This window comes from Klebsiella sp. JN_Kp126, from assembly GCF_033843325.1.
Classification (GTDB): domain Bacteria; phylum Pseudomonadota; class Gammaproteobacteria; order Enterobacterales; family Enterobacteriaceae; genus Klebsiella; species Klebsiella michiganensis.
In genome coordinates this window covers 1-97,344 of sequence record NZ_JAWXQV010000096.1, presented here as the reverse complement: position 1 = coordinate 97,344, position 97,344 = coordinate 1, and the positions used below count along the sequence as shown (strand labels likewise).

Annotated in this window: 83 protein-coding genes, 1 tRNA gene and 1 pseudogene; 44 read left to right on the top strand and 41 right to left on the bottom strand. The window is 55.0% G+C overall.

Translation table 11 applies throughout. From position 1 onward, the window contains the following. The 6 genes from SIK97_RS27520 to SIK97_RS27495 form a co-directional block, all read left to right on the top strand. Positions 1 to 4,670: type I secretion C-terminal target domain-containing protein (locus SIK97_RS27520; RefSeq protein ID WP_319610976.1), on the top strand; the 4,670-nt coding region annotated here is incomplete at its 5' end. A gap of 167 nt (positions 4,671 to 4,837) precedes the next feature. Further along, complete coding sequence (locus tag SIK97_RS27515) at positions 4,838 to 6,274, top strand: TolC family outer membrane protein (protein ID WP_025106164.1); 1,437 nt, start codon at positions 4,838 to 4,840, stop codon at positions 6,272 to 6,274. Continuing rightward, entirely contained in the window at positions 6,271 to 8,418 is a 2,148-nt protein-coding gene (locus SIK97_RS27510) for a type I secretion system permease/ATPase (protein WP_046877472.1), read from the top strand. Before SIK97_RS27515 ends, SIK97_RS27510 begins: the two co-directional genes overlap by 4 nt. Further along, entirely contained in the window at positions 8,415 to 9,620 is a 1,206-nt protein-coding gene (locus SIK97_RS27505) for an HlyD family efflux transporter periplasmic adaptor subunit (protein WP_004849542.1), read from the top strand. Before SIK97_RS27510 ends, SIK97_RS27505 begins: the two co-directional genes overlap by 4 nt. A gap of 197 nt (positions 9,621 to 9,817) precedes the next feature. Further along, entirely contained in the window at positions 9,818 to 12,961 is a 3,144-nt protein-coding gene (locus SIK97_RS27500) for a glycosyltransferase (RefSeq protein ID WP_057173572.1), read from the top strand. Positions 12,962 to 13,003: 42 nt separating this feature from the next. Beyond that, positions 13,004 to 13,942, top strand: a complete 939-nt coding sequence (locus tag SIK97_RS27495; protein WP_057173570.1) for a peptidase — start codon at positions 13,004 to 13,006, stop codon at positions 13,940 to 13,942. A 13-nt stretch (positions 13,943 to 13,955) separates the two neighbouring features. Here the strand turns inward: SIK97_RS27495 and SIK97_RS27490 are convergent, their stop codons facing one another. The 3 genes from SIK97_RS27490 to rlmI form a co-directional block, all read right to left on the bottom strand. Further along, positions 13,956 to 14,657 (bottom strand): helix-turn-helix domain-containing protein, encoded by a 702-nt coding sequence (locus SIK97_RS27490; RefSeq protein WP_032749730.1) that lies wholly within the window; start codon positions 14,655 to 14,657, stop codon positions 13,956 to 13,958. A 458-nt stretch (positions 14,658 to 15,115) separates the two neighbouring features. Then, the gene (gene hspQ, locus SIK97_RS27485; protein ID WP_009651933.1) at positions 15,116 to 15,433 is read right to left on the bottom strand and encodes a heat shock protein HspQ; all 318 of its coding nucleotides are present in this window, start codon (positions 15,431 to 15,433) and stop codon (positions 15,116 to 15,118) included. Between the two features lie 60 nt (positions 15,434 to 15,493). Further along, positions 15,494 to 16,696, bottom strand: a complete 1,203-nt coding sequence (gene rlmI, locus SIK97_RS27480; protein WP_009651924.1) for a 23S rRNA (cytosine(1962)-C(5))-methyltransferase RlmI — start codon at positions 16,694 to 16,696, stop codon at positions 15,494 to 15,496. Between the two features lie 191 nt (positions 16,697 to 16,887). On the opposite strand from rlmI, the gene SIK97_RS27475 reads away from it, so the two are divergent. The 3 genes from SIK97_RS27475 to yccX are packed head-to-tail and all read left to right on the top strand — an operon-like array spanning position 16,888 to position 18,581. Beyond that, positions 16,888 to 17,442, top strand: a complete 555-nt coding sequence (locus SIK97_RS27475) for a YbhB/YbcL family Raf kinase inhibitor-like protein (RefSeq protein WP_014228676.1) — start codon at positions 16,888 to 16,890, stop codon at positions 17,440 to 17,442. Between the two features lie 16 nt (positions 17,443 to 17,458). Next, complete coding sequence (locus tag SIK97_RS27470) at positions 17,459 to 18,247, top strand: helix-turn-helix transcriptional regulator (RefSeq protein ID WP_014837988.1); 789 nt, start codon at positions 17,459 to 17,461, stop codon at positions 18,245 to 18,247. Between the two features lie 52 nt (positions 18,248 to 18,299). Then, complete coding sequence (gene yccX, locus SIK97_RS27465) at positions 18,300 to 18,581, top strand: acylphosphatase (RefSeq protein WP_004849561.1); 282 nt, start codon at positions 18,300 to 18,302, stop codon at positions 18,579 to 18,581. On the opposite strand, the gene tusE is transcribed toward yccX, so the two are convergent. Then, the gene (gene tusE, locus SIK97_RS27460; RefSeq protein ID WP_004849563.1) at positions 18,578 to 18,907 is read right to left on the bottom strand and encodes a sulfurtransferase TusE; all 330 of its coding nucleotides are present in this window, start codon (positions 18,905 to 18,907) and stop codon (positions 18,578 to 18,580) included. The two genes, yccX and tusE, sit on opposite strands and share 4 nt — an antisense overlap. Before the next feature lie 88 nt (positions 18,908 to 18,995). After that, positions 18,996 to 19,655 (bottom strand): FtsH protease modulator YccA, encoded by a 660-nt coding sequence (gene yccA, locus SIK97_RS27455; RefSeq protein ID WP_004100829.1) that lies wholly within the window; start codon positions 19,653 to 19,655, stop codon positions 18,996 to 18,998. 267 nt (positions 19,656 to 19,922) lie between these two features. Between yccA and SIK97_RS27450 the strand changes: the two genes are divergently transcribed. Beyond that, on the top strand, positions 19,923 to 21,551 hold the full coding sequence (locus tag SIK97_RS27450) for an ABC transporter substrate-binding protein (RefSeq protein WP_049102854.1): 1,629 nt from the start codon (positions 19,923 to 19,925) through the stop codon (positions 21,549 to 21,551). Positions 21,552 to 21,692: 141 nt separating this feature from the next. Continuing rightward, positions 21,693 to 21,780, top strand: a tRNA-Ser gene (locus SIK97_RS27445). 178 nt (positions 21,781 to 21,958) lie between these two features. Here the strand turns inward: SIK97_RS27445 and SIK97_RS27440 are convergent. From SIK97_RS27440 to SIK97_RS27390, 11 genes are all read right to left on the bottom strand, one after another. Then, a complete protein-coding gene (locus SIK97_RS27440; protein ID WP_057173568.1) occupies positions 21,959 to 23,251 on the bottom strand; it encodes a haloacid dehalogenase-like hydrolase in 1,293 nt (430 codons plus the stop codon). 441 nt (positions 23,252 to 23,692) lie between these two features. After that, positions 23,693 to 25,105, bottom strand: a complete 1,413-nt coding sequence (locus SIK97_RS27435) for an OprD family outer membrane porin (protein ID WP_057173566.1) — start codon at positions 25,103 to 25,105, stop codon at positions 23,693 to 23,695. 50 nt (positions 25,106 to 25,155) lie between these two features. Next, entirely contained in the window at positions 25,156 to 25,914 is a 759-nt protein-coding gene (locus SIK97_RS27430) for an SIS domain-containing protein (protein ID WP_049083501.1), read from the bottom strand. After that, positions 25,911 to 27,077, bottom strand: a complete 1,167-nt coding sequence (locus SIK97_RS27425) for a glycoside hydrolase family 88 protein (protein WP_057173565.1) — start codon at positions 27,075 to 27,077, stop codon at positions 25,911 to 25,913. Before SIK97_RS27425 ends, SIK97_RS27430 begins: the two co-directional genes overlap by 4 nt. 9 nt (positions 27,078 to 27,086) lie before the next feature. Next, a complete protein-coding gene (locus tag SIK97_RS27420; protein WP_057173563.1) occupies positions 27,087 to 27,791 on the bottom strand; it encodes a sugar isomerase domain-containing protein in 705 nt (234 codons plus the stop codon). Between the two features lie 10 nt (positions 27,792 to 27,801). Then, positions 27,802 to 28,293, bottom strand: coding sequence for a PTS sugar transporter subunit IIB (locus tag SIK97_RS27415; protein WP_014837995.1), 492 nt, complete (start codon positions 28,291 to 28,293; stop codon positions 27,802 to 27,804). 27 nt (positions 28,294 to 28,320) lie between these two features. Continuing rightward, positions 28,321 to 29,100, bottom strand: a complete 780-nt coding sequence (locus tag SIK97_RS27410) for a PTS system mannose/fructose/sorbose family transporter subunit IID (RefSeq protein WP_014228686.1) — start codon at positions 29,098 to 29,100, stop codon at positions 28,321 to 28,323. Beyond that, positions 29,093 to 29,875, bottom strand: coding sequence for a PTS mannose/fructose/sorbose/N-acetylgalactosamine transporter subunit IIC (locus SIK97_RS27405; RefSeq protein WP_032749726.1), 783 nt, complete (start codon positions 29,873 to 29,875; stop codon positions 29,093 to 29,095). Before SIK97_RS27405 ends, SIK97_RS27410 begins: the two co-directional genes overlap by 8 nt. A gap of 3 nt (positions 29,876 to 29,878) precedes the next feature. Continuing rightward, positions 29,879 to 30,316, bottom strand: a complete 438-nt coding sequence (locus SIK97_RS27400) for a PTS sugar transporter subunit IIA (protein ID WP_032749724.1) — start codon at positions 30,314 to 30,316, stop codon at positions 29,879 to 29,881. Then, a complete protein-coding gene (locus tag SIK97_RS27395) occupies positions 30,313 to 31,044 on the bottom strand; it encodes a GntR family transcriptional regulator (RefSeq protein WP_032749723.1) in 732 nt (243 codons plus the stop codon). Before SIK97_RS27395 ends, SIK97_RS27400 begins: the two co-directional genes overlap by 4 nt. 324 nt (positions 31,045 to 31,368) lie before the next feature. Next, complete coding sequence (locus SIK97_RS27390) at positions 31,369 to 32,577, bottom strand: pyridoxal phosphate-dependent aminotransferase (RefSeq protein ID WP_014837999.1); 1,209 nt, start codon at positions 32,575 to 32,577, stop codon at positions 31,369 to 31,371. Between the two features lie 68 nt (positions 32,578 to 32,645). Between SIK97_RS27390 and SIK97_RS27385 the strand changes: the two genes are divergently transcribed. Continuing rightward, positions 32,646 to 33,743 (top strand): glutamine amidotransferase-related protein, encoded by a 1,098-nt coding sequence (locus SIK97_RS27385; RefSeq protein WP_057173561.1) that lies wholly within the window; start codon positions 32,646 to 32,648, stop codon positions 33,741 to 33,743. Here SIK97_RS27385 and SIK97_RS27380 read toward each other — a convergent pair. Genes SIK97_RS27380 through SIK97_RS27350 form a run of 7 tightly spaced genes read right to left on the bottom strand, consistent with a single transcriptional unit; the run spans position 33,727 to position 40,406 of the window. Further along, a complete protein-coding gene (locus SIK97_RS27380; RefSeq protein WP_004849574.1) occupies positions 33,727 to 34,650 on the bottom strand; it encodes a dihydrodipicolinate synthase family protein in 924 nt (307 codons plus the stop codon). The two genes, SIK97_RS27385 and SIK97_RS27380, sit on opposite strands and share 17 nt — an antisense overlap. 10 nt (positions 34,651 to 34,660) lie before the next feature. Then, positions 34,661 to 35,830 (bottom strand): M24 family metallopeptidase, encoded by a 1,170-nt coding sequence (locus SIK97_RS27375; RefSeq protein WP_014228693.1) that lies wholly within the window; start codon positions 35,828 to 35,830, stop codon positions 34,661 to 34,663. Further along, positions 35,817 to 36,917: a mandelate racemase/muconate lactonizing enzyme family protein gene (locus tag SIK97_RS27370; protein WP_057173559.1), complete on the bottom strand. Its 1,101-nt coding sequence runs from the start codon at positions 36,915 to 36,917 to the stop codon at positions 35,817 to 35,819. Before SIK97_RS27370 ends, SIK97_RS27375 begins: the two co-directional genes overlap by 14 nt. Then, positions 36,914 to 38,089 (bottom strand): M20 family metallopeptidase, encoded by a 1,176-nt coding sequence (locus SIK97_RS27365; protein WP_057173557.1) that lies wholly within the window; start codon positions 38,087 to 38,089, stop codon positions 36,914 to 36,916. Before SIK97_RS27365 ends, SIK97_RS27370 begins: the two co-directional genes overlap by 4 nt. Before the next feature lie 13 nt (positions 38,090 to 38,102). Beyond that, positions 38,103 to 38,843 (bottom strand): amino acid ABC transporter ATP-binding protein, encoded by a 741-nt coding sequence (locus SIK97_RS27360; RefSeq protein WP_004849580.1) that lies wholly within the window; start codon positions 38,841 to 38,843, stop codon positions 38,103 to 38,105. Beyond that, a complete protein-coding gene (locus tag SIK97_RS27355) occupies positions 38,840 to 39,565 on the bottom strand; it encodes an amino acid ABC transporter permease (RefSeq protein ID WP_025106181.1) in 726 nt (241 codons plus the stop codon). The genes SIK97_RS27360 and SIK97_RS27355 overlap by 4 nt, the downstream gene beginning before the upstream one ends. A 28-nt stretch (positions 39,566 to 39,593) precedes the next feature. Beyond that, entirely contained in the window at positions 39,594 to 40,406 is an 813-nt protein-coding gene (locus tag SIK97_RS27350) for an ABC transporter substrate-binding protein (RefSeq protein ID WP_014228697.1), read from the bottom strand. 190 nt (positions 40,407 to 40,596) lie between these two features. Here SIK97_RS27350 and SIK97_RS27345 point away from each other — a divergent pair, with 190 nt between their 5' ends. Both SIK97_RS27345 and SIK97_RS27340 read left to right on the top strand, forming a co-directional pair. Further along, a complete protein-coding gene (locus tag SIK97_RS27345) occupies positions 40,597 to 41,493 on the top strand; it encodes a GntR family transcriptional regulator (protein ID WP_014838004.1) in 897 nt (298 codons plus the stop codon). 51 nt (positions 41,494 to 41,544) lie between these two features. Beyond that, positions 41,545 to 42,330: an SDR family oxidoreductase gene (locus tag SIK97_RS27340; RefSeq protein ID WP_032749718.1), complete on the top strand. Its 786-nt coding sequence runs from the start codon at positions 41,545 to 41,547 to the stop codon at positions 42,328 to 42,330. Between the two features lie 164 nt (positions 42,331 to 42,494). Here the strand turns inward: SIK97_RS27340 and SIK97_RS27335 are convergent, their stop codons facing one another. Further along, positions 42,495 to 43,931: a DHA2 family efflux MFS transporter permease subunit gene (locus tag SIK97_RS27335; RefSeq protein ID WP_047724139.1), complete on the bottom strand. Its 1,437-nt coding sequence runs from the start codon at positions 43,929 to 43,931 to the stop codon at positions 42,495 to 42,497. A gap of 164 nt (positions 43,932 to 44,095) precedes the next feature. Between SIK97_RS27335 and SIK97_RS27330 the strand changes: the two genes are divergently transcribed. Next, positions 44,096 to 44,686 carry a TetR/AcrR family transcriptional regulator C-terminal domain-containing protein gene (locus tag SIK97_RS27330; protein ID WP_047724138.1) on the top strand — a complete coding sequence of 197 codons (591 nt, stop codon included), beginning with the start codon at positions 44,096 to 44,098 and terminating at the stop codon, positions 44,684 to 44,686. Between the two features lie 90 nt (positions 44,687 to 44,776). Then, positions 44,777 to 45,139 carry a RamA family antibiotic efflux transcriptional regulator gene (locus SIK97_RS27325; protein WP_004849595.1) on the top strand — a complete coding sequence of 121 codons (363 nt, stop codon included), beginning with the start codon at positions 44,777 to 44,779 and terminating at the stop codon, positions 45,137 to 45,139. A gap of 184 nt (positions 45,140 to 45,323) precedes the next feature. Here SIK97_RS27325 and SIK97_RS27320 read toward each other — a convergent pair whose 3' ends face one another. Further along, positions 45,324 to 46,631 carry an alpha-glucosidase/alpha-galactosidase gene (locus tag SIK97_RS27320; protein WP_047724137.1) on the bottom strand — a complete coding sequence of 436 codons (1,308 nt, stop codon included), beginning with the start codon at positions 46,629 to 46,631 and terminating at the stop codon, positions 45,324 to 45,326. Positions 46,632 to 46,831: 200 nt separating this feature from the next. Between SIK97_RS27320 and SIK97_RS27315 the strand changes: the two genes are divergently transcribed. The 4 genes from SIK97_RS27315 to SIK97_RS27300 all read left to right on the top strand — a co-directional run bounded on the left by SIK97_RS27315 (position 46,832) and on the right by SIK97_RS27300 (position 52,823). Further along, positions 46,832 to 47,671, top strand: coding sequence for an AraC family transcriptional regulator (locus SIK97_RS27315; RefSeq protein WP_025106187.1), 840 nt, complete (start codon positions 46,832 to 46,834; stop codon positions 47,669 to 47,671). 275 nt (positions 47,672 to 47,946) lie between these two features. Further along, positions 47,947 to 48,561 (top strand): TetR/AcrR family transcriptional regulator, encoded by a 615-nt coding sequence (locus tag SIK97_RS27310; RefSeq protein ID WP_014838012.1) that lies wholly within the window; start codon positions 47,947 to 47,949, stop codon positions 48,559 to 48,561. Between the two features lie 75 nt (positions 48,562 to 48,636). Then, positions 48,637 to 49,746: an efflux RND transporter periplasmic adaptor subunit gene (locus tag SIK97_RS27305; protein WP_047724136.1), complete on the top strand. Its 1,110-nt coding sequence runs from the start codon at positions 48,637 to 48,639 to the stop codon at positions 49,744 to 49,746. Then, positions 49,743 to 52,823, top strand: a complete 3,081-nt coding sequence (locus tag SIK97_RS27300) for an efflux RND transporter permease subunit (RefSeq protein ID WP_047724135.1) — start codon at positions 49,743 to 49,745, stop codon at positions 52,821 to 52,823. Before SIK97_RS27305 ends, SIK97_RS27300 begins: the two co-directional genes overlap by 4 nt. A 247-nt stretch (positions 52,824 to 53,070) precedes the next feature. Here the strand turns inward: SIK97_RS27300 and SIK97_RS27295 are convergent, their stop codons facing one another. Further along, entirely contained in the window at positions 53,071 to 54,210 is a 1,140-nt protein-coding gene (locus tag SIK97_RS27295; RefSeq protein WP_032749705.1) for an MFS transporter, read from the bottom strand. 44 nt (positions 54,211 to 54,254) lie between these two features. Next, positions 54,255 to 55,157, bottom strand: a complete 903-nt coding sequence (locus SIK97_RS27290; protein ID WP_014228716.1) for a DMT family transporter — start codon at positions 55,155 to 55,157, stop codon at positions 54,255 to 54,257. A gap of 213 nt (positions 55,158 to 55,370) precedes the next feature. Here SIK97_RS27290 and SIK97_RS27285 point away from each other — a divergent pair, with 213 nt between their 5' ends. Next, positions 55,371 to 56,462, top strand: coding sequence for an iron-containing redox enzyme family protein (locus SIK97_RS27285; RefSeq protein ID WP_014228717.1), 1,092 nt, complete (start codon positions 55,371 to 55,373; stop codon positions 56,460 to 56,462). On the opposite strand, the gene SIK97_RS27280 is transcribed toward SIK97_RS27285, so the two are convergent. The 3 genes from SIK97_RS27280 to SIK97_RS27270 form a co-directional block, all read right to left on the bottom strand. Next, positions 56,442 to 57,020: a TetR/AcrR family transcriptional regulator gene (locus tag SIK97_RS27280; protein WP_004849617.1), complete on the bottom strand. Its 579-nt coding sequence runs from the start codon at positions 57,018 to 57,020 to the stop codon at positions 56,442 to 56,444. The two genes, SIK97_RS27285 and SIK97_RS27280, sit on opposite strands and share 21 nt — an antisense overlap. Positions 57,021 to 57,453: 433 nt before the next feature. Next, on the bottom strand, positions 57,454 to 57,597 hold the full coding sequence (locus SIK97_RS27275; protein WP_224322284.1) for a hypothetical protein: 144 nt from the start codon (positions 57,595 to 57,597) through the stop codon (positions 57,454 to 57,456). Positions 57,598 to 57,658: 61 nt separating this feature from the next. Beyond that, entirely contained in the window at positions 57,659 to 58,585 is a 927-nt protein-coding gene (locus SIK97_RS27270; RefSeq protein WP_004131117.1) for a LysR family transcriptional regulator, read from the bottom strand. Between the two features lie 158 nt (positions 58,586 to 58,743). On the opposite strand from SIK97_RS27270, the gene SIK97_RS27265 reads away from it, so the two are divergent. The 12 genes and pseudogenes from SIK97_RS27265 (at position 58,744) to SIK97_RS27210 (ending at position 72,187) form a co-directional block, all read left to right on the top strand. Then, entirely contained in the window at positions 58,744 to 59,832 is a 1,089-nt protein-coding gene (locus SIK97_RS27265) for a 4-oxalomesaconate tautomerase (protein ID WP_032749701.1), read from the top strand. 94 nt (positions 59,833 to 59,926) lie between these two features. Further along, on the top strand, positions 59,927 to 61,165 hold the full coding sequence (locus SIK97_RS27260) for an MFS transporter (RefSeq protein ID WP_014228726.1): 1,239 nt from the start codon (positions 59,927 to 59,929) through the stop codon (positions 61,163 to 61,165). A gap of 79 nt (positions 61,166 to 61,244) precedes the next feature. Next, complete coding sequence (locus SIK97_RS27255; RefSeq protein ID WP_057173555.1) at positions 61,245 to 62,147, top strand: fumarylacetoacetate hydrolase family protein; 903 nt, start codon at positions 61,245 to 61,247, stop codon at positions 62,145 to 62,147. Positions 62,148 to 62,168: 21 nt separating this feature from the next. After that, the gene (gene citC, locus SIK97_RS27250; protein ID WP_047724133.1) at positions 62,169 to 63,242 is read left to right on the top strand and encodes a [citrate (pro-3S)-lyase] ligase; all 1,074 of its coding nucleotides are present in this window, start codon (positions 62,169 to 62,171) and stop codon (positions 63,240 to 63,242) included. Between the two features lie 24 nt (positions 63,243 to 63,266). After that, positions 63,267 to 63,557 (top strand): citrate lyase acyl carrier protein, encoded by a 291-nt coding sequence (citD, locus tag SIK97_RS27245; protein WP_032749693.1) that lies wholly within the window; start codon positions 63,267 to 63,269, stop codon positions 63,555 to 63,557. Beyond that, positions 63,557 to 64,432: a citrate (pro-3S)-lyase subunit beta gene (gene citE / locus SIK97_RS27240; RefSeq protein ID WP_014228729.1), complete on the top strand. Its 876-nt coding sequence runs from the start codon at positions 63,557 to 63,559 to the stop codon at positions 64,430 to 64,432. Before citD ends, citE begins: the two co-directional genes overlap by 1 nt. Positions 64,433 to 64,465: 33 nt before the next feature. Next, the gene (gene citF / locus SIK97_RS27235; protein ID WP_014228730.1) at positions 64,466 to 65,986 is read left to right on the top strand and encodes a citrate lyase subunit alpha; all 1,521 of its coding nucleotides are present in this window, start codon (positions 64,466 to 64,468) and stop codon (positions 65,984 to 65,986) included. After that, the gene (gene citX / locus SIK97_RS27230) at positions 65,983 to 66,531 is read left to right on the top strand and encodes a citrate lyase holo-[acyl-carrier protein] synthase (protein WP_014228731.1); all 549 of its coding nucleotides are present in this window, start codon (positions 65,983 to 65,985) and stop codon (positions 66,529 to 66,531) included. The genes citF and citX overlap by 4 nt, the downstream gene beginning before the upstream one ends. Further along, positions 66,506 to 67,378 (top strand): triphosphoribosyl-dephospho-CoA synthase CitG, encoded by an 873-nt coding sequence (gene citG / locus SIK97_RS27225; protein WP_047724132.1) that lies wholly within the window; start codon positions 66,506 to 66,508, stop codon positions 67,376 to 67,378. The genes citX and citG overlap by 26 nt, the downstream gene beginning before the upstream one ends. 32 nt (positions 67,379 to 67,410) lie before the next feature. After that, positions 67,411 to 67,977: an RBBP9/YdeN family alpha/beta hydrolase gene (locus tag SIK97_RS27220; RefSeq protein ID WP_047724131.1), complete on the top strand. Its 567-nt coding sequence runs from the start codon at positions 67,411 to 67,413 to the stop codon at positions 67,975 to 67,977. 67 nt (positions 67,978 to 68,044) lie between these two features. Next, a pseudogene (gene acnB, locus SIK97_RS27215) lies at positions 68,045 to 70,645 on the top strand (bifunctional aconitate hydratase 2/2-methylisocitrate dehydratase). Between the two features lie 108 nt (positions 70,646 to 70,753). Continuing rightward, positions 70,754 to 72,187 (top strand): anion permease, encoded by a 1,434-nt coding sequence (locus SIK97_RS27210; protein WP_057173553.1) that lies wholly within the window; start codon positions 70,754 to 70,756, stop codon positions 72,185 to 72,187. A gap of 137 nt (positions 72,188 to 72,324) precedes the next feature. On the opposite strand, the gene cspA is transcribed toward SIK97_RS27210, so the two are convergent. Further along, a complete protein-coding gene (gene cspA, locus SIK97_RS27205) occupies positions 72,325 to 72,537 on the bottom strand; it encodes an RNA chaperone/antiterminator CspA (protein ID WP_004849644.1) in 213 nt (70 codons plus the stop codon). 664 nt (positions 72,538 to 73,201) lie between these two features. On the opposite strand from cspA, the gene SIK97_RS27200 reads away from it, so the two are divergent. Beyond that, positions 73,202 to 73,423 (top strand): cold shock domain-containing protein, encoded by a 222-nt coding sequence (locus tag SIK97_RS27200; protein ID WP_004849645.1) that lies wholly within the window; start codon positions 73,202 to 73,204, stop codon positions 73,421 to 73,423. A 636-nt stretch (positions 73,424 to 74,059) separates the two neighbouring features. On the opposite strand, the gene SIK97_RS27195 is transcribed toward SIK97_RS27200, so the two are convergent. Together SIK97_RS27195 and SIK97_RS27190 are read right to left on the bottom strand one after the other, a co-directional pair. Continuing rightward, positions 74,060 to 77,179, bottom strand: coding sequence for a multidrug efflux RND transporter permease subunit (locus SIK97_RS27195; RefSeq protein ID WP_057173551.1), 3,120 nt, complete (start codon positions 77,177 to 77,179; stop codon positions 74,060 to 74,062). 318 nt (positions 77,180 to 77,497) lie between these two features. Next, positions 77,498 to 77,884, bottom strand: a complete 387-nt coding sequence (locus SIK97_RS27190; RefSeq protein ID WP_057173574.1) for a hypothetical protein — start codon at positions 77,882 to 77,884, stop codon at positions 77,498 to 77,500. A gap of 358 nt (positions 77,885 to 78,242) precedes the next feature. Between SIK97_RS27190 and SIK97_RS27185 the strand changes: the two genes are divergently transcribed. Together SIK97_RS27185 and SIK97_RS27180 are read left to right on the top strand one after the other, a co-directional pair. After that, positions 78,243 to 78,947 (top strand): response regulator, encoded by a 705-nt coding sequence (locus SIK97_RS27185; RefSeq protein WP_004131145.1) that lies wholly within the window; start codon positions 78,243 to 78,245, stop codon positions 78,945 to 78,947. Next, positions 78,944 to 80,014, top strand: a complete 1,071-nt coding sequence (locus SIK97_RS27180; protein ID WP_014228739.1) for an ATP-binding protein — start codon at positions 78,944 to 78,946, stop codon at positions 80,012 to 80,014. The genes SIK97_RS27185 and SIK97_RS27180 overlap by 4 nt, the downstream gene beginning before the upstream one ends. 35 nt (positions 80,015 to 80,049) lie before the next feature. Here the strand turns inward: SIK97_RS27180 and SIK97_RS27175 are convergent, their stop codons facing one another. Continuing rightward, positions 80,050 to 80,937 (bottom strand): ATP-grasp fold amidoligase family protein, encoded by an 888-nt coding sequence (locus tag SIK97_RS27175; protein ID WP_014228740.1) that lies wholly within the window; start codon positions 80,935 to 80,937, stop codon positions 80,050 to 80,052. Positions 80,938 to 81,175: 238 nt separating this feature from the next. On the opposite strand from SIK97_RS27175, the gene SIK97_RS27170 reads away from it, so the two are divergent. Both SIK97_RS27170 and SIK97_RS27165 read left to right on the top strand, forming a co-directional pair. Further along, complete coding sequence (locus tag SIK97_RS27170) at positions 81,176 to 81,553, top strand: RidA family protein (protein WP_048263131.1); 378 nt, start codon at positions 81,176 to 81,178, stop codon at positions 81,551 to 81,553. Positions 81,554 to 81,744: 191 nt separating this feature from the next. Next, positions 81,745 to 82,773, top strand: coding sequence for an LLM class flavin-dependent oxidoreductase (locus SIK97_RS27165; RefSeq protein ID WP_014228742.1), 1,029 nt, complete (start codon positions 81,745 to 81,747; stop codon positions 82,771 to 82,773). 43 nt (positions 82,774 to 82,816) lie between these two features. Here the strand turns inward: SIK97_RS27165 and SIK97_RS27160 are convergent, their stop codons facing one another. The 5 genes from SIK97_RS27160 to SIK97_RS27140 all read right to left on the bottom strand — a co-directional run bounded on the left by SIK97_RS27160 (position 82,817) and on the right by SIK97_RS27140 (position 87,243). Then, positions 82,817 to 83,152, bottom strand: a complete 336-nt coding sequence (locus tag SIK97_RS27160) for a gamma-glutamylcyclotransferase family protein (protein ID WP_014228743.1) — start codon at positions 83,150 to 83,152, stop codon at positions 82,817 to 82,819. A 107-nt stretch (positions 83,153 to 83,259) separates the two neighbouring features. Continuing rightward, positions 83,260 to 84,018, bottom strand: a complete 759-nt coding sequence (gene dsbG, locus SIK97_RS27155) for a thiol:disulfide interchange protein DsbG (protein WP_025106210.1) — start codon at positions 84,016 to 84,018, stop codon at positions 83,260 to 83,262. Positions 84,019 to 84,062: 44 nt separating this feature from the next. Continuing rightward, positions 84,063 to 84,785, bottom strand: coding sequence for a DsbA family protein (locus SIK97_RS27150; protein ID WP_049080265.1), 723 nt, complete (start codon positions 84,783 to 84,785; stop codon positions 84,063 to 84,065). Positions 84,786 to 84,791: 6 nt separating this feature from the next. Continuing rightward, complete coding sequence (locus tag SIK97_RS27145) at positions 84,792 to 86,816, bottom strand: protein-disulfide reductase DsbD family protein (RefSeq protein ID WP_057173546.1); 2,025 nt, start codon at positions 86,814 to 86,816, stop codon at positions 84,792 to 84,794. 46 nt (positions 86,817 to 86,862) lie between these two features. Further along, positions 86,863 to 87,243, bottom strand: a complete 381-nt coding sequence (locus SIK97_RS27140) for a hypothetical protein (protein WP_032719734.1) — start codon at positions 87,241 to 87,243, stop codon at positions 86,863 to 86,865. A 908-nt stretch (positions 87,244 to 88,151) separates the two neighbouring features. Here SIK97_RS27140 and leuO point away from each other — a divergent pair. The 5 genes from leuO to SIK97_RS27115 all read left to right on the top strand — a co-directional run bounded on the left by leuO (position 88,152) and on the right by SIK97_RS27115 (position 93,994). Continuing rightward, positions 88,152 to 89,099, top strand: a complete 948-nt coding sequence (gene leuO / locus SIK97_RS27135) for a transcriptional regulator LeuO (RefSeq protein ID WP_014228748.1) — start codon at positions 88,152 to 88,154, stop codon at positions 89,097 to 89,099. Positions 89,100 to 89,579: 480 nt separating this feature from the next. Then, the gene (locus SIK97_RS27130) at positions 89,580 to 90,089 is read left to right on the top strand and encodes a hypothetical protein (protein WP_370512057.1); all 510 of its coding nucleotides are present in this window, start codon (positions 89,580 to 89,582) and stop codon (positions 90,087 to 90,089) included. A gap of 261 nt (positions 90,090 to 90,350) precedes the next feature. Then, positions 90,351 to 91,367: an iron ABC transporter substrate-binding protein gene (locus SIK97_RS27125; protein WP_025106214.1), complete on the top strand. Its 1,017-nt coding sequence runs from the start codon at positions 90,351 to 90,353 to the stop codon at positions 91,365 to 91,367. 23 nt (positions 91,368 to 91,390) lie between these two features. Continuing rightward, a complete protein-coding gene (locus SIK97_RS27120) occupies positions 91,391 to 92,965 on the top strand; it encodes an ABC transporter permease (protein ID WP_057173542.1) in 1,575 nt (524 codons plus the stop codon). Then, entirely contained in the window at positions 92,966 to 93,994 is a 1,029-nt protein-coding gene (locus SIK97_RS27115; protein ID WP_032693394.1) for an ABC transporter ATP-binding protein, read from the top strand. Positions 93,995 to 94,004: 10 nt separating this feature from the next. Here the strand turns inward: SIK97_RS27115 and SIK97_RS27110 are convergent, their stop codons facing one another. Continuing rightward, complete coding sequence (locus SIK97_RS27110) at positions 94,005 to 94,973, bottom strand: PDR/VanB family oxidoreductase (RefSeq protein ID WP_057173540.1); 969 nt, start codon at positions 94,971 to 94,973, stop codon at positions 94,005 to 94,007. A gap of 13 nt (positions 94,974 to 94,986) precedes the next feature. Then, on the bottom strand, positions 94,987 to 96,024 hold the full coding sequence (gene hpxD / locus SIK97_RS27105) for a molybdenum cofactor-independent xanthine hydroxylase subunit HpxD (protein WP_014228754.1): 1,038 nt from the start codon (positions 96,022 to 96,024) through the stop codon (positions 94,987 to 94,989). A 125-nt stretch (positions 96,025 to 96,149) separates the two neighbouring features. On the opposite strand from hpxD, the gene hpxR reads away from it, so the two are divergent. Further along, entirely contained in the window at positions 96,150 to 97,082 is a 933-nt protein-coding gene (gene hpxR / locus SIK97_RS27100) for a LysR family hpxDE operon transcriptional regulator HpxR (protein ID WP_025106218.1), read from the top strand. Positions 97,083 to 97,344 lie beyond the last annotated feature (262 nt).

The window sequence follows — 97,344 nt, the reverse complement described above, 5'->3', positions numbered from 1 at the left end:
ACTCTGACAGTGATTCGGATTCTGACAGTGACTCCGACTCTGACAGCGACTCGGATTCTGACAGCGACTCGGATTCTGACAGTGACTCGGATTCCGACAGCGACAGTGATTCCGACTCTGACAGTGATTCGGATTCCGACAGTGACTCCGACTCTGACAGTGATTCGGATTCTGACAGTGACTCCGACTCTGACAGCGACTCGGATTCTGACAGCGACTCGGATTCTGACAGTGACTCGGATTCCGACAGCGACAGTGATTCCGACTCTGACAGTGATTCGGATTCCGACAGTGACTCCGACTCTGACAGTGATTCGGATTCTGACAGTGACTCCGACTCTGACAGCGACTCGGACTCCGACTCTGACAGCGATTCGGACTCCGACTCTGACAGCGATTCGGACTCCGACTCTGACAGCGACTCGGATATCCCGCAGGCCAATGCGGATACCAATACCGCGCTGATCTCTGAGAACCATGACAATCTCGACGGGGTAAACGGTACGATTACCCAGCTGACAGGCGTGAACCTGCTTGGCGTGGTCGATGTTTCGCTGCTTAGCGGTAATAACTTTGACTTTACTGTCGCGAGTGGAACGACTCAGGATGTGGCACTGGATATTTCCGGCGGCACCACGCTGAGCTCGGCGGCGCTGATTAATACGCTACTGCTGCTGCTGGGTGGAACGAATACCTTCCAGGCCGATCTCGCGGTGGTGAATACGGTGACCGGAGAAGTGGTTGCGCTGGCGTCGAATGCGGTGACTATTACGGCGGGAGGCGTCAGCCTGGATTACAGCGGTAGCGCGAGCTTCAGCGACCTGCCGGAGGGGAACTATACGGTAGTGATTTCGTCGCCAACGAATACCGGGCTGCTGCCGACGCTGGTGAATTTCCTGGCGAATCTCAGCGTAGCGACCGCGGTGGATGTGGCGGTAACCGACTCCGTAGGATACGAGTCCGCGATTATCAGCGGTAACGTACTGCAGACGGACGCGGGTGGGGACGTTGGCGATACCGGTACGGATATTACTGTGACCAGCATCATTGCGACCTCGGTTCCGGGGGCAACGGCGGAACCGGTTAGCTCGGGGGGGACGATCGTTGAGGGCGCCTACGGTACGCTGGTGATCTATGCCGATGGTTCTTACACCTATCACGCGACCGGAGACGCTGACTCTGTCGGTCAAACGGAGGTCTTTACCTACACCATTACGGATGCGGATGGCGATACGGCAACGACGACGCTGACCATTAATATTGGCCTGGCCGATGATACGGATAGCGATGCTGATTCCGACTCCGACAGTGATTCAGACTCTGACAGCGACTCCGACTCCGACAGCGATTCGGATTCCGACAGTGATTCCGACTCTGACAGCGATTCGGACTCCGACAGCGACTCGGATTCGGACAGCGATTCTGACGCTGACAGTGATTCGGATTCTGACAGCGATTCGGATTCAGACAGCGACTCCGACTCGGATTCCGACAGCGATTCGGACTCTGACAGTGACTCGGATTCTGATAGTGATTCCGATTCCGACAGCGATTCGGACTCTGACAGCGACTCTGACTCCGACAGAGACTCGGATTCAGACAGCGACTCGGACTCTGACAGCGACTCGGACTCCGACAGCGATTCGGACTCCGACTCTGACAGCGACTCGGATTCGGACAGCGACTCGGATTCCGACAGCGACTCGGATTCCGACAGCGATATCGAGGCCATCCCCGATAGCAACAGCCCGGACGTTGTCGCGCTGGAAGGTAACCTGAACAACGTCAGCGGTACCAGCGGTCAACTGGTTGGCCTGACGTTACTCAGCACCGTCGATGTCTCGCTGCTGTCGGGCAATAATCTGCGCTTTAGCGTGGGTTCCGGAACCGTTGAGGATATGACGGTATCGGTGAACGGCAACTCGCTGCTGACGGCGAGCGGATTGCTGACCACTATCGTCAACCTGCTGGGAGCAGGAAATACCCTGACGGCCGATCTGTCGGTGGTGAATACGGCCACCGGCGAAGTCGTGGCGATTGCGGAAAACAGCGTCTCTATCTCGGCGAGCCTGCTTGGCGGGCTCTCCTATAACGGCACGGTCTCCTTCGCCAATCTGCCGGCGGGCGACTACACCATGGTTATCTCTGCGCCGGAAAGTAACGGCCCCCTGGTATCGTTGATCAACGCGCTGGCGGCGGCCCAGGTGGCAAGCTTCGTCAACGTGGACGTGACGGATTCCGTTGGCTACAGCGTCGGCGCCATTGAAGGTAACGTGCTGGATACCACAGCCAGCGGCGATATGCAGGATAGCGGTCAGGGCATCTCGGTCACCAGCGCGGTATCTGACTCCGTCGACGGATCGACCCCGGTTAACGTGACCAGCGCTGGCGTCAATATCACCGGGGCTTATGGGGTACTGACGATTCACTCTGATGGCAGCTATAGCTACCAGTTGACCAAAGGCGGGGCCGCTATCGGTCAATCGGATGTCTTTAGCTATACCATTACCGATGAAGCGGGCAATACCTCGACGACTAACCTGACGATTAATATCGGCGGCAACATCGAACCGGCGCAGGCCAATCCGGATGCTCAGGAAACGGATCTGACCGCGACGTTCGATACCCTCAACGGAGAAAACGGTATCGTTGGCCAACTTGTCGGCGTCTCGTTACTTGGTTCCGTCAACGTTGGCTTACTCAACGGCAATAGTTTTGACTTTGACGTCGCCGCGGGGGCAAACGAAAAAGTGCTGCTCGCTGTCTCTGGGACCACCGGCCTGAGCCTGGGCGCGGCCCTGAGCACGTTGCTGAGCCTGCTGGGTGGCGCATCGTCCTTTACGGCGGATCTCTCTATCGTCGATAAGGCGACCGGCGAAGTGGTGCAGGTTCTGACCAACGCCGTCAACATTAATGTTAATGGACTGGGTCTCAGCCTGGGCTATAGCGGCGGCGGCTGGTCCTCAATGTTACCTTCAGGGTCGTACACGGCGGTGGTCTCTTCACCGAATACCGGCGGTCTGTTGGGCGCGCTGCTGGACCTGAACCTGGGCACCTTTGTCAACGTGTCGGTCACCGACTCTGAGGGCTATCACACCGACAGCCTGACGGGGAACGTCCTGCAAAGCGATGGCGACGGCGATGTGGCGGACACCGGGGTAAATATTAAGGTGACGAGCGTCACCGCCACCTCGGTGACCGACGCCGATCCGGTATCGGTCACCAGCAGCGGAACGACGATAGCCGGTGCCTGGGGATCGCTGACCATCCATAGCGACGGTAGCTATACCTATCAGCCGTACGGCGGAGTGAATAGCGTCGGCCAATCGGAGGTCTTTACCTACACCATAACCGACAGTCTGGGCCACACGGCGAGCACGACGCTGACGATCGATATCGACAGCCCGGCTTCGCTGGCGGTGAATGATGTCGTTGCGCTGAACGTGGCAACGGCGCTGGCAACGGTGAATGTTCCGGCGATTGACACCGCGGGGCTGAACACAAGCGGTAAGTCGACAACGGGCGGAGTATCAGCGAGTAAGTCGATTAACTTTAGCGTGGGGGCCGATCGCGAAATGGATACCCTCTCGGTGAATGTGAACTACACCGCAAGTGGCTCGGTGGTCAATACCGTCAGGATTGACAGCACGGTCAGTATTTATCATGTGCTCGGCGACGGCAGTAAGGTTCTGGTGTGGCAGGGGGTACCGACAGAAAATCTGACCACGATTATCGGCGCAACAGCTAGCGCTACGGATACGCTAACGCTAACGGGTGTGGCATTGAGCGAAGGAAATTACGAGATGGTCCTGGCTTCGAAAGCCACCGCCACTCTGGATTCTTTCTTAACGCCAGCGCCGAATTATACGGTTGGAGCTTCTATCACCGGTACAACGTTCGATACCGCAACGCATTATACGGTGGCAGGAACCAACGTCAGCGGGAATATCCAGAACGGAAACAACTCGGGCGGTACGGAAGATTTCCATGGCGTGCTGTATGCCTCATACACCGTCACCAGACATACTTCCTCTGGCAGTGCCGAATCCTGGACCTTCAACAGTAATGGCAGTATCACCACCAGCAACGGTAGCGCAGTAACCGGAAGCAGCGTCACAATTTACGGTGACTATGGCACCCTGACGATGGCGAATAATGGTTCTTATACCTACAGTCTGAAGGCAGGGATGGATGTGTCGACAATCACGCACAAGGAGGTCTTCGCCTACACGGTAAACGACAGCAATGGCGTTTCTTCCGCGGCGACGCTGACCATCGATCTGCATCCGCAGATTACCGGCAGCGTGAACGGCGACGATATCCACAGCACCGCTTATGACGATACCTTCACCCTGGGTATCGGGGCCGACACGGTGGTTTACAACCTGCTGGCCGATGACAATACCGGCGGCAACGGCAGCGATACCTGGAAGGATTTCTCGGTTGCGCAAGGGGATCATATCGATGTGTCGGCGCTGCTGGTTGACTGGGATGGGAACAGCAGCAGTTTGGGCAACTATGTGACCCTGAGCTACGTTGGCAATAACACGGTGGTATCCATCGACCGCGACGGCGGGGCCGGTGACCATCAATCAACAACCTTAATTACGCTGGAAGGGGTGCATATCAATTCGCTCAACGAGCTGCTTGATACAAATAACTCCAACTAATCGGCGTTATAGCGAACGGCACACGGAAGTGCCGTCCAGATTATTTATTGCGGAGGAATGAATCGGGCAGCGATCCGGGAGATAGCAGACCGTTATTTAATAAAAATAATGATGCGGAAATTATTATATCCGTTTTTTCAGTGCGTGAATTCTGAAGGGTAAATTTGATGCGTCTATTTAAACAAAAAAGGAATGTCATAACCTGCGGCTATACCGCTCTCTTTATTGCTTTGAATCCGCCGTTTTCAGGTCATGCGGAAAATTCATACTTGATGCCGAATGATATTAGCAGCCAGCGTTTAACCGATAGCCAACAGGTCGCGGGGTACAATGAAGAGATTATTAATAGCCAGACCCGAATATCCGGCCCGCTGGATATTAAAAAAGCGGTAAAAAATGCGGTCAACTGGCATCCGGCGATTACCCAGGAGGTCAGCAAACTCCAGGAAATGGCGCAGAAAGTTGACGTGGCGAAAGCCAAATATTACCCGCAAATTAGTGCGGGTATGAATAATGGTTATAGTAATACTTATTCTGATGCCGGATATACGCCATCGCTGGTCGTCTCGGTATCGCAAATGCTTTACGACTTCGGCAAAGTGTCCAGTTCGGTCAGGGCCGCCGACTCCGGCGTGGCCCAGCAGCAGGCCACCGTCATGCTGAATATCGACCAGGTCGCTCACGACACCGCCGCGGCGGTAGTGCAGGTGCAGGGCTATCAAAAGCTGGTCGACATCGCTAAAGCGCAGGTCAATTCGCTTAAACAGATTGGCGATCTTATTCGCCAGCGCAACGATGCGGGGGCGTCATCATTATCGGACGTTGTGCAGACCGATACCCGTGTGGAGGGCGCGCAATCTACGCTCCTGCAATATCAGGCGGCCCTTCAGCGCTGGAAAGCCACGCTCGCGACCTATATCGGCATCGGCGGCATTGCCACGGTGACGGATGACCTTCCGCAGGGGATGGACGCCGCCTGCGCGGTATCCAAAATCGATTACCGCTCTGTTCCGGCGGTATTAGCGGCGCTGGCCCAGGCCGGCCAGGCCCAGGCTCAGCTGGATAACGCCAACGCGCAAATGCTGCCGACGATTTCCCTTGAGCCGGAAGTCACCCATTACCTCAACGATAACTACGCCAACAGCGCGGTACTGAATAAAACGCAATACTCCGCCTGGGTGAAAGTGCAAATGCCCATCTATCAGGGCGGTGCGATGACCGCCTCCCGCGACGCCGCCCAGCAAAGTCTGGCGGCGGCGAATGCGGCGATCAAAACCGCCCAGCTGGACGCCAGCCAGAAGCTGAACGCCTCTCGCGATGAAGCGGTTAATCTTGCCCAGTCGCTGGGGATTCAGAAACGTCAGCAGCAGCTGGGTGAGCAAACCCGGGCGCTGTATCAGGATCAGTATCTTCAGCTCGGCTCGCGGCCGCTGCTGGATCTGCTCAACGTCGATCAGGAAATTTACCAGGCCAGATTTAGCCAGGTCCTGACGGAATCACAACTGCGTTCGCTGGAGCTGGACTGCCTGTTCAGCACCGGCAAGATGCGCTCGGTGTTCGCGCTGGAAAAACAAAATATCCAGGGCGTGGAGATCCGCCCATGACCTCACAAAACGAACGCGCCGGGATACCGCATTTGCTCGATTGGTCTAATGCGATTGCTTTTATTGCCAACCACTATCGACAAAGCTTTTCTCCCGGCACGCTGCATGCCGCCGCCGAGTGGGCGACGCAGAAAACCCTGCCGGAGGCGCTCCGGCACCTGGCGCGCCACGCCGGGCTAAACTGCCAGTTTTTATCTCCGGGCGATGAGAAAATGTCGGCCTGGCGGCTACCGCTGGTCGTCCAGCTGCGCGACGGGCAAGTCGCCGTGCTCGAAAGCTTTGACGTTAATAACGCCGTCGGGGTGCGGTTTGTGAAGGAGCTCGCGCTGCTCAGCTACTGCCCGCTGGAAACCCTGCTGCCGGAAATTGAAAAGACCATTGCGTTTCGCCCGTCAGCGCCGGAAAGGGATATTCGCACCGAGAGCTACCTGGCCCGCTTTCAGCCGGACTGGCTGCGCAAAATTGTGCTGAAAGATATTCGCCCCTATCTGCACGTGATGCTGGCGTCTTTTGCCATAAACGTTCTTGCGCTGAGCGGTATTCTGTTTTCGATGCAGGTTTACGATCGGGTGATCCCGGCGCAGTCTTATCCCACTCTTTATGTCCTGTTCAGCGGCGTATTGCTGGCGGCAGTATTTGCTTTTGTGCTGAAAATTATGCGCGGGCACGTCACGGATCTGCTCGGCAAACGCGGGGATATTCGCGTTTCTGACCGGGTCTTCGGCCACGCGCTGCGCCTGAAAAACAGCGCGGTACCGCGCTCGACGGGGAGCTTTATTTCGCAAATCCGCGAGCTGGAGCAGGTGCGCGAAATGATGACCTCAACGATGATGACCATCGTGGCGGATTTACCGTTCTTTTTGCTGTTTCAGGTGGTGCTGTTTATCGTCTCGCCGTGGCTAAGCTGGATTGCGCCGGTGGCGACGATTCTGATGATCCTGCCCGGCCTGCTGCTGCAGCGCAAGCTCGCGGCGCTGGCCAATAAAAACCAGCATGAAAATACCTTGCGTAACGCCATTCTGGTGGAAAGCATTCAGGGGTTGCAGGACATCAAAATGATGCAGGCGGAAAGCCGCTTTTTGCATCAGTGGAATAGCTATATTGCCATTACCGCCGAGTCGGGGGTCAAAACGCGCAGGCTCACCCACGGCCTGGTCAGCTGGGGAATGTCGGTGCAAAACCTGCTCTATGCCACGGTGGTGGTGGTCGGCGCGCCGCTGGTGATTAATGGCGACATCACCACCGGGGCGATGGTGGCGGCATCAATGCTCTCGACCCGCATGGTGGCGCCGATGACCGCGCTGTGCGGCGTACTCGCTCGCTGGCAGCAGGTGAAAACGGCGAAGGCCAGCCTCGATAATCTGATGGCGCTGCCGGTCGAAGGGGGGCAGGACGAAACCCGGGTTCACCGCGCCGTGCTGCACGGCAACTACGAGTTCCGGCAGGCGGAATTCCGCTACGGCCTTAACGATGCCGCGATCCCGCTGCGTATCAACCAGTTATCCATTAAAGCCGGCGAGAGAATCGCCATCCTTGGGCGAATCGGCGCCGGTAAATCGACCCTGCTGCAGGCGATGATGGGCAACGTCGAGCTGGTTTCGGGCGAGCTGCGGCTGGATGATTTAAGCCTGCCGCAGATCGACCTCGCGGATATTCGCCGTAACGCCACCTTGCTGACCCAGGAGGCGCGGCTGTTCCACGGCACCCTGCGTGAGAACCTGATCCTCGGGCGACCGGCGGCGACGGATGATGAAATCTTCTCGGTGCTTACCCTGTGCGGCGCGCTGGAGTTTGTGCGCAAACTGCCCCTCGGTCTTGAACACGTCATTATGGAAGGCGGGCTGGGGCTTTCAGGCGGCCAGCGGCAGTCGCTGCTGCTGGCCAGGACGCTGCTGCGCGATCCGAACATTATCCTGCTCGATGAACCGACCTCGTTTTTCGACGAGCGAACGGAAAAGGCCTTTGTGGAACAGCTGGCGCAGTGGGCCGGCGATCGAACGATGATCATCGCCACGCATAAAGCGGCGGTGCTTAATATCGTCGATCGGATCCTGGTTATCCAGGATGGGCAGCTGGCGCTGGATAAACCCAAAGCAACGGTTTTTGAGCAAGAGAAAGCCCGCGGCCAGGTGGTGAACATATGAATAAAATCCCCCTGATGGCCGATCACGACCCGGTGGCGCTGCTGCCGGATAGCGAAGAAGACGAGGCGAAAATTGTTAAATCGCGGCGGCTGATTCTCCTGCTGGCCGTTATGCTGCTGGTGGGCGGCGTCTGGGCATGGTTCGCGGTACTGGACGAAGTTTCAACCGGTACCGGAAAAGTGATCCCCAGCTCGCGGGAGCAGGTGATACAAACCCTCGACGGCGGTATTTTAACCGAGCTGAACGTACGGGAAGGCAGCAAGGTACAAGCCGGACAGGTTGTGGCGCGCCTCGATCCCACCCGCAGCGAATCTAACGTCGGCGAAAGCCAGGCGAAATATCGCGCCTCGCTGGCGGCGAGCATTCGCTTAACCGCCGAGGTGAACAATCAGCCGCTGGCGTTTCCCGACTCCCTGAAAGCCTGGCCCGCGCTGCTGGCGGAGGAGACGCGTCTTTACCATAGCCGCAAAGAGCAGCTGAGCAAATCGACGCGCCAGCTGGATGAGTCGTTAAAACTGGTGAATAGCGAACTGGCCATCACCGAAAGGCTGGCGAAAACCGGGGCGGCGAGCAATGTCGAAGTGCTGCGTCTTCGCCAGCAGGTCGCGGATATTAGTTTTAAAAAGATCGATCTCAATACCCGCTATTTTGTTGACGCGCGTGAACAGCTGTCAAAAGCCAATGCCGACGTGGCCAGCCTGGCGGAAGTGATAAAGGGGCGCGCCGATTCGGTCACGCGCTTAACCGTCCGTTCGCCGGTGCAGGGGATCGTTAAAAATATTAAGGTCAATACGATTGGTGGGGTTATTGCGCCCAACGGCGAGCTGATGGAAATTGTTCCGGTCGATGGCCGGTTATTAATCGAAGCGCGGATTTCACCTCGTGATATCGCTTTTATTCATCCTGACCAGCAGGCGCTGGTGAAAATTACCGCCTATGATTATGCCATCTATGGCGCGCTGAACGGCGTGGTGGAAACCATATCGCCGGATACCACTCAGGATGAAGCTAAACCGGATGTTTACTACTATCGGGTGTTTATTCGCACTGACTATGATTATCTGGAAAATAAAAGCGGCAAGCGTTTTTTAATTGGCCCGGGAATGATTGCCACCGTTGATATTAAGACCGGCGAAAAAACGGTCATGGATTATTTGGTCAAACCGTTTAATCGGGCAAAAGAAGCCTTAAGGGAACGTTAATCAACGGGCGAGCTTCTTATCGGCTACGGGCCATCGCCGTTTGCGGTCCGCCAGCCCGGACAAGACGCGTTGAGCGCCGCCTCCGGGGAGTGTGCCGGGCCGAGTCATCGGCGCAATATCTAAAATGGGTTTGTATGCAGTCTCTGATAATAATTTTTAAACATTCAACGCATTCTTGAATAAACGGAGAGGGGAAGATGGCGCTAAGTGATTTACTGCAACAAGCCTGCTTTCAGGCGAAAAAATTAAAATCCACCGTATTGCCCTCTGACTATCCGGCATGGGTAATCTTCTTTAGCGTCAGCGATGGCCAATCACGCGCGCATATGCATATTTCTCGCGGTACCAGCTTCGATCTCGCGTGGCTGGCGGGGGCCAGGGCGCTGCAGGAGTGGCGTAAAAAACAGGACAGCGAACCGCAGTGGCTGCGGGTTGACGTCGTGGACAGCGTGGAAAAGCTCAGCTGGCAATCCCTCAATGAAAAATTCATGGTCACCAAGCGTAACTATTTTCGCTTTGGCCTCGCGTTTGACCCGCAGTTTAATTGCGCAATGCTCGAGCAGGAAATTGCCGGCAACGCGCTGCTCTACGATGGCGATAACGGCGTCGTGGCGCCGAATAGCGTCAATCTGGAAAACTACGCCCGGCGGCGGTTTAAACAGACGCTTAGCTGGCCGCAGGATCCGCAGCAGCCGCTCTGGCGCTTTAAAACGCAGGGGATCTTCTGCGATCGTTTTGGGACAAAAGTGATGGAGCAGAGCGGGCGAGGTTCCGGCTATCGCGTTATCGGGGAAAACTGGCAGGACGAGTGCCTCGCCGAGGTGATTAAAAAAGGCACCGATTATCTGGCCCGTCAGGTAAAGCAAGACGGCCTCTACCATTACGGCTGGTTTCCCTGTTTCGACCGCCCGGTTCGATCCTATAACGCGCTGCGCCACGCCAGCTCCACCTATTCGCTGATTGAGGGCTGGGAAGCGACCCGTCAGCCGTCGGTTCGTCAGGCGATAGACCGCGCGATTGCGTACCTGGTTAACACGCTGATTGAAGTACGGACGCTGGACGATGGCCGCGAGGCGGCGTTTCTCTGCGACGTGGGCGATGAGATCAAGCTCGGCGGTAACGCGGTAAGTATCCTGGCGCTGGTGAAATACACCGAAACGACCGGAGACCGGCAATATCTGCCGCTGATGGCGCAGCTGGCGACCGGCATTGCCTTTATGCAGGATCCGCTCAGCGGCCAGTTTGTTCACGTATTGAATAGCCACGATCTGTCGCTGAAAGCCAAATTCCGCATCATTTATTACGATGGCGAAGCGGCTTTTGCCCTTATGCGCCTGTACGGCCTGACCAAAGCGCCGCAGTGGCTGGAGATGGTGGAAAAAGCCTTCGCCTATTTCATTAAAAATAAGCACTGGCAGCACCATGACCACTGGCTGAGCTACTGCGTTAATGAGTTAACCCGCTTTCGCCCGGAAGAGAAGTACTTTCGCTTTGGCCTGAACAACGTGCGCGATCATCTTGATTTTGTGCTGCATCGCGTCACCACCTATCCCACGCTGCTGGAATTAATGATGGCGGCGTCTGAGATGGTGACCCGTCTGGACGCCTCGCCCGAGCATCGCCATCTGCTGGCGGATTTTGACCAGCAGAAGTTCTGGCAGGCGCTGGAAGTTCGGGCGCGCTATTTGCTGAACGGCTTCTTCTGGCCTGAGCTGGCGATGTTTTTTAAAAATCCCGCACGGATCGTCAACAGCTTCTTTATTCGCCACCACAGCTACCGCGTGCGTATCGATGACGTCGAGCACTACCTTTCCGGCTTTATCGCCTATCAGAAATACCATTTAGCGGCAAAAAAGCCGCTGCTCCCGCAGGACGACGCGCCGCCGTCGAATAACGCGATCCCCGTTTTTCTGCTGGAGACGCTGCGCGACGTCGGCAACGGTATTGAGGTGGCGGCCATGCGGCGGGCGAAGCTCTTTACCGAACATTTGCGCACCGTGCCCTGGATAGTTACCGCGACGTGGAATCCCGAATTGTCCAGAGCGGTGCGGGCTCTGAAAGCACGCGGCGCGCTGCCCGAAGAGGTGCCGGTTTATAACCTCTATGAGTGGCTCAGCGATTGCTTTGAGATGAACGCGATCGCTGCGCTGGCGCCGCTGGTGGGCAATATCGAGCTCAGGCATGCCGTCAATCCCGGCGCGGATGTCGCGGTGGGTAAACACAACTTCCTGCTGCGTCCGCAGGGGAGAATCATCGAAGACTATATTGATAGCGCCGGCAATATTCTGCTGCGCAAAAGCTTTGACGAGAAAAAGGGCAACGTGCAGCTAAGCCATCTTGAAATTGCCCTGGCGGGCGGTGAAGTCAAACGCTTTGCTCAGGAAGAGGCGTTTTATGCGTGGATGCTGGAAACCCGGCTGGCGGAAAAAGGGCGCTGGCATTTTATCGTCGATAAAAATAAAACGTGGAAAAGCTTCGTCTGCTCGCGGCCCGCACAGCGTATGGCGTGTACGCTTAGCGCGATTATTCACTCCCATCATCAGCTGTCTAACGGCGCGCTGAAAAGCTCCTACCGGCATATCCTCGAACAGCCGGAGCTTGTCGATCGGCTGATTGTCCTCACCGATGAGCAGTGGCAGGACCTGCAGCTGGAGGGCTTCCCGGCCGCGCGGATGGCGGTGATCCCCAATCATCTCGATAACGGCAATATTCCGACGAACCCGCAGAAAGCGCCGTCGCAGACGGTCATTTATCTGGCGCGCTACTCAGAAGAGAAGCAGCATGCTTTGCTGCTGAACGCCTTTCGTAAAGTGCTGACGGCGATCCCCGATGCGCAGCTGCACACCTACGGGGTCGGGCCGCTGCGGCGCAGCTTAAGCGCGCGGGTGGCGGAGTGGGGGCTGGAGAAGGCGATCCATATCAACGGCTTCACCTCCGACATCGCGCAGGCGCATAAAACGGCCTGCTGCACGGTACTTTGTTCGACTCAGGAGGGGCAGTCTCTCTCCGCCGTGGAGGCGATGGCCTACGGTACGCCGCTGATTAGCTTTGCCATTAAGTACGGTCCGCGCGACATCCTGCAGGACAGGGAGGCGGGGATTCTGGTGCCCTGCGGCGATGAGGAGGCCCTGGCGGCGGCGCTGATCGCCGTTATCTCCGACAAGTCGCTGCAGCAAAGTATGCAGCAGGCCGCGCTGCGCAACGCCCAGCGCTACTACGGCAGCGCTATCGCCGGACGCTGGGCGGTATGGCTGCAGACAAGCGAGCGTCAGCTGGATGCCGGCGCGGAGCGCGGAAACGGGCTGGAAAAAAAGCGTCCTCGGGCGGTTAACGTTGGCTAACCGTCAGCGCCTTTTTTATTCCCGCAGCCCTCAGGCGTGGCGATGAGGCGAGTCATCACGCTGCTGCTGGCGTCCTGCTGCAGTTCGCCGCTGTTGGCCAGCGATATCGTGCAGGTTTCGCGCTGCGTTCCCGGCTCCCTGCTTCATGAGCACCGCCTGGAAAAAACGCACGTGGTGGATGACTTTCACATTTACTACAGCCTGCAGGGCAAAGATGCCCTGCGATATCCGCAGGATAGTACCGGCGATGGCGTGCCGGACGTCATAAAAGATATTGGTCGTCAGCTACAGGCGGCGCAATATCTCTACACCTCGCTGCTGGGCCTGCGCTCGCCGCTACGGCAGAAAATTTATGCCCAGGCCCGACAGATTAACCTCTATCTGCTGGCGCTACCTAAAGGTCATGGCCTGGCCTTCGATCGCGTGGCGGCAGAAACGATGAGCGATGGAACGGCGCTGCCCTGCGGCTTAAAAATTGTCCTCAACGCCGGGCTGCAACCCGCGCGCAACGTTACGCCAGCCCATGAATTATTCCATTTATACCAGTATGGTTACGCGGTTTTTAAACAGAAATGGTACCTGGAAGGTATGGCGCGCTGGATGGAAAATGCCTTCAGACCCGCGCAGGAAAGAGTCGTGCCTTCACCCGGGGAGGTTACCTGCGAGAGCAACGTTTCTCGCGGCTATAGCGCGGCCACCTTTTGGGCCAGCTATGCGCAGCAGGCGTTTGCCGCCACGCTAGTGCCGGATAACGCGCTGGCGTATCGCTATGTCGACGGCAGCCCGGTGTTTCAAACCCGGACGGTGCCCGGCGGCGCGATGCTGGCGCCTTTTTTTCAGCAGCTTGCGCTCAGCAGCCGGCGCATTTCTGGTGAAATGAAGCTGCCCAATATCCGCTGGAGTGAACAGCAGCAGCGCGACGGGCGGTTCAGTCGCCTGATTTGCCAGGCGTTAGCCGCGACGGCGCAGAATAAAAAATAAGCGGTATGCATACTCATTCTGCTGGCTGCGCGGGCCCGGATTTTGAATAAAGCCTGTTCATCTTTTCCGGCAGATCAATAATATCCGTCAGGATGCCGCGCGATAAATGGATATAGCCGTCACTCTTCAGCTTCGATAATACCCGCATGATGCCGCTGCGGGACAAAAAAGAGTGGTCCATAATATAATTCACAGCGGTGATGTTATTCTTAATTGCATTTGGTTCATCAATAAGTTCGAGCAGATGGGTACGTATAATTTCGTATGCGGAGAGTTGTGATATCGTCATGCAATGGGCATAGACTTTGGCCGAACTATAATCCTGCAGCATCGCCAGCGATTGCCAGAGATGATATTTGACGACCTGCTCATGAAAAAAACGTTGTGGAATCAAAAGCAAGCGCGATGTTTCTTTCGTTTTAACATACAGATGGCGGGTATATGCCAGCTGGCAGCTGGCGCCAAAAATAAACGGTGCGCTTTCAGCATTAAGGATCATCCCATCGCTTATGCGGTTTAACGCCACGCTCCCGTCGAATAAAATGAGGCACTGTCTTTCACCATTCCGCGTCAGGCTGATGTTGCGTTTTTTGCTAATGGTGCAGGGCGTATGCTCTTTAGCGATTATCTCAATCAATTTTTCAATATGATCGGTGGGCTTCACGACTTTGCTTAAAATTTCATCGCGGAGCAGCGAGTGATTATTCCTCTTCATTGTTACCCTTTTAAAACAATGAGTTGAAAATATTATTGAATGGATATTGTACGCGTCTAATAATCAATAATATGCTTTCTGTTGGCAACTTATCGAACATTGCCAGGATTATTTTCCTGCTATAAATTACGATTTGTAATCTAAAACCTGTAATTCATATTAGTCAATATAAATTGATTTTTTTTATTGTTTTTTTAAGCCAGGTAGATATTTTTTTGCGGCTGGTCTTTTTGCGCAAAAAGTCATGTTATTGCGCGTGAGGAATTTCTCGCTTCGTTTTTGATTTTTTAACGCGGCGATAAGCGGAGTGAGTCAGATAGGTATATGTGTTTATTAAATAAAAAAGCGCGGCGTTTATTTTTTATCCTATTTGCCGCATACGTGGCGGCAAGGAGGAGATGAAAATAGCCAGCGGGGTTTTAAACCTGGCGGAATCCAGGCGTAAAACCCACAAATGACTAGTTGCGCAATCGAGGCGCCTGCAGCTGCTGGCGAATGGTTCTGGCCAGTTCGTCCAGCGACGGCTGTTCAGGATGTTCGTCGCTGGGCTCGCTGCTCAGCTGCGCTTCTGCGAGATAAGTGTGAATCGGCTGGCCATCATCGTCTTCCATCACCACATGATACCAGGGCGCAAGGCGCAGTTCGTCGTTAGCGGCGATTTCATCCTCTTCCGGCTCCGTGAGCGAGTACTCGGGATCGACATCGACGATCACGCCCAGGTAGCCCAAAAGCGTGTGGCGAACTTGTTGGCCGATACCGAATTTGCTGGCTATCATAAGCACCTCCTGGGAGACATGATTACCTGCTATATGCGGGCCGATTCTCCACTTTTCAAGTTACATGATGCGGCAAGCAAACCCTTTCAGATACAGCCCTTCGGGGTAGGTTGCTATCACCGGGTGGTCGGCAGCCTGGCGGAACTGTTCTATAAATTGTACATCACGTCCGGCATCCAGGGCGGCATCGGCAATGATTTTCTGAAATAAATCGGTGGTCATCAGGCCGGAGCAGGAGAAGGTCAGCAGGACGCCGCCGGGATTCAGGAGCTGAATCGCCAGCATGTTGATGTCCTTATAGCCGCGGCAGGCGCCCATCAGCTGGCTTTTGTTTTCAACAAACTTCGGTGGATCCATCACAATCACGTCAAACTTTTCGCCGGCGTCGCGATATTTCCGCAGCAGCTTGAAGACGTCGTCGCGGATGAACTCCGCTTTAGACAGATCCAGCTTGTTCAGCTCAACGTTCTGCTTTGCGACGTCCAGCGCCTCCTGCGAGGTGTCAACGCTGACAACCTGACGGCAGCCGCCCATCAGCGCGGAGATGGCAAAACCGCCGGTATAGGAGAAGCAGTTCAGCACGCGCTTATCGGCGACGTAGCGACGGGTCGCCAGGCGGCTGTCGCGCTGGTCAAGGTAATAGCCGGTTTTGTGGCCGCCCTGAATATCTACCAGCAGCTGCATACCGTGCTCGGTAATCGGCAGCAGGGCAGGCGGCAGTTCGCCGACAACCGGCCCCTGCGCCAGCTCCAGCCCCTCTTTTTTACGCACCGCGACGTCGCTACGATCGTAGATAGCGCAGTTCGGAAACAGCGTTTGCAGCGCGCTGACAATCGACGCCCGCTGGTATTCGGCACCGGCGCTCAGCAGCTGCAGTACAAAAAAGTCGCCAAAACGATCGATGGTCACGCCCGGCAGGCCGTCGGACTCACCGGCTATCAGGCGATAGCTATCGAGCCCGTCGCGGGCCGCCAGCCACTCGCGCCAGGTTTGCGCCTGCTGCAGGCGACGTTCGAAAAAGGCGTTATCAATGGCTTCATTGCGATCGAAGCTCCAGACGCGGGCGCGGATCTGTGAAGACGGCGAATAGGCGCCGCGGGCCAGCCATTTTCCCTGCGAATCAACGATATCGATGGTCTCACCTGAACGGGCTTTACCTTCCATCCGGGCGACGGCGCCGGAGAAGATCCACGGATGGCGACGCAGCAGGGATTTCTCGCGTCCTTTGGTTAACACTAAGCGGGGGAAAATGGAGTCTGTCATGGGGCTACCTTTAAGCAACGGGAATGTCGGCACCGAAAAAATGGCGCGTAGGTTAGCACAAGTGGCTGAGGCAAGCACCATTCCACCGGTATCGACAAGTGAGCGTTTCGGCACAAAACGCAGGCGCTTTGGCACAATAAAAAACATGCCGGGATCTTACAGTATTTCCTCACCTTACGGAGGAAAATACGATGAAAACAGGATTGAAGGTCGCAGCCGCGATGATGGTTATTATGAGCGGGACGGTGATTGCCGCGCCGTTTAGCGTCAGCAGCGCGGATATGCGCGACGGCCAGACGCTGGCGCAGACGCACTGGTTTGGCGGTTTTGGCTGCACCGGCGGCAATATTTCACCGCAGATCGCCTGGAAAAATGCTCCGGCGGGTACCCGCAGTTTCGCGGTGACCGCTTACGATCCGGATGCGCCGACCGGGAGCGGCTGGTGGCACTGGACGGTGGTGAATATTGCCCAACAGGTGACTGGCTTAGCCGCTGGCGCCGGAGACAAAAATAACGCTAAACTGCCCGCCGGGGCGATACAGGGGCGCAATGACTTTGGCTATGCGGGTTTTGGCGGCGCGTGTCCGCCCGCCGGAGATAAACCGCATCGCTACCGCTTTACGGTATGGGCGCTTGATACCCCGACGTTGCCCATTGATGGCGAGGCCAGCGGGGCGTTAGTCGGATTTATGTTACACAGCCACGCTATCGCCAGCGCGCAGTTAACGGCGCTGGCCGGAAGATAATAAAAAGGGCGGCATGATGCGGAACATCCATTTTCACCATAACGCGTTAACGGCGGCGGAAATCACTACCCGTCGTTTATGCAAACTGCACCGCGTCACGCTGTTCTCGCCCGCGATCTGCCGGGTAAACCGCGGCAGTAAGGTCATTGTGCAGGGCGCCAGCGAGATGCTGGCAACGCCGCAGCAGCTGATTATTTTGCCCGCCGAGGTTGAGCTCGAGGTGATTAATCAGCCGGAAAACGGGCTGTTTTGCTCCGACCTGCTCTCTCTCACGCCGGAACTGCTGGCGGATTTTAAGCATCGCTATATGAGCGAGCCGCAGACCGGTCGTCTGACGTCGCTTTGCGCGCCGCTGGCGCCGGAAATGTCGTTTATGTGGCAAAGCGTCCTGCGGGCGGTACGGGAGGGGCTCAGCGCCGAGCTGCAGCACCATCAGGCGATGGGATTGCTGCTGGCGCTGTATCAGGCTGGCTACGCCGGGCCGCTGCTCAACGAGCGGCGCGAGGACATAACCGGTCAGGTCAGGCAAATTATTATGCTGTCGCCTGCTGAAGCGTGGAGCGTGGCGAAAGTGGCTAAAATGCTCTTTCTTGGCGAATCGACGCTGCGCCGTCGTTTGCAGCAGGAGTCCCGGAGCTTCCGCCAGATCGTGGAAGAGGTCCGTATGGCCTACGCGCTGGGGCAATTACAGTCGACGTCGCGACCCATTGGCGACATCGCGCAAAGCAGCGGCTACCTGTCAGGCTCGCGCTTTAGCGCCCGTTTTCGTCAGCACTATGGATTATTACCTAAGCATGTACGCTGACGGAATTTGCTATCCTCTGTATTGAGTCATTGGCCGAAAAGGGGGGGGGAACATGGCAACGGTTTGCACGATGGCGTGGGTATACGGCTCCGTTCAGGGCGTCGGGTTTCGCTATTCGACCCAGCGCGAGGCGCTGCAGCTTGGATTAACGGGATACGCGCGCAATCTCGACGACGGCGGCGTGGAGGTTCTGGCCTGCGGAGAACCGGACCAGGTGGAGAAACTTATTGCCTGGCTGAAGGCTGGTGGGCCGCGCAGCGCGCGGGTGGACAGGGTTCTGACCGAGCCCCATCAGCCCACCAGAGAGTGGCAGAAATTCGCCATTTTGTATTAGATGCATTTAACCGGTTTAGGCAGTCCGGCGATTTTTGTCGCCTGCTTAGCCGGGCCTTTCGGGAACAGGCGGTAGAGATAGCGGCTGTTGCCTTTCTCTTCGCCAAACTTGTTCGCCATGGCCTTCACCAGCATACGAATCGCCGGTGAGGTGTTAAATTCCAGATAAAAGTCGCGCACAAAGCGCACCACTTCCCAATGCTCAACGGACAGGCTGATGCCCTCCTGCTCAGCGATAACGGCCGCCATCGCTTCGTTCCACAGGGTTGTGTCCTTCAGATAGCCTTCGCTATCGGTCTCTATTTCATTGCCTTCAAAGATAAACATGATTCTTCACATACCGCTGAAAATGGCGGCAGTGTAGCAAAAAATAAGGCCCCGCATAAGCGGGGCCTGAGTACAGACGGGGAGAGGATTAGTCTCTGCTGGCGAAGCCAAGGATGCTCAGCAGGCTGACGAAGATGTTGTACAGCGAGACGTACAGGCTAACGGTCGCGCGGATATAGTTGGTTTCACCGCCGCGGATGATGTTGCTGGTCTCAAACAGAATGGCGCCTGAAGAGATCAGGATAAACACCGCGCTAATCGCCAGATGCAGAGCCGGCAGCTGCAGGAAAATGTTGGCAACCATACCGATAAGCACAACCACCACGCCCGCCATCAGCATTCCGCCGAGGAAGGACATATCTTTACGGGTGGTTAGTACGTATGCCGAGCAGCAGAAGAACACCAGCGCGGTACCGCCCAGCGCCAGGCCAATCAGATCGCCCATACCCGCAGACAGGTAGGCGTTAAGCATTGGCCCCAGGATGTAGCCCAGAAAACCGGTAAAGGCGAACGCGGAAATGATACCCGTTGGCTTATTCGCGGTTTTATAGGTCAGGAACATCAGGCCGTACATACCGACCAGCGTCAGAATCAGACCCGGAGAAGGCAGCATCAGCACCGTGCTGGCCGTCGCCGTAATAGCGGAAAATGCCAGCGTCAGGCTAAGCAGGAAATAGGTGTTCCGCAGAACTTTGTGCGTGCTAAGTAGCGATGAACGGTCTCGCGACGATGTAATTATACGATCCATGAGTCACTCTCTTATGACAGATGTAATTAATAACGAAGCATAAAAAAAACAGGGCCTAAGCCCTAATGCTTTTACCCATCTTTACTCAAAGTCAGCGGGTTGAATGCAGCACATTATTCCAGGAAAATTGGAATAAGTGGCATTTTTATTTGTTCGCCTTCCGGAGTCAGATCGAAATCTGATAACTCACTGAAAAATATTGCGTTATAGCCATTCTGCGACTAACTCTGGAGAGGGTACTCACGAAGCGTAACAAAGGCAAGGGATATGAAAACACAAAAATATAATCACATCACACGCGTACTGGTGGCCGTCGGTCTGTTCTCCATGGTCATCCCAGCGCTGGCCGCTCAGGTACCGCCGGGAACGGCGTTGGCCGAAAAGCAAGAACTGGTCAGAAATAACGGCAGCGAACCGTCGTCGCTGGATCCGCATAAAGTGGAAAGCGACGTTGAAAACAACATTATCAGCGATCTTTTTGAAGGGCTGGTCAGCGTATCGCCAACAGGAGAGATTGAGCCCCGGCTGGCGGAGAAGTGGGAGAATAAGGACAACACCGTCTGGACGTTCCACCTGCGTCCCGGTGTGACCTGGTCCGACGGTACGGCGATTACGGCGCAGGATATTGTCTGGAGCTGGCAGCGTCTGGTGTCGCCGCTCACGGCGTCGCCTTACGCGAGCTATCCCGGCAATATGCATATCATCAACGGGGCAGAGATAGCGCAGGGCAAAAAAGCGCCCGAGACGCTGGGCGTCAAGGCGCTGGATGATGCCACCTTCGAGGTGACCTTAACTCAGCCGAATGCGGCGTTTTTGGCGATGTTGGCGCACCCGTCTCTGGTTCCGCTCGATAAAGTGCTGATATCGCGCTACGGCGACAAATGGACCAAACCGGAGCATATCGTAACCAGCGGGCCCTATAAGCTGTCGCAGTGGGTGGTGAATGAGCGCATTGTGGCCGAGCGCAATCCGCGCTACTGGGATAACGCGCATACGGTCATCAATAAGGTGACGTACCTGCCGATAAGCTCTGAAACCGCCGACGTCAACCGCTATAAGGCGGGAGAGATCGATATTGTGTATACGGTACCGATTAATCAGTTTGCCCAGCTCAAAAAAACCATGGGCGATCAGCTGGATGTTTCGCCGCAGCTGGCCACCTACTATTACGAATTCAACACCACCCGGCCGCCGTTTAACGACCCCCGCGTACGACGGGCGCTCAATATGGCTCTCGATAAAGACATTATCGCGGAGAAGGTGCTGGGGCAGGGGCAGCGTCCGGCCTGGCTTATCAGCCAGCCTGACATCGGCGGGGTAAAGCTGCACAATCCCGAGTACGCCAGCTGGCCACGCGAGAAGCGTATCGCCGAGGCGAAAAAGCTATTAAGCGAAGCCGGGTATAATGAGACCCATCCGCTGGTCTTTAATCTGCTCTATAACACGTCCGAATCTCACCAGCGAATTGCCATCGCCGCCAGCTCAATGTGGAAAAAGAACCTTGGCGTTGAGGCGAAGCTGCAAAACCAGGAGTGGAAGACCATGCTCGACGCCATGCATACGCATAATTTTGACGCCGTGCGCTACGCGTGGATAGCCGACTATGACGACGCCGCGACGTTTCTCAATAACTTCCGCACCGGCGACAGTGAAAATACTAGCCAGTACAGCAACCCGGCCTACGATGAGGCGCTGCGCAATGCGGCAAAAGCCTCTGACACGACGGCACGGGGCAAGTTCTACCAGCAGGCGGAGGATCTGTTAGGTCAGGATGTCCCGGCCATTCCGGTCTATCACTACGTGCGCACCCATCTGGTCAAGCCATGGGTAGGGGGATTTACGCCGGATAAGCTGGGGTATTACTACACCAAAGATATGTACATCAAAAAACATTAACGCGAAGAGGGCGGTTTGCGCTGAAAATCTGCGCAAACTGCCTGAATTTCAGACGAATAACGCGTTTTTGTTTAATTTTAAGGCAGTTGAATAAATTGGTGCTTTACAGCCTGAACAGAGGTGTTTATAGTGCGCCTCATTGGAAGCGTGGCCGAGCGGTTGAAGGCACCGGTCTTGAAAACCGGCGACCCGAAAGGGTTCTAGAGTTCGAATCTCTACGCTTCCGCCAAATTCTAAATAAAATCAAGAGCTTGAAGAATAGTTTTGATTTTATAGTGCATAAAGTAGTACAAAAAAGCCCGTTTATACGGGCTTTTTTACATCTAAAGCCCGTCCTTTGCTCAATAAATATCCATTCACTAGCAATGCCCCCGTTTCAAGTAAGAGGCATTGCTGTAAGTTGATAACTATGGTAAAGATACTTTGTTATTAGTGCCCATCAATATGCTACTTTGTGATGGTAAAAATTCCCCTTTATTTTCATCTCTTCCTTGTAATAATATTTTTGCATCATCTTTATTATAGTCACGAACGGCTTTAGCTGATAGCTCACCGATAATGGTGTCAGATGAGCGTAGCCGGTTAATAATAAGAACTAACTTTGTGTCATTAAAGTCGGACATCATGTTTTGATCTCCTTCGCTATCGCCAGCAACTAATATTGGTCCTGTATTTTTGTAATGTTGTTGTATAAATTTCTTTATGGTTTCGGTTTTACCTTTACCTTGCGTCTGGGGATAGTATGGATCGAGGCTGTGAGTCAATCTACCTTCTTTATCATATAAGGGATGCATTGCATAGACATGAGACTCAGGAACAGAAAAACCATATTTTTCTGTAGTAACGATGCTTTTTATCACATCTAAAGCAGAAGCGGAAATGACATAAACATCAACACCTGCCTGCTGTAGGTTTTTATATAATGTCTGCATTTCTGGGATCAGCCTGAATCCATTTTTCCATGTTACTGATACGATACCAGCTCGGCCTGCCATATCTGCCGGGCTTACCCATGTCACCTTTCCGATAGGCTGGTTGTTTTGCCACTCAATAGTATCGTGCACTAAATCAGCTACTTCTTTTTTGGACATGCCAGAAAAAAGATACGTCACCCATGGATAAGATACCTCATGGTCGAATGACCCACCGATTGCATCATATAAATATCTCATTTTCACTATAAAATTCATATAATTAGAATTTTTTTTAATTTCATCAAGCGTTTTATTACCCGCAAATCTGCTGTAATTATTGTATAGCCATGTGTAGCTATCAATAATGTCTTGACCAATGAGGTTTATATTAACCGGTTGATGATTTTTATTATTATAATCCGAGTTAAAGTTTGAAGGCGGTATATCTTTGTAAATTATCTCTTTCAATATCTCAGGTTTCATCGAAAATTTAAGGTTTTCTAGTTGATAGATAAGCGTTGCCTCTTCGATATCCAGAAAAGCTGTTGTGTTGTCAAAATCAAAAACAGCATATAAAGAATGCGCAGGCTTCTGCTTTGCTTCTTGAATGAGTCTGTCAATTTTTCTTGAGTTGAACTCGTCCCAATTGCCGATAACTATTTGCTTTTGTTGGGGAATCGCAGTTTCTAAATTTTGTGATACTTGATTTGTGTTACTGGCACTGGCCGTTGTTCCATATACTCCAAAAAATACGGATAGTAGTGCATATATTATTGTCATTTTCATGATTAATTCCTTTTTTAGGGTGCATTACCATCTGTAGCAAAAAGTAAAAGCTAGCTATATCAAAAATTGGCACCCTGATCATGAATGTGATGGTTATCATATTTTATGAATATATGAAAATGGTGAGGGAGTAAGCCAGAATTATCTACAGAGAAATGTTTAGTATGACAAGGTAGCAGGCCCAAAACAGTTCGAACTATCTCCGAGTGTTATTTTAATGTCACTTATCTATCTACGGCTAGTCCTGATGGTTCTTTTGCTTTCTTCGGCATCGTGCAAGCCGGTCATACAAACCCCGAGCTCTTTAATCGCTCGGGGTTTTTTCTTATGTGCCGCTATTCTGTATGCCATTCGGTTGAGTAACCCGCTCTGGCCGTTTGAAGCTGACAGGTGCGGTTCCCCTCGCAAAGTCCCCCTCATGCGCTGTTGAGGGGGGCAGGCTCAGAAGATATTGATGCTGTAGCCGACGATAAACTTCACGTCGTTACGATCGGTTTTATAGTTGCTGTCTGTTGCCCGGAAGAGCGCCGGGAGCAGGGTAAAGGAGAGGCCTTTCGCCATGCCGTCCGCCACCAGATAGCGAGCGGAAAGATCGAACGACACCATGTTCCCGTCGTACTTTCTCGTCGAACCGGTTTTACTGACATCGCTAACCACGTGCCAGCCGTAGGTTCCGGCACCGCCCAGGGTTAACTCCGGTAGATTAAGATCGGCAAAGTTATAACTCACGCCAAAACGAACCGCGCGGGCGCCGGAAACGTTAAAGTCTTCCAGCTGCGACAGCGTCGGCTGATAATCACGCTTATCGGAGTTCGCCCACGGGGTTAAGCGGAAGTTGTAATCTCCGGTGTTCGGGGCGTAGTTCTGACTATAGCCAAGGGACCACACGGTGTTGTCGTGGCTCAGGTTAAAACCAACCCCCACATAATATTCCGTTGCAGGATCTTTAATTTTCGACAGATCTTCAATGTAGCGCGCACCCTGGTAGAAGAGCTTACTCTGCAGGGAGACATCCTTTGTCAACGTATCGTGACGCTCTACCTGTGCCTGCCAGTTGCGACGGTAGCCTTTACCTTCGCCATAGCCCACGTCAAGCACGGTACTGCCAAAGTTATAGACTGCGCCCACCGTGTGAATGTAATCGATGATTGCACCGGCTTTAATGGTTTTGCCGTTGTCATCGAGTCCGGCGGCGTTGTTCTGGTGCCAGGCCGTAGTCATCGGTTTAAAATCACGGCTCCAGTCGTTCTTGAAGCGGTCGGCCCAGGCGTAGGTCAGCCTCAGTTTGTCGAGGGTCAGGGCACTGTCAAACCCGCGAAAAGCGTGAGGGTTGAGGCCCCAGCTGCTTTTTACGGTACCGGAGTTAATGGGGGTATAGCCCGCGGCCAGCTTGAAGTTGGTGCCTGCATCGCCAAGGTTGAGCTTGAGTGCGGCAACCGACACGCTCATGTAGGACTTCTCGCACGGGCTGAACTTGCCCGGCTCGCCGCAATCGTAGTCGTAGTAAAGGATCTCCGACTGACCGACGGTATGCCCGAGCTTAATGTTGGCGTTGCCCCAGAAATCAAAGCCAATAACGTCCTGGTAATAGCCTGAAATATAGCTAATTGCCACGTTACCGGTCTGGTTCTGGATCCCGGCTGGACCCAGTCCGTATTTACCGGTCGCGGGGTCTTTTACAGCACGATGACGAATATATAGTGAGGTATTGAGATTTAATTTTCCTTCATCATAAAACGCTTTCTCAAACTGAGAAGGCGCTTCATAATCCGTTTCTTCTTCCGCAAAGGCATCTGCGGCAATAAAAAGAAACAGCGGTGTACACAGAGAAACTCTGAGTCTATGACTTGTCATTATTATATACCTTATAAAACCATGTATTATAGGGCGAGGGGATGTACTGCTTATTTAAAACTCGTGTTATTTATGAGCTCCGGGATTTGCGCACCATATTTTTCGAGAAGATATTCATTATGTTTTGAGGAATTCGCAATGTTACCGCTCAAAAATACCGGCAGAGATTTATTTTCACTCCCCAGGTTCGCTATGATTTCCGCGAACAGGGTGTGCATAATAAATAGCCCGGTCATTGAGGAAACCGGCGCGAACGGCGTTGCATGCTCCGTAAGGGAAAGCACCGCATCACCGATTGGCACCTGGTTATCAATGGCGACATCCACGCAGTCCCGCAGCTTAAGGCCAGCCTTGTGCTTCGACGGTTGGGTCTCGGCATACAGAAAGCTGGTCAGCGCCAGGGTAAATGCCCCGTGCTGTTTTGCCCAGAGCGCTGCATCGACCGGAGCGGGGTTAATCCCGGAAGTTGAGATAACAATCAGCGCATCTTTACTGGTGATCGAGAATCTCTCCAGGTGCTCAGCAATATAGTCATTCTGTTTTTCATAATATGATGAGGCCGCCGCCCCCTGATGTAACATTAAAGGTTCGATAAATATTGGCCGAACCGGGGCGATTCCTCCGGCACGATAAAATACATCTTCAGCGAAAATATGTGAGTGGCCGCAGCCGAAAATATAAATTACACCTCCCTGGTTAATGATTTTTGCCAGTTCCACGGCGGTGGAAGTGATTTTATGGCTTTGCTGTTGAGTAATGTCGTTAAGTTTTTTCTGGACGATATCTAAATAGCTCTGAATCATTGTCATAACCAGTATCCTGACCATTGTGGTTGGTAGACTCGGTATAACGCTTCCATATAGAAGTAATCTCCCCAGAGATTACATTCATCGATGCCTTTACCGAGGGCATAGGCGTAAACACCATGTTTAAGTAAGCCTTCGCAGACATCATCATCGCGGGCAGACGCGCTGCGCATTAATGCCAGCAGACATTGACGCGCCAGTTTCTGGTAACCGGCATCCGGAAAGTGCTTATGCGCTTCCAGCAGGCCGCAGACCGCAATCGCCAGCGCGGAGCTGTCTTTCGGGGCGTCCGGATCTGCAGCCAGCAGCAGATCCCAGGCGGGAACGCCGTCCTCCGGCAGGTAGCGGAAGAAATACTCGCAGGCCTGCTGCCACCGTTCGTAGTGGTCGGTTTCGCCGGTGGCAGACCAGTGAAGCGGGATGCCGAGAATGGCCCACGCCTGGCCGCGGGCCCAGCAGGAGTTATCGCTGTAGCCCTGAAAGGTTTTCCCGTGCGAAGGCGCACCGCTTGTCTGGTCAAAATAGAAGGTATGGAAAGTGGAGCCGTCTTCGCGAAAAATGTTGTTGATGACCGCCGCATAGTGGCGTTCAGCCACTTCCCGATAACGTGATTCACCGCTGATCTTTGCCGCCACGTGGAGCAGGGGAAGGTTAATCAATGAATCGATAATAAGCCGGTACTCCTGCGGGTCGTTAAGCGTCCCCCAGGCCTGGATAAAACCGGCGCTGGGGTGAAAACGGTTTACCAGCAGATCGGCCGCCGCCAGAATAAGCGGGGTTAGCGCTTCGCGCTCCGTCAGTTTCCAGTACGCGACTGCCGACAGGCTATAAAGGAAGCCGATATCGTGGTGATCGAGGACGTGGTGCGCCGCCAGGCGGGCTTTAAAACTCGCCACATTGCGTTCAACGCCGTCCAGGTAGGCGCGATCGCCGCTGAACTCCCAGGCCATTGCCTGCATCCCGGTCCAGAATCCGTTGGTCCAGTCGTTATTCTCTTTCAGAACGTAGCGATTATGGATCGTGCAGGCTGAGGGGAATTTCTCGCCGTACAGACCCATGTTACGCGCGATGCGCCGCGCGCACGCCGTCAGCTCATCCCGACAGGCGTCGGGCGTGAGGGCAGGAAAGGGCAGCGGTGTGAGGCGATTCGACAGACTCTCTTTCATGATTTTTCCCTACAGCGTGAATACGCGCTCTTTGTACTGACTCATCAGCATGTCGTTGTATTCTTTACCGCCGGGCAGATTGATGCTGCGCATCACCGGCGGCGCGATACCTTGTTCCAGCAGCATCTCGATGCAGTGGATCACCACGTTATTGATGATGAAGGCCGCAGACAGCGAGGACACCGGACCGGTCATGATGTTGCCGTTATCCATACTTAGCGTGCAGTCACCGGACGGGCAGCCGTTATCGAGAATGACATCGGCATAGTCGCGAATGCTCTCGCTCGTTGGCGTCGACTCACCGGCGTAGCGGGTGATAACCACCAGCTTCAGCCCCCTCTCTTTGACCTTGCGTGCCAGCTCAACGTGCAGCGGTTTAGTGCCGGAGTTGGAGATAATCACAAAGCAGTCTGACTCGCGCAGATCGAGCAGCCCGGAGAAGATGTCGCCAATCCCTTTCAGCGAATCAAACCAGCCGGTTGGCCCATAGAACTGGTCAATGGCTTTGGTATTGACCAGGCCGCCCGCACGACCGGCCAGCTCAACCGCCGCGGCAAACGAGTGGCCGGATCCAAAGCCGTGAATAATGCCGTTGGCTTTGACGCACTCGGCAAACAGCGCCGCCGCCTGCTCAACTTCAGCGCTCTGAGTAAGAAACACCTGATTCAGCGTCGCTAAAACATGCTGATAATACTGCTGCTGATGTGGTGACATCCCTTATCCCTTATCCCTTATCGGCTTTTAAAAACGTGGTGATACAGGCGTTCGGCTCTTCCGGCGTCATCTGCGCCGTCACCGCCACGCCTTTTTCCAGCAGCGCGTTGATGGCCGCGATCTCAGCATCGTTGACGCTGACCGAGCGTTTGATCTGGCGGCGATCGTCTTTGTTGGACATATTGCCGATATTGAGCTGGGGGAGGGCAATTCCGGCGTTCATCAGCTTCAGCGCCAGCTCCGGGGTCTTCAGCAGGATCAGTACGCGCTGACCGTCGTAGTTGCCGGCGAGGATATTGGCGCTGGCTTTCTCAAAAGAGAGAATAGAGGTGTTGCAGCCTTCCGGGGCTGCACTGCGCAGCAGCATTTTCTCTACGTCGTTTGCAGCTACGGCGTCGTCAATCACCATAATACGGTTGGCGTTGAAGTGGCTTACCCAGCGGGTGGCCACCTGGCCGTGGATCAGCCGGTCATCGACACGAATATGCACAATACCTTTCATGATAAGTTCCTTAAATCAATGTGTTACTTAACCGAGAATATTCAGGTTGTAGCCGATAATACCTAAAGCAATCAGGACAAAAATGACCCGAGTCGAGTTCATCTTTTTGAGCCCCAGCAGCCACCAGGTGAACCCCACAACCAGCAGCGGAATAAGCCCGGGCATAATCTGGTCGGCAATGCTCTGCAGCTTGAGCGACACTTCGCCGTAGCTGAATTCGAAATTAAGATTCGCCTTCACCACCGAGGGGATAAGCGCCCCGATAACCGTCAGCCCGAGAATATTGGCTGCGCGGGTAATTTTGTTGAGGCTATTGGTCAAAGACCCCAGCAGGTTGACCCCTTCCTGATACCCTTTGCTGATGCTAAAGCGCATAAACAGCATGCGAACCAGGGCGAACAGTAGCCAGAGAACAAGCCCCACCGGGTTGCCCTGCAGTGCGAGGTACGAAGCGACAGAACCGATAATGGTGGTCGGAATAACAAAGAACAGCGTATCTCCGATGCCCGCCAGCGGCCCCATCAGACCGGTTTTGATCCCGGCAACCGCATCTTTGCCCGCAAGCCCGGTCTGCTCTTCCAGGGCGATGTTCACCCCGAGGATCCCCGGCGCCATGGTGTTGTTGGTGTTAAAGAACTGGCTGTGTACCTTCGCAGCGTCCTTCTGCTCTTCGGGTTTTGCGTACTTTTTCTCAAGGAACGGATAGATGCTGTACAGATAGCCCAGACCCTGCATTTTTTCGTAGTTCCAGCCAGACTGACCGAACAGGAACCAGCGCCAGAACACGCGTTTTAGTACTTTATTCATCGCCCATTGCTCCATTTGCCGGGGATTCGGTAGTTTGCGTTACCTGTTTTTCTGAGTTGAAGACGTAAAGCGCAATTGCCAGACCCAGCAGCGCGGCGCCCAGCACCGGCACTTTCAGATAGGCCGCCAGGAAAAAGCCCAGAATCAGAAACGAGATGTTCTTCTTAATCGGTAAATAGCGCAGCAGGATGGAGATACCCAGCGCAGGCAGTAGGCCACCGGCGACTTTAAGACCGTTCATGATGGACGCGGGGATCCAGGTCACGAAGTCATTAACAAAGGTTGCCCCGAGGATCAGCGCCAACAGCACCGGCAGCATACGCGAGAGCGAAATAGGCACCTGGCCCAGCAGGTTCATCCTGGCCGCCGCCTTCACCTGACCCTCTTCAATCAGCCTGTCGGCCTTATGATGGATAAAGGTGTTGCTGAAGCGGGCGAGGATATCCAGCTGTACCATTAAGAGACCAATCGGCACCGCAATGGTGGCGCCAAACGCCGCGCCCTGGCCGCTGATGATCGCGAAAGTGGTACCCAGCACCGCACCGGTCATGTAGTCCGGGATCGACGCGCCGCCGAAGTTGCCCACGCCCAGTACCAGCAGGTTCAGGGTGCCGCCGACGATAAGCCCGGTGGTCATATCGCCCATAATGAGGCCGGCAAAGAAGCCCGCCATGCTCGGTTTCACTAACCCAAGCGTCGTGTTGTTGCCGTCGTATATCGCCAGCCCTGAATAAAGCGTCAGTAACGCTATCTGCCAGACCGCAATGTGCTCCATTTTTTACTCGTCTCCGTCGTCTGTGTGGGCGGCAAGCGCTGCCTGCTGTAAATGGTAAATACCATCACGCGCCGTAGTTATTATTTCATTCAGCGAGGCTGGCGAGTGACTTTCATCAATTGCCATCGCCATTTCCAGAATTAAATTTAAATTCATCCCAGAGAACAGGGTGATATTATTCCATAGGTTGTTAGTGACAATAATCTCCATTGCGGAGTTATACGGCGAACCACTTTTTAAATCAGAGAGGATAATAATTTTGGATTTTGCTGCGCTAAGGATGGTGATTTTATCGAGAAGTTCCTGTTTAAATACTGCTATCCCTTTCTCACCATCCAGTTCAACTACGTGAAGGTTTGGCTGCGCTCCGAGTATTAATTCTGTGGCCTGTCTGGCACCGCTGGCGAAACCCCCATGAGAGATTAATAATAATTGGTTCATCCTGCCCCCTTATCTGGCGTTCTTATTTCAATATAAAATGATTCTAACCGTTTCCAGGTCTCAATATATTCAATCACCTGACCTTGCTCGTCGTGGGTATAGCGTTTCATCATGATAACGGGCTGGTGAGCCGTGAGCTCAAGGTGCTGCAGGACTTCTGGCGCAGCATCGGTCAGGGCGCAGATGGTCTGCCGATAGGGCATGGTGTACATATCAAGACCATTGTTAACCTTAAAAGCCTCATAAATAGAGCTGAGTGCCGAATTCTTAATCGTCAATTGACTGGCGAAGTAGCGGGCCGGAATATGCGAAACCTGTAATGCATAAGGTTTGTTATTATCAAACTTTAAACGCGCAATACGATAATATCTTTCATCATCATTTAACCCGAGTTTTTCTTTAATACACGGATCGTTTTCCAGTTCACAGGCGATAACTTTAACCGACTGCATACCTTTTAAATCGTTATCTGATTCTGAGAAAATAATGTTCTCATTACGTTTGGCTTTCGAAACAAAAGTGCCTTTACCCTGATAGCGAATCAGGTAGCCTTCATTGACCATTTCGTGAATAGCGCGAATAACCGTGGCGGAACTGACGGAGTAACGCTCTTTTAATTCCGACTCACTGTAGAATTTTTCCCCGGGTTTAAAAGTACCGTTTCTTATTTCATCTAACAGTGCTGCCTTTATCACCTGGTATTTCGTTGACTGTGCCGTTGCTTTCATTGTTTCGCCAGTTTCTGTTTACATTTATTTTATTTCGTAGGCTTACGATACCCGTACCCGATTGTCCGATCAACCTCTCAACTCAACTTAACCGGTTAACCTGTTAAGTTATTTCCTGGACTGTGATGCATTTCGCAATTTCGCCCCGACGGAGGGGGCAGGGGCGAGGAATTTTTGCCGCAGCGGCCGGGCGTGAACGCAAACTGATTGCCGCGCTATTGCGCTGGCGAGCTGAGAAAACGGAGCGCCCGCATTCAACAACCCCGGCCAGTACATCGCGCGGGGTTTTCTTTTTACAGGGCGCCATTGTGGTGCTTGCGTGCCCTAACGCAGCTGCGCGCAGGCTTCGGCAATCCGCTGACAGGCCTGCGTCAGCAGCCCATCTTCCACCGCGTAGGCAATACGTAAATACCCCGGCATGCCGAACGCGGACCCGTGTAACACGGCCACCTGAGTGTGTTCTAACAGCCAGTTCGCCAGTCCGCTGTCGTCGCGGAGAGTTTCGCCGGTGGGCGTCACTCGCCCAATGAGCCGCTGGCAGTTGGCAAACACATAGAATGCGCCCTGGGGAATGCCAGCGCTCAGGCCCTCGGTGGCGGCAATCATCCCCAGCACCTGCTGACGGCGCTTATCCAGCGTGTGCAGCCAGCCGTCTAAGAAGTCCGCCGAATGGTTAAGGGCAGCGACCGCCGCAGCCTGCGAAATCGCGCTGGGGTTGGAGGTGCTTTGTGATTGCAGGATCTGCATGGCGGCAATGAGCCACTGCGGCCCGCCCGCATAGCCCAGACGCCAGCCGGTCATGGCGTGGCTTTTGGACACGCCGTTCACCGTCAGCGTACGCGAAACCAGCTGCGGCGCGGCCTGAGCAAACGTGGTGAACGGGGTATTGTCGTAACGCAGCGGCTCGTAAATGTCGTCGGCCATCACCAGCACCTGCGGGTAGTCCGCCAGCACGTCTGCCAGCGCGCGCAGCTCCCGTTCGCTGTAAATCGCCCCGGTCGGGTTGCCCGGCGAATTGAGGATCAACCAGCGCGTTGACGGGGTGAGGGCGGCGGCCAGTTGTTCCGGCGTCAGCTTCCAGCCGTGTTGTTCATCGCAGGGCACAATCACCGGTTCGCCGTCGGCCAGAGAGACCATATCCGGGTAAGAGACCCAGTAGGGCGCGGGAATAATCACCTGCTGCCCGGCGTCCAGGGTTGCCAGAAAGGCGTTGAAAATAAGCTGTTTGGCGCCGCTCCCGGCGATGATCTCTTCCGGACGGTAGCGCAGCTGATTGTCGCGAGCGAACTTGGCGGCAATGGCCGCCTTGAGCGCTGCGGTGCCGGAAACGGCGGTATACTTAGTCTGGTGATGCACGATAGCTTCAATGCCCGCATAGCTAATATGGGGTGGGGTAGCAAAATCCAGTTCCCCTTCGCCCAGGTTGATAACCTGCTTGCCTGCGGCTTCCAGTACCCGTACCTGGTCAGAAATGGCCGCGGTCGGAGAAGGCCGTACGGATTGCATACGACGGGCGATTTGACTGTTATTCATAAATCCTCTTTTGTATCTAATGATTCAATTAATACAATTAGGTACCCAACATCAGCAGGAAACTCGCCGTGTCACCGATCTTTATTCTCGATAACAGCTCCGCGCCCGCCCGCTACGGTATCACCGCCAGCCTGTGGGCCAATCGTCTTGGGTTGCCCCTCTGGAGCCTTCGCCCCGACTTCGCCGGGGATGTACCCGATAGCCACCAGCACGTCATTCGTGCAGGGTACTGCGTGACCAGCGGCCTCTGGCGCAGCGATACGCTGCGTGAAGAGGTGCGCGATATCGCCCGCCTGCCGTCATCAGACGCCGTCATTGTGCTGGCGTCCTCGCAGGCGCCGCTTATCGCCGACCTGCAGGGCCAGCGGCTTTACAGCGACGACAGCCGCCACCGCCTGACGCTCAGCGATGGGCAACACACGCTGTTAGATCTCACCGCCGACCGCTATGGCCGCTGGGATAGCGGCGTGTCGTCGTCTGCCGGCGGGTCCTTGCGCATCGCGCTGATTGGCCGCGAGGCGGACCACCGTCTGGTCTATCCCGCCACGCTCGGCTCGCTGGGCGATGCCGCGGCGTCGCTGGGGCTGAACCTGGAGGTCCATTTCTTTGCGCCGGTCAGCCTGTCCACGGGATTACACGAGCTTCAGGCCTTCCAGGGCGTGGTGCTGCCAGGCGGTTCCTCGATGGCGGCGGTCAACGGACAAATCCGCGTGGCGGAAGAGACCCTGGCCCGCGGGCAGCCAACGCTGGGGCTGTGCCTGGGAATGCAGAGCATGATGACCGCAGCCGTGCGCCGTAGCCCGGGTTTCGAATCGGCCATACCCGCGGAAGTCGCCCCTGATGAAGCCCTGCACAGCTTTGTTCCCTTTGCCGATGGCCGTCATCGCTGCGGCGTATTCCCTTTTTCCTCCGGGCTTATCCCCGGCGATATCTGCGAAATGCACTACAACCATCGCTACTGCTTTAACCCCGAGTTATTGCCGGCGCTGTCTCCCGGCGGGGTCAGCGTGAGCGCGCAAAGCGACGGTATCGTGGAAGCCGTTTCCCAGCCTGAGCTGCCGTTCTGGCACGGGGTTCAGGGGCATCCGGAACTGATGTCCCGCCCGGATGCGCCCCATCCGCTGTTCGTCGCCTTCCTACAGGCGGCGCTTAACGCGCCAGCGTAACCCCGCTGCGATGGTCGCTGGCAAGCTCCTGCATTACGCGTGTCAGCTCTGCCAGCGCCGCGTCGCCGATCGGTTTTAACGGTGCGCGTACGGTGCCGCCGTTAAAGCCGCGCAGCGCCATCGCCGCTTTCACCAGCTGCGGCTGACCGTGTTTGCGCGCCAGCGCCCGATACGCGTACCAGAGCTGATGCAAATCGCGGGCGGTGGCGGCGTCGCCCCGTTCCACTGCGCGGAAGGTATTGACGATCAGCTCCGGCAGCGCGCCGCTGTTGGTCGTGCTGATGCCGTCAAACCCGGCCATCATCGGCCCGAGGAAAGCCAGATCGGAGGCGCAGAACAAACGCAGACGCCCGCGCAGGCGGTTGGCAATCTGATCGATGGCGGTTGGGTTGAGATCGCCCTGTTTGATGCCGACCACGTTCGGGATCTCTGCCAGCCGTTCCAGCAGCGCCGGGGAGAGGGTGATGCCGATGCCCGGCGCGTTGTACACCAGAATGCCGGTTTTGGATAACGGCGCCATCTCATTGAAGTAGCTGACGATCTGTTCGTCAGTGATTTCGCTAACAAAGGGGGCGGTGACCATCGGCAGCCCGCCCAGCTCGCTTGCCAGCAGGGTCAGCTCGCGGGCGTCGCGCGGGTCGGAACTGGCGCTGCACAGCATCACCGCCACGCGGTCGTCCACGCAGCCCATCACCTCATGAAACAGCTCGCGGCGTTCTTCGACGGTCATTACCGGAAACTCACCGTAGGTGCCGCCAATCAGCAGGCCGTCATAGCCCAGATCAATCACGCGTTCGATATTTTCACGCAGCGCCGGGAAGTCGATCGCGCCGCTGGCGGTGAACGGGGTGACGGTGATGTTGAAAATGCCGCGCAGACGTTCACGGCACTCGTTGATATCTTTCATCTTTCTTTCCTTACAGCAGTGTTAATGGGCGAGCCAGGGAACCCAGCTGGCGATATCCGGTTTCAGTCACCACCACGGTTTCGCTGACGCCGACGGTGAATTGACCGTAGATACGCAGGGCCGGCGGGATGTGGAAGGTCATGCCAGGCTGCAGCTCGGTGGTGACGCCGCTGTACAGACTGAGAATGCCGCCTTCGCCCCAGTCCGGCGCGAAGGCGATACCGATGGAGTAACCGGTGCGTTTTTTGAAGTTTTCGGTGAATCCGGCGCGGTCGATCACCTTCTGGCAGGCCAGGTGCGGGGCTTCGCAGGTGGCGCCCGGACGAATGGCGTCGAGGGCGGCCTGCAGGGCTTCCTGACAAACTTTTTCCATTTCGATGGCGATAGCGGGCGGACGGCCCAGCCAGGCGGAGCGCATCATCGCGGCGTGGTAGCGATCGTGGGCGGCGGACATCTCCAGAAAGACCGGATCGTTATCCTGCATCACCCGACGTCGCCAGGTGCCGTGCGGCACGCCGCTGCGTGGGCCAGTAGAAACCAGCGGTTCCATGCCGACATACTCGGAACCGGCGGCAATAGCGGCCCCCATCATCGCGGAGACCAGCGCGTTTTCGTCCGCGCCGCTGCCAATCGCCGCCATCCCGGCGCGCATGCCCGCATCCACATAGCGCGCCGCGAGGGCGATTTTTTCCACCTCCGCCGCCGATTTCACCGCGCGCAGCGGTTCGATGACGCCCGCGGTATCGGCGATGGTGCCGAGCTTCGCCTGCAGGGCTTCATAGACGGCAATCGGCAGGAACCAGCCGCGTTTGTCCAGCCCAATGCGTTTGTTGAGCCAGCCGCGCTGTTGCAGCATGCCTACCAGGAAATCCACCGGGTTATCGCCATCCTGGTAGATGGCGGCGTCTGAAATAAAGGTGTTGGCGATAAAGTTAAAGTATTCGAGCTGGCGAATCACAAAGACCGGATCCCCTTCTACCGGCAGCAGCAGCGCCTGAAAGGTGTAATAGCCCGGCGTTTGCTGACCGGTAAGCCAGAAAATGTTTTCCGGGCCGGTCACGATCATCACGTCCACGCCCGCGCGGCTTAAGCGTTCGCGGGTACGCTGAATGCGCTGCGCATATTCGTCGGCGCGAAAGGCGGACTCGCTGCCCTGAATCACATTGTTAACATCTTGCATCATTAAACTCCTGGAGTAAGTTGGCCCGCGCGGCATCGAACTGCACGCCCAGACCGGGAGAGTCGTTAACGGCGACCATGCCATTGCGGTATTCCAGCCCGCTGACGGGATCGTCGGTTAATCCATCGGCGCCATACAGTTCGGCGAATGCCGGTTGCACCACGCGGCACAGCTGGAGCGCGGCGGCGGTGGCGGCATGGCCTTCATTCATCTGGCCAATCATGAACGGCACGTCGGCGAGTCGCAGACGGACGGCGGCGGCAAGCGTCGGAGCAAGCCCCCCCAGTTTCACCAGCTTGAGATGCCCCCACAGCGCACCTTTGGCGGCGATAAGCCGGGTGATGGCCGCCTCGCTGTTGAGGCTTTCATCGAGCATGATCGGGATGCCGTAGCCGTACAGTTCAGCAAGCTGGCTATCGTTTGCCGGGCTTAACGGCTGTTCGATATAGCTGAGATTCAGCTCGCGCAGATAAGGGAACGCCGCGTGGGCCTGCGCCAGCGACCACTGGCCGTTCACGTCAATCGCCAGCGAAATCTGCTGACCAAACCGCAGCCTCAGCTTTTGCAGGCGGGCCAGGTCGGTGGCGAAATCCGCTATCCCCGTGCGTAACTTCAGCTGGGTAAAACCGCGATCGACATAGCGCTGCGCCTGCGCCAGCATCTCTGCTTCGCTGCCCCAGAACAGCGTCTGATTGGTGTGCCAGGCGGGCAGGCCAGCTGGCGCCCCCAGCCAGGCGGCGACGCTGACCCCGTTCTGACGCGCCATTAAATCGTGCAACGCCATATCCAGCGCCATGCGCGACGGCGGCAGCAGCGTGCGGTCCTCCTCGTGCAGCGCGGCAAGTTGCGCCGCGGGCTCCTGGCACCAGTCCCAACCGTTGAGGCGCTGAAGCAGGTTGTTCAGCACCTGCTCTTCGCGGTAGCCGTGCAGGTAGCGAATGTTGAGACGCACTTCGCCAATCCCCGTCACGCCACGATCCTCCAGGCGCAACCAGAGGGTGTCGAGCGCCGTCACCGGGCCGGAGGCGGCGGTATGCAGCGTCACGCCGGCGTAATGCAGGTCTCCCCGAAAGAGCTGCGCTTTCATAAATCGGACGCCGGCGGCAGCATGGCGAGCGCAATATCGAGATAGATATCTGCCGCGGCGATAAATTCATCGACGGGGACGAATTCATCGGGCTTGTGGGCCACGGCCAGCGAGCCGGGGCCAATCACCACGCCCTTTGCGCCCAGCGAACGGAAATGCACCAGGTCGCAGCCGCCCTGAAAACCAAACGGGCCGGGTTCGCTCTGTCCGTGACGGCGGCAGGCGGCAAGGCTTTGCTCGACAATGGCTTCGCTGCTGTCGGTTTGCGTCGCGCCGCCGGTGGTGGGCTGCCAGGCGATAATTTCCGCTTCCACGTTTGCCTGCGCGTACGCGTGGTCGAGCAGCTGTTGCAGTTCGGCTTTAACAACCTCTTCGTCTTCCCCCGGTACCATGCGGCGATCGAGCAGCAGCTCGCAGCTGTCTGGCACCACGTTGTCCGCATGGCCGCCGTGAATGCGGGTCACCGTCAGGCTGGCGTTGCCGACCAGATCGTGGCAGCGGCAACGCACCTGCTGGTGGTGGGCCTCTTCGATCAGCCCTAAAAGGCGCGCGGACTGGTAAATGGCGTTAACCCCCAGCTCCGGCGTGCCGGAGTGCGCGGTGACGCCTTTTACCCGCACGCGAGGACGCAAGCTGCCTTTGTGAGCCGAGAAGGTCGCATTCGATGTCGGCTCGCCAATCACCGCGAAATCAATCGCCGGCGGGGTGTCGCGTACGTAGAATTTCGCCCCTTCGCTGGCGATCTCTTCATCGGCGGTGAACACGCCCATCAAGGTGCCGGACCAGCGCTGACGGTTGGCGGCCAGCAGACGCAGGGCTTCAACCATCGCCACCAGCGGGCCTTTGGCATCGCAGGCGCCGCGCCCGTACAGGCGGCCATCGCGTTCGCTGAGGGTGAAGGGATCGCTCGCCCAGCCGCTGCCCGCCGGAACGGTGTCGATATGGGTGTTGAAGGCGAAGCACGGTCCCGGTCCATTGTGCAGGACGGCGATAACGTTGGTCCGCCCCGGCGCGTATTCGCTAAAGGAGAGATCGAACCCGGCGGTCAGCAGCCAGCCTTCCAGACATTCGGCGGCTTCACGCTCATGGCCCGGTGGATTTTCCGTATTGATGGCAACCAGCGTCGCTAAATCCTTTTTCATTCGTGCGCTGTCAACCTGGTAACTGGACATAGGAACTCCGTGATTAATGTAATATTTGCGTCAGGAAGCGCTGCGCGCGCTCGCTGACGTGGCCGGCGAAGAAATCACCGGTGCTGGCGCGATCGATAATTTCGCCGTCTTCCATAAAAAGAATGTTGTTGGCGGCCCGCCGGGCGAAGCCCATCTCGTGGGTCACCACCATGCTGGTCATCCCTTCCGCGCTGAGTTCTGCCATCACTTCCAGCACTTCGCGGATCATCTCCGGGTCGAGAGCTGAGGTGGGTTCGTCGTAGAGCATCAGCTCGGGCTTCATCGCCAGGGCACGGGCAATCGCCACGCGCTGCTGCTGGCCGCCGGAGAGCTCGTCCGGAAAGTGGTCCGCGCGTTCGTTGATGCGCACCTTCGCCAGCAGGTTGTCCGCCAGCGTGCGGGCATCAATGCGGTTCATCCCCAGCACCGTCATTGGGGCCAGCATGATGTTTTCCGCCGCCGTCAGGTGCGAGAACAGCTCGTAGTTCTGGAACACCATGCCAATACGCTGGCGCAGTTTGTGCACCGGCACTTCGCCCCGGCTGATGTGCTGGCTGGCGAAAAAGACGTCGCCGCTGTCGGCAGGTGAGAGCATGTTGACGCAGCGTAGCAGGGTGGATTTTCCCGAGCCCGATGGCCCAATCAGCACCACGGTTTCCCCGCGCTGCACCTCAAGTGAGCAGTTCTTGAGCACGGTCTGGCGACCAAAAGTCTTATCAATGCCGATCATCTCCAGCAGCGGTTTCTCGCTCATGGTTCCTCCCGGGCGATTTTCGGTAATTTAAACAGGCGGGTCAGTCGCTTCTGGCTCTTGCTGCGCCGCTGTTTGGGATCCAGTACGCTTTCAAGCCACGACTGGAAGATCATGAACAGGCTGGTGAGCAGCAGGTAATAGAGACCGGCGGCGCAAAGCGCTTCGAAGTAGCGGAAGCTGGCGCTGGCGGTCTGGTTGGCGACCAGCAGCAGCTCCTGAACGGCGATAACCGACACCAGCGCGCTCGATTTCAGCATGCTGATCATCTGGTTACCCATCGGCGGCAGAACGATGCGTGCGGCCTGAGGCAGCACGATTTTTCGCATGATCTGCCCGTGGGTCATCCCGAGCGCCATGCCGGCGGTGCGCTGGCCGCTTTTTACGGCCTGCAGGCCAGAGCGCAGAATTTCCGCCATGTAGGCGCCTTCATTAAGCGAAAGCGCCAGCACTGCACAGGTAAACGCGGAGAAGCGTAAGCCGAAGCCTGGCAGCACGTTGTAGACAAAGATTATCTGGAACAGCACCGGCGTCCCGCGAAACAGCCACAGGTAGAAAAAGGCCAGCCCTCTCCCGGCGCGAAACGGCGCTTCCTGCAACAGCGCCAACACCAGGCCCAGCACCACGCCACACAACAGTGAGCAGAGGGTAATCAGTAGCGTCATCCACGCACCCTGAACAAACTCGGGTGAGAGGAAGTACTGCCACATTAGTTCGATCGACATAGCTTTCTCCGGTTAATGGCAAAACGGTTTAGAAAAGGGCAACGGAGTCAGGGAAGTTCCACTTCTCAATCAATTGCTTATAGGTGCCATTTTTGACGAGACCCTGGAGACCTTTCTCCAGCAGGGCTCGGGTTTCGGTGTCGCCTTTACGCACGGCAAACGCGATATGGGTATCCGCTTCGAATTCGTCACCAACCGCGGCAAACATGCCCGCTTTTTCGGTTAACAGGGCGACGGTCCCCGGCGTGGAGAGGAACTCGGCATCGGCGCGGCCCTGGGCGACGGCGACGGCGGAGTCGGTGGCGGCGGGGAACGTCATGACGTTAATGGCCGGTTTTTTGGCGTCCAGGCAGCGCTGGTTGTCTGCCCGGGCCTGGCTCTCTTCGATCCCGCCGAGCGTCACGGCGATGTTTTTGCCGCAGAGGCTCAGGTCGCGTCCGGTGATTTTTGCCGGGTTACCTTTGCTCACCACCACGCGGCTGCCGATTTTCAGATAGGGCACGAAGTCGACCTGCGCGGCACGGGTCGGGTTGACGTACATGGCGGAGTTGATGATATCGAGACGTTTCCCCTGCAGCGCTGGGATAAGCCCTTTGAACTCCATCGGCATCGGCGCAGGCGTCAGCCGGATCTCTTTGCTTAGCGCGTTAATCAGGTCGATATCGAAGCCGGTGAGCTTGCCCTCTTTCACGAACTCAAAAGGCATAAACGTCGCCGCCGTGCCGTAGGTCAGCTTGCCCGGGGCGATGGTTTCCACCGCTGCATGGCTTACCAGCGGAAGTGCGGTCAGCGCGAACATCAAGGTACGCACGCGGCGAAACAGTAAAGAATTGCTGGACATAGTCGTCTCCTGGTTAAGATTTAAATTGAATTTATTGAGTCAATAAATACAATCAAGCGTGTGAAAAAATGTCTCATCCTGGTGCGTATTGCACGCTAATCGTGCAGTCCTTGCTTTGTTTTGCTGCGTTTTGTTGCCCGTGATATTGTATATATCGATCACAACAATGCATTTCAGGGAACCGTTCTCCATGCAGCCTGACTCCACTGCGAGCAGTCGCCGGATTGCCCGGCAAATACTCGACCTGATATCCGAAGCAAAATTCGATCCAGGTCATCATTTACGGGAGCAACATCTTGCCGATGCGCTGGGCGTGTCGCGTACGCCGGTGCGCGCCGGGCTAAAAGAGTTGACCCGAATGGGGGCGGTTGAAGCGCGTCCGAATCAGGGCTTTTTCCTGCTTAAACGCAGCAATGAGCTGGAGCTGCTGGAGATTGAGCAGTCCAAGAGCAATGATCAGAAGCTGTACGAGCAGCTGGTACACGATCGTATTGCGGGTGCGCTGCCGGAATCGTTTACCCAGACCGAAATCAGCCAGCGCTATGATGTCGATCGCGGCGTGCTGACCCGTACGCTGGTCAAGCTATCGGAGGACGGCCTGATTGCCCGTAACGCGGGGCACGGCTGGCGCTTCCTGCAAACCCTCAACTCCGATGTCGCCCTACGCAACAGCTACGGTTTTCGCCTGATGATTGAACCGACGGCGCTGCTGACGCCCGGCCTGCATGTGGACAGGCAGATGCTTAAACGCCTGCGCGCCCGGCATCTGCGGCTCATCACCCACCCGGATATTACGCAGGTGCCGGCAAAAGAGATTTTCGAAACCGACGCTGAGTTTCACGAGCTGCTGGCAGAAGCCAGCGGCAACCTGTTCGTGTTACAGGCCATTCAGCAACAAAACCGGCTGCGCCGTCTGCTGGAGTTTGGCAGCTATCACAATAAGCGCCGCGTAAAAGCGTGGTGTGAAGAGCATGTTGCCATCATCGATGCTCTGCGAGAGAACAAGCCGGAACTGGCGGCAGAGTTGATGAGAACGCATCTGCAATACGCCTTTGACCAGGTCAATGTTAAAAACGCCCGCGCATAACTGGCATCGCTCTTGCACATGTTGCTTCTGAAAATACAATCAGGAGCACTTATGGATTTTCAGATACAACAACGTGTGGCGCTGGTCTGCGGTGCCGGCAGTGGTCTGGGACAGGCTATTGCCCTGTCCCTGGCGCAGGAAGGGGTGAAGGTGGCGGTCACCGGCCGCAGCGCGGAAAAACTGGCGCAAACGGTGGAACGTATCACCTTATTGGGCGGTACTGCCCACGCCTGGCGGTTGGATCTCGCCGCCCCGGAGCAGTTTGATCGAGTGATTGCCGATATCCGCGAGCGGTGGGGCGATATCGATATTCTGGTTAACAACTCCGGTGGTCCGCCGCCCGCACCGGCGCAGGGGACGGATGGCGCAGTCTGGCAACAGCAGTTTTCAGTCATGGTCGCCTCGTTGATTCAGCTCACCGATAAACTCCTGCCCGCCATGCGCAGCCGCGGCTGGGGACGCATTATTACCACCACTTCATCCGGCGTGATAACCCCCATTCCCGGACTCGCCCTGTCGAACGCGCTGCGCATGAGCCTGCTCGGCTGGTCGAAAACCCTCGCCAGCGAAGTGGCTGGCGACGGCGTGACGGTGAATGTGATGGTGCCAGGGCGCATCGCGACCGACCGCGTCAGTCAGCTGGATGCTCTCAAGGCGCAACGGGAAAACAGCAGTGCGGAAGCGGTCGCCGAAAAGAGTCGTCAGAGCATTCCGGCCGGGCGCTATGGCGAACCGCAGGAGTACGGCGCCGTCGCTGCGTTTCTGGCAAGCCAGCCTGCCAGCTACATTACCGGCGCGGTGATTCGGGTTGATGGGGGATTGATCGGCGCGATTTAGCCAGCGAGAGTGCGCCATGCCAGCCGGTTCGCATCGGGCTGGCATGACTGCCTATCAGCCGCTCCGAATTGTTTATTTTGCAGGCAACGAAATCCATTACTGCAAATTTAACCAGCAGGCATTGGGATCGGCTCTGACAGCGATTCATTTTCTGTATAACGGGTTTATTCTTCCGGCGTTGTTAAAGTGGAATGGTTCACCATAAATAATGCGCAAAGCGCGAGCAGTACGGCCCCGCCGGTAAGTAGCCACCCGGCGTGGTGAAACGCGGCTAAGCTCCCCCGGGTATGGGCAAATCTGACGTAGCAGGCGGTCACCAGCGCCGCGCCCGCCATCGCCCCAACGCGCTGGAGGATATTCAGAACAGGTGCGGCATCAGCGACGTGACGGCTGCCAGCCATAGCCAGGCCCGCAGCCATCGCGGGCACAGTTGCCAGGGCTAAACCGAACCCTCTGACCGCTATTGCGCCCCCCACAAGCGCATAGCGACTTCCCGCATCAATCATTGTCAGTGGCAATGTGGCAAACGCCGCGAGCAAACCGCCAATGATAAGCACCGTTCGTGGCCCCAGCTTATCAGCGAAGTAGCCGGCCACCGGAAATCCTATCGCCGAGCCGATTAACTGAGGGGTGAGAAGCAGGCCCACTTCAGCAAGCGTTACATGGCAAACGTCGCGGAAATATAAAGGAAGCAGGAACTGACCGCCAAAATTCACTGCGCCGCCGATAGCCATCAATACGGCAGATAAAGTGAAACCCCGATGCTTGAAAAGCTCGAGATGCAGTAAGGGGGATTCAATGCGCAAAGAGCGATAAATAAACAAGCAGGTGAACAGGGCGCCCACGCTGAGCATGATGACGTTCCAGCCATATTTACCACTATTCAGGCTGAGCTCTTTCATGCCTTCCATCAGCATCGGCAGGCTGCAGAAGACCAGCGCCAGTCCCAGCCAGTCCAGGGAGAGGGGCCTGTCAGTTTTTATTGTTGGACGGGGAAGCAGCTTCCATCCGGCAAGACAGGCGCACAGACAGAACGGCACCGTGATCCAAAATAACCCTCGCCATCCGCAGAGTTCAAGCAGGACCGCGCCCAGCGATGTTCCCAGCAAGGGAGCAATGACGATCGCCACGCCAATCGTGCCAATCACCCGCCCCAGACGTTCGCGTCCGACGACCAGACCAAGGATCGTTTGCCCTGCCGGTACGAGTAATCCCCCTGCCAGGCCTTGCATAACTCTTGCAGCAAGCAGCACCTCAAAACGCGGGGAAAGGGCGCAAACTGCCGAAAAAATCGCAAATAAAATAAGGCCATAGAGCCAAAGCTGCGTAGCGCCAAACCGCCTGGCCGCCCATGCGCTAAGCGGAACGCCTGCCGCAAGGGCCATAAGATACGCCGTTGCTATCCATTGTATTGCCGTGTCCGTCACGCCAAGGCCGGCGGCCATCGCGGGCAGCGCCGCGCTCAGCATCGTTGATGAGAGCATCGTTGCAAACGCCCCCAGGGTGATGATGGCCGCCTGCATCCACAGCGTCGGAGGTATGTCGTTTATCGGTCGCGGATGGGTTGTTTCCTTGACCCGCTTGTCTTGATTGATATTCATAAAAAGCCCCCTAAGGACGATGAGCGAAGAAATCTATCATTGATCAATAAAGCTATCAATGATAGATTTATTTGCATTAAAGATTCCGTCAGGCGCTGAGTTCAGACAAAATGGCGCTTCACAGACCACTGGCCGGTTTGATGCATCAATAAAGGGGGAATATCATGGCGAAAATCCAGCGAGATCAGGTGATTGAGGCAGCATTAGCATTATTAGATGAGGTCGGCCTGGAAGCGATTACGACCCGTAAGCTGGCACAAAAATTGGGGGTGGAATCAGCGACGTTGTACTGGCATTTCAAGAACAAGGCCAGTTTACTTGAAGAAATGGCTTCCGCGGTTTTGGCCAAACACCATTCCCTGCCTGTCCCCGAAGACATTGCTGAATGGGCAAACTGGCTGGCGGAAAACGCCCGTAGTTTCCGGCGCGCTCTGCTCGCCCATCGGGACGGCGCCCTGTTACATGCCGGGACATCACCGGCCCGGGTGGGAGGGGATACGTTTCGTCCCAAGGTGGCGTATCTTGCGCGCGTCGGTTTCACTGAAGCCGACGCCGCAATGATATTACTCACTCTGAGTGAATACACCCTGGGATGCGTATTAGAGGAGCAGTCCCGCTCGGGCGGTGATGGTAATCAAATTTTATCAAAGCCATCGCCAGGAAGTGCCTCTATCGAATCGCTGGTGTATCCCCATCCGGATACTGCGTTCGAATTCGGTCTGTCGTTGATAATGAAAGGGTTATTAGTGCCCTGAGCTTCACGCTGTGCCGGTGACAACATGATGTGCATACCTTACGCAAAAACTATCTTGATAAAACCGGCAGCATTTAGAAGGGGAGGCGACATGTTTATTTCCGAAACAGTGATAGCCGTCATCATTGACTGGATCGACAATAACTTACATAAACCACTGCGTATAGAACAGATAGCCCGTTATTCAGGGTATTCCAAATGGTACCTGCAGCGTTTGTTCTTGCAATATAGAGGCGAGAGCCTCGGGCGCTATATCCGTAATAAAAAACTGGACTCAGCGGCCCGCGATTTACGCGAGACCGATGAGAATATTTACAGTATTGGTTTGCGCTACGGCTATGACTCGCAGCAAACATTCACCCGATTATTTACGCGTCATTTTCATTTGCCGCCCGGTGAATATCGCAAGAAAAACAAAACAGCCTGTTACGTACCGGGTAAGGCTGAATCTTAATCTCCTTTCCGATAGCCCTGGCAAAGCCGCCGCAGATAAATCGATGCGAAGAGATTTATCAAAAAATAGAAAAACAGACAGCGCCGAAAAGACAAAACCTCCTGTTCTTTGAGTAAACATGGGGAACGGCGCGGAAAACGCCGCGCCTGGTGAGTTATCAGGAGGTTGCTGGTCAGCAGAGCGATTAATGGTAGGCGGGAAGCCAGCTGCCGTGTGCTTTAATAAGTTCGTCGCACAGTTTGCGGATGTCATCGATCGACAGCTCTGCGGAAGTATGCGGGTCGAGCAGGGCGGCATGGTAGATGGCTTCGCGTTTGCGCGTCACCGCCGCTTCGATGGTCAACAGCTGAGTATTGATGTTGGTCCGGTTCAGCGCTGCCAGCTGCTCCGGCAAATTGCCGACGTAGCACGGCGTGACGCCCTGGCCATCGACCAGGCAAGGGACTTCGACGCAGGCCTCGGAAGGTAAGTTGGTAATCAGGCCGGTGTTGAGCACGTTACCGCCAATTTTGTAAGGCCGATCGGTTTCCATCGCTTCGATGATGTAAGACGCGTATTCATGGGTACGGCTGTGGGTCAGGCTGGTGTCATGGGTCAGCGCCAGTTTCTGCTGCTGCCATTGGTCAATCTGTTCAATACACCGGCGCGGATATTCATCCAGCGGGATATTGAAGCGTTCAATCAGCTCCGGGTAGCTGCGTTTGATCCAGTAAGGCATGTATTCGGCGTTGTGCTCTGACGATTCGGTGACGTAATAGCCGAAAGTTTTCATGATTTCATGGCGCACCATATCATCATGCTTGCCCTGCAGGGCGCTGGCCCGGCGCTTGATTTCCGGGTACAAATCCTCGCCGTGACGGCGAATGTCCAGCAGCCAGGCCATGTGATTAATACCCGCGATATGAAATTGCACGTCGTCGGTTGGCATATCCACGCTTTTCAACAGCGTTTCAGCACACACCTGAACGCTGTGGCACAGTCCTACCGTTTTCACTTCCGTATGGCGCAGCATGGCGCCGGTTATCGTGGCCATCGGATTGGTGTAGTTCAGCAGCCAGGCGTCCGGGCACACGGCTTCAATATCCCGTGCGAAATCAAACAGCACGGGTAGGGTGCGCAGCGCGCGGAAGATACCGCCAATGCCCAGGGTATCGGCAATAGTTTGCTGAAGACCATATTTTTTCGCGATCGTGAAATCGGTGATGGTACACGGATCGTAGCCGCCAACCTGAATAGCATTCACCACGTAATTGGCGTTTTTCAACGCCGCGCGGCGGTTCTCAACGCCAAGGTAGGCGGCGATCTTCGCTCTGCCCGCATTGGTATTGCGGTTGATATTATTCAACATGGCGAGGGATTCATTGAGACGGGCGCTGTCGATGTCGTACAGCGCAATCTCCACCTCTTTCAACGCCGGCGTCGTCATAATGTCGCCGAGTACGTTCCTGGCGAAAATGGTGCTGCCTGCGCCCATAAATGTCACTTTAATCATGGTATTTCTCCGTTCCTGCTGTTTTCACCAGGCAGAATGTACGCTGCGGCATGAACAGGAAATATGGCTAAATGTGATATTGGTATGGCGAAAAATGATGTCGCTATGAAAGTGTGAGCCAGCTCCGAATCTGGCTGAAACGCGGTGACTTTACTGCAGGCATCTCTGATAACGTGGGTGAAAAAGAGAGAGCGCGACTGATGCACAAGACTTTTACCCTTAATCATACCGACAATATCGAATTGAATTTGTACCAGTACGGCGAGGAGAATTGTCATAAGGGACACCGCTTTGGCCCCGCAGTCCGCCAGCATTACCTATTTCATTATGTGATAAGTGGAACTGGCACATTTTACAGTGAGTTTGGCGCTTTTCCTGTCGGCGCCGGGGAGGGGTTTCTGATCCATCCCCATGAGGTGACAACCTACTGCGCTGATAATAGGGATCCGTGGCATTATATGTGGCTTGAGGTCGATGGGCTGATTGCCGCCAGAATTTTCGAGGAGTGTCATCTTAGCCGGCAATCTCCGGTTTATCGCCCCAACCTGAATAAAGACGACTCCAGCGCCTCTGGCTACCTGCGGCAAATTGTCGAACATGGCGATGAGCATCCGCTGAAGGTGCAGGGATTGTGCTATCTCTTCTTTTCTTCGCTAATCAGCAATACGCCCGGCGAAAAGGCTTCCCTCCCTGATGACAAAACCCGGCATCTGCAAAGGGCGATCAAAAAAATTGAAAATCGCTACCACGAACATCTGACGGTTGATAGCCTGGCCGCCTATTGCAATATCAATCGCAGCTACCTCTGCCGATTGTTCAAAGGCGCCTACGGTATCGGCCCCAGGGAATACTTGCTTAATTTTCGTATGAATATCGCAGTGAGCCTGCTGAAAAACAGCGCTACGGCGATTAAAGTCGTGGGCATTTCCGTCGGCTATGAAAATCAGCTGCATTTTTCTAAAGCCTTCAGGAAGCTGTACGGCGTATCTCCGGCTAAATGGCGGCAAAAATACCTTTCTGAACAGCAGGCGCTGAGATGACGTCCGCCTCATATTCAACTGTGCGTTGAGGTTGAGTTAAGCAGTCATCCACGGAGCCGATGCTTTTGTTGGCAAAGGATTTTGTCTGGTACAATTTTGCTCTGAGAGCATCCGAATCTGGCCCAACAGCGTATGTCGCCTGACGCGGACGCTCCGGGCAGGTGCCGTCACCTGTGAGGATGATATTGCGCGATCCTGAAACAAGTCGAAATCGTGACTTAATTATAAAATGGTCACTTGTTGTCAATCAAGGCGCATCACGCTAAGCTGAAAAAATGACTAAGAATATGAACGTCCCATCATCACGCGGCCCGCTCGATCACAGCGTCCGGGAGCAAATCGTCGACGCTGCCTTTGAGCATTTCGGGCATTACGGCTATGAAAAAACCACCGTGGCGGAGCTGGCTAAATCTATCGGTTTTTCAAAATCTTATATCTATAAGTTTTTCGAATCCAAACAGGCTATCGGCGAAGTGATCTGCGCTAACCGCCTGGAAATGATCATGGCCGCGGTACTCTCAGCGGTGGCTGACGCGCCGTCAGCCAGCGAAAAATTACGCCGCCTCTTCCGGGCGCTCACCGAAGCGGGGAGCGAACTCTTTTTTCACGATCGTAAACTCTACGATATTGCCGCCGTCGCCTCGCGGGAGAAGTGGCCTTCAACAGAAAGGTATGCGGAACGGCTGTTAAAGCTGATTGAGAGCATTCTTGTCGAAGGCAGGCAGGCCGGGGAGTTCGAAAGGAAAACCCCCCTTGATGAAGCCACTTATGCGATATATATGGTGATGTGCCCCTTCATCAATCCTGTTCAACTGCAGTTTAATCTCGAAACGGCCCCAACGGCGGCGGTTCTTCTCTCGTCGCTGATTTTAAGAAGCCTGGCCCCCTGATTTGTGACCATTGACTTTATTGGTCACTAGTCTGAGAATGCGGAAACCATCCTGTTATTTGATTAAGGGTTTCCCATGCTCAGGCTTCATTCAGCCCGCTTTGCCGCTTGTCTTCTGCCGTTGGCCCTCGTGGCCTGCGGTGATAACGCCTCGAGTGACGATCCGCGCACCCAGCCGCCGCTCGTCAGATCCGCATCCGTAGAACTCGCGCACGATACCTCTCGCACCTATACCGGCGTGGTGGTGGCAAGAACGCAAAGCGATCTTGGTTTTAGAGTGCAGGGTAAGATCCTTGAACGCTTTGTTGATACTGGCCAGACCGTTAAGCGCGGTCAGCCGCTGATGCGGCTGGATCCCGCCGACCTGAAGCTGCAGGCCGTGGCTCAGCAACAGGCCGTTGACGCCGCCAGGGCGCGGGCGCGAAAAGCCATCAGCGATGAGGCGCGCTACCGTGGCCTCGTTGGCGCTGGCGCAGTCTCCGCCTCGGAGTATGACCAGATCAAAGCGGCGGCAGATTCCGCGAAAGCGGATCTCAGCGCAGCCCAGGCGCAGGCAAACGTGGCGCAAAATGCCACGGGCTATGCCGTGCTGCTGGCCGACTCTGACGGCGTGGTGATGGAGACGCTTGCCGAACCCGGTCAGGTCGTTAGTGCCGGGCAGGCGGTGATCCGGCTGGCCAGGGCGGGGCAGCGAGAGGCGCTGGTACAGCTGCCGGAGACGCTGCGCCCCGCCATCGGCAGCGAAGCGCTGGCGACGCGCTATGGCGACGAAACGCAGCCCGTCGCCGCAAAACTGCGCCTGCTTTCCGATGCCGCCGATGCCACCACCCGTACCTTTGAGGCGCGGTACGTGCTGGAAGGCCCGTTAGCCAACGCGCCGCTGGGGGCGACAGTAACGCTGCACATCAAAAAACAGAGTGGGGAAAGCCAGGTCATGCAGGTGCCGCTGGCCGCGCTTTATGATGCGGGCAAGGGACCGGGCGTCTGGCGGATCTCCGCGCAGCCAGCCAGGGTCGCATGGCAGCCCGTCAAGGTGCTGAGCGTGGGCGAGGAGGCGGCGCAGGTAACGGGCGAGGTGAAGCTCGGTGAGAAGATCGTTGCGCTAGGGGCGCATCTTCTGCACGAGGGCGAGGCTGTCCGCCTGGCCGGGCAACCGGATACGGCCCGGACGGGGGGTAAACCATGAGCCAGGGCCGCTTTAATCTGTCAGCGCTTGCGGTGCGCGAGCGCTCGGTCACGCTGTTTTTAATTATTCTGGTGACTATCGCTGGTATTTACGCCTTTTTTGGCCTCGGGCGAGCGGAGGATCCCCCCTTTACGGTTAAGCAAATGACGGTTATCACCGTCTGGCCCGGCGCGACCGCGCAGGAGATGCAGGATCAGGTGGCTGAGCCGCTGGAAAAACGCCTGCAGGAGCTCAAATGGTATGACCGCACGGAAACCTATACCCGGCCCGGCATGGCCTTTATCACGCTCTCACTCCAGGACAATACGCCGCCATCACAGGTGCAGGAAGAGTTCTACCAGGCGCGGAAGAAGCTTGGCGATGAAAGCAGAAACCTCCCCGCCGGCGTGACGGGGCCGATGATAAATGATGAATTTGCCGACGTCACTTTCGCCCTGTTTGCGCTGAAAGCGAAAGGAGAACCGCAGCGCCTGCTGGTCCGCGATGCCGAAACGTTACGCCAGCAGCTCCTGCACGTCCCGGGGGTCAAGAAAGTCAATATTATCGGCGAACAGGCCGAACGGATTTATATCTCCTTCTCCCATGAGCGTCTGGCTACCATGGGGCTCTCGCCGCAGGATATTTTCAATGCGCTGAATAACCAGAACGCATTAACCGCGGCAGGTTCAATTGAAACGCGCGGCGCGCAGATCTTTATCCGCCTCGATGGCGCTTTCGATGAATTGCAGAAGATCCGCGATACGCCATTTATTGCTCAGGGTAAAACGCTCAAGCTGTCCGACGTGGCAACGGTAGAACGCGGTTATGAAGATCCGCCCACTTTGCAGATTCGTAATCAACATGAACCGGCGCTGCTGCTGGGGATCGTGATGCGTGAAGGCTGGAATGGGCTGGCGTTGGGTAAAGCGCTGGATGCCGAAACGGCAAAAATCAATGCCAGTATGCCGCTGGGGATGACCCTGACGAAAGTCACCGATCAGTCCGTGAATATCAGCGCCGCAGTCGATGAGTTTATGATCAAATTCTTCGTCGCCCTGCTCGTGGTGATGGTGGTCTGTTTTGTCAGCATGGGGTGGCGCGTGGGGGTCGTGGTCGCGGCGGCGGTTCCCCTGACGCTGGCGGTTGTTTTTGTGGTGATGGAGGCCGCCGGTATCAACTTTGACCGCGTGACGCTGGGCTCCCTGATTCTTGCGCTGGGCTTACTGGTTGACGACGCGATAATCGCCATCGAAATGATGGTGGTGAAAATGGAGGAGGGCTACGACAGAATCAAAGCCTCCGCCTACGCCTGGAGCCATACCGCCGCGCCCATGCTGGCCGGTACCCTGGTCACGGCTATCGGCTTTATGCCGAATGGTTTCGCCCAGTCCACCGCCGGGGAATACACCAGCAATATGTTCTGGATTGTCGGCCTCGCCCTGATTGCCTCATGGCTGGTCGCCGTTGTTTTCACCCCTTATCTGGGGGTGAAAATGCTGCCGGATATCGCAAAGGTAGAAGGGGGGCATACCGCCATCTATGACACGCCGCGCTATAACCGCTTTCGCCGCCTGCTGACCCGCGTTATCGCCAGGAAATGGCTCGTGGCCGGTTCCGTCATCGCGCTTTTCGCGCTGGCGGTCATGGGGATGGGGCTGGTGAAAAAACAGTTTTTCCCCACCTCTGACCGCCCGGAAGTGCTCGTTGAAGTGCAGATGCCCTATGGCACCTCGATTGAGCAGACCAGCGCGGCAACGGCCAAAATAGAGGACTGGTTGGAAAAACAGCCAGAAGCCAGGATAGTTACCGCCTACATTGGCCAGGGTTCACCGCGTTTTTACCTGGCGATGGCCCCCGAACTCCCCGACCCGTCGTTTGCCAAAATAGTGATATTGACGGACAGCCAGGCATCACGCGATGCGCTCAAATTGCGGCTGCGGCAAGCCGTGGCCAGCGGACTGGCGCCTGAAGCACGCGTTCGCGTGACGCAGCTGGTGTTTGGCCCGTATTCCCCTTTCCCGGTCGCCTGGCGAGTGATGGGGCCGGATACCGATACACTGCGCGACATCGCGGACCGGGTTAAGGGCGTGCTGCAGGCAAGCCCGATGATGAGGACCGTCAACACCGACTGGGGATCGCGCGTGCCGACACTGCATTTCACCCTCGATCAGGACCGTCTACAGGCAACCGGCTTAACGTCCAATGCCGTTGCTCAGCAGCTCCAGTTCCTGCTATCGGGCATTCCCATCACCGCCGTGCGGGAAGATATTCGCTCGGTGCAGGTGACGGGGCGCGCCGCGGGGGATATACGTCTGGATCCGGCCAAAATTGAAGGGTTTAGCCTGGTCGGCAATGCGGGCCAGCGCATCCCGCTCGCGCAAATCGGGAAGGTGGAGGTCAGAATGGAAGATCCTTTACTGCGTCGCCGCGACAGAACGCCCACGATTACCGTGCGGGGGGATATTGCCGACAATCTTCAGCCTCCGGACGTTTCCGCCTCCATCATGAAACAGCTGCAGCCGATTGTGGACTCGCTTCCGCCCGGGTACCGCATCGAAATGGCGGGTTCCATTGAGGAATCGGCTAAAGCCACCCGGGCGATGGCGCCGCTGTTCCCCATCATGATCGCCCTGACGCTGCTGATCATCATTGTGCAGGTGCGCTCAATGTCGGCCATGGTTATGGTATTTCTAACCGCTCCGCTCGGGCTTGTCGGCGTGGTTCCCGCGCTGCTGCTTTTCAATCAGCCATTTGGTATCAACGCCCTCGTCGGGCTGATTGCGCTTTCGGGCATTCTGATGCGTAATACGCTGATTCTTATCGGACAGATTCACCATAATGAGAAAGAAGGTCTCGATCCGTACCATGCGGTCATCGAAGCGACGGTGCAGAGAGCCAGGCCCGTCTTACTGACGGCCATGGCCGCCGTTCTGGCGTTCATTCCTCTGACCCATTCGGTGTTCTGGGGGACGCTCGCCTATACCCTGATTGGCGGGACGTTGGGGGGAACCATCATGACGCTGGTGTTCTTGCCCGCCATGTATGCGATCTGGTTCAGGATCCGTCCTGAAGCCCGGCGCCATGCTGAACAACATTAAGGCGCTCGCCTGCCTGCTCAACGAGCGCCTGGCATGACCGTCCGAAAGCAGAGAAAAGCGCCGCAGTCCGCGGCGCTTTTCATCACGCCTGAATATAGCGATGAATATTGGCTCCCATGTTAGCATGAGACAAATTCCACCATTTTTCTACCATCGTCGAGGGTAATGACCTTGCCGTCCCTTTTTACCGCGACCAGTTCATTAATATGTTCAGAGAATACCCGGGTCTGATATTTTAGCGACCTGTCTATTTTCCTTTTTTGCCAGTTTTCCATTGCGTTACCTTCATTGTCGTGACTACCAGAAGAGACAGAATTGCCAGTGTTAACGTGCTTGCACCGAGGGTTCTGTCAAACCCCATACCGGTATCCGTTAGTTTTACGGCGAAATAGCTGATGGCGCCGGCGCTCACCGTTTGAATAAATCCGGTGACGGACGCCGCAATACCTGTTTTGCTGCCTTTGATTTGCAGCGCGATAAAATTCGCGCTCGGGTAATAGGCGCCAAGGGTGAGGTTAAAAACCATCGATCCGGCGATACATAATAGTAGTGAGTGGCTGCCGATAATAAATGGGGTAACCGCCAGCGCATTCAGGATAAATAAAGTCCACGGGTTAATTATTCGCTCGAATTTTGCGATCTGATTGCCAATAATAAAAAATAATACGGAAGCAGAAAAGAGCAACGAGTAGTGCATGGTGCTTAGCCCCAGCTGCTGCATAAAAATGGCCGGCGACAGCGAGATATAGCAAAACAGCGAACTCAGAATCAGCGAAACCAGCAGCGTTCCCTGAATAAATGCCGGGGTGATAAACCCGGAAGAGGAGGGCGCCGCGGCCGCATCATGCTGCTCAAGGCGACGCGGAGAGAGCACAAGGGTGACGACGCTAAACAGGGCCATAACCAGGAATATCCAATTCCAGCTGAGATAGCCGAGGAGCGCGGCGCCGGCCAGCGGCGCAATAAGAGGAACCACCGCGCTGGCGGAAGAAATATCGGAAAGCGCGCGCTTGAGCGTTAGCGGGGAGAACGTCTCTTTAGCGATAGCTTTAGACAGGACCGGCCCGGCGCCGGCGCCCAGGGCCTGTAACGCCCTGCCAGCCAACAGCATCATTAAACTATCGGACATAAAACAGAGGAGGCTGCCCGCGAGGAAAAGCAAAAAGCTGGCCGTCAGTACGCGTAATTTACCCAACTTTTCGCCAAGAAATCCTGATAATAACTGGCTCGCCGCGTATATCACCAGAAAACCACTAATGGTTAACTGAATAGCCGAATAATCGGTATTAAACGCTTTTTGTAATAGGGGCAGCGCGGGCACGATCATATCTGTCGCCAGCGCGGAAACCGATGCGGCGAGAATAAGGTATAAGTATATCCTGAGCATATTAAACTCTTCGGTGAATATGGGTTAAAACGTTAGATTATTATTTATGAATACGCCGCTGCTTTTTTAGCGAATGAGCAAATCGCGATTCCGGTCAAAATTAACAGCGAGCTCAGTAAATGATAGAGATGCGGCTGGGTATGTAAAAACACAATGCTTAATATGCCGCCGGAAAGCGGAATAATATGGGTATAAATCTCACCGCGAGTCGCGCCAATAGCCGCGATGCCTTTATTCCAGAACAGGTAGGCCAGCCACGAGGGGAAAATCACCAGATACGCCAGTCCAGTAAGGAACGCGATATCGTGGTAGGCGGCGAATGAGGTGGCGGGGTGCAGCCACAGCCAGAAAATCACCACCGGAAGCAGAATAAGGGCGCCAAGAAGCGAACTGACGGCGACGAAAGCATTGGCGGGGATACGACGATCTTTGTTACGCAACAGCGAGCAGTATACTGCCCAGCTTAGCGCCGAGCCCATTGCCCACAGATCGCCCTGGCTAAACCCTTTTAGCCCCTCTGCGTTGCTCAGGTTGCCATGCAGCAGGAGCAGCAGCACCCCTGCGGTACTAAAGATCACGCCCCACCAGTTCCGCGCCGATACCCGGTCATGGAAAATCAGGCGATTAATCATCAGCACCATACAGGGGGTCGCAGACATGTAAATCGCTGCGTTCAGCGCAGACGTCGACTGCAGACCAATATAGAGGGTTAAGGGAAAGCTCACCTGTCCACACAGCGTTAGAACCAGCAGCGTTGCGCCATTCTGGCGGAACAACGGCCGACTGTCGCGGATTTGCCGCTGATACAGCAATACCAGCAGTAGTGCGGTCAACGCCCATCTCGCTTCGGTCATGAGAATCGGATCCGCGCCCTGAACGAGAATATGCCCTACGACATAATTCCCTCCCCAAAACAGGGCCGCCAGCGTGAGTAACAGGTAAGGCATGCTCATTCCTTGCATCGCTTAGAACTGTACTAAATGGTAACTTTATTTTTTTTAATATATCAATTAAATTTTATGGTTATTGGGGGATTTTATTATTTTTTTATTTTAAATCATGCGTTTAAAAATTAGTTACCTGTGTGCAAAAAATCTGATTGCAGCATATTTGTCTGTACGATAACGTATACATACCATGCATTATACAGGGATAAATCAATGCGTAAGACAGAAAATGGTTTCACCGGGAACGAACAACATTCCGCAATGGCCAGGCTCTCTCTGGATGACATGATTGACCAGCTTCTTCACAGCAACGCGCTTTCACTGAAACTGACGGCCAATCCGCTACTGGCGGACAGAGCCTGGTACCTGACCGAAAATACCTGTACTAAGGCTTTTACCGCCAACGATCCGCAAGCGAAAAAACGTGCCCACAGCGCGCTGTTTAAACTCTACCAGGCGTGGCTGGCGGAGCCGCTATCGGCGGCGGCAAAAAACCAGTTTCATCCATTACTCTGCGGGATCAGAAGCTACATCGAATCAGAATGGCTCCGGGTGGAAAAAAAACGTTTCAGTTTCCCGATACCCGCGCTTGACGCCGGGAATATCGTTGAGGAACTCCGTCATTTATGTCAGAAACATCCGGCTTCGCACCATCCCCTCTTTGATTTCCTCTCCTCTTCCGCCTCTGCTACGCAAATAGACTATTTCTTCAAAAGCGATAGCGCGCTCAATTTGCTGTTTTTCGATCTGGTCGCGATGGGGCTGGTCGGCTCTCTGCCAGAAACGCGTGCAGAAATTGCCCAGAACCTTTGGGATGAAATAGGCCAGGGCAGCCAGGAGTTTACGCACGTTAATTTGTATAAGGATTTGCTGAAGCGCAGAGATATTGCGCTACCTGAAAACCATTTCGCCCATCTGTATGACTGGCAGGGGCTCGCCGGGTATAACGCGTTCATGCTGGGCGGCGTTAACCGTCAGCATTACTACAAATCGCTCGGCGTGATGGCGATGACGGAACTGCTGGACCCGCCGCAGTACCAGAAGCTCGTGACCGGGTGCCGTCGCATTGGCCTTACGGATCGCGACGTGCATTATTACGCGGAACATATCGAGGTTGATATCGGTCACGCCGATGGGTGGCTGAATAACGTTATCGTTCCGATCGGCAATAAAAACCCGGCTGCGCTGGAGGAGGTCTACGTTGGCGCAGCGCTGCGTCTTCAGACCTGCTGCGATTACTACGATTGTCTGCTGGAGGCGTTACGTACCGTTGTTGAACGCGAGTCAGAGGGTGCCGCCCTCTGAATAAATAAGCGCTTTTGCCGCGCTCCAGGCCGTTATTCCGGGAGGGATCTCCCGGCATTCCGAGGACTCCGCCTGCTGAGCGGCAATGGCGCCGTCAATCAGCATGAGCATCATCATCGCCACCCGTTCCGCAGGTTCCGGTTTTAACAGCAGGGTAAGAATGTCGCGGAAAAACTGGTAGAGGCGCGATTTAAACCGTGAGCATGTCGCCCGGATAGCGGAAGACGAGGTTCCATATTCAAACAGGGCGCGGGTGAACATGCAGCCGTGGAAATCCTCACAGGTGAACCAGTTATTGTAATATTCGAAGACGGCAAACAGCTTCTCGCGGCCCGAAGGTTTATCGGCGGTAATCTCCTGCAGCGCCTGCATAAACTCACTCTCTTTCTGCTGTAAAATATCAAGAATGAGCGCCTCTTTATCCGCATAGTAGCGGTAGAAGGTCATTTTGGAGATGCCTGCATTCTCCGATATCCGGTCAATACTCGGCGACTGATACCCCTCTTTGTTAAACAGAGACATTGACTGGCGGATAATTTCCGCTTGTTTTGGCTTCATACTGTTTCCCGTGGAATGAAGTAATACAGAGGGTTTCTGGTAGCGAGCAGTCATTCATTTGATATGGCGGGCGGCACGCTGCAACGACGTATGCGCAATGTCATCCCGATGGCCGATATCCCAGCCCCTGCGGTGAGCGGCATCAGTGAACGCGTTGACCCATAAAAATTGTTGTCGATTCTTACATCCGGCTGCAAAAAAAGCAAAAATCCCTCAGGCGATCTTTGCGCTGCGCGAATCAGAGCTGCGCTGGGCCGCCACGTTATGCCCTTAGCCCTCCACGCTGCGCGCGGGGAGGATAAAGAGAGGCCCGGGAGAAGTCAGCATCCCCCCCGAACAGGGGGTGATGTTTTTGTGATGCACATCATAAAATAACGCCTGGTTATTGTGATGTTATTTGCAGTCAATGGATTTGCATTTGAATCAACCCGCGCTATCTCTGCGGGTTTTTTTTCGTCCGTCGATGGTCGGCGGGCGGCGACTCCGCCTGCTGTAAATAGTCCTGATACCAGCCGCTGATACGTCGGGTCACCGGATTTTCGTTGAGGTCGAAGCGCCTGCCGTCGAGCCTGCTCATCAGGGCGCGTTCCGGCGACAGAAGCGTCGTCCACGATAAGCTTAACGCAGAAGAAGCGGCTCTACCGGGTAAATTTCCCTATCCACGGGCTGCTTGTATCCTGTGACCAGAGTTGTAATAGCATCTCCCTGAACTTTTCCGCCGCAGGGCTCAGCGCCGTTTCTCTGCGCAGCACGAGACCGAGCGTGCGGCGAATAACCGGCTCAACGAGCGGACGGCTGACAAGAATGTGATGCTCATCGGTCGGCATGGCCAGACTGGGAACCACCGCCACGCCAAGCCCTGCCTCTACCATACCCAGCGACGTCGACAGATGCCTGACTTCATAGAACCAGTTGGGCTTCCAGTCCATATTCTCCAGCGCTTGATCGATCAGCGAGCGGTTACCGCTTGAACGTCTAACGCCAATAAGCCTGAAGTTGGCCAGGTCTTCCCACAAGATCAGCGATTTCTGCGCCAGTTCGTGGTCCCGTCGGCAGGCTAATACGAAAGGTTCATTGACCAGCGGCGAGAAATCGATATTGGGATGTGTGATGTTTATCATGTTTATGCCGAAATCTGCGTCACCGTTTAAGACGGCTTCAAGACAATCGCTGGCGCTATGCTCGAGGATACGGATACGGATATTGGGGTAGTGATTGTTATAGTCCCTGATGACCGAAGGGAGGAAATAGAACGCCGCGGTGGGGAGACAGGACAGGGTGACAACGCCGCTTTGATGGGTGGCCATTTCTTTAATACTCAGGATCGAGCTTTCATAAAAATCTATTAAATTCTTTGCCTTAGGTAAAAACTCTCTGCCTACAGCCGTGAGTTTAATGTTTCTGGTTGTCCGTTCAAATAGCGTAGCTCCCAGCTGCTCTTCAAGTTTTTTAATCCGGCGGGTTAACGCCGGTTGGGATGTGTGAAGAAAATGTGATGCTCTTGTGAAGCATCCAATTTCTGCAATTTTAACAAACGCTTGTATACCTTGAAGATCGTGCAGCATGAGATTTCACTCCAGACTTTATCGCGATGCAAACACACTAACCTAACCGCTATTTATACGCAAAACGTATTAATCGATGGTTTTATTGGCATTAGAATTATGTATTCGTCTGTGGAATCCTGACATTGCTCTTATCAATGCGTGAAACGAGAAACATAATGTTAAAGATTCCTTGTGTACTGATGCGTGGCGGTACTTCGAAAGGCCCGGTGCTTCTGGCCAGTGATTTACCGACAAAAATTGAAGAACGCGATGCTGTGCTGCTGGGCTTAATGGGCGCGGGTCACGAACTTGAAATTGATGGTATTGGCGGCGGCAGCCCCCAAACCAGTAAAGTCGCGATTGTTAGCCCCTCGGACAGTCCGGATGCTGACGTCGACTATTTATTTGTTCAGGTGATGGTCAACGAGCGCCGCGTCGATACCACGCCTAACTGCGGTAATATGCTCTGTGCCGTAGGGCCCTTCGCGATTGAAAAAGGCCTGGTTAAGGCGCAAAGTCCGGTGACGACAGTGCGAATCCGCAACCTGAATACCGGTACGCTGGTTGATGCGGAAGTACAAACGCCGAATTTTTATGTCAACTATGAAGGCGATACGCACATTGATGGCGTTCCCGGCTGCGCTGCGCCGATTGGCCTGACTTTCCTTAACTCCGCCGGATGTAAGACGGGAAAGCTGCTGCCAACCGGTAACGTCGTTGATGTGATTGATAATGTGGAAGTCACCTGCATTGATATGGCGATGCCGATGGTGCTGATTAGGGCAGAGCGGATGGGCAAAACGGGAGACGAATCACCGGCCGACCTCGATGCCGATCGCGCGTTTATGAATAAGCTGGAAACGATCCGGCGCAAGGCAGGTGCGAAAATGGGGCTGGGCGATGTCGCCGATAAAGTGATCCCTAAACCGGTTCTGCTGAGCGCGCCCGGCGCAGGCGGGACCATCAGAGTTCGTTATTTTATGCCTCATACCTGCCATAAATCACTGGCTATTACGGGCTCTATCGGCATATCCACGGCCACGATAATTGAAGGATCGGTGGCCCATCACATTGTGGCCGACCAGCCGAGGACGCCGTATACCAATATTATTAATATTGAACATCCGAGCGGAAAAATTTCCGTATCTTTACTCAAAGAGGGAGATGATATTGAGAAAACGCGTGCCGCAGTGATTAGAACCTCCCGTAAATTATTTGAAGGCACGGTTTGCGTCCCGGAATATGTTTTAGCGGAGGAATTATAAATCTTTTATATCATTAATGCGGTGCAATACTGATGTCCTCTCGCGTGTAGTTGCTACATAACTCTGTACCTAAAAAAATAATGTCGAGGATTTTATGGCTATAACCCATACGAAAGATAATCAGCTTAATTCTGCTCCCGTCAAGGTCAGTAATTATATTCGGATCATCCTGGCCCTGGCGCTATCCGGCCTTGCAGAATTAGCCTCACTCTTTTTTATTCAACCTCTGTTACCCGTTCTCGCCGTCGAATATGATGTGCCGGTGAGTCAGGTGAGTATCATTCTCTCCGCAGAAACGGCGCTTCTGGCTATCGGATTATTATTCACCGGAACGCTGTCCGATCATTACGGCAGAAAAAAATTAATTATCGTTTCGCTGCTACTTGGCGGACTGCTGACGATGCTCTGTCCTCTGGTCGAATCATGGGCGATGCTGGTGGCCCTGCGTGCGGTTATTGGCCTGGCGCTCAGCGGTATCGCTGCTGCCGCAACCGCCTATATCAGCGAGGAGGTCGCGCCGGTGGTGGCGGGGGTGGTCACCGGATACTTCGTCTTTGGTAACTCGATGGGAGGGATGTCCGGGCGTATTGTGGCCAGCCAGCTGATCGACCATATCTCAATAAATACCATTTTCTATGGTTTTGCGATCAGCCTGATTTTGGTGGCTTTGCTGGTTTACTTTTTACTCCCGGCATCTCAGAACTTTAAGCCAACGCAAAACCTCAACGTTCTTCGCGTGGTGAAAGGCGCGGCATCTCACTTTAAAAATAAAAAGCTGGCGTTAGCCTTTGTGATTAGCTTCATCATCTTTGGGGTATTCACCTCTCTCTATAACTACCTGGCTTTCTTCCTGAAAGGCGAACCCTTTCATATTTCTCCGGCGAATGCGGGCCTGCTCTCCTTTAGCTTTGCCTTAAGCTTTTTCACCGCCCCTCAGGCGGGACGACTTTCCGCAAAATACGGCAGTATGAGAGTCCTGCGCGCGCTGTTTGTGATGATGGCGCTGGGAATGCTGCTGACTTTAACGTCTAACGTCGTCACCTTTATTATCGGCGCGGTCATTTTTACCGGTTGTTTCTTTGGTTGTCATTCCATTGGCTTAAGCTGGGTAAGTAAAAATGCAACGCATGCACGTGGCCAGGCCGTCGCGCTGTATCTGTTCTTCTACTACATGGGCGGCTCAGTGATTGGTTTCGTGAACGGCTTTGTTTTCCACTCTATGGGCTGGCAGGGGATGACGGGGTTCATTATTGCGCTACTGGCCGTGGGGGCGGTGGTTGCAACGTATTTGTCTTCCAGCGAAACAAAAGTCATGGTTCCGGTTGAGTCTTAAACCCTTCGTGGCGAAGTGAATGACTCACGTCATCTCCAGTGGCGTGAGTAAAGAAATTCAATGTTAGTAAGGTGTCATCATGAAATTAGCAAGCTATGTTCATCATGGTCGTAAGAGTTATGGAATATTGACGGATACAGGCATTATTGACCTGGGTAGCAAGATTGGTCATCAATATCGTACGCTGAAGGACTTACTGCAGTGGAGCGCTATTGAGATCGCCGGCCAATATGTTAATTATCCGGTCAATGTCATGATGGCTGATATTACTTTTTTACCGGTCATTGAAAATCCAGGAAAAATTTTCTGCGTCGGTATGAACTATGCGGAAAAAAGAAAAGAGTTTTCTGAAACCAGCGATGCGCCGACCCTCTTTATTCGTTTTCCTGACTCGCAAACCGGTCATGCAACACCGATATTAAAACCCGCTCTATCCAATGAATTTGATTATGAAGGTGAGCTGGCCGTTATTATTGGCAAACCGGGTATGAATATCGATACTGACGCTGCCCTGAGCCATGTTGCAGGCTATAGCTGCTATATGGATGGATCGGTGCGCGACTGGCAGCATGCCTGGTTTACCGCCGGGAAAAACTGGCGGCAGACCGGCGCGTTTGGTCCCTGCCTGACAACCGTTGATGAAATACCCGATCCCCACCGCTTGTCTATTCAAACCTATTTGAACGGCATTATGGTTCAGAATGATTCGACGAGCAGTATGATCCATAAAGTTGCCGATCTGATTAGCTATATCAGTACTTTTACGGCGCTCAGCGCCGGCGATGTCATTATTACCGGCTCTCCAGGCGGCGTCGGTAAAAAAAGAACGCCCCCACTCTTTATGCACGAAGGCGATCGGGTCGAGGTGGTAATTGAAAATATTGGGCATCTCATGAATACGATTGTCGAATCAAAACCGCAGCACGAATTGCAGATGTCGTCGTCTCCGCGGGCTCAGACAAGATTATTTGACGCTCATTAAGGTATGGGCAGGAGAAACAAGATGTACACCGACCAAACGCTAGAATTCGAGAAAGTGGAAACTAGCAACGGTACCTTCAGAGACGAAATTATTCTCTTTCTGAAGAACAATGGATTAGGCATCGACGGCGACATTGAGCAATTTGTTGTCGCGCGCTGCCAGCGGCAGCTGGTTGCCTGCGCCGGGCTTGCGGGGAATACGTTAAAATGCATTGCGGTTGCCAGAGAGTGGCGCGGGACGGCGCTAGGCCTGAAAATCATTCATGAAGCGGAGCTGCAGGCTGTTCAGAACGGCGAACATCAGCTTTTTCTCCTGACGTGTCCGGATAATGTGCGGTCGTTCCAGGGATGCGGATTTTATCCTTTGGTCACCCTCGATAACAGGGCGACGCTGATGGAGAATTCGCCGGTTGGCATCCATCGCTACTGCCGCCAACTGCGGGGCCAGCATTTGGTGACGGCCGGAAATATCGGCGGGATTGTGATGAATGCAAATCCCTTTACGTTAGGGCACCAGTATCTGATTGAGCAGGCTGCAAAAGCGTGCGACTGGCTGCATGTCTTTGTCGTTGAGGAAGATCTGTCCACGTTTTCCTTTCGGCAACGGTTTGCCATGGTTCAGGAGGGGTCACGGCATCTGCCTAATATTACGGTCCATCCTGGCTCAAAATATATTATTTCTCGAGGAACATTCCCCGGTTACTTTCTCAAAGAAAAACAAATTATTAACGAGGTGTATGCCGCAATCGATTTGCTTATGTTCCGCCGTTACATTGCACCGGCTTTAAATATTAATCAGCGTTTTGTTGGTACTGAACCCTTCTGTAAGGTGACCGCGCAATATAATGACGCAATGCATCACTGGCTGGAGGATGAGATGACAATACCTGCCGCCAGTATCAAGGTGAATGAGATTCAGCGGATGACCGATATGAATAATCTTCCCATCTCCGCCTCTGCGGTCAGGAAATTGTTAAGTCACGAAGATATGCACACCGTTAAAAATATGGTGCCTGCGACTACGATGCCTTATTTATATAAATGGTTATCAGCGAATCAATCTAAGCAGCCCGATTTAGATATGGTTGATGCTTAATAAATCATTGTTCAGGATATTTATATGAAAATATTACATGCGGCAATCGCCGGGACACTGGAATCCAGCGACCTGGTTGTCAAAGTCAGCCCCTACGATGATGGGCTCGATATTACTATCAACAGCGAAGTGTACAAACAATTTGGTGAGCAGATTACGGCAGTGGTCAATGAAACACTTTCCGCATTAAACGTTACGCAGGGGCAAATTATTGTTGAGGATAAGGGCGCGCTGGACTGCGTTATCCGCGCCAGAATGCAGGCGGCGATTTTACGGGGAACGGCCAGCAGCGAAATTGTGTGGGAAAAATTATGATGAAAAAATTACGCCGTAGCATGCTTTTTTTACCGGGTTCAAGCGCCGCTATGCTTTCAACCGCCTTTATTTATAAACCCGATTCAATCATGTTTGACCTGGAAGATGCGGTCTCGTTGAAAGAGAAAGACAGCGCGCGGCTGCTGGTGTTCCATGCGCTACAGCATCCTATGTATAAAGATATTGAAACCGTTGTCAGGATTAATCCGCTGAATACGCCATTTGGCTTAAAAGACCTGGAAGCGGCGGTGCGCGCCGGCGTCGATGTTATCCGTTTACCCAAAACCGATACGCCGGAAGATATTTACCAGCTTGAGCGTGAAATTGTGCGTATTGAAGAGAGCTGCGGCCGCCCGGTGGGCTCTACGCAGCTGATGGCGGCGATTGAATCGGCGGTGGGGGTCATTAATGCCGTCGCTATCGCCAGGTCCTCTCAACGCCTGATGGGGATTGCGCTGGCGGCGTTTGATTACGTCATGGATATGCAAACGGAACGCGGCGACGGTACCGAGCTGTTTTACGCGCGCTGCGCGGTATTACATGCGGCCCGCGGGGCAGGTATTGATGCGTTTGACGTGGTCTATGCCGATATTAATGACGAGGCCGGCTTTTTGAAAGAAGTGGATTTGATTAAACGTATGGGCTTTAACGGTAAGTCGCTTATTAATCCGCGGCAGATAGAGATCTTACATAATGCCTATGCCCCCACTCAGGAAGAAGTTGATTACGCGGAGCGTGTTATTGCCGCGGCCGAAGAAGGGGAGCGTAGCGGACTTGGGGTGATTTCACTGAACGGCAAAATGATTGACGCGCCGATCATCAACCATGCCCGGGTGGTTATTGAACGTAAAAATGCCTCCGGCATCCGGCAATAATCTCCATTCAGTCACCAGCAACAGGATTTAACTATGAATCAATTAACCGAAGCCCTTCATAATATATCCGGCGCCCAGCACCAGTATGAGGTATTTTCCGGCGCAAATACCCATACGCCCTATCTTGCGGATACCCGGCAAAAATATCAGCGCAAACTTTTTGACACGCTGGATGAAGTTTTATCGCGCTGCGATTTACGCGATGGGATGACCGTTTCATTTCATCACGCCTTCCGCGAGGGTGATCAAGTGATTAACTACGTTATGGCCAGGCTGGCGGAAAAAGGCCTGCGAGGGCTGACGCTGGCGTCAAGTTCCCTGATGACCTGCAACGCGCCGCTGATCGAGCATATTAAACACGGCGTTATTAGCAAAATCTATACCTCCGGGATGCGCGGTGAATTAGCGGATGCGATTTCACACGGCCTGATGGAGGAGCCGGTACAGATCCACTCGCACGGCGGCAGGGTCAATCTGATTGAAAAGGGTGAAATTAATATTGATGTCGCGTTCCTGGCGGTCTCCTGCTGCGACGAATATGGCAATGCCAGCGGCAGCGGCGGCAAATCCCGATGCGGCTCGCTTGGCTACGCGATGGTCGATGCAAAATATGCCCGCAAGGTGGTTTTGCTGACGGAAAGCATTGAGCCGTTTCCGTATATGCCGGCCAGCATTATTCAGGATCAGGTTGATTATATTGTCAAAATCGACAGCGTAGGCGACCCGGCGAAAATCAGCGTTGGCGCCGCGCGCGTGACCAGCAATCCGCGAGAGCTGATGATCGCGCGGTCTGCTGCGGACGTCATTGAGCATTCCGGTTATTTTCGCGATGGCTTTTCTCTGCAAACGGGATCGGGCGCGGCGTCCACCGCCTGTACGCGATTCCTGGAATCCCGCATGAGGAAACACAATATCGTCGCCAGCTTTGCCTTAGGCGGCATTACCGGCAGTATTGTCGATCTGCATGAAAAGGGGCTGATTACTAAGCTGCTGGATACACAAAGTTTTGATGGCGCTGCGGGGGAGTCGCTGGCGAAAAATCCGCACCACGTTGAAATCTCGACCAGCGTTTACGCCAACCCGGCGGCGAAAGCCGCCTGCTGCGACCGCGTGGATATCGTCATCTTAAGCGCCCTGGAAATTGATACGGATTTTAACGTCAACGTTCTGACCGGCTCCGACGGCGTGATGCGCGGGGCATCGGGCGGACATTGCGATGTCGCGGCGGCGGCAAATTTAACTATCGTGGTCGCGCCCCTGATCCGCAGCCGCATTCCCACCGTCGTCAGGCACGTCACGACCCGCGTAACGCCGGGAGAGAGCATTGACGTGCTCGTCACCGACCACGGCATTGCCGTGAATCCTGCCCGTCCGGAAGTCAAAGAGAGGCTGACGGCGGCCGGTTTGCCGGTCGTTGACATCGAAGCGCTTTATCAGACATCGCTGGTAATTTCTGGCGAGCCGAAACCTATTGAGTTTACCTCGCGCATTGTCGGCGTCGTGCGTTATCGCGATGGCAGCGTCATTGATGTGGTAAGGCAGGTGAAAGAATGATCGGCGAAACAACAAACGCTTCCTGCGCCCCTCTCACCCTTGAGGAAGTCCTCAAAGCCAGAGAAGCGCGCGCGAGTGTACAACAGGCGTGGCTGCGCCGCTTCGAACAACCAATGGTATCCACCACGCTCGTCTGGCCCGGAGAGGTAAAAGATACGCCGCTTGCCCGGCAGGTTATGGCGGAGGCGACGGACGCGTTCAGCCAGCTGCTGCGGAAACATCGCTGGGGCGTTTCCAGACACGACGTTCGTTTTCAGCCCACCGGGCCCGAAGCGTTCTGGTCCGTAGCGGCGCCAGCCTGGATGATCAAGCACGTGACGGCGCATCTTGAAGATCATCATCCTCTCGGGCGTCTGTGGGATATCGATGTCTTTTGTCCCACATCCGGATTAATTAAGCGCAGCGCGATCCGACAGCCGATGCGCAAATGCTTCATTTGCAATGAGGCTGCCCACGTCTGTTCCCGTATGCGCCGCCATTCTCAGAATGAACTTGCGCAAGTGATTGAGGATTTAGCCTATGACTATTTTCGCGGTCAACGCTGAACGGGCTAAGCAACGGGAAAGCATCGCCTGGTTGGCTGCCGAGGCGATGTATCGGGAAGTGAGATTAACGCCAAAGCCCGGGCTGGTTGATGGCGAGAACAATGGCGCGCATCGTGATATGAACATTGCCCTGTTTATGGCCAGTATTCGCGCCGTCTCGCCCTGGTTTCCGCGCTTTTTTGCGCAGGGAAAGGCGACTGCGGATTTGCCTGCCCCGCAGACGCTATTGGCGATAAGGCCCACAGGACTGGCCTGCGAACAGGCGATGTTTAACGCCACGGGGGGAGTAAACACCCACAAAGGCGGCATTTTTTCCCTCGGCCTGCTTTGCGCCGCCGCTGGGCGCCTTGTTAAGCGCAACCAGATGCTTAGCCAGCGCAATCTGTGCGAGGAAACCCGCGCGATGTGCGCGGGCCTGGTTAGCCAGGAACTGAAAAGAAAGGGCCTCGCCAAAACCAAAGGCGAGCATATTTTTCAGCGCTTTGGGCTTAGCGGCGCGCGGGGTGAGGCTGAGAACGGCTTTTATACCGTCAGGCAGTTCGGGCTGCCGCAGTGGCAGAAAGCGCGGCGGGAGGGGTTATCTGAGCAGGATGCGCTGCTCAGGATGCTGCTGGCCCTGATGGCCTTCAACCCCGATACCAATGTGGTGTCCCGGGGCGGGCTGAGCGGCCTGCAGTATGTGCAGCGCTATGCGCAACGCGTTCTGAAGATAGAACACCTGGCGGGTGAAAAGCTCAGAAAAGCGCTGAGACACATGGATAAGGCGTTGATTGACAGAAATATTAGCCCTGGCGGCAGCGCGGATCTCCTTGCCGTTGGCTGGGTACTTTCCCATTACCCGGCCTGACGGGCGGTACTGAACGTGGAGAGGAAGGCTTTATGACTACCCAACGTCTGGAACAGCTCAGCGAGAAGTTGACGACTATTCTGGTGCCGGGCCTGCGAGACAGCGATGAGCATCACTGGCAAAGCTGTTGGAGTCGTCGTTTTCCTTTTTGGAAGCGGATAAGCCAGCGGAACTGGCTGGAGCCGGATATCGATGCCTGGGTATTCGCTATCCGTCGGGAGCTGGCTACCTGTCAGCGGCCGGCCGTGCTGGTCGGCCACAGCTTTGGGGCGCTCGCCGCATGTCGCCTGATTCAGACGCAAAAGGTGAACATCGCGGGTATCGTCATGGTTGCGCCTGCGGAGCCATCGCTCTTCGAACTGGACGAGGCGGTACTTCCCGAGAGGCTGCGGGTGCCCAGCCTCCTGTTTGCCAGCCGAAACGATCCGTTAATGACCTTTAAGCGAGCGCAGTACTGGGCGCAATGCTGGGGAGGGCGGTTAATCGATCTGGGTGACGCCGGACATATTAATGCTGAGTCCGGATTCGGGGAGTGGAATTATGGTCTGGAGCAGTTAGCAGAATTTTGTGAAGGCTTACCGCAATTTATTAAAAGTTAATTTTACCACCCGATATCGCTATTACATAAACAACCTTCAGATAAATAACATCTGAAACGGAGAGCATATGTTAGAAGCTTATAATAAGCATGTGGACGAACGCGCTGAAAAAAATATTCCACCGAAGCCGTTAACCGCTGAGCAAACGCAAGAATTAATTACATTACTGACCAGCAAGACCTGCGATGATAAACATGCCCTTGTACAGCTGTTAGCGCATCGCGTGCCGCCGGGCGTCGATCCGGCGGCGAAGATTAAAGCCGATTTTCTTTATCAGCAGATCAAAGAAGAAAACCCGGCGAGTATTATTGCGCCTCAGCAGGCTATTGAACTGCTGGGCACCATGCAGGGCGGTTATAATGTTCAACCGCTCATTCACTTACTGGACGATCCCCGCTGGGCCAGCAGCGCAGCGGAACAATTAAGCGCCACGCTGCTTATTTTTGAAAAATTTAAGGATGTGGAAGAAAAGGCGAAACAAGGAAATGCCTGGGCGCAAAAAGTGATTCAGTCATGGGCCGACGCCGAATGGTTTTTACGTCGTCCGGCGCTGCCGGAGAAGATCACGCTGAAAGTATTCAAAGTGACGGGGGAAACCAATACTGATGATTTGTCCCCTGCGCCCGAGGCATGGTCACGTCCGGATATTCCTCTGCATGCCTTGTCCATGTTGTGTCATCCGCGCGACGGCGTCAGCCCGGATGAACCGGGAAGCCGCGGGCCGATACGACAGCTAGAGCAGTTAAAGAAAGAGGGCTATCCGCTGGTCTACGTCGGCGATGTCGTCGGCACCGGCTCTTCGCGAAAATCGGCCACTAACTCTATTTTATGGCACCTTGGCAACGATATTCCATGGGTGCCGAATAAACGAAGCGGCGGCTTTGTTTTTGGCGGCAATATTGCGCCCATCTTTTTTAATACCCTGGAAGATTCCGGCGCGCTGCCCCTTGAAATGGATGTTTCCGCGCTATCCACGGGAATGCTGATTGATCTCTATCCGTATCGCGGGGAGATTTGCGAAACCCACAGCCAGCGTCCTGTTACCTCATTTTCCCTGAAAACGGACGTTCTGCTGGATGAAGTGCGCGCCGGAGGGCGCATCCCGCTGATTATTGGCCGCAGCCTGACGGCCAGAGCGCGGCAATCACTGAACCTTGCGCCCTCCGACGTTTTCCGCCGGCCGAAAGCGCCGGCACCCTCAGCCGCCGGCTTTACGCTGGCGCAGAAAATAGTGGGGAGAGCCTGCGGCGTTGCCGGGATCCGACCAGGACAGTACTGCGAGCCGCGAGTCACCACCGTCGGTTCGCAGGATACCACCGGAGGAATGACGCGCGATGAGCTTACCGATCTGGCCTGCCTGAATTTTTCCGCTGATTTGGTTATGCAGTCTTTCTGCCATACTTCGGCCTATCCCAAGCCGGTTGATGTGAAGCTGCATGAAACGCTGCCCGAGTTTATCAGCCGCCGAAACGGCGTGGCGCTGAAGCCGGGTGATGGCATTATCCACTCCTGGCTTAACCGTATGCTGATTCCTGATACCGTGGGGACCGGGGCGGATTCGCACACCCGTTTCCCGCTTGGCATCTCTTTTCCCGGGGGCTCCGGGCTGGTGGCCTTTGCTGCGGCAACGGGCATTATGCCGCTGGATATGCCGGAGTCCGTACTGGTCCGTTTTACGGGAGAGATGCAGCCGGGGATAACCCTGCGCGATCTGGTTCACGCTATTCCGCTCTATGCCCGCAAGCAGGGATTACTGACGGTGGAGAAAAAAAATAAGATCAATATTTTCTCCGGCCGTATCCTGGAAATCGAAGGGCTCGGGATGCTGAAAGCGGAGCAGGCCTTTGAACTGGCCGACGCCTCGGCCGAACGCTCCGCAGCGGCGTGCGTGCTGCGTCTGGAAGAGGAGAACGTGGCGGAATACCTGCGCTCCAATGCCACATTGCTACGCTGGATGATTAATCAGGGTTATGAAAATGCCGACACGCTGGCGCGGTGAATTGCGGAAATTGAGGCATGGCTGGCGAATCCGTCGCTGCTGGTGGCCGATGAGAACGCCGAATATGCCGCGGTGATTGAGATCGATCTCACGGAAATTACCGAACCCATCGTCTGTGCGCCGAACGATCCGGATGACGCCCGGCTGCTGTCGGAAGTCGCGCGTACGCCGATAGATGAGGTCTTTATTGGCTCCTGCATGACGAATATTGGCCATTTCCGCGCCGCCGGTAAAATTATTGCCGACGCCCGCGAGATACCCGTACGGCTGTGGCTGGCTCCGCCGACGAAAATGGATGCGCGTCAGCTTGCCAGTGAAGGCTACTTTAATCAGTTTATAAAAACGGGCGCCAGAATCGAACCCGCCGGCTGTTCACTGTGTATGGGGAACCAGGCGCGGGTACGTCAGGGCAGTTCCGTTGTTTCAACATCGACTCGTAACTTCCCGAATCGTCTGGGCACCGATGCGAACGTTTTTTTAGCATCGGCGGAGCTGAGCGCCGTGGCGGCGATGATAGGGAAAATGCCGACCGTTGAACAATATTTCTGGCACATGGATAAAATCAAAGCAACAAGGGACGATATTTATCGTTACCTGAACTTCGATCGGCTGCCAGAGTATCAGTCAACGAATGATGGAAAAAATATTATTAAAACATTCGCTGGCTAATTCTTTACTGCATTAAGCAATAACGGTGAATAGCTCACTTGTTCAGCGGAAGCTTCAGAAGAAAGAGGCTTCTGCTTTTAATGACACGGATTGTAGCCGAGGTGAAGCATGTTGAAGTCAAAGCTAATAAAAATAGCGGTGCTTATTTTTATTATTATATTAGCAATCATCATTCCACCCCCCGCGGGATTAACGAAAGAAGCCTGGATACTGGCCGGTATCTACCTGGCATCCATTATAGGTCTGGTGAGTAAGCCTTATCCTGAGCCGGTTATCATGCTGTCGGCGGTAGGCTTGTCGTGCTTAACGGTGGCACGATTTGATGACTCCCCCGTCAGGTCAATGGATGTACTGAGCGGTTTTTCCTCGGGAACGACATGGCTGGTATTTAGCGCGTTTACTTTGAGCGCCGCTTTTGTCACCACCGGATTAGGGAAACGTCTGGCGTACTGGTTTATTTTAAAGTTCGGTGGGACAACCCTGCGGCTGGGGTATGTCACGGCGCTGTTGGATTTAATGCTGTCACCGGCGACGCCCTCTAACACCGCACGCGCCGGCGGCGTCGTATTCCCGATTATCAATAGCATTGCCCTGGTGTTAGGTTCAACGCCAAAAGAGAGTCCGCGTCAGGCCGGACGTTATCTGATGGTGAATATCTATATGGTGACTAAAACCACCAGCTATATGTTTTTGACCGCGTTTGCCGGAAATGCCTTAGCGTTACAGTTAATTTCCGATATTTTTCATATCCGCATAAGCTGGGTAGGGTGGGCTCTGGCGGGGGTACCGCTTGGGCTATTGATGTTAGCCGTCATTCCTTATATCACCTACAAAATAGTGCGCCCGCAATTAAAAGAAATAGACAATGTAAAAATAGCCACTGCGGGCCTGAATAACCTGGGGCCCATCAGTTCGAAAGAGAAAGGGCTGATCGTGGTCTTTATCTCCGCACTCTCCGGCTGGATATTTTCTCATTATCTGGGGCTGAATGAATCCTCCGTTGCGGTGATTGCCATGGCTGGCGCTTTGCTCACGAATGTCATTTGCTGGAATGATGTGCTGCAAAATAAGGGCGGCTGGAATACGTTAATCTGGTACGGCGGCATTATTGGACTGAGTGCGACCTTAAGCAAAGAGGGATTTTTTAAATGGCTTGCCGCCTTTATGTCCGAGCATCTGGATTTCCTCGGCGCCGGTAACACGACCATTGTGATTATTGTTTTTTTAAGCATCGTCGTGCGCTATTTATTCGCCTCCGGCGGTGCATACGTCGCGGCTATGGTTCCCGTCTTCGCCACCGTCGGACTGGTTACCGGAACGGCGCCTGCGCTGCTGGCGCTCGCCATCCTGTTTTCTAACTCTTACGGGGGCTGTATCACGCACTATGGCGGTGCCGCCGGGCCGATTATCTTTGCCGCCGGTTATAACGATATTAAATCCTGGTGGTTAACCGGGACCATAATCGCTTTATTAACGTTTCTGCTGCATATGGTTGTCGGCATTCCGTGGTGGGGCTTTTTGATTCAGCACGGAATACTCTGAGGCCAGCCTTGTTTTTTATTACCTGACGGCTCGCGATATAACGAAAAAACCCCGACATGATGTCAGGGTTTTTTAACTGGCGTGAGTCCATCATCGGCAGCGAAGCTGAAATCTACCGCCAGCGAATAAAGCGCAGCTTAGATGGCGAAGACGTTACCGGCAGAAGGGCCTTTCTGGCCATCTTCAATGGTGAATTCGACTTTCTGGCCTTCGTTCAGGGTCTTAAAACCGCCGCCCTGGATAGCGGAAAAATGTACAAATACATCTTTGCTACCGTTGTCCGGGGTGATGAAACCAAAGCCTTTCGACTCATTAAACCATTTTACTAAACCAGTCATTTTATTAGACATTGATAATACCTCAACATATCTGAGCCTTACGGCGAAAAGGTTTCGCACAGAATCTAATTAATAACGATAAGGAGACTCAAAAGGAAGAATTATCAACGGATAACACTTAAGATGAGGACTGCTTTACTGAACCGCTTTATTATGTCTGTGTACTTAACCGACTAATCATTAGTCACATACTTCACCGCGGATAGCAAGACTTATTTCAATTGATATTGCCGGGGCGGAGGGTGATACGGGAAGAGGGGGGAGTGATTCACCAGCGACTTATTGATGACGTAATGATAATAACTTTCAGTATTTCATTGGGTTAACTCGATTTTTGGTTACGGTGACGTGGATGAATCTGCAGAGAATGTTTTTTTATTTTTCCGAACAGGCTCACCCGGCGGTGAAGCCATATCACCGGTCGCAGCGCGATTAATTTAGGCCGTTTCTCATTATTTATCCCCATCGGGGTATCTGGACGGCTAAAATTTCATTTGCTTATTAATGGTATTCATGCCTTAATGAAATTATTAATCCGAAAAAACGCATGCACTTAAAAATTTTACCGGCCCGTTCTCATTACCAGGCGCTATCGCTGATACCCCCTTTCTTTTGAGTCCATACGTTTAATCCGACACGTTTTCTGTCAATTACCTGATGCGCAACTGGAGTCAGTATGTCCTCAAGAATTAAAGGTCTGGTCAAGTGGTATAATGAGTCGAAGGGATTTGGTTTCATTTCACCTCTCGATGGCGGTAAAGATATCTCGGTCCATTGCTCGGCGCTGCGTGGTGATAATTTTAATACCCTGTTTGAAGGCCAGAAAGTTGAATATGCCATACTCCATAGAGATGACAAAGGCCCTGCCGCCACCCATGTCATACTGTGCGATAAATAACGATTTATAGCGTTACGCCCGCGATAGCGAAAGCCGTGCTGGCGATATCACGACGGCCTGTCCCAGGATTTTTCTCCCTTATTCCATGTCCTGTCCCTGAGCGCAACGACAGCCGCGTTGCGTACGGTTTTTCTTATCCGGCGATGCGGCAGAAATGCGTTCAACGGATTCTGGAAGCGCGTACAATTCATCGGCTTTTAGTCAGTATTTAAATCCGATGACAGGGGATAGTGATGGTCAGACGCTTTTTGGTGTGTTTCTTCATGCTGTGCGCATGCTCAGCCTATGCCGCTAACGGCGGGAATGGCGGCGACGGCGGGAATGGGAATAACTCGGATGGGGGCAATGGCTCTGATGGCAGCGCGACCGCGTCGGGACGCGATGGTTGCCCCGGCGGAACGCAGCCTGACTCGTCCGGAAAATTTTATCTTCCAGGCACAAAAGAGCCGTGCAATCCGGGCAAGCAGGATGCCATGAAAAGCGCGCGCCATTAGCCTTAACAGCCGCTGTTTAGCGGCTGACGACAAGACCGCCGAACGAGTGAGGCAAGCGAGTCTAAAGCGCGGCGACATCCTTTCCCTTAACGCAGCGTAAAACTCGTCTTGTCGTTCCAGCTGCGCTCGTACCAACCTCGTGCTATTTAATATGGCGCGGGGTGTTTTCCCCTTTCCGACGTTGTTTAATGCACCGCGTAATCATGACGAAAAAGACGGGGACAAAGAAGATAGCCAGCACCGTTGCGCTTATCATACCCCCGAAGACGCCCGTTCCCAGGGCATGCTGGGTCGTGTCGCTCGCCCCGCTGGCCAGCATCAGCGGTACGACGCCTAATGTAAATGCCAGCGAGGTCATGAGTATGGGGCGTAAGCGCTGCGTTGAGGCGAGTAATGTTGCATCCACCACGTTCATTCCCTGGCTCATCAGTTGTCTGGCAAATTCCACAATCAGAATCGCATTTTTAGCGGAAAGGCCAATCAGGGTTATCAGGCCCACTTTAAAAAAGACATCGTTGGTCATATTCGCCACCGTCACGGCCACAACCGCGCCGAGCAGGCCGAGAGGAACCACAAGCATTACCGCGAAGGGAATCGACCAGCTTTCATAGAGTGCGGCCAGCACCATAAATACGACCAGCACCGAGAGTATTATCAGCCCCGGCAGCTGTGACGCGGACTGCTTTTCCTGTAACGAACTCCCCGCCCATTCTCCGGCGAAACCCGCCGGCAACTGGTCCGCCAGCTTCTCCATCGCCATTATTGCGCTACCCGTGGACTCGCCCGCGGCGGCGCTTCCGCTAATGCGTATGGCCGGATATCCCTGATAGCGGTTGAGCTGCTGCGGGGCAACGTTCCAGGAGAGCGTCACAAACGCCGCCAAAGGAAGCATCTGCCCCGAGCGGTTCTTCACCGACAGCGTCAATAACTGCTGCGGTTGCATACGGTAGGGCGCATCCGCCTGAACGATCACCTGTTGAACCCGGCCATTATTGGTATAGTCATTGACGTAACTGGAGCCCGTTGCGACGGAAATCGTTTGGTTAATCTCATCAAACGGTACGCCCATCGCTTCCGCCTTTTCCCTGTCGACGTTAAGCATTAGGCTGCTCCCTTCAGGGAGCCCATCGATATAGACATCGTTCAACAGGTGACTCTGGTTCGCACGCTTTACCAGCTCATCCGCTGCCTTTTTCAGGGCCGGATAGCCCTTGCCGCCACGGTCCTGCAAATACCAGGTAAACCCGGATGAGGTCCCCATGTCGGAGATAGCCGGAGGGAGCAGGCTCATCGTGACGGCATCGGGAACGCTTTCCATACTGCTTTGAATATACTCTGCTTCACCCTGGGCGGTCGCGCCCTCGCGATTTTTCCAGTCCTTCAAGGTGGTGAAAGCCATGGCAGAGTTCTGCCCTGAGCCTGAAAACCCAAATCCCAGGATCATGATGTTGCTTTCAACGGCCTGCCGCGCGGCAATTTCATCTTCAAATCGTTGTACCACCTTAAGCGTACGCTGCATCGTAGCGTCGGAAGGGAGCTGGATCGACGACATAAAGTAACCCTGATCTTCATCCGGTAAAAATGACGAAGGTAATGAGGATAGACCGGCATACAGCGCGAGACAGAGCGCGGTATACAGCAGCATCATGCGTCCGGTCCGTTTCAGAACAAACCCGAGCCCGGAGGCGTAAAATGAGGAGAGGCGGTGAAAACGGGCGTTAAACCACGCGGAAAACCTGCCGCCTTTGCTCCGGTCAGGCTGATGCGGCCGAAGTAACGTAGCGCAAAGGGCAGGGGTGAGCGTCAGCGCCAGGAATGCCGATAATAAAATGGATACTGCCATAGAAATGCAGAATTGCCGGTAAATAATCCCTACCGACCCGTCGGCAAAACCCATGGGAATAAATACCGCGGTCAGCACCAGCGTAATACCCATAATGGCCGGGGTGATTTCACTCATCGCTTCCCGCGTGGCCTGCTTCGGGGAGAGCCCCTTTTCTTCCATGAGGCGCTCAACGTTCTCCACAACAACAATAGCGTCATCAACAATGATGCCGATTGCCAGCACCATGCCGAACATGGTCAGGATATTGATGGTATAGCCGCTAAGCAGCATCACCGTTAAGGTGCCCAGCAGCGCCACCGGGGCTACGATTGCGGGGATAAACGTGCAGCGGATTTTGTGCAGAAACAGCAGCATAACGAGAAACACCAGCACCATTGCTTCGGCAAAGGTCTCCACCACCTTCAAAATAGAAAGCTTCACAAAGGGGGCGGTATCAAACGGAACCGTGAACGCCATTGCTTCAGGAAGCACGCCTGAAAGCTCCGCCAGCCGCGCGCGGACCCCCGATGCCGTGCCGATCGCATTTGCGCCGGGAGAGAGCTGAATAGCGGCAGCCGTGGCGGGAACGCCGTTTTCTCGTATGCCAAAAGCATAGCTTTGTAACCCGGACTCCACGCGCGCAATATCAGCCAACTTTAGCCGTGCGCCAGTCACCTCAGATTTTAAGGTAATGTTGCGAAACGCCTCAACCGATGAGAGCTGACCTTTAACGGTTATCGGATAAGTAACGGCCTGCTGCGGCGTCGTTGGTTCATCTCCCGTTCTGCCGGGAGAAACAATCACGTTTTGTTGGCCGACAGCGCTCACCACGTCCGTGACGGAAAGCCCGTAACCGTGGAGCTTTATAGGATCCAGCCAGATACGCAGCGCTTTTTCCCCGCCGAAGAGCTGGACTTTGCCAACGCCAGGGACGCGGCGCAGCTCATCGATCACATTGCGAGCAAAATAGTCGCTTAAATCAGCCTCCTGATACTCTCCCGTCGGGGATTTTAACCCCACCATCATCAGAAAGCCGGAATTGGCCGCCTCAACCGTTATGCCATTTTGCCTTACCGCCTGTGGTAAACGCGGCTCGACGATTTTAATCTGGTTTTGCAGATCCATCTGCGCGAGCTTAACGTCCGTTCCCGGCCTGAAGGTTACCGTAATGGAAGCCATGCCGGTGGTATCGCTGGTGGATTCAAAATAAAGCAAATTATCCACGCCAGAAATCTCGCGCTCGATAAGTGAAACAACAGACGTATTCATCACATCCGGGCTGGCCCCCGGATAGCTGAGCGAAATAATAATGCCCGGCGGTGCGACGGCAGGATATTGCGCAACCGGCAGGCGCGGAATGGACAATATTCCCGTCAGCACGATAAACAGCGCGACCACCCAGGCGAAAATAGGACGTTCAATAAAAAAGTGCGGCATCAGATAGACATCCAGTCAACAAACAAAAAGGTCAGTAAATTCAGGATGACCGCTCGGTTTCCCGGGGCCTATCCTCCGGTAAACTCGTGCGATAGCGTCATCCAGGCGGCAACGTTCGAGCAATTGTCTCCTGCGCGAATGGCATATATCGCCATCCGGCCAGAACGAGGCCGAGGAGGAAGAGGCTAAGTCTAAATGCGCGATGTTGACCGCCAATGGCCGATTTATGGAGGGAGTGTGTATGCATATTCCCGGTTAATCTTATGAACGCGGCTGCCGCACTCGGCTAAAGAGGGCTATCTTTCTCATGGCCTAAAATCAAATCATCCGCATCAATAAATACGCCGGAGAACCGCAGAAAACGATCAGCAAAAAGCACTCATAATAAAAGACAATATCATATATGTCGGGTACGATATTCAAAAGTATATTAAATACAACAATGCTATAAATAAATATTAATACCAGCCAGAAGACGATAATCGCTAATTCTCTTAACGCGCCAGGTTTCTTTTGGAATATAAACGCCAGGACTGAGACGGTGATGCTGGCATGGACCAATGGCGATGACAGCGTCGTGGAAGCTACCTTTTCATCAATGGCATGTACCAGGTATAACCATAAATAAAGTAACGCCCATGCTGTCAGGGAAAATATAAAGGCAGCGAGAACTTTTTCACGACGAATATTACTTAAGCTTTCCATAATGTTTTCTCTGACAGGGGCCCACATCAGTTGCCTGGCGAGCTGAATTCTCAGGCGTGCGTGTCACACTCACGCTTTCACTTTTCTTCCTCGATGAAGGATTGTCGCAGCGGTATGTTGATTGTTTATTTCGTGATTGTGTAGCCAGTATGGAGACGCGTTCCGCGTGCTTTATATCGGCAGGAAAAAATGCGGCGTGTGCAACTTTTTAACTCCGGGCTTGTCACATTGCTTTTAACAGGGAAAATATCCACTCGCGGCTGGTGCCTGAGATTAGGTTGTAGAACGTTTAAACAAGTACGGCATAAAATCTTTTTAAGATAAAATAAAATCTATTATCGGTAATGTGGAAACTAAAATGAACAAAAGCAATCTGATAATTATCGCCGAGGATGACGATGAAATTGCCGCTATTCTGACAGGCTATTTACATCGGGCGGGAATGAAAACCTGTCGGGCGGAGGACGGCGAGCAGGCGATAAATCTTACCCGTCTGCATAAACCGGACCTCGTGTTACTGGATATCCATCTACCCGTTTATGATGGCTGGAACGTGCTGACGACCTTACGCAAAGAGACTAACGTGCCGGTTATCATGGTGACCGCGCTTGATCAGGACGTCGATAAACTGATGGGACTGAGGCTCGGCGCAGATGACTACGTGATAAAACCGTTTAATCCCTCCGAGGTGATCGCCAGAGTGGAAGCGGTACTCCGCAGAACCCGGCCGAATGCGGAAGTCGCCAATTCAAGGCCATTAAGATTGCCGTTTCTGACCATTTATCCCGATGAATTTTATGTGGAAATTACCGTCGAGAATAAGATTGTCACCCCGGTGTTGACCACCACCGAATTTAAGCTTTTGACCTACCTGGCGCGCAGTCCGCGAAAGGTGTGCTCACGCGAAGAGTTACTCGATGCCTGCCTGCCCGAGGGGGATTCACTTGATCGAACCGTTGATAGCCATATGAGTAAACTGCGGAAAAAGCTTGAACACGCGGGGCTCAAAGGCATCCCGGAGAGCATCAGAGGAGTGGGCTATCGGTTAGGTGAGAAAAAATGAACAAAGAAACGATTCTGAGCCGTCAGATATTGACCTATATGCTGTCGTTAACCTTCATTATTATCGCTATCGCCGTGGTGGGCTCTTATCTATTTTATAGCTTCTTGATTGACTACCTGCCGGGAGGCGCCGTCTCCGGGAGCGAAGATGATATGACCTTGCTGGACTGGCTGTGGATCATGATAGCTTCAGTCACCAGTCTGGTGGTATCGCTGTTTTTTACCGTGAAACTCTCTGCCAGAATATTGACGCCGCTAAATGCCGTTGCCCAGAGCCTGAAACAAATTTCGCAGGGCAATCTTGGCGCAAGAGCGTCCGGAACCAGCTCTCAGCTGGGCGAGATTAATAATCTTGTTAATGATTTCAATGAAATGGCGGAAAAGCTGCAGACCCTCGACGTTCAGCGAAATCTGTGGAACGCGGCCATCGCTCACGAACTCAGAACTCCCGTCACTATTCTGCGCGGAAGGCTTCAGGGGCTGGTCGAAGGGGTGTTTGAGCCAGAGCCTGCGCTATTCAGAAACCTGCTGAGACAAACGGAAGGCCTGACTAATTTAATCGAGGATCTGCGGGTCGTAAGTTCCTCCGGCGGCGCCGGCTATACGCTGACGCTCAGCGAGGTCGATCTCGAAGCGACGATTACCAGCGCGCTTGACACTTTTTTACCGGAGTTTCGCAGCAAGCGGTTCACCCTTATCACTGAACTCAAGCAGCAGTTGTGCGTTTGCGATCCTTTGCGTATGACGCAGTGCCTGACGGTACTGTTCGATAATGCGTTAAAATATTCCACCTCCCGAACTTTGCTGGTAAAGAATGGAACCTCTGGCAAAGAAAATTATATTCTGGTTCAGGATCGCGGTCCCGGAATTCCTGAAGAACTCCAGCGGCTGTTATTTGAACCTTTTCAGCGCGGAGAATATGCCAGACATATTAATCCTCAAGGCTGCGGATTGGGATTATCGGTCGTCAAAGCGATTATGCTCGCTCACGGCGGCAGCGTGAGCTATCGGTTGTCACGAGAAAATCACTCGATTTTTAAATTATCATGGCCCGTCAACCTGCCCTGACAAAACAGGCTCAATTGAGCCTGTTTCTGGAGACATCAGTGCCACATGTCCCCGAGCTTAGCATCCCATATCGCCGGTGTGATATTAAGTTTACCTCGCTTCGGACTTAATGTTATTTCACTGAAATAGATTTCATTTTCTTTTAGCATCAGATCGACACGGCAGTAGTCAATCTCTTTTGCCAATTCCTGCGCGGCAGTGACGGCGCGATGAAAGGATTCGGGTTCAGGTACCGGCCCCGGCGTGTTTGGATATTCCATCTGAAAAGGCTGCAGCCGCCACGATCTGTCATAGACATTAATATATTCGCGCCCCTGTTTATCGGTGAAATCAGCCTCCACAAAGCAGGCTACCCCATGAAAACAGTGTATTCTTAACATTTCAGGCGTAACGTTCTTATCTCGGTCAGAAAATAAGTCGATAAACATCTCACAGAGAATAACCGGGGCAATATGCTTATATTGCCACTCTCGGGTTGTGTAATACATATTCTTTTTGAGCGCCAGCTTGAGTCGGTTTAAGGTATTGGCCGGATTAAAATTGTCTCTGTCGGTGCATATAACGGTGCTGCCGCAGTCATGATTGCACTTCAACACGAATTTTGCCGGGAGTCTGCTAAAATCAATATCCTCTGCGCGGTGGTAAACGCCAATTAACGGTATCACCTGCACAAGCTGCGTTCGTGTACGGACATATTCTCTGACCGCCAGTTTGTCGGCCAGCAGAGTATAAAGGGCGTTATGATCGAAGACGAGGCGGTGGCATATCTTCTCACTCAGCGTGATAGGTTTTTTGAGATTGGCAAAGGTTTGCGACGCTTTGTTGAGTTTGGCAGTATGAAAGTAAAGATCCGAAGTCATCATTCCCCGGCATTTTCTGAATAAGTATTCGACGTATTTAAGAGAGTAGTTCAGCTTGTTCATGGTTCCTCCTGAGCGTAATGAATATTCTGACGAAGGAGGATTGAGTGATATTGTTCAGATTATGGAGTGGAGATGGAGCAGGCTGGCTGTGGCGTGAAATCACAACGCGTGCGCGGCTGGCGCCAGTAAGAACGGGCTTTTAGCGAATCGGTAAAAATACCTTTGATACGGCTACGCTGGGCGGTAACAACAGCATGTCAGAAGGGTTGTCAGTTTTAACTTAAATAAGGATATCGGTATGGGTCAGATGGTACGAAAAAATTACCCTGAACTGGGCGAGGTCAAGGCGCCCTACGTTCATTCGGTTAAGCACGGGAACACGCTCTATATTTCAGGGCTCACCGCGTTTGGCACCCGTGCGCAGCAGGCCGGTATTGGCGCACAGGCGGAGGAGGTTTTTACCCAGATACGAACCGTTGCCCGCGCCGAAGGCATCGATTTTTCCTCTCTTATCAAAGTCACGATCTTTATCACTTCTTTTGATGAAATCGACGAATTGCGCAAAGTGCTTTACCGGAACTACGGCGATCATCTACCCGCCAGCTCGCTCGTAGAAGTCAGCCGCCTGTTTTCTGCGGATCTCAAAATTGAAATTGAGGCAATATTCGGCCTGTGAGCCAGTGTTTATTGCCCGGGCCGCGGTCTGCGCCGCCGGGCAGACTCAATCAATTTATTTGATGCATTCGGTTAAACAAACAATATTTATTCTCACATGGTTATGCGTAAAGTAGAGGCATAATGCGGCAGACACGTTTTTCATTATGCGCCACCTGCCAACGACCTCCCTGCAACCCAGGACACCACGTCATGAAAAAGATTGGCTTTTTGTCATTTGGTCACTGGACGCCATCGCCGCAGTCCGGGACGCGTTCGGCCGCTGATGCGCTGCTGCAATCCATCGATCTCGCCGTTGCCGCCGAAGAGCTGGGCGCGGATGGCGCCTATTTCAGGGTGCATCATTTCGCCCGCCAGCTTAGCTCGCCGTTTCCTCTGCTGGCAGCGGTCGGGGCGAAAACCAAACGTATTGAAATCGGCACCGGCGTTATCGATATGCGCTATGAAAACCCGCTGTATATGGCCGAGGATGCGGGCGCGGCGGATTTAATCTCCGGCGGCCGTTTACAGCTGGGTATCAGCCGCGGCTCGCCGGAGCAGGTGATCGATGGCTGGCGCTATTTTGGTTATGTTCCCGGCGAGGGCGAAAACGAGTCCGACATGGCGCGCCGCCACACCGAAGTGCTGCTGGACGCGCTGCGCGGAGAGGGGTTTGCGAAACCTAACCCGCAGCCCATGTTCCCCAATCCGCCGGGACTGCTGCGGCTTGAGCCATATTCTGAAGGGCTGCGCGAGAGAATCTGGTGGGGCGCCGGTTCGAATGCGACGGCAAGATGGGCGGCAACGCTGGGGATGAACCTGCAAAGTTCGACGCTGAAAGACGATGAAACCGGTGAGCCGTTCCATATCCAGCAGGCGAAGCAGATCCGCGCCTATCGCGAGGCCTGGGCAGAAGCGGGCCATACGCGCACGCCGCGGGTTTCGGTCAGCCGCAGCATTTTCGCTCTGATGAACGATCGCGACCGGATGTATTTCGGTTCAGGCCGTGACGAGAGCGATTCGATAGGTTTCCTCGACGAGAAGACCCGCGCCATTTTTGGCCGCAGCTACGCCGCCGAGCCGGATAAGCTGGTCGAACAGCTGAAGCAGGACGAAGCGATTGCCGAAGCGGATACGCTGTTGCTGACGGTGCCGAACCAGCTGGGCGTGGAGTATAACGCCCACGTGATTGAGTCCATACTGAAGCACGTTGCGCCGGCAATGGGCTGGCGCGACGCATAAACCCGTGCTGAGCGACGCCCCGCAGGCGCGGGGCGAAAGGGTTTTACGCTGCGACCTTTGGCTGTAGCTGATAGATCCAGGCGGTCACGCGCTGGCCGTCTTCCATGGTAACGTCAACGGCAACGCGGTCGTAGCCCTCTTCAAACGCATCCAGCATTGGCCAGTGGGCGCTAAGATTCGCGGACAGGAACAGGTAGCCGTCGACCCGAGGCCCGTTGTTGTCGAGCACGATCCCCGGAAAATCCGCCGCCGCTCCCCAGCCGCGTTCATAAAACAGACCCTGCACATAGCCGGGCAGCCACTCGCCGCCAATGTTGTCCATAATATGGGCATTGGAGTGGCCCGGACGCAGCGTGCCGTAGACAAATAAACGTTCCATTATTCCTCAATCACTCAAGCGTTGAAGGCCCGGACGGGCAGAGCAGGTCATAAAATACGAGCTCTGGCCGGGGTTGGCAAGGCGCCCCGCGGGACGCCCGCTCTTCATCAGGGCTCAGGTCCGAACATCTCCAGCAGCTGTTTCTTGTCGGGCATGCCGACCACCTGCTGGAGTTCATTCTGTTCATTCATGTAATAGATGGCCGGCGTCGCGCTGGCGCCCAAATCATCCATCAGCTTTTGGTTATGCTGAAGAAGATTAAAGGTTTCGCGCGGCGTCACGCCGTCAAAGCGCGGCACTTTTTTGCCGCCGGAGAGTTCATACTCTTGCCAGGCGGCTACCGGATCTTTGGCATTCAGGATTGCCGTGGCGTATCGGCCGCTATTCGGGTTGAGAAAGGCAACCAGCAGGGTATTCAACTGGACCTTACCGGCTTTTACCCACGGCTGCGCCGCCGACCAGAACGTCTTGCAGTAAGGGCAGAACGGATCGGCGAAGACGATAACTTTTCGGGCCGCCGAATCCGCGCCCTCCTTGAGCGGCCGGGCATCGTTCAGCTTCTTCCACATTTCGCGGCCTAATGGGGTATAGATCGCTTCTTTAAAATACCCCTCACTGAGGTTTTGCCCTTTATCATCGTAAAGGTACCCGGAAATGACGTGCTTTCCGTCCGGGGTTAAAAACAGGGTCACCCCCATATCCTGATACTGACCGACCCAGCCTTTTACGCCGCCGGGGGAGTCTATCTCCTTGATAATTTTGATCCCTTGCTGTTCACCAAAGTCTTTAACTATCTGGGGAATCGCCCCCTCCGCAAGCGCCAGGCCCGGTATCATCCAGGCCGCCAGCAGGAAAATATATTTCATCATATCGCCTCTCAATGCAGGGGGAACGCTCCCCCTGACGTGGGTTACTGTTTTTTCAGCGCATCGCCGATTGTGGCATCAAATTGCTCCCAGGGGATCCAGCCCGACAGCATCTCATCGCCAATTAGCGTGGCCGGCGTTCCCTGAATGCCGAGCTTTTCGGCGACAGAGAAGCTTTTCTGAATCGTCTCCAGGCTTTGCGCATCCGGCTTAGCCACGATGACGCCCGCCTTTTTTTTCGCCTGCTCAAGGCTGGCGCCGTCGTGATACCCCTTTTTTGTCATCAGGATCGCATTAAATTTGGCGAACTGTTCAGGATGCGTGCGCCACAGGGTGAGCGCATCCCTGGCCGCGGTCATTGAGCTTTCGGAGCGCCAGGGCAGAAACTTAAAGATCACCGCAACATCCGGGTATTTTTCCACAATCTTCTCCAGATAGGGGTCAAACTTTTTACAATACGGACAGTTATGATCCGTAAAGACCACCAGCGTCAGCTTCGGCTTTTGCGCGCCGATTCGCGGTGAGTGGGGGTCGTGAAAGAGAAAATCGCCGTACTGCGACAGCACCTGGTTGAGCGATTCCTGTTCCGCCCGGGCATTCTGCCGATCGAGCTTATCGGCCGCGGCGATCAAAATTTCAGGATGGCTGAGCAGCGTCTCCTGGACCAGTGCCTGCACGCGGGCCTCCTGCGCCGGCGTGAGCGGCGACGAGGCTGACGCCGTCAACGACGCCGAGAGAAGAAGAAAAGTGAGCAGCGTATTTTTCATCGTTAATTAACCTCTGGCATGAGTGAGCGCGTTCAGGACGCTTTTTTGATCGAGCAGCGGCGGGAGCGTCTCTCCTTGCGGCACGCCTGGACCGTAGACCTGATTGAAGGGAATGGCGTAACGATTTCGGCTTTGCAGGAAACGGGCGATCGGCTCAGAGGGCTTGCTCCAGTCGCCGCGCAGCGCGACGACATCCGGCTCAGCCAACGCGCTGATGATGGCGGGCTGATTTAACACTCGGTGTTCATTGACTTTGCACGTGACGCACCAGTCGGCTGAGATATCGATAAACACCCGTTTGCCATCCGCCAGCGCGCTCTGGATCGCCGCCTCGCTGAGTGGCTGCCAGCGAATTTGCTGAGCGTTAGCCTCCGGCGACGAGACGATAGCTCCCTCGGCGAGCAGGCCGCGAACCTGAAAGCCGGCAAACGCCGCCAGCGCGATAATCACCAGCCAGAAGGCTGGCGTCGCTCGCGGACGAGCGACTAACAAGGCGATCGGGGCCGCCACGGTGAGGGCCAGCGTCAGCATGCCGCCCGCCGTTTCGCCCAGGTGCAGGCCGAGCAGCGTCGTCAGCCAGAGGCTGGAGACCAGCATCATGACGCCAAGCGCCATTTTCAGGGTGTTCATCCAGCGGCCGGGGCGGGGGAGCAGGGTGGCGGTTTGCGGGAACAGGGCGACGAACAGCCACGGCGCAGCCATCCCCAGCCCGAGCACCAGAAAAATCAGCCACAGCTCCTGAAGCGGAGCGGCAAGCGCGAAAGCGACGGCCGTACCCAGGAAGGGAGCCGAGCAGGGCGTTGCCAGCAGGGTGGTAAAAACGCCCTCGCAGAAGCTGCCCGCCATCCCGGCGCCGCCGGCGGTCGCCATCCGGCTCACGGCTGCCGAGGGAAGCAGCATCTCGACTACCCCGAAGAGGTTCAGCGAAAAGAGAAAGGTGACGGCAACCATTAAGCCGATAAACCAGGGATTCTGAAACTGGATCCCCCAGCCCAGCGATGCGCCGGTGAGCTTCAGTATCGTCACCATCAGCGCCAGCAGAGCAAACGAGGTCAGAATACCCGCGCTGGTGGCCAGAAAACGCAGCCTGACCATGCCCCGGTCTGAACCGGCCTGCAGCACCGCGCTGAGCTTCATGCCCATCACCGGCAATACGCACGGCATCAGGTTAAGGATTAAGCCGCCGAGCAGCGCGAAAAGCACTATTTTCCTGAGACTAACCGTTGCCGCCGGGGCGAGATCCGCGCCAGTCGTAAGGTTTATCTGCTGCGCTTTTTCACCATTTGTCAGCACCAACGACAGCGCTTTTCCTGCCAGCGTGGCGGGTATTTCTCCCCATTCGTCGGTGACCGGTACCGTCACCTTGAGGTGGCTGCCCTCGGCGCGAATGTCCGGATCGCCGGCCACAATTCCCCCGTCCATAGGGTCAAAATAGATCCCGGGGTTTTTCCATTCGCCGGTTGCGGTGGCGGTGATGACCAGCTGGCTCCCGACCCGATGCGCGGCGAGATCGTTGGTTATGCCGGTATCTGCCGGGATAGTGCGCATGGCCCGGGCAAAGGCGTCCCGGAAATCGCCGTCCGCGGGCTGATTGAAATCGAGACGCAGCCGGTAGTCGGTCAGCAGACAGACGTTGCTGCAGGTCGATAGCGTAAGCGTGCCTTCCAGCACGTCGCCGGGGGCGGCGGCGATCGTCATCGGGATCGCGACCCGGTCATGGTAGCCCTGGGTCGTCAGGCCGGAAATCTTGAATCTTGACGGGGCAGGCCAGTACCACCGCGCCTGTTCCCCGTTGTTCCAGATGATTTGCGGGGCGACGCCGCCTTCGCCCGGCGAGCGCCAGTAGGTTTTCCAGCCGGAGGCCAGCTCAATAGAGAGCAGTCCGTCGATCCGATCGTTTCCTTTTTCCGCCTGGAAGCGGATCCGGGCATGGTCGTTTTGCGGGGATGTCAGCCATCCGGTGTCCGCCCCGTGGGCAACGCCCGCGCAGGTCAGCAACAGGAAGACGAAGCCCCTGAAGATATTCAGCATTTTTTTCTCCGTGAATTAAAAAATTAATCGTCTAAGAACGATTTTTTCATTCACGGAAAACGCAGTTTTTAAGGTGTATTCGCAGCGTGGGCGGCCGGACGGGATCGTCCCGGAAAACCACCGGACGCCCAGCGGTGAGCAGCTGAAGCAGGGCGAGGAAGAGTATGACGGCAGGTAAGGCGCCATCAAAGAATAGCGGCTGCGCGCAGAGCAGGGATTTAGCGCTCAGCTGACAGGGCGAGGGGCCTGGCTCAGCCTCCTCAGAAGACGGCTGCTGGGCCTGCGCGCTGAAGGATATCGCCTGCGTGCGGGCGCCGACGTCGGCCAAAAAATGGTGCAGATAGGCCGCCCGCTGAACAAGGCAGAATGCCATGACCAGGCAGGTCAGTATCAAAAACCATTTACCAGGAAGCCGACGATTGTGCATAGGGTACCAGGACAAGACAGAACCCGAGGATCATAAACAATCCTTATCAATGTACAAGAGGCTGGCGTGTAAGGTTTTGTCTGGATGGATAACGTTGCCGGCGTATGCGGCGGAAAGGCGGGCGTTCAGGTATTTCGTACATTTATATTATTTACAGCGTTGATGCATCCGGCTACTATTCGCGTCGCTAAGCGGTACCGGCACGCCGCTGCCGGACGTGACTGCTTAGCGCCTGACCGCCATTAGCTCATCTGGAAGAGCGAACGACGTACGTTGTAGGGAACGGGGTTCGAGGCCTCGATGGCGGCCCAACACTTGCTTAGCGGATCCGCACGGTATCGGTAATAAAGCCTCCCGCTTCTGTTGAATACGCCTCTGAACATCTTTAATCACTCCTTTTAGATCTCTTTCCTGCTATTGCTACATAGCCGTTATTATTGCCTGTGAAATAATTTCTCTTCTCTCGCTATTACTCGCGACGGAATGTGATTGCCTGGTTTTATCGCGACTGCCCCGGCAAAGGAATATCTGAATTTGGAGTGTTTAAGATTTACCTAAGCAAATCTGAATAATTTTAATGTGAATCTACTTATTAGGATTTAGTCGCGTATTTTTCAGAAATTTCATCACTTTTTATATGGTATTCTCCCTTGTTCAAGGAGTGAACGAAGGAAAAAAGAATGCTTTACCGCTATGCCGTTTTCTCCAGAAAACATAATACGTTTCATATTCTTTTACTGTTTACCATTTTGATAATAAGTTTCATACATTTGAGCGTGCTGCTGGAAACCGATAACACATGGCTGCTGGGGCCGATGGTGATTTATCTGCCCATTTTTTTCCTTTGGCGAAAGGTCTCAGTGTTACGAAGCAGAATCGCTGATTAATGTGCTGGTGGAGTTCCCTACATGAGTGAAAATACAACATCTAAAGCAACCTCTGAACCGAAAGTCCGGCAGCCCGTCCTGCGGAAAGTCGATCTTAACCTGTTAACCATTTTTGATACCGTTATGCAGGAGCAAAGCTTAACCAAAGCGGCGCACACGCTGGGCATGTCTCAGCCGGCGGTCAGCAGCGCGGTCTCTCGCCTGAAGGTGCTGTTTAAGGATGAACTGTTCGTCCGCAACGGCCGCGGGATAAAACCGACGGAGCGCGCCTTTCAGCTGTTTAGCTCCGTTCGTCGCGCGCTGTCGCTGGTGCAAAATGAGCTACCGGATACGCTTTTCGACCCGCTGGACTGCGAACGTAATTACAACCTTTGCGTCTGTAGCCCGCTGGATAACTACCTGACTCCGCTTATTTTTAACAAAATCAGCGAGATTGCTCCCAGGGTCACTCTTTCCTTTAAATCTTCGCTAAGTCAGCAGGTGACAAATCAGCTGCGCTATCAGGAGGTGGAATTTGTACTCGATTACAACAAATTCAATCATCCGGAATTTACCAGCATCCCGCTGTTCCATGACCGAATGGTGCTGGTGGCCAGGCGCAACCATCCGCGTATCGCATCGCCGCTGAGCGAGGAGGATATTTATCGCGAGCAGCACGCCACCGTCGCGCTGGATCGCTACGCCTCCTTTAGCTATCCCTGGTATAGCTCTGAAGAGCAGCAGGCCTGCGTCGCTTTTCACGGTAACGCGATGGTCAGCGTGTTGAGCGTGGTGTCGCAAACCAATATGGTGGCTATCGCGCCGGAATGGCTGGCGAAAGAGTTTGAAGAGCAGTTTGCGCTACAGCTGCTGCCGCTGCCTTTAGAAATGGACAGCCGTACCTGCTATCTTTCGTGGCATGAAACGGCGGGCCAGGAGAGAAGCCATCGCTGGATGGCGGAGCTGCTAATAAAAATTTGCCAGCGCTAAATAGACCTGAAGAAATGCCTGGTAAGACGCCAGGTATTTTATTATTCACGCTCAACTCTCGCCCTGAAAATTAATTAAGATCCCTCCTTTATTCTTGTTCATCAGGCAATGATGACCGGATAAAATACGCTGTATTAATAAAATTAACCCACCAGAATTTCATTAAAAAATCTATTTACCGAAAATCGCGCATTTCTCCGGCAGAGCCAACCGGCGGTTTCTGTACCCAATGGATTTCGAGTTGCTTTGAGGCGGCAAGAGAGAGACAAATTCGTCGGAACGAATTTGACCAGCCGAAGGCTGACCTCCGGTGAGCGGCAGGAGCCTCTCATTAATCCCCAGGAGTTTACTCAAGTAAGTGACTGGGGTGAACGAACGTAGCCAACAAAGAAGCCACTTGAAAGACGACGGGTATATACTCTTATTATCCAGCCGGGCCGACGCCTGAACCAGGGGATGATGTTGATGCGCAGAAAAATGATGAAGCCTGCGGTGGCCGTCGCCGCCCTGATGATGTCATCGACGGCCCTACAGGCGGATGAAATCAACCTGTATTCGGTTAATACCGGCTCCTGGATTTACCATCTGTCGAACAACCACGGCCAGTACACCGAAGGTTTTGACAACCAGTTTGCCTCCGTTGAGCGCAGGTTCTCCGAAGATTCGCCGTACAGCCTGCTGGCCGGAACGATGAAAAACAGCTTTGACGATCGCTGCATTGCGCTGGGGGTTCGCCGCGACTGGGTCTCGTTGGGCAACGGCTGGGTGTTTAAGGGAATTTATGGCTACGTTGGCGAGTTTTTTTTCTCGGCCTTCGAGCACTGCGGCGATCATGGTTCTTATAAGGATTTTAAAGACGCCACCGGCATCGGCTTTTCTCCCTATATTTATCATGGTTTTCAGTACAACTTTACCAATTATTTCGGCGTTGAAAGCGGAATTATTCTTCCCGCCGTCTTTGTGGTGAGCATACAGTGGAGTTTTCGCTAATACAGTGGCGAAAACCCGCCCGCTGTGGGGCTTTGAAAGAACCGTAATAAAAAATGAAGTCATCTTAAGGTTATTTTAATCTTCACCGCGACGGTTATTTTTTTATAGCATTTTTCTCGCCCTTATCCGCCCGCGCTCAGTACATTTCACTTTTTTCATTAGATGGTAATTGTTTGCATTATCATTCACATTCCTCTGTGATTTAATCCTTGCCGGCCGGCGGCCAGTGACTCTTCGCCCACCTCTATTAAGGATTAGTTTATGCGTTTTCGTCTGGTGTCTTATTGCTCCGCTGCATTGATGGCTTCTTCCGCGTTTATTGCCCCGCAGGCGCTGGCGGCGGCCAGCAGCGACGGGATTGTGGTCTACAACGCGCAGCATGAAAATCTGGTGAAGTCCTGGGTTGACGGCTTTACCAAAGAGACGGGAATTAAAGTGACGCTGCGTAACGGCGGCGACAGCGAGCTGGGTAATCAGCTGGTGCAGGAGGGGACGGCATCCCCGGCGGATGTCTTTCTGACCGAAAACTCCCCGGCGATGGTGCTGGTGGATAACGCGAAGCTGTTTGCGCCGCTGGCGGCCGAGACCCTTCAGCAGGTCGCCCCGCAGTACCGCCCTGAGCACGGTCGCTGGATAGGCATTGCCGCCCGCAGCACCGTATTCGTCTATAACCCGGCGAAAATCAGCGAAGCGCAGCTGCCGACATCCCTGATGGATCTGGCGCAGCCGCAGTGGAAAGGGCGCTGGGCCGCTTCGCCATCCGGCGCGGATTTTCAGGCCATCGTCAGCGCCATGCTGGCGCTGAAAGGCGAGCAGGAAACCCTGGCATGGCTTAAAGCGATGAAAACCAATTTTGTGGCCTACAAGGGCAACAGCACGGTGATGAAAGCGGTGAATGCCGGTCAGATTGATGGCGGCGTTATCTATCATTACTACCGCTTTGTCGATCAGGCGAAAACCGGCGAGAACAGCAAAAATACCCGTCTCCACTACTTTAAAAACCAGGACCCGGGCGCCTTTGTCAGCATTTCCGGCGGCGGCGTGCTGGCCTCCAGCAAACATCAGGAACAGGCTCAGGCCTTTATCAAGTGGATCACCGGCAAGCAGGGACAGGATGAACTGCGCACCAATAACGCCTTTGAATACGCCGTTGGCGTCAACGCCGCGTCCAACCCGAAGCTGACGCCGCTGAAAGCGTTAGAGGCGCCGAAGGTTGAGCCGTCTTCGCTGAACAGCAAAAAAGTGGTTGATTTGATGACCCAGGCTGGCCTGCTGTAATCGTCCGTTAAAGTGAACACGCTATGTCTTCTCTGAGTTTCGCGCTCGGAAAAAAAGCCCAACGCCTGCCCGAGCGCAGGCGTCCTGCTTTTCCGATGATCGCGTTAGCCGTTCTGTTTTCTCTGCTGGCGCTTTTGCCGCCAGGTTTTGTTATTGCCGTAGGGGTCGATACCGGCTGGGAGATAATCCAGGCGCTGGTCTTTCGCCCGCGCGTCGCTGAGCTGTTAAGCAATACCCTGTGGCTTATCGCGCTGACGGTACCCCTGTGCATTGCGCTGGGCGTTGGCCTGGCCTGGCTGACGGAGCGCACGCTGCTGGCGGGGCGGCGGCTCTGGTCGGTGCTGGCGGTTGCGCCGCTGGCGATCCCGGCGTTTGTGCAAAGCTACGCCTGGGTCAGCGCGGTGCCGGCAATGCACGGCCTCTCTGCCGGGGTGTTTCTTTCGCTGCTGGCCTACTACCCGTTTATCTATATGCCGGTTGCCGCCGTTCTGCGGCGGCTGGACCCGACGCTGGAAGATGTTGCCGCCTCATTAGGTACGCCGCCGTGGCGGATCTTTTTCCGCGTGGTTTTGCCCCAGCTCAGGCTGGCGATATGCGGCGGCGCGCTGCTGGTGGCGCTGCATCTGCTGGCGGAGTTTGGCCTGTTCGCGATGGTGCGTTTTGATACCTTTACCACCGCCATCTATGACCAGTTCCAGTCAACCTTCAGCGGCCCGGCGGCGAACATGCTGGCCGGGGTGCTGGCGCTCTGCTGTCTGGCTATTTTGCTGCTGGAAGGGGCGTCGCGGGGGAAAGCGCGCTATGCCCGCATCGGTTCGGGCGCCGCGCGCGAACAGCAGCGGCAGCCGCTGGGCCGGCTGGCGGCGATCCCTCTCCAGCTCGCGCTGCTGACGCTGGTGATGCTGGCGCTGGGCGTTCCGCTGATGGTGCTCTGCCGCTGGCTATGGCTGGGGGGCGTGGAGAACTGGTTAAACGCCGACCTCTGGCTCTCCCTGCGGCAAACGCTGCTGCTCGGCGCGGTGGGCGCTCTCCTCACCACCGCCTGCGCTATTCCCATTGCCTGGCTGGGCGTTCGCTATCCGCAGCGTCTTATTCGACTGTTGGAGGGGTGTAACTACATGACCAGCTCTCTGCCCGGCATCGTGACGGCGCTGGCGCTGGTGACGGTCACCATTCACTACGCGCGCCCCATCTATCAGACCGAGGTCACGCTGCTGCTCGCCTGGCTGCTGATGTTTATGCCCCGGGCGCTGGTCAACCTGCGCGCCGGCATCGCGCAGGCCCCCGTGGAGCTGGAAAACGTCGCCCGCAGTTTGGGCCGCAGCCCCGGACGGGCGCTGTGGAGCGTGACCATGCGGCTGGCGGCGCCGGGCGCGGCGGCAGCGGCGGCGCTGGTGTTTCTCGGCATCACCAATGAGTTGACCGCCACGCTGCTGCTCTCTCCGCTCGGCACCCGCACGCTGTCGACCGGCTTCTGGGCGCTAACCAGCGAAATTGATTACGTCGCCGCCGCGCCTTACGCGATGCTGATGATTCTGCTTTCGCTGCCGCTGACCGGCATTCTCTATATCCAGTCGAAAAAAATCGCAGGCCTGTAAATGCTTGAACTCTCCTCAATCTCAAAATCTTTTGCCGGTACGCGGGTGCTCGAAAACCTGAATCTGACGGTGGCCGCAGGCAGCCGGACGGCGATCGTTGGCCCCTCCGGCTCCGGTAAAACCACGCTGCTGCGGATCCTCGCGGGTTTCGAAACGCCGGATAGCGGACGCATTGTTATGCAGGGGCGCACGCTGTTTGCGCAGGGGACATTTATTCCCGCCCACCTGCGCGGGGTGGGCTACGTGCCGCAGGAAGGCGCGCTGTTTCCCCATCTGAACGTCGCGGACAATATCGCCTGGGGCCTCGACGGCAGCCGGCAGGAGAAATATCAGCAGGTGGCGGCGCTGATGGAGAGGGTGTCGCTGGACCGTCAACTGGCGAACCACTGGCCGCACGAAATCTCCGGCGGTCAGCAGCAGCGCGTAGCCCTGGCGCGCGCGCTGGCGCAGCGGCCCGCGCTGATGCTGCTGGATGAGCCTTTTTCCGCCCTCGATACCGGGCTGCGCGCGGCCACGCGCAAAGCCACCGCCGATTTACTGGCGCAGGCCGGGGTCGCGTCGATTCTGGTGACTCACGATCAGAATGAAGCGCTCTCCTTTGCCAGTCAGGTCGCGGTGATGCGCCAGGGACGTTTTGCCCAGGTCGGCACGCCGTATGAGGTCTACAGCCGTCCCGTCGACGAAGAGACGGCGCTATTTCTCGGCGATGCGCTGGTGCTGCCCGCCGAGCTTCGCGGCGGGCGGGCGCGCTGTGCGATTGGCGAAATTTCAATCGATGATCCGCATGCCGTCGGCCAGGGAAGGGTCATGCTGCGCCCCGAGCAGCTGGTTATCTCTCCCTCTCCGGCGGATGGACAGTCGCTCACCGTACGCGATGTGGACTTTAGCGGCCACCTGTCAACGTTAACCCTGGCGATGCCCGGCCAGGGCGAGCCGCTGATCGTCAAAACCGTCAGCCGGCAGTTATGGCGGCCAGGGGCGGCGGTACGCATTGAGGTGGTGGGCGAGGCGCGGGTCTTTGCCCGCTAGCGCCGACGGGCTATAAATCAATGCACAGATTCGCCGACCGGCTGCGGGAGCAGCACAGGGCGATCTGCTGCGCGCCGGCGGATTTCTCCGCCTCCGACTGCACGGTGTCGCGGTGGTCGACAACCCCCTCGATAACCGGCGTCAGGCAGGCGCCGCAAATCCCCATCTCGCAGGAGAGGGGGACGGCGACGCCGTTCTCCTGGAGCACCTGGGCGATGGTCTTATGCGGGGGCACCGGCCACCGCTCTCCCGAGGACGCAAGCGTCACGCTAAACGTTTCTCCCTCCTCAGCGCCGGCGGGCATCGCGACAGGCTGAAAGGCTTCGCTATGGATCAGCGTTTCCGCCCAGCCCTGTTCAATGGCGACCCGGCGCGCGGCGGCCATAAATCCCTCTGGCCCGCAGAGATAAATCGGATATCCGGTATGCGTCTTGTTCAGCGCGGCGGCTAAATGCTGCCGGGCGCTGTCTCCTTCGCAAGAGCTGTGAATCACCACGCTTTCGGCGCGGAATCGCCGCTGCAGTTCGCGGACAAACGCCCCCTGGGCGCGATTTTTCAGGTAATAGTGCAGCGTAAACGGCACGCCCTCCGCCTCCAGCCTTAGCGCCATTGCGTACAGCGGCGTAATGCCGATACCGGCGGCCAGCAGCGTCACCCGCTCCGCCGCCCGTAAGGGAAACAGATTGCGCGGGGGAGAAATCAACAGCGTCTGGCCGGGGCGCAGCTGCTGATGGATATAGCGCGAACCGCCGCGTGACGCTTTCTCCAGCGCCACGCAGATCAGGTAGCCGTCGTCTGCGTCCTCCGGGCCGGTCAGCGAATACTGGCGGATAATGCCGCACGGCAGATGAAGGTCAATATGCGCGCCGGGCTGCCAGGCGGGGAGCGGTCGCCCGTCCCGCGCCACCAGTCTGACGGCGAGGTTCTGGCTGCCCTGGCGCCAGAGGCCGTCAACGATAACCTCTACTACATCGCTCATGATGGCTCTCCACTTAAACGAGGAAAAAGTCGCCGAAGCCCATTTTTTTCAGTCCGCGGCGATAGGCGATAGAGCTGCGATCGGCGGGGATATGCGCTTCGAGCGTTAAATCCAGCGGCAGTCTCTCCGGGCGCTGGGTCTCCACCATCAGGCGATCTTCCTCAAAGACGCGCAGGTTAAAGGCGTGAACATCCTCTACCGGCACGTGCAGATCGAAATTACGCGCGATGGGCGCGAACATCCGGGTTATCCGCGAGGAAACCGGCGAGGCGGCGTTCATAATCACCAGCCTGGCCTCACCGGGAAAATGAATCGTCAGGGTGGCGGTAAACGGCAGATGCATCTCGAAATGACGCAGCCACTGGAAGCCCTCCGGCGCGCGAAACTCGGAGCTGGCGGGATAGTTGCCGACCGAACTCCAGTAATCGGCGATAAAACCAAACGACGTCTCCTGCGGGTTATAGTTCGGCACCACCTGGTTATCCGGGTCGGCGAAAGTATCAGTATGGATCCAGGCGAAATGGGCGACATCCAGAAAGCCCTCGACCTGGCGTCCCGCAAAGCCGTTGACCTCAAAGGCCGGGCAGTTGATTTGCTGAAAGCCGTCGTCGTGCCAGTGCGGCATCACCGGCAGCGGCATCGGGTTCTCCGGGTCGAAGGCCAGGCAGGTCCAGATCAGGCCATAGCGCTCCTCAACCGCAAAGCTGGTGAGGTTGAGCTTCGCCGGTACCGGCTGGTCGGGGCTGGACGGGATACGGTTACAGCGGCCATCTTCGCCGAAGCGCAGGCCGTGGTACGGGCAGACGATGCCTTCTTCATCGTGAAAACCGAGCGTCAGCGGCACGCCGCGGTGGGGACAGACGTCGCGAGCGACCACCACCTGGCCCTTAATACGATAGATCACCAGTTGCTCATCAAGCAGGGTGGCTTTTACCGGCGCGGGGCCGATATCGCAGGCGCGGGCGACCGGGTGCCAGCATTTCGCCAGGCGCAGCCAGTCCTCAGGCTCAAAGGTGCAATGGGCGGGTGGGGTGGGTTGTGGTCTGTTCATGGCTTCTCTTCCTGCTCACAAAAACATTTGTTTAATTGTTGTGAGTTTATTGTTGTCATATTAGGGTGTTGACATCCATCAGCAAGAATTCATCCAGCCGTTGCAAAAAAGAGAACAGGTCACCGATGAGCCCATTTTCACGTTTCGCCCTCTATTTTGCCGAAGTCGCCCGCAGCGGTAGCCTGCGGCGGGCGGCAGAAAAGCTGCATATTTCCGCCTCGGCCATCAACCGGCAAATCTTGCAGGCGGAAGAGGCCTTCGGCACGCCGCTGTTCGAACGCCTGCCGGAAGGGCTGCGCATGACCACCGCCGGAGAACTGCTGTACGACAATCTGCTGCGCTGGCAAAAGGAGTTTCATCTGACGCGGCAAAAGTTTGATGAGCTGCAGGGGCTAAAGCGCGGCACCGTTAGCCTTGGCATGGTGCAGGCGCTAGCGGAAGGGAGCTTTGCCGCCGCGCTGGCGGAGATTATCGGCAGCTGGCAGTGGCTCGAGCTGAATTTGCAGGTCGCGGATAGCCATACCGTCAGCCAGAAGGTGCGGCAGGCGGATCTTGATTTCGGCCTGATTCTGGATCCTGAAGGCCAGGCCGGACTGAGCGTACTGGCCTTTGCTGAACTGGAGATGGGCGCGGTGATGCGTCCGGATCACCCCCAGGCGCAGGCTGCGATGCTGTCGCTAGGCGAGCTCAGCGAGGAGCGGCATATTGTTCCCGGCGCGCCGCTGATCGTCCACGATCGGGTCGCGATGCTCTATCGCCATTATGATTTTTTCCCGGCGAACAGTATCAGCTGCAACGATATCCGGCTGATTAAATCGCTGGTGCTTAAAGGCGGCGGCGTGACTATTCTCAGCCGTCTGGACGTGCTGGAAGAGGTGAAGCTCGGGCAGCTGGCGTTTGTCCCGCTACGCAACAAGCTGCTGCGCCCGCTCACCCTGGCCCTGTGCACCGCGCCATCGCGCCAGCTCTCCCGCCCGGCGCAGATGGCGATCCAGAAGCTGACCGCCGTGATGGAGGAGATGCAGGCCGGGACAGCGGCTTCCCCCCCGTCTGCGTAATATGCCCGGCCTGAAATACTCTGCGGCCTGCTTCCCCGGTGGCGCTGCGCTGACCGGGCTACGGGTTCCCCGGCGTCTGCGATCAGGTAGCCCGGCTAAGGCGTTTACGCCGCGAGCCGGGAACAGGCCCGGCCTGAAATATTCTGCGGCCTGCTTACCCGGTGGCGCTGCGCTGACCGGGCTACGGGTTCCCCGCGTCTGCGATCCGGTAGCCCGGCTAAGGCGTTTACGCCGCGAGCCGGGAACAGGCCCGGCCTGAAAT

Bases quoted from the DNA above. Each gene is read 5' to 3' on its own strand.
- citE (WP_014228729.1), top strand. From the start codon at position 63,557: ATGAAAAAATTACGCCGTAGCATGCTTTTTTTACCGGGTTCAAGCGCC.
- SIK97_RS27130 (WP_370512057.1), top strand. From the start codon at position 89,580: ATGAAGCCTGCGGTGGCCGTCGCCGCCCTGATGATGTCATCGACGGCC.
- SIK97_RS27510 (WP_046877472.1), top strand. From the start codon at position 6,271: ATGACCTCACAAAACGAACGCGCCGGGATACCGCATTTGCTCGATTGG.
- SIK97_RS27190 (WP_057173574.1), bottom strand. From the start codon at position 77,884: ATGGAAAGCTTAAGTAATATTCGTCGTGAAAAAGTTCTCGCTGCCTTT.
- SIK97_RS27140 (WP_032719734.1), bottom strand. From the start codon at position 87,243: ATGCACAATCGTCGGCTTCCTGGTAAATGGTTTTTGATACTGACCTGC.
- SIK97_RS27295 (WP_032749705.1), bottom strand. From the start codon at position 54,210: ATGCTCAGGATATACTTATACCTTATTCTCGCCGCATCGGTTTCCGCG.
- SIK97_RS27500 (WP_057173572.1), top strand. From the start codon at position 9,818: ATGGCGCTAAGTGATTTACTGCAACAAGCCTGCTTTCAGGCGAAAAAA.
- SIK97_RS27420 (WP_057173563.1), bottom strand. From the start codon at position 27,791: ATGTCACCACATCAGCAGCAGTATTATCAGCATGTTTTAGCGACGCTG.
- SIK97_RS27390 (WP_014837999.1), bottom strand. From the start codon at position 32,577: ATGAATAACAGTCAAATCGCCCGTCGTATGCAATCCGTACGGCCTTCT.
- rlmI (WP_009651924.1), bottom strand. From the start codon at position 16,696: ATGACAGACTCCATTTTCCCCCGCTTAGTGTTAACCAAAGGACGCGAG.
- SIK97_RS27280 (WP_004849617.1), bottom strand. From the start codon at position 57,020: ATGAAGCCAAAACAAGCGGAAATTATCCGCCAGTCAATGTCTCTGTTT.
- SIK97_RS27200 (WP_004849645.1), top strand. From the start codon at position 73,202: ATGTCCTCAAGAATTAAAGGTCTGGTCAAGTGGTATAATGAGTCGAAG.
- SIK97_RS27180 (WP_014228739.1), top strand. From the start codon at position 78,944: ATGAACAAAGAAACGATTCTGAGCCGTCAGATATTGACCTATATGCTG.
- SIK97_RS27120 (WP_057173542.1), top strand. From the start codon at position 91,391: ATGTCTTCTCTGAGTTTCGCGCTCGGAAAAAAAGCCCAACGCCTGCCC.
- SIK97_RS27375 (WP_014228693.1), bottom strand. From the start codon at position 35,830: ATGCAAGATGTTAACAATGTGATTCAGGGCAGCGAGTCCGCCTTTCGC.
- SIK97_RS27340 (WP_032749718.1), top strand. From the start codon at position 41,545: ATGGATTTTCAGATACAACAACGTGTGGCGCTGGTCTGCGGTGCCGGC.
- SIK97_RS27265 (WP_032749701.1), top strand. From the start codon at position 58,744: ATGTTAAAGATTCCTTGTGTACTGATGCGTGGCGGTACTTCGAAAGGC.
- SIK97_RS27345 (WP_014838004.1), top strand. From the start codon at position 40,597: ATGCAGCCTGACTCCACTGCGAGCAGTCGCCGGATTGCCCGGCAAATA.
- citX (WP_014228731.1), top strand. From the start codon at position 65,983: ATGATCGGCGAAACAACAAACGCTTCCTGCGCCCCTCTCACCCTTGAG.
- SIK97_RS27260 (WP_014228726.1), top strand. From the start codon at position 59,927: ATGGCTATAACCCATACGAAAGATAATCAGCTTAATTCTGCTCCCGTC.
- hpxR (WP_025106218.1), top strand. From the start codon at position 96,150: ATGAGCCCATTTTCACGTTTCGCCCTCTATTTTGCCGAAGTCGCCCGC.
- SIK97_RS27285 (WP_014228717.1), top strand. From the start codon at position 55,371: ATGCGTAAGACAGAAAATGGTTTCACCGGGAACGAACAACATTCCGCA.
- SIK97_RS27355 (WP_025106181.1), bottom strand. From the start codon at position 39,565: ATGTCGATCGAACTAATGTGGCAGTACTTCCTCTCACCCGAGTTTGTT.
- SIK97_RS27440 (WP_057173568.1), bottom strand. From the start codon at position 23,251: ATGAAAATGACAATAATATATGCACTACTATCCGTATTTTTTGGAGTA.
- SIK97_RS27300 (WP_047724135.1), top strand. From the start codon at position 49,743: ATGAGCCAGGGCCGCTTTAATCTGTCAGCGCTTGCGGTGCGCGAGCGC.
- SIK97_RS27325 (WP_004849595.1), top strand. From the start codon at position 44,777: ATGTTTATTTCCGAAACAGTGATAGCCGTCATCATTGACTGGATCGAC.
- SIK97_RS27275 (WP_224322284.1), bottom strand. From the start codon at position 57,597: ATGAGCAGGCTCGACGGCAGGCGCTTCGACCTCAACGAAAATCCGGTG.
- SIK97_RS27315 (WP_025106187.1), top strand. From the start codon at position 46,832: ATGCACAAGACTTTTACCCTTAATCATACCGACAATATCGAATTGAAT.
- SIK97_RS27475 (WP_014228676.1), top strand. From the start codon at position 16,888: ATGAAAACAGGATTGAAGGTCGCAGCCGCGATGATGGTTATTATGAGC.
- SIK97_RS27405 (WP_032749726.1), bottom strand. From the start codon at position 29,875: ATGGAGCACATTGCGGTCTGGCAGATAGCGTTACTGACGCTTTATTCA.
- SIK97_RS27430 (WP_049083501.1), bottom strand. From the start codon at position 25,914: ATGACAATGATTCAGAGCTATTTAGATATCGTCCAGAAAAAACTTAAC.
- SIK97_RS27175 (WP_014228740.1), bottom strand. From the start codon at position 80,937: ATGAACAAGCTGAACTACTCTCTTAAATACGTCGAATACTTATTCAGA.
- SIK97_RS27400 (WP_032749724.1), bottom strand. From the start codon at position 30,316: ATGAACCAATTATTATTAATCTCTCATGGGGGTTTCGCCAGCGGTGCC.
- SIK97_RS27350 (WP_014228697.1), bottom strand. From the start codon at position 40,406: ATGTCCAGCAATTCTTTACTGTTTCGCCGCGTGCGTACCTTGATGTTC.
- SIK97_RS27145 (WP_057173546.1), bottom strand. From the start codon at position 86,816: ATGCTGAATATCTTCAGGGGCTTCGTCTTCCTGTTGCTGACCTGCGCG.
- yccA (WP_004100829.1), bottom strand. From the start codon at position 19,655: ATGGATCGTATAATTACATCGTCGCGAGACCGTTCATCGCTACTTAGC.
- SIK97_RS27330 (WP_047724138.1), top strand. From the start codon at position 44,096: ATGGCGAAAATCCAGCGAGATCAGGTGATTGAGGCAGCATTAGCATTA.
- SIK97_RS27490 (WP_032749730.1), bottom strand. From the start codon at position 14,657: ATGAAGAGGAATAATCACTCGCTGCTCCGCGATGAAATTTTAAGCAAA.
- SIK97_RS27360 (WP_004849580.1), bottom strand. From the start codon at position 38,843: ATGAGCGAGAAACCGCTGCTGGAGATGATCGGCATTGATAAGACTTTT.
- tusE (WP_004849563.1), bottom strand. From the start codon at position 18,907: ATGTTTATCTTTGAAGGCAATGAAATAGAGACCGATAGCGAAGGCTAT.
- SIK97_RS27415 (WP_014837995.1), bottom strand. From the start codon at position 28,293: ATGAAAGGTATTGTGCATATTCGTGTCGATGACCGGCTGATCCACGGC.
- SIK97_RS27115 (WP_032693394.1), top strand. From the start codon at position 92,966: ATGCTTGAACTCTCCTCAATCTCAAAATCTTTTGCCGGTACGCGGGTG.
- SIK97_RS27515 (WP_025106164.1), top strand. From the start codon at position 4,838: ATGCGTCTATTTAAACAAAAAAGGAATGTCATAACCTGCGGCTATACC.
- SIK97_RS27290 (WP_014228716.1), bottom strand. From the start codon at position 55,157: ATGCCTTACCTGTTACTCACGCTGGCGGCCCTGTTTTGGGGAGGGAAT.
- SIK97_RS27450 (WP_049102854.1), top strand. From the start codon at position 19,923: ATGAAAACACAAAAATATAATCACATCACACGCGTACTGGTGGCCGTC.
- SIK97_RS27160 (WP_014228743.1), bottom strand. From the start codon at position 83,152: ATGGAACGTTTATTTGTCTACGGCACGCTGCGTCCGGGCCACTCCAAT.
- SIK97_RS27495 (WP_057173570.1), top strand. From the start codon at position 13,004: ATGAGGCGAGTCATCACGCTGCTGCTGGCGTCCTGCTGCAGTTCGCCG.
- SIK97_RS27425 (WP_057173565.1), bottom strand. From the start codon at position 27,077: ATGAAAGAGAGTCTGTCGAATCGCCTCACACCGCTGCCCTTTCCTGCC.
- citC (WP_047724133.1), top strand. From the start codon at position 62,169: ATGTACACCGACCAAACGCTAGAATTCGAGAAAGTGGAAACTAGCAAC.
- SIK97_RS27470 (WP_014837988.1), top strand. From the start codon at position 17,459: ATGCGGAACATCCATTTTCACCATAACGCGTTAACGGCGGCGGAAATC.
- SIK97_RS27220 (WP_047724131.1), top strand. From the start codon at position 67,411: ATGACTACCCAACGTCTGGAACAGCTCAGCGAGAAGTTGACGACTATT.
- SIK97_RS27380 (WP_004849574.1), bottom strand. From the start codon at position 34,650: ATGAAAGATATCAACGAGTGCCGTGAACGTCTGCGCGGCATTTTCAAC.
- SIK97_RS27195 (WP_057173551.1), bottom strand. From the start codon at position 77,179: ATGCCGCACTTTTTTATTGAACGTCCTATTTTCGCCTGGGTGGTCGCG.
- SIK97_RS27395 (WP_032749723.1), bottom strand. From the start codon at position 31,044: ATGAAAGCAACGGCACAGTCAACGAAATACCAGGTGATAAAGGCAGCA.
- SIK97_RS27320 (WP_047724137.1), bottom strand. From the start codon at position 46,631: ATGATTAAAGTGACATTTATGGGCGCAGGCAGCACCATTTTCGCCAGG.
- SIK97_RS27305 (WP_047724136.1), top strand. From the start codon at position 48,637: ATGCTCAGGCTTCATTCAGCCCGCTTTGCCGCTTGTCTTCTGCCGTTG.
- hpxD (WP_014228754.1), bottom strand. From the start codon at position 96,024: ATGAACAGACCACAACCCACCCCACCCGCCCATTGCACCTTTGAGCCT.
- dsbG (WP_025106210.1), bottom strand. From the start codon at position 84,018: ATGAAATATATTTTCCTGCTGGCGGCCTGGATGATACCGGGCCTGGCG.
- hspQ (WP_009651933.1), bottom strand. From the start codon at position 15,433: ATGATAGCCAGCAAATTCGGTATCGGCCAACAAGTTCGCCACACGCTT.
- SIK97_RS27110 (WP_057173540.1), bottom strand. From the start codon at position 94,973: ATGAGCGATGTAGTAGAGGTTATCGTTGACGGCCTCTGGCGCCAGGGC.
- SIK97_RS27150 (WP_049080265.1), bottom strand. From the start codon at position 84,785: ATGAAAAATACGCTGCTCACTTTTCTTCTTCTCTCGGCGTCGTTGACG.
- SIK97_RS27410 (WP_014228686.1), bottom strand. From the start codon at position 29,100: ATGAATAAAGTACTAAAACGCGTGTTCTGGCGCTGGTTCCTGTTCGGT.
- leuO (WP_014228748.1), top strand. From the start codon at position 88,152: ATGAGTGAAAATACAACATCTAAAGCAACCTCTGAACCGAAAGTCCGG.
- citD (WP_032749693.1), top strand. From the start codon at position 63,267: ATGAAAATATTACATGCGGCAATCGCCGGGACACTGGAATCCAGCGAC.
- SIK97_RS27365 (WP_057173557.1), bottom strand. From the start codon at position 38,089: ATGTCCAGTTACCAGGTTGACAGCGCACGAATGAAAAAGGATTTAGCG.
- SIK97_RS27310 (WP_014838012.1), top strand. From the start codon at position 47,947: ATGACTAAGAATATGAACGTCCCATCATCACGCGGCCCGCTCGATCAC.
- citG (WP_047724132.1), top strand. From the start codon at position 66,506: ATGACTATTTTCGCGGTCAACGCTGAACGGGCTAAGCAACGGGAAAGC.
- SIK97_RS27370 (WP_057173559.1), bottom strand. From the start codon at position 36,917: ATGAAAGCGCAGCTCTTTCGGGGAGACCTGCATTACGCCGGCGTGACG.
- SIK97_RS27210 (WP_057173553.1), top strand. From the start codon at position 70,754: ATGTTGAAGTCAAAGCTAATAAAAATAGCGGTGCTTATTTTTATTATT.
- SIK97_RS27170 (WP_048263131.1), top strand. From the start codon at position 81,176: ATGGGTCAGATGGTACGAAAAAATTACCCTGAACTGGGCGAGGTCAAG.
- SIK97_RS27435 (WP_057173566.1), bottom strand. From the start codon at position 25,105: ATGACAAGTCATAGACTCAGAGTTTCTCTGTGTACACCGCTGTTTCTT.
- SIK97_RS27505 (WP_004849542.1), top strand. From the start codon at position 8,415: ATGAATAAAATCCCCCTGATGGCCGATCACGACCCGGTGGCGCTGCTG.
- SIK97_RS27255 (WP_057173555.1), top strand. From the start codon at position 61,245: ATGAAATTAGCAAGCTATGTTCATCATGGTCGTAAGAGTTATGGAATA.
- SIK97_RS27185 (WP_004131145.1), top strand. From the start codon at position 78,243: ATGAACAAAAGCAATCTGATAATTATCGCCGAGGATGACGATGAAATT.
- citF (WP_014228730.1), top strand. From the start codon at position 64,466: ATGAATCAATTAACCGAAGCCCTTCATAATATATCCGGCGCCCAGCAC.
- cspA (WP_004849644.1), bottom strand. From the start codon at position 72,537: ATGTCTAATAAAATGACTGGTTTAGTAAAATGGTTTAATGAGTCGAAA.
- SIK97_RS27270 (WP_004131117.1), bottom strand. From the start codon at position 58,585: ATGCTGCACGATCTTCAAGGTATACAAGCGTTTGTTAAAATTGCAGAA.
- yccX (WP_004849561.1), top strand. From the start codon at position 18,300: ATGGCAACGGTTTGCACGATGGCGTGGGTATACGGCTCCGTTCAGGGC.
- SIK97_RS27165 (WP_014228742.1), top strand. From the start codon at position 81,745: ATGAAAAAGATTGGCTTTTTGTCATTTGGTCACTGGACGCCATCGCCG.
- SIK97_RS27125 (WP_025106214.1), top strand. From the start codon at position 90,351: ATGCGTTTTCGTCTGGTGTCTTATTGCTCCGCTGCATTGATGGCTTCT.
- SIK97_RS27335 (WP_047724139.1), bottom strand. From the start codon at position 43,931: ATGAATATCAATCAAGACAAGCGGGTCAAGGAAACAACCCATCCGCGA.